The organism is Burkholderia sp. SIMBA_051, from assembly GCF_046534915.1.
GTDB lineage: Bacteria > Pseudomonadota > Gammaproteobacteria > Burkholderiales > Burkholderiaceae > Burkholderia > Burkholderia ambifaria.
Genome location: NZ_JAWRXS010000005.1, coordinates 115,344 through 230,686, shown reverse-complemented (window position 1 = coordinate 230,686; position 115,343 = coordinate 115,344). Strand labels below are relative to the sequence as shown.

General features: G+C 67.3%; 96 protein-coding genes and 4 pseudogenes (2 of these 100 cut by a window edge). 56 read left to right on the top strand and 44 right to left on the bottom strand.

Features of this window, described 5'->3' with window-relative positions; genetic code table 11:
* Nucleotides 1-231, top strand: the end of a protein-coding gene (locus tag SB771_RS14195; protein ID WP_175659132.1) for a fumarylacetoacetate hydrolase family protein. The gene continues 468 nt to the left of window position 1, outside the view; the window shows 231 of its 699 coding nt (coding positions 469-699); its start codon lies beyond the left edge, outside the window; its stop codon occupies nt 229-231.
* 118 nt (nt 232-349) lie between these two features.
* Here SB771_RS14195 and SB771_RS14190 read toward each other — a convergent pair whose 3' ends face one another.
* The 3 genes from SB771_RS14190 to SB771_RS14180 form a co-directional block, all read right to left on the bottom strand.
* Nucleotides 350-1,561 (bottom strand): MFS transporter, encoded by a 1,212-nt coding sequence (locus SB771_RS14190; protein WP_175659131.1) that lies wholly within the window; start codon nt 1,559-1,561, stop codon nt 350-352.
* 226 nt (nt 1,562-1,787) lie between these two features.
* Nucleotides 1,788-3,422, bottom strand: a complete 1,635-nt coding sequence (locus tag SB771_RS14185) for a trypsin-like peptidase domain-containing protein (RefSeq protein ID WP_175659743.1) — start codon at nt 3,420-3,422, stop codon at nt 1,788-1,790.
* A gap of 260 nt (nt 3,423-3,682) precedes the next feature.
* Entirely contained in the window at nt 3,683-4,558 is an 876-nt protein-coding gene (locus SB771_RS14180) for a LysR family transcriptional regulator (protein ID WP_175659130.1), read from the bottom strand.
* Nucleotides 4,559-4,707: 149 nt separating this feature from the next.
* On the opposite strand from SB771_RS14180, the gene SB771_RS14175 reads away from it, so the two are divergent.
* Together SB771_RS14175 and SB771_RS14170 are read left to right on the top strand one after the other, a co-directional pair.
* Nucleotides 4,708-5,961: an MFS transporter gene (locus SB771_RS14175; RefSeq protein WP_175659129.1), complete on the top strand. Its 1,254-nt coding sequence runs from the start codon at nt 4,708-4,710 to the stop codon at nt 5,959-5,961.
* A gap of 89 nt (nt 5,962-6,050) precedes the next feature.
* A pseudogene (locus SB771_RS14170) lies at nt 6,051-6,158 on the top strand (transcriptional regulator); the annotation flags it as partial.
* Here SB771_RS14170 and SB771_RS14165 read toward each other — a convergent pair.
* The gene (locus SB771_RS14165; RefSeq protein WP_175659128.1) at nt 6,154-7,626 is read right to left on the bottom strand and encodes a PLP-dependent aminotransferase family protein; all 1,473 of its coding nucleotides are present in this window, start codon (nt 7,624-7,626) and stop codon (nt 6,154-6,156) included. The pseudogene SB771_RS14170 and the gene SB771_RS14165 overlap by 5 nt on opposite strands.
* A 209-nt stretch (nt 7,627-7,835) precedes the next feature.
* On the opposite strand from SB771_RS14165, the gene SB771_RS14160 reads away from it, so the two are divergent.
* Entirely contained in the window at nt 7,836-9,035 is a 1,200-nt protein-coding gene (locus SB771_RS14160; protein ID WP_175659127.1) for a GNAT family N-acetyltransferase, read from the top strand.
* A 23-nt stretch (nt 9,036-9,058) separates the two neighbouring features.
* On the opposite strand, the gene SB771_RS14155 is transcribed toward SB771_RS14160, so the two are convergent.
* Nucleotides 9,059-9,511, bottom strand: coding sequence for a DUF3331 domain-containing protein (locus tag SB771_RS14155; RefSeq protein ID WP_175659126.1), 453 nt, complete (start codon nt 9,509-9,511; stop codon nt 9,059-9,061).
* A gap of 495 nt (nt 9,512-10,006) precedes the next feature.
* Here SB771_RS14155 and SB771_RS14150 point away from each other — a divergent pair, with 495 nt between their 5' ends.
* The 3 genes from SB771_RS14150 to SB771_RS14140 all read left to right on the top strand — a co-directional run bounded on the left by SB771_RS14150 (nt 10,007) and on the right by SB771_RS14140 (nt 12,904).
* Entirely contained in the window at nt 10,007-11,071 is a 1,065-nt protein-coding gene (locus SB771_RS14150; protein ID WP_175659742.1) for a 2,3-butanediol dehydrogenase, read from the top strand.
* 232 nt (nt 11,072-11,303) lie between these two features.
* Nucleotides 11,304-11,960, top strand: a complete 657-nt coding sequence (locus SB771_RS14145) for a VC0807 family protein (protein WP_175659125.1) — start codon at nt 11,304-11,306, stop codon at nt 11,958-11,960.
* Nucleotides 11,961-12,037: 77 nt separating this feature from the next.
* Nucleotides 12,038-12,904, top strand: a complete 867-nt coding sequence (locus SB771_RS14140; protein ID WP_175659124.1) for a CPBP family intramembrane glutamic endopeptidase — start codon at nt 12,038-12,040, stop codon at nt 12,902-12,904.
* Between the two features lie 45 nt (nt 12,905-12,949).
* On the opposite strand, the gene SB771_RS14135 is transcribed toward SB771_RS14140, so the two are convergent.
* The 5 genes from SB771_RS14135 to SB771_RS14115 form a co-directional block, all read right to left on the bottom strand.
* Nucleotides 12,950-13,930 carry an aldo/keto reductase gene (locus tag SB771_RS14135; RefSeq protein ID WP_175659123.1) on the bottom strand — a complete coding sequence of 327 codons (981 nt, stop codon included), beginning with the start codon at nt 13,928-13,930 and terminating at the stop codon, nt 12,950-12,952.
* Between the two features lie 255 nt (nt 13,931-14,185).
* Nucleotides 14,186-14,857, bottom strand: coding sequence for a MarC family protein (locus SB771_RS14130; protein WP_041491482.1), 672 nt, complete (start codon nt 14,855-14,857; stop codon nt 14,186-14,188).
* Nucleotides 14,858-14,987: 130 nt separating this feature from the next.
* Nucleotides 14,988-15,788, bottom strand: coding sequence for an enoyl-CoA hydratase-related protein (locus tag SB771_RS14125; RefSeq protein WP_175659122.1), 801 nt, complete (start codon nt 15,786-15,788; stop codon nt 14,988-14,990).
* Between the two features lie 40 nt (nt 15,789-15,828).
* The gene (gene paaK / locus SB771_RS14120; RefSeq protein ID WP_175659121.1) at nt 15,829-17,151 is read right to left on the bottom strand and encodes a phenylacetate--CoA ligase PaaK; all 1,323 of its coding nucleotides are present in this window, start codon (nt 17,149-17,151) and stop codon (nt 15,829-15,831) included.
* Between the two features lie 59 nt (nt 17,152-17,210).
* Nucleotides 17,211-18,764 carry a 3-hydroxyacyl-CoA dehydrogenase gene (locus SB771_RS14115; protein ID WP_175659120.1) on the bottom strand — a complete coding sequence of 518 codons (1,554 nt, stop codon included), beginning with the start codon at nt 18,762-18,764 and terminating at the stop codon, nt 17,211-17,213.
* Nucleotides 18,765-19,309: 545 nt separating this feature from the next.
* Between SB771_RS14115 and SB771_RS14110 the strand changes: the two genes are divergently transcribed.
* On the top strand, nt 19,310-20,398 hold the full coding sequence (locus SB771_RS14110) for a calcium:proton antiporter (RefSeq protein ID WP_175659119.1): 1,089 nt from the start codon (nt 19,310-19,312) through the stop codon (nt 20,396-20,398).
* 178 nt (nt 20,399-20,576) lie between these two features.
* Here SB771_RS14110 and SB771_RS14105 read toward each other — a convergent pair whose 3' ends face one another.
* On the bottom strand, nt 20,577-21,485 hold the full coding sequence (locus SB771_RS14105; RefSeq protein ID WP_012366190.1) for a LysR substrate-binding domain-containing protein: 909 nt from the start codon (nt 21,483-21,485) through the stop codon (nt 20,577-20,579).
* A 218-nt stretch (nt 21,486-21,703) separates the two neighbouring features.
* Complete coding sequence (locus SB771_RS14100; RefSeq protein ID WP_105831161.1) at nt 21,704-22,672, bottom strand: LysR family transcriptional regulator; 969 nt, start codon at nt 22,670-22,672, stop codon at nt 21,704-21,706.
* A gap of 364 nt (nt 22,673-23,036) precedes the next feature.
* Here SB771_RS14100 and SB771_RS14095 point away from each other — a divergent pair, with 364 nt between their 5' ends.
* The 4 genes from SB771_RS14095 to SB771_RS14080 all read left to right on the top strand — a co-directional run bounded on the left by SB771_RS14095 (nt 23,037) and on the right by SB771_RS14080 (nt 27,375).
* On the top strand, nt 23,037-24,212 hold the full coding sequence (locus SB771_RS14095) for an HPP family protein (protein ID WP_175659118.1): 1,176 nt from the start codon (nt 23,037-23,039) through the stop codon (nt 24,210-24,212).
* 117 nt (nt 24,213-24,329) lie between these two features.
* Nucleotides 24,330-24,743: a MarR family winged helix-turn-helix transcriptional regulator gene (locus tag SB771_RS14090; RefSeq protein ID WP_006754165.1), complete on the top strand. Its 414-nt coding sequence runs from the start codon at nt 24,330-24,332 to the stop codon at nt 24,741-24,743.
* A 30-nt stretch (nt 24,744-24,773) separates the two neighbouring features.
* Nucleotides 24,774-26,561, top strand: coding sequence for a chloride channel protein (locus SB771_RS14085; RefSeq protein ID WP_175659117.1), 1,788 nt, complete (start codon nt 24,774-24,776; stop codon nt 26,559-26,561).
* A gap of 487 nt (nt 26,562-27,048) precedes the next feature.
* Nucleotides 27,049-27,375, top strand: coding sequence for a hypothetical protein (locus tag SB771_RS14080; RefSeq protein ID WP_011658969.1), 327 nt, complete (start codon nt 27,049-27,051; stop codon nt 27,373-27,375).
* Nucleotides 27,376-27,486: 111 nt separating this feature from the next.
* Here the strand turns inward: SB771_RS14080 and SB771_RS14075 are convergent, their stop codons facing one another.
* Complete coding sequence (locus SB771_RS14075) at nt 27,487-27,807, bottom strand: pyrimidine/purine nucleoside phosphorylase (protein WP_012366195.1); 321 nt, start codon at nt 27,805-27,807, stop codon at nt 27,487-27,489.
* Between the two features lie 177 nt (nt 27,808-27,984).
* On the bottom strand, nt 27,985-28,887 hold the full coding sequence (locus SB771_RS14070) for a LysR substrate-binding domain-containing protein (protein WP_011658971.1): 903 nt from the start codon (nt 28,885-28,887) through the stop codon (nt 27,985-27,987).
* Between the two features lie 183 nt (nt 28,888-29,070).
* Between SB771_RS14070 and SB771_RS14065 the strand changes: the two genes are divergently transcribed.
* The 3 genes from SB771_RS14065 (at nt 29,071) to SB771_RS14055 (ending at nt 32,385) form a co-directional block, all read left to right on the top strand.
* Entirely contained in the window at nt 29,071-30,255 is a 1,185-nt protein-coding gene (locus SB771_RS14065; RefSeq protein WP_175659116.1) for a M20 aminoacylase family protein, read from the top strand.
* A gap of 43 nt (nt 30,256-30,298) precedes the next feature.
* The gene (locus tag SB771_RS14060) at nt 30,299-31,621 is read left to right on the top strand and encodes an MFS transporter (RefSeq protein WP_175659115.1); all 1,323 of its coding nucleotides are present in this window, start codon (nt 30,299-30,301) and stop codon (nt 31,619-31,621) included.
* Between the two features lie 221 nt (nt 31,622-31,842).
* Nucleotides 31,843-32,385, top strand: coding sequence for a cysteine hydrolase family protein (locus SB771_RS14055; RefSeq protein ID WP_175659114.1), 543 nt, complete (start codon nt 31,843-31,845; stop codon nt 32,383-32,385).
* A gap of 42 nt (nt 32,386-32,427) precedes the next feature.
* Here SB771_RS14055 and SB771_RS14050 read toward each other — a convergent pair whose 3' ends face one another.
* The 8 genes from SB771_RS14050 to SB771_RS14015 form a co-directional block, all read right to left on the bottom strand.
* Entirely contained in the window at nt 32,428-32,928 is a 501-nt protein-coding gene (locus SB771_RS14050; RefSeq protein ID WP_175659113.1) for an NB-ARC domain-containing protein, read from the bottom strand.
* A gap of 18 nt (nt 32,929-32,946) precedes the next feature.
* A complete protein-coding gene (locus SB771_RS14045; RefSeq protein WP_175659112.1) occupies nt 32,947-33,405 on the bottom strand; it encodes an NUDIX hydrolase in 459 nt (152 codons plus the stop codon).
* Nucleotides 33,406-33,682: 277 nt separating this feature from the next.
* On the bottom strand, nt 33,683-34,366 hold the full coding sequence (locus SB771_RS14040) for a hypothetical protein (RefSeq protein WP_175659111.1): 684 nt from the start codon (nt 34,364-34,366) through the stop codon (nt 33,683-33,685).
* A gap of 639 nt (nt 34,367-35,005) precedes the next feature.
* A complete protein-coding gene (locus tag SB771_RS14035) occupies nt 35,006-36,115 on the bottom strand; it encodes a porin (protein WP_011658976.1) in 1,110 nt (369 codons plus the stop codon).
* 57 nt (nt 36,116-36,172) lie between these two features.
* Nucleotides 36,173-36,592 (bottom strand): DoxX family protein, encoded by a 420-nt coding sequence (locus SB771_RS14030; RefSeq protein ID WP_012366203.1) that lies wholly within the window; start codon nt 36,590-36,592, stop codon nt 36,173-36,175.
* A gap of 187 nt (nt 36,593-36,779) precedes the next feature.
* A complete protein-coding gene (locus SB771_RS14025) occupies nt 36,780-38,057 on the bottom strand; it encodes a cytochrome c (RefSeq protein ID WP_011658978.1) in 1,278 nt (425 codons plus the stop codon).
* A gap of 2 nt (nt 38,058-38,059) precedes the next feature.
* Nucleotides 38,060-39,679, bottom strand: coding sequence for a GMC family oxidoreductase (locus SB771_RS14020; RefSeq protein ID WP_011658979.1), 1,620 nt, complete (start codon nt 39,677-39,679; stop codon nt 38,060-38,062).
* A complete protein-coding gene (locus tag SB771_RS14015) occupies nt 39,679-40,185 on the bottom strand; it encodes a sugar dehydrogenase complex small subunit (RefSeq protein WP_012366206.1) in 507 nt (168 codons plus the stop codon). The genes SB771_RS14020 and SB771_RS14015 overlap by 1 nt, the downstream gene beginning before the upstream one ends.
* Nucleotides 40,186-40,493: 308 nt before the next feature.
* Between SB771_RS14015 and SB771_RS14010 the strand changes: the two genes are divergently transcribed.
* The 3 genes from SB771_RS14010 (at nt 40,494) to SB771_RS14000 (ending at nt 49,659) form a co-directional block, all read left to right on the top strand.
* On the top strand, nt 40,494-46,535 hold the full coding sequence (locus tag SB771_RS14010) for an alpha-2-macroglobulin family protein (RefSeq protein ID WP_410721803.1): 6,042 nt from the start codon (nt 40,494-40,496) through the stop codon (nt 46,533-46,535).
* A gap of 7 nt (nt 46,536-46,542) precedes the next feature.
* On the top strand, nt 46,543-48,780 hold the full coding sequence (gene pbpC / locus SB771_RS14005; RefSeq protein WP_175659109.1) for a penicillin-binding protein 1C: 2,238 nt from the start codon (nt 46,543-46,545) through the stop codon (nt 48,778-48,780).
* Nucleotides 48,781-48,966: 186 nt separating this feature from the next.
* Nucleotides 48,967-49,659 carry a hypothetical protein gene (locus SB771_RS14000; RefSeq protein ID WP_175659108.1) on the top strand — a complete coding sequence of 231 codons (693 nt, stop codon included), beginning with the start codon at nt 48,967-48,969 and terminating at the stop codon, nt 49,657-49,659.
* Between the two features lie 35 nt (nt 49,660-49,694).
* On the opposite strand, the gene SB771_RS13995 is transcribed toward SB771_RS14000, so the two are convergent.
* Nucleotides 49,695-50,942 (bottom strand): multidrug effflux MFS transporter, encoded by a 1,248-nt coding sequence (locus SB771_RS13995; protein ID WP_175659107.1) that lies wholly within the window; start codon nt 50,940-50,942, stop codon nt 49,695-49,697.
* 356 nt (nt 50,943-51,298) lie between these two features.
* Between SB771_RS13995 and SB771_RS13990 the strand changes: the two genes are divergently transcribed.
* The 3 genes from SB771_RS13990 (at nt 51,299) to SB771_RS13980 (ending at nt 53,698) form a co-directional block, all read left to right on the top strand.
* Entirely contained in the window at nt 51,299-51,844 is a 546-nt protein-coding gene (locus SB771_RS13990) for a hypothetical protein (protein ID WP_175659106.1), read from the top strand.
* Between the two features lie 292 nt (nt 51,845-52,136).
* The gene (locus SB771_RS13985; RefSeq protein ID WP_012366212.1) at nt 52,137-52,997 is read left to right on the top strand and encodes an urea carboxylase-associated family protein; all 861 of its coding nucleotides are present in this window, start codon (nt 52,137-52,139) and stop codon (nt 52,995-52,997) included.
* A gap of 26 nt (nt 52,998-53,023) precedes the next feature.
* Nucleotides 53,024-53,698, top strand: coding sequence for a GntR family transcriptional regulator (locus SB771_RS13980; protein WP_105831181.1), 675 nt, complete (start codon nt 53,024-53,026; stop codon nt 53,696-53,698).
* A 52-nt stretch (nt 53,699-53,750) separates the two neighbouring features.
* Here the strand turns inward: SB771_RS13980 and SB771_RS13975 are convergent, their stop codons facing one another.
* The 4 genes from SB771_RS13975 to SB771_RS13960 all read right to left on the bottom strand — a co-directional run bounded on the left by SB771_RS13975 (nt 53,751) and on the right by SB771_RS13960 (nt 58,008).
* Nucleotides 53,751-54,149 carry an ectoine synthase gene (locus SB771_RS13975; RefSeq protein WP_175659105.1) on the bottom strand — a complete coding sequence of 133 codons (399 nt, stop codon included), beginning with the start codon at nt 54,147-54,149 and terminating at the stop codon, nt 53,751-53,753.
* A 66-nt stretch (nt 54,150-54,215) separates the two neighbouring features.
* Nucleotides 54,216-55,556 carry an amidase family protein gene (locus SB771_RS13970; RefSeq protein WP_175659104.1) on the bottom strand — a complete coding sequence of 447 codons (1,341 nt, stop codon included), beginning with the start codon at nt 55,554-55,556 and terminating at the stop codon, nt 54,216-54,218.
* Nucleotides 55,557-55,579: 23 nt separating this feature from the next.
* Nucleotides 55,580-57,082, bottom strand: a complete 1,503-nt coding sequence (locus SB771_RS13965; RefSeq protein ID WP_175659103.1) for an amino acid ABC transporter permease/ATP-binding protein — start codon at nt 57,080-57,082, stop codon at nt 55,580-55,582.
* Nucleotides 57,083-57,165: 83 nt separating this feature from the next.
* Nucleotides 57,166-58,008 carry an ABC transporter substrate-binding protein gene (locus SB771_RS13960; RefSeq protein WP_175659102.1) on the bottom strand — a complete coding sequence of 281 codons (843 nt, stop codon included), beginning with the start codon at nt 58,006-58,008 and terminating at the stop codon, nt 57,166-57,168.
* Here SB771_RS13960 and SB771_RS13955 point away from each other — a divergent pair.
* Nucleotides 58,007-58,144: a hypothetical protein gene (locus SB771_RS13955; protein ID WP_158380540.1), complete on the top strand. Its 138-nt coding sequence runs from the start codon at nt 58,007-58,009 to the stop codon at nt 58,142-58,144. The two genes, SB771_RS13960 and SB771_RS13955, sit on opposite strands and share 2 nt — an antisense overlap.
* 334 nt (nt 58,145-58,478) lie before the next feature.
* On the opposite strand, the gene SB771_RS13950 is transcribed toward SB771_RS13955, so the two are convergent.
* Nucleotides 58,479-59,375, bottom strand: a complete 897-nt coding sequence (locus SB771_RS13950) for a glutamate/aspartate ABC transporter substrate-binding protein (RefSeq protein WP_105831185.1) — start codon at nt 59,373-59,375, stop codon at nt 58,479-58,481.
* 413 nt (nt 59,376-59,788) lie between these two features.
* Here SB771_RS13950 and SB771_RS13945 point away from each other — a divergent pair, with 413 nt between their 5' ends.
* From SB771_RS13945 to SB771_RS13935, 3 genes are all read left to right on the top strand, one after another.
* Entirely contained in the window at nt 59,789-61,456 is a 1,668-nt protein-coding gene (locus SB771_RS13945) for a S8 family peptidase (protein WP_175659101.1), read from the top strand.
* 730 nt (nt 61,457-62,186) lie between these two features.
* Entirely contained in the window at nt 62,187-64,958 is a 2,772-nt protein-coding gene (gene mgtA / locus SB771_RS13940; RefSeq protein WP_175659100.1) for a magnesium-translocating P-type ATPase, read from the top strand.
* 68 nt (nt 64,959-65,026) lie between these two features.
* Nucleotides 65,027-65,770 carry a transporter gene (locus tag SB771_RS13935; RefSeq protein ID WP_175659099.1) on the top strand — a complete coding sequence of 248 codons (744 nt, stop codon included), beginning with the start codon at nt 65,027-65,029 and terminating at the stop codon, nt 65,768-65,770.
* Between the two features lie 72 nt (nt 65,771-65,842).
* On the opposite strand, the gene SB771_RS13930 is transcribed toward SB771_RS13935, so the two are convergent.
* Together SB771_RS13930 and SB771_RS13925 are read right to left on the bottom strand one after the other, a co-directional pair.
* A complete protein-coding gene (locus tag SB771_RS13930) occupies nt 65,843-66,127 on the bottom strand; it encodes a transcriptional regulator (protein ID WP_041490183.1) in 285 nt (94 codons plus the stop codon).
* A gap of 72 nt (nt 66,128-66,199) precedes the next feature.
* Nucleotides 66,200-67,075 (bottom strand): LysR family transcriptional regulator, encoded by an 876-nt coding sequence (locus SB771_RS13925; protein WP_175659097.1) that lies wholly within the window; start codon nt 67,073-67,075, stop codon nt 66,200-66,202.
* Between the two features lie 93 nt (nt 67,076-67,168).
* On the opposite strand from SB771_RS13925, the gene SB771_RS13920 reads away from it, so the two are divergent.
* From SB771_RS13920 to SB771_RS13895, 6 genes are all read left to right on the top strand, one after another.
* Nucleotides 67,169-67,414, top strand: a complete 246-nt coding sequence (locus SB771_RS13920) for a hypothetical protein (protein ID WP_175659096.1) — start codon at nt 67,169-67,171, stop codon at nt 67,412-67,414.
* A gap of 197 nt (nt 67,415-67,611) precedes the next feature.
* Nucleotides 67,612-68,691, top strand: coding sequence for a serine hydrolase (locus SB771_RS13915; RefSeq protein ID WP_175659095.1), 1,080 nt, complete (start codon nt 67,612-67,614; stop codon nt 68,689-68,691).
* Nucleotides 68,692-68,737: 46 nt separating this feature from the next.
* A complete protein-coding gene (locus tag SB771_RS13910) occupies nt 68,738-68,980 on the top strand; it encodes a hypothetical protein (RefSeq protein ID WP_175659741.1) in 243 nt (80 codons plus the stop codon).
* Nucleotides 68,981-69,149: 169 nt separating this feature from the next.
* The gene (locus tag SB771_RS13905) at nt 69,150-69,605 is read left to right on the top strand and encodes a MarR family winged helix-turn-helix transcriptional regulator (protein ID WP_175659094.1); all 456 of its coding nucleotides are present in this window, start codon (nt 69,150-69,152) and stop codon (nt 69,603-69,605) included.
* Nucleotides 69,606-69,673: 68 nt separating this feature from the next.
* Nucleotides 69,674-70,237, top strand: a complete 564-nt coding sequence (locus tag SB771_RS13900) for a cysteine hydrolase (RefSeq protein ID WP_175659093.1) — start codon at nt 69,674-69,676, stop codon at nt 70,235-70,237.
* Nucleotides 70,234-71,691 (top strand): DHA2 family efflux MFS transporter permease subunit, encoded by a 1,458-nt coding sequence (locus tag SB771_RS13895; RefSeq protein ID WP_175659092.1) that lies wholly within the window; start codon nt 70,234-70,236, stop codon nt 71,689-71,691. The genes SB771_RS13900 and SB771_RS13895 overlap by 4 nt, the downstream gene beginning before the upstream one ends.
* Before the next feature lie 12 nt (nt 71,692-71,703).
* Here the strand turns inward: SB771_RS13895 and SB771_RS13890 are convergent.
* From SB771_RS13890 to SB771_RS13880, 3 genes and pseudogenes are all read right to left on the bottom strand, one after another.
* Nucleotides 71,704-71,896: pseudogene (locus SB771_RS13890) on the bottom strand (sodium-independent anion transporter); the annotation flags it as partial.
* Nucleotides 71,895-72,551: a hypothetical protein gene (locus SB771_RS13885; RefSeq protein ID WP_233410228.1), complete on the bottom strand. Its 657-nt coding sequence runs from the start codon at nt 72,549-72,551 to the stop codon at nt 71,895-71,897. The gene SB771_RS13885 and the pseudogene SB771_RS13890, both read right to left, overlap by 2 nt.
* A complete protein-coding gene (locus SB771_RS13880; RefSeq protein ID WP_175659090.1) occupies nt 72,548-73,768 on the bottom strand; it encodes a DUF6402 family protein in 1,221 nt (406 codons plus the stop codon). Before SB771_RS13880 ends, SB771_RS13885 begins: the two co-directional genes overlap by 4 nt.
* A gap of 227 nt (nt 73,769-73,995) precedes the next feature.
* On the opposite strand from SB771_RS13880, the pseudogene SB771_RS13875 reads away from it, so the two are divergent.
* Nucleotides 73,996-74,145, top strand: a pseudogene (locus SB771_RS13875) (transposase); the annotation flags it as partial.
* Here the strand turns inward: SB771_RS13875 and SB771_RS13870 are convergent.
* A pseudogene (locus tag SB771_RS13870) lies at nt 74,131-74,385 on the bottom strand (hypothetical protein); the annotation flags it as partial. The pseudogenes SB771_RS13875 and SB771_RS13870 overlap by 15 nt on opposite strands.
* A gap of 162 nt (nt 74,386-74,547) precedes the next feature.
* On the opposite strand from SB771_RS13870, the gene SB771_RS13865 reads away from it, so the two are divergent.
* Entirely contained in the window at nt 74,548-75,789 is a 1,242-nt protein-coding gene (locus SB771_RS13865) for a mechanosensitive ion channel family protein (protein WP_175659088.1), read from the top strand.
* 72 nt (nt 75,790-75,861) lie between these two features.
* Here SB771_RS13865 and SB771_RS13860 read toward each other — a convergent pair whose 3' ends face one another.
* Nucleotides 75,862-77,283: a PLP-dependent aminotransferase family protein gene (locus SB771_RS13860; RefSeq protein WP_175659087.1), complete on the bottom strand. Its 1,422-nt coding sequence runs from the start codon at nt 77,281-77,283 to the stop codon at nt 75,862-75,864.
* A 153-nt stretch (nt 77,284-77,436) separates the two neighbouring features.
* Here SB771_RS13860 and SB771_RS13855 point away from each other — a divergent pair, with 153 nt between their 5' ends.
* Both SB771_RS13855 and SB771_RS13850 read left to right on the top strand, forming a co-directional pair.
* Nucleotides 77,437-79,761, top strand: a complete 2,325-nt coding sequence (locus SB771_RS13855) for an FdhF/YdeP family oxidoreductase (protein ID WP_175659086.1) — start codon at nt 77,437-77,439, stop codon at nt 79,759-79,761.
* 12 nt (nt 79,762-79,773) lie between these two features.
* Nucleotides 79,774-80,694, top strand: a complete 921-nt coding sequence (locus SB771_RS13850) for a bestrophin family protein (RefSeq protein WP_175659085.1) — start codon at nt 79,774-79,776, stop codon at nt 80,692-80,694.
* Nucleotides 80,695-80,734: 40 nt separating this feature from the next.
* Here SB771_RS13850 and SB771_RS13845 read toward each other — a convergent pair whose 3' ends face one another.
* On the bottom strand, nt 80,735-82,765 hold the full coding sequence (locus SB771_RS13845; RefSeq protein ID WP_175659084.1) for an FUSC family protein: 2,031 nt from the start codon (nt 82,763-82,765) through the stop codon (nt 80,735-80,737).
* A gap of 149 nt (nt 82,766-82,914) precedes the next feature.
* Here SB771_RS13845 and SB771_RS13840 point away from each other — a divergent pair, with 149 nt between their 5' ends.
* The 4 genes from SB771_RS13840 to SB771_RS13825 all read left to right on the top strand — a co-directional run bounded on the left by SB771_RS13840 (nt 82,915) and on the right by SB771_RS13825 (nt 88,396).
* On the top strand, nt 82,915-83,817 hold the full coding sequence (locus SB771_RS13840) for a LysR family transcriptional regulator (RefSeq protein WP_041491486.1): 903 nt from the start codon (nt 82,915-82,917) through the stop codon (nt 83,815-83,817).
* A 410-nt stretch (nt 83,818-84,227) separates the two neighbouring features.
* Nucleotides 84,228-85,787, top strand: coding sequence for a DHA2 family efflux MFS transporter permease subunit (locus tag SB771_RS13835; protein WP_105831202.1), 1,560 nt, complete (start codon nt 84,228-84,230; stop codon nt 85,785-85,787).
* 550 nt (nt 85,788-86,337) lie between these two features.
* Complete coding sequence (locus SB771_RS13830; RefSeq protein WP_175659083.1) at nt 86,338-86,670, top strand: sugar ABC transporter ATPase; 333 nt, start codon at nt 86,338-86,340, stop codon at nt 86,668-86,670.
* Between the two features lie 136 nt (nt 86,671-86,806).
* Entirely contained in the window at nt 86,807-88,396 is a 1,590-nt protein-coding gene (locus SB771_RS13825) for an ABC transporter substrate-binding protein (protein ID WP_011659011.1), read from the top strand.
* Nucleotides 88,397-88,478: 82 nt separating this feature from the next.
* Here the strand turns inward: SB771_RS13825 and SB771_RS13820 are convergent, their stop codons facing one another.
* Together SB771_RS13820 and SB771_RS13815 are read right to left on the bottom strand one after the other, a co-directional pair.
* A complete protein-coding gene (locus SB771_RS13820) occupies nt 88,479-89,813 on the bottom strand; it encodes an Nramp family divalent metal transporter (protein ID WP_175659082.1) in 1,335 nt (444 codons plus the stop codon).
* An 81-nt stretch (nt 89,814-89,894) separates the two neighbouring features.
* Nucleotides 89,895-91,151, bottom strand: coding sequence for an oxalate decarboxylase family bicupin (locus SB771_RS13815; RefSeq protein ID WP_006753500.1), 1,257 nt, complete (start codon nt 91,149-91,151; stop codon nt 89,895-89,897).
* Nucleotides 91,152-91,772: 621 nt separating this feature from the next.
* Between SB771_RS13815 and sapR the strand changes: the two genes are divergently transcribed.
* From sapR to SB771_RS13750, 13 genes are all read left to right on the top strand, one after another.
* The gene (sapR, locus tag SB771_RS13810) at nt 91,773-92,657 is read left to right on the top strand and encodes a sap1 transcriptional regulator SapR (RefSeq protein ID WP_175659081.1); all 885 of its coding nucleotides are present in this window, start codon (nt 91,773-91,775) and stop codon (nt 92,655-92,657) included.
* A gap of 14 nt (nt 92,658-92,671) precedes the next feature.
* Nucleotides 92,672-93,235: a D-alanyl-D-alanine dipeptidase gene (gene ddpX / locus SB771_RS13805; RefSeq protein ID WP_175659080.1), complete on the top strand. Its 564-nt coding sequence runs from the start codon at nt 92,672-92,674 to the stop codon at nt 93,233-93,235.
* Nucleotides 93,236-93,317: 82 nt separating this feature from the next.
* Complete coding sequence (locus SB771_RS13800; RefSeq protein ID WP_175659079.1) at nt 93,318-94,919, top strand: ABC transporter substrate-binding protein; 1,602 nt, start codon at nt 93,318-93,320, stop codon at nt 94,917-94,919.
* Between the two features lie 10 nt (nt 94,920-94,929).
* The gene (locus SB771_RS13795; RefSeq protein ID WP_175659078.1) at nt 94,930-96,000 is read left to right on the top strand and encodes an ABC transporter permease; all 1,071 of its coding nucleotides are present in this window, start codon (nt 94,930-94,932) and stop codon (nt 95,998-96,000) included.
* 66 nt (nt 96,001-96,066) lie between these two features.
* On the top strand, nt 96,067-96,981 hold the full coding sequence (gene nikC, locus SB771_RS13790) for a nickel transporter permease (RefSeq protein ID WP_011659018.1): 915 nt from the start codon (nt 96,067-96,069) through the stop codon (nt 96,979-96,981).
* Between the two features lies 1 nt (nt 96,982).
* Nucleotides 96,983-97,897, top strand: coding sequence for an ABC transporter ATP-binding protein (locus SB771_RS13785; RefSeq protein WP_175659077.1), 915 nt, complete (start codon nt 96,983-96,985; stop codon nt 97,895-97,897).
* Nucleotides 97,894-98,670 (top strand): ABC transporter ATP-binding protein, encoded by a 777-nt coding sequence (locus SB771_RS13780; RefSeq protein WP_175659076.1) that lies wholly within the window; start codon nt 97,894-97,896, stop codon nt 98,668-98,670. The genes SB771_RS13785 and SB771_RS13780 overlap by 4 nt, the downstream gene beginning before the upstream one ends.
* A gap of 447 nt (nt 98,671-99,117) precedes the next feature.
* Nucleotides 99,118-99,669 carry a fimbrial protein gene (locus SB771_RS13775; protein WP_175659075.1) on the top strand — a complete coding sequence of 184 codons (552 nt, stop codon included), beginning with the start codon at nt 99,118-99,120 and terminating at the stop codon, nt 99,667-99,669.
* Between the two features lie 111 nt (nt 99,670-99,780).
* Nucleotides 99,781-100,521 carry a molecular chaperone gene (locus SB771_RS13770; RefSeq protein WP_175659074.1) on the top strand — a complete coding sequence of 247 codons (741 nt, stop codon included), beginning with the start codon at nt 99,781-99,783 and terminating at the stop codon, nt 100,519-100,521.
* 196 nt (nt 100,522-100,717) lie between these two features.
* Nucleotides 100,718-103,318: a fimbria/pilus outer membrane usher protein gene (locus SB771_RS13765; protein WP_175659073.1), complete on the top strand. Its 2,601-nt coding sequence runs from the start codon at nt 100,718-100,720 to the stop codon at nt 103,316-103,318.
* A gap of 9 nt (nt 103,319-103,327) precedes the next feature.
* A complete protein-coding gene (locus tag SB771_RS13760; protein ID WP_175659072.1) occupies nt 103,328-104,332 on the top strand; it encodes a fimbrial protein in 1,005 nt (334 codons plus the stop codon).
* Nucleotides 104,333-104,487: 155 nt separating this feature from the next.
* Complete coding sequence (locus SB771_RS13755) at nt 104,488-104,742, top strand: GlsB/YeaQ/YmgE family stress response membrane protein (RefSeq protein WP_011659025.1); 255 nt, start codon at nt 104,488-104,490, stop codon at nt 104,740-104,742.
* A gap of 358 nt (nt 104,743-105,100) precedes the next feature.
* Entirely contained in the window at nt 105,101-105,436 is a 336-nt protein-coding gene (locus SB771_RS13750) for a hypothetical protein (protein WP_105831213.1), read from the top strand.
* A gap of 22 nt (nt 105,437-105,458) precedes the next feature.
* Here SB771_RS13750 and SB771_RS13745 read toward each other — a convergent pair whose 3' ends face one another.
* From SB771_RS13745 to SB771_RS13735, 3 genes are all read right to left on the bottom strand, one after another.
* The gene (locus tag SB771_RS13745; RefSeq protein WP_105787920.1) at nt 105,459-106,331 is read right to left on the bottom strand and encodes a LysR substrate-binding domain-containing protein; all 873 of its coding nucleotides are present in this window, start codon (nt 106,329-106,331) and stop codon (nt 105,459-105,461) included.
* Between the two features lie 124 nt (nt 106,332-106,455).
* Nucleotides 106,456-107,355 carry a class A beta-lactamase gene (gene bla / locus SB771_RS13740; RefSeq protein WP_175659071.1) on the bottom strand — a complete coding sequence of 300 codons (900 nt, stop codon included), beginning with the start codon at nt 107,353-107,355 and terminating at the stop codon, nt 106,456-106,458.
* Between the two features lie 200 nt (nt 107,356-107,555).
* Complete coding sequence (locus SB771_RS13735) at nt 107,556-108,395, bottom strand: peptidoglycan DD-metalloendopeptidase family protein (protein ID WP_175659070.1); 840 nt, start codon at nt 108,393-108,395, stop codon at nt 107,556-107,558.
* A 537-nt stretch (nt 108,396-108,932) separates the two neighbouring features.
* Here SB771_RS13735 and SB771_RS13730 point away from each other — a divergent pair.
* Nucleotides 108,933-109,829: a LysR substrate-binding domain-containing protein gene (locus SB771_RS13730; protein ID WP_175659069.1), complete on the top strand. Its 897-nt coding sequence runs from the start codon at nt 108,933-108,935 to the stop codon at nt 109,827-109,829.
* Nucleotides 109,830-109,889: 60 nt separating this feature from the next.
* Complete coding sequence (locus tag SB771_RS13725) at nt 109,890-110,276, top strand: ester cyclase (RefSeq protein ID WP_105831217.1); 387 nt, start codon at nt 109,890-109,892, stop codon at nt 110,274-110,276.
* Between the two features lie 56 nt (nt 110,277-110,332).
* Here SB771_RS13725 and SB771_RS13720 read toward each other — a convergent pair whose 3' ends face one another.
* Nucleotides 110,333-111,073 carry a sulfite exporter TauE/SafE family protein gene (locus tag SB771_RS13720; RefSeq protein WP_175659068.1) on the bottom strand — a complete coding sequence of 247 codons (741 nt, stop codon included), beginning with the start codon at nt 111,071-111,073 and terminating at the stop codon, nt 110,333-110,335.
* Between the two features lie 144 nt (nt 111,074-111,217).
* Nucleotides 111,218-112,234 (bottom strand): aldo/keto reductase, encoded by a 1,017-nt coding sequence (locus SB771_RS13715; RefSeq protein WP_175659067.1) that lies wholly within the window; start codon nt 112,232-112,234, stop codon nt 111,218-111,220.
* A gap of 136 nt (nt 112,235-112,370) precedes the next feature.
* Here SB771_RS13715 and SB771_RS13710 point away from each other — a divergent pair, with 136 nt between their 5' ends.
* Nucleotides 112,371-113,282, top strand: a complete 912-nt coding sequence (locus tag SB771_RS13710; RefSeq protein WP_175659066.1) for a LysR family transcriptional regulator — start codon at nt 112,371-112,373, stop codon at nt 113,280-113,282.
* Nucleotides 113,283-113,329: 47 nt separating this feature from the next.
* Here SB771_RS13710 and SB771_RS13705 read toward each other — a convergent pair whose 3' ends face one another.
* Nucleotides 113,330-114,484: a porin gene (locus SB771_RS13705; RefSeq protein ID WP_175659065.1), complete on the bottom strand. Its 1,155-nt coding sequence runs from the start codon at nt 114,482-114,484 to the stop codon at nt 113,330-113,332.
* Nucleotides 114,485-114,865: 381 nt separating this feature from the next.
* Between SB771_RS13705 and SB771_RS13700 the strand changes: the two genes are divergently transcribed.
* Nucleotides 114,866-115,343: the 5' end (the start) of an OpgC domain-containing protein gene (locus tag SB771_RS13700; protein ID WP_041491663.1), read on the top strand. The gene runs 626 nt beyond the window's last position; 478 of the gene's 1,104 nt are visible here — the first part of the coding sequence; the start codon lies at nt 114,866-114,868; its stop codon lies beyond the right edge, outside the window.

Below are 115,343 nucleotides of genomic sequence, written 5' to 3'. Positions count from 1 at the left end.
ATCTGGCTCGCGGTGAACGGCGAAACGCGCCAGCAAGGCGATCTCGCCGACATGATCTGGGCCGTGCCGGACGTGATCGCGTACGTGTCGCGCTCGGTCGAGCTGAAGGCCGGCGACCTGATCTTCACCGGCACGCCGGCGGGCGTCGGCGCGCTGCAGCCGGGCGATAGCGTGACGGGCGGCGTCGATGGGGTGGCGACGTTCGAGTTCGTGATGGGGGCGAAGCCGTAAGGGGAACTCCAGGCCCACGCGACGCGACGTCCATCCGACGGCCGTTGCGTCGATCCCTGCCGATCCGGGCGGCGAAGCCATCGCGCCGGATGGGCATGCCGTTCATGCGTGCCGTCGATCACGCATCCTGTTCGCGTGCGTCGAAGATTCGGATGCACCCCGCCGCCGCCAACGCGATTGCCGCGGACAGCAACATCACGACCAAAGGCGCATAACCCGCGTTGCGCACGGTCAGCACCGCGCCCGTCAGCGACGACAGTGCGGCTCCGCCCGCGATCGTCATCGCCCCGACCAGCCCCGATGCGCTACCGGCCAGGTCCGGCCGCACCGACATCGCGCCGGCATGCGCACCGGGATTCGACAGCCCGTTGCCGACGCCGATCAGCACGCACGGCCCGAACCATGCGATCGCGTGCGTCGCACCGCCAAACAACAGCGCGAGCGCGATCACCGGCCCCATGCAGGCGATCACGCGTGCGCACAGGATCGTCGCGGCGAGCGGATAGCGGTGCGCGTGACGCGCGGCCAGAAAGCTGCCGCACACGAAGCCGGCCGTGATCGTCCCCATGTACAAGCCGATTTCCGCCGGTGGGATGCCGAACTTCGCTTGCGCGGCGAGCGGCGCGCCGGCCAGGAACGCGTAGAACGCGCCGGTCGAAAAGGCCATGCAAAGCGCATACGCCCAGAAGCGGCGCGCACGCAGCAGCGCCGGATACGCGCGAAGCTGATGCGCAAGCGTGGTGGCGCGCTTCGTATGGGTTTCCGCGAGATCGAACCCGCACCAGCCGAGCAGCGCGATACCGGCCGCGCCGAGCAGCCAGAAACTCGACCGCCAGCCGACCGTCTGATCGAGCGCGCCGCCGAGCGTCGGGCCGATCATCGGCGCGAACGCGGCCGCCATCGCCGCATAGCCGATGCGGCTCGCCGCGCGTTCGCCGCCGGCGGTGTCACGCAGCGTCGCCATCGACACCGGATAGACCGACGTGATCGCCGCCTGCATCAGCCGGCACGCGAGGAACATACGGATATCGGTCGCCATCGCGCAACCCAGCGACCCGAGCGTGAAGACACCGAGGCTCGCCAGCATGATCGGCCGTCGCCCGAACCGGTCCGACAACGGCCCCATCACGAACTCGAGCGACGCGGCAACCGCCGCGTACCCGCCGAGCGCGAGCGCGACGAGCCCGTAGTCGGCGTGCAGGTCGCGCGCGATCGCAGGCAGCGACGGCAGCAACATGCTCAACGGCAGCACGGAGAACGCGCACAACAGGATCAGCGTCGCGTGTCGGGGCGAAGCCGGTTCGGAAGCGATCGGCAGGTTCGGTTGCAAGCGGAAGCCCTCCTCGCACGTGCCGCGGGGCCGTGCGCAATGCAAAAAAAACCCCCGAGCAAGTCGGGGGCGCATGGGTGCCGGCGCGGTGCCGCTACCGGACCCTGCGCCTGCGTACTACCACGTTGAAGTTTGCCGCTTTCATGCCGGATGGCTCCTGAACGCCCGAAACACGGGCAGCGATGTCGGACGATGTTAGGCGCACGCCCGCGCTCCCGTCAACGCCCTACCGCGCTCGCACGGACACGAACTTGCGCGCGTTCTCGCGCTGGATCAGCACCGCGATCACGCCGCCGCTCGCTTCGAGCGCCGGCACGTCTTCCGGCGTTTCGAGCAGCGTGTCGTTGAGTTCCAGCACGACATCTCCCGGCCGGATGCCCGCGCGCGCGGCCGGCCCGTGCACCGCATCCACCATCATCCCGACCGCGAGCCCGGTCGAACGCCGTTCGGCATCGCTCAGCGGATGCATCGTCAGTCCGAGCCGATCGCCGCCATCGGCCGGCCGTGCGGCGGCCATCGCCACGCCGGCGGCGCCGGCAGTACCGACCGGGCCTGCGCTGCCCGTCGCGGGTGCGTTGTAGGTCGCGTTGTAAGTCGCGGTGTCGATCGCATCACCGGTCGCCGCTCCCGTGACCGTCAGCCGCATCGGCGTGCGGTTGCGGATCAGCCGCAGCGGCACCTTCCCGCCAGGCGGCAACGCGGCGGCCAGGTCGTTCAGCTCGGCAGCCTGGCCGATCGGCTTGTCGCCGAACTGCACGATCACGTCGCCGGGCTTCACGCCGGCCGCGGCGGCCGGCGAGCCGGGATCGACGCCGTTGACGAGCGCGCCCACCGGACGCGGCAGCCCGAACGCGGCGGCCAACCCGGCGCCGACATCCTGTACGTCGACGCCCAGCGCGTTGCCGGACGACACGGACGACATGCGCTGCGCCTGCGCGTTGGTCCGCATCTGCGCCAGCGCTTGCGCACGCACCTTCATGGCGAACGCGATCGGGATCGCGAACGTCGTGCTCGCGTAGCGGTCGGCGCCGGTGTAGACCTGCACCGCGATGCCGATCACCTCGCCCGCACGGTTGAACACCGGGCCGCCCGAGTTGTCGGGATTCACCGCGATGTCGGTCTGGAAGAAAGGAAACGCGCTGCCGTCCGGCAGCGGATGCGCCGTCGCGCTGACGATGCCGGCCGTGACCGTATTGCCCGAGCCGTCCGGCGCGCCGATCGTCATCACCGGTTCGCCGGCGCGCACCCGCGCCGAATCGCCGATGCGCACGAACGGCAGCTTCGTCGCGTCGACGCGCAGCACCGCGACGTCGCTCTGCGGATCGACGGCCAGCACGGTCGCCTTCAGGTCACGACGATCGGCCAGTCGCACCGTGACGTCGGTCGCGTCGGCGACGATATGCGCGGACGTCAGGATCAGCCCGTCGGGGCTGACGATGAAGCCCGAGCCGCTGCCCGCGATCGCGCGCGGCGACGTATCGGGCAACGGCGCCTGCGGGCCCTGCCCGGGCATGAGCGGAGGCGGAGGCGCAGGCGGCTGCGCACCGCGGCGGAAGAACCCGGCGAGCGGATCGTCGGGTTCGAGGATCGCGAAGGCCGGGCCACCGGGCTGCTGGTCGGGGCCGGTGGTCATGATGGTCACGACCGCCGGGCCGTAGCGGTCGACGATCGCCGGGAAGTCGACCGGCGCCGAGTAAGCCCGTGTGGCGGGCGTGGCGGGCCTGCTTTTCATGACAGGCGGTGGGGCGGGCGTCGCGACGGTCCCGGCACGGGTGGGCGGCGACGACGACAAAATGCCGGCGAATACGCCCCCGATCAACGCGGTGCGAAGCACGGCGCGAGCAAGCGTCTGGCGAACCACGGTGCACCTCCCCCGGCAGTCGCGGCGACGTCTCGCGCGAGACACGCGGACGCCCGGCAGGCGCCGGTACACGCATCCATTTATAGTCCACACCGCGTCGGCCATATACGATTCGGAAACCCGCATGCCAGCGGTCGAATGGCGGCAAAACCGCCCCGGCGTTCGTTCCGGACAAGTTTCGCGGTTCGTCAATCGGAATATTCACCACACATTGCATGCGAGGCGCGCGGCCGCGATAGATCGCGCGCCACCGTCCCGCGCTACCACGCAAGCGCCAGAAAATTGCGCACCACTGCCGACGGATCATCGCGTCGCGACGCGATCGCGAGCCTCGCGCGCAAACCATCGCCGGCGACCGGCCGATACACGACGCCCGCGACCTGCACCTGCGTGATCGCCTTCGGCACGATCGACACGCCGAGCCCGGCCGCGACGAGCGTCACCGCCGACGTGATCTGCGGCGCGGGCTGCGCCATCCGCGGTTGAAACCCGGCGGCATTGCACGCGGCGACGATGTCGTCGAACAGCGCGCTGCCGGCTTCCCGCGGCACCTGCACGAACGCTTCGTCGGTCAGTTCCGCCAGATCGATCCGACGCCGCTGCGAGAGCCGATGCGCGACCGGCAACGCGACGAACATCGGTTCCTCGTCCCAGTCCGCCGCCACCAACGTGTCGGCGATACGCCGCTCGGGGCGCACGATCGCGACATCGAGCCGCCCGGCCTCCAGCGCCTCGAGCAGCACGCCGGACGTCGCCTCCTGCAACGTCAGCTCGGCGTCCGGAAACGCTTCGCGAAAGCGGCGAATCAGGTCGGCCACTTTCGAATTGAACGCCGCCGTGCCGGTAAAACCCACGCGAAGCTGCCCGATTTCCCCGCGCGCGGCCCGCTTTGCCGCGCGTGCCGCGCGCTCGGCATCGTCGAGCACGCGCCGCGCCTCTTCCGCGAACACCTCGCCGGCAACGGTCAATTCGGCGCCGCGTGCGGTCCGCTTGAACAGTTCCACGCCGAGTTCGCTTTCGAGCGCCTTGATTTGCTGGCTCAGCGGCGGCTGTCCCATGCCGAGCGTTTCCGCGGCCTTCGTGAAGTTCGACGTGGCGGCCACGGCCAGAAAGTATCGGAGATGCCGAAGTTCCATGTGCGAGGTGATCCCGGGGTGGAGGGAAGCGCGACGTGCGCATCCCGGTCAATCGTAAAACGTATCGCTACGGTTTCTTTCATATATTGGACATATGTATGACCGTGCGCAAGAATTCGGGGTATTCCCTGGACAATCAGGTGCAAACCATGTCTTCCCCTGCGATTCCGCCTGCCGCGACCCGCATCCCGAATGTCACGCCGGATGCGCTGCCCGCCGGCGTGTCGCCGCGCTCGGCGGCCTACAAGCGCATCGCGCTGGCGCTCTTCCTGGCCGGCTTTTCCACCTTCTCGCTGCTGTACTGCGTGCAGCCGTTGCTGCCCGCGTTCGCGCGCGAGTTCCATATCGGCGCGGCGTCGAGCTCGCTGTCGTTGTCGCTGTCGACCGGGCTGCTGGCGGTCTCGATCCTGTGCGCCGGCGCGCTGTCCGAACGCGTCGGGCGGCGTGGGCTGATGTTCGCGTCGATGACGCTGGCCGCGCTGTTCAACGTGCTGGCGGCGATTTCACCGAACTGGAACCTGCTGCTGATCTGGCGCGCGCTCGAGGGTTTCGCGCTTGGCGGCGTCCCGGCGGTGGCGATGGCCTATCTCGCCGAGGAAATCGCGCCCGACGGGCTCGGGCTGTCGATGGGGCTCTATGTCGGCGGCACCGCGTTCGGCGGCATGATCGGGCGGATCGGGATGAGCGCGCTCGAAGAGTACTTCTCGTGGCGCACCGCGATGCTGACGATCGGCGTCGTCGACCTCGTCGCGGCGATCGCATTCGTGATGCTGCTGCCGCAATCGCGGCGTTTCGTGAAGCGAACCGACCTGACGCTGCGCCATCACCTGCGGCTATGGAACGCGCAACTGCATCACGCGCGGCTTCCGTTCGTGTTCGCGATCGGCTTTCTCGTGATGGGCTCGTTCGTGACGGTGTACAACTACGCCGGGTTCCGGCTGACGGCCGCGCCGTTCAACCTGAGCGCGACCGCGTGCGGGCTGATCTTCGGCGCCTACCTGTTCGGGATGGTGTCGTCGTCGAGCGCGGGCGCCCTCGCCGATCGGCTTGGGCGCGCGCCCGTCCTCGTCAGCGGCATTCTCGTGTTCACGGCCGGCCTCGCGCTGACGCTGTCGCATTCGCTCTTCGCGATCATCGTCGGGATCGTGCTGATCACGATCGGCTTCTTCGTCGCCCATGCGGTCGCGAGCGGCTGGGTCGGGCACCTTGCCGGATCGGCGAAAGGGCACGCCGCGTCGCTGTATCTGCTGGCCTATTACCTCGGGTCGAGCGTGCTGGGTTCGGCCGGCGGCACGGTGTGGCAGCACGGCGCATGGGGTGCGGTGGTCGCATATGTCGCGGTGTTGCTCGCCTTGAGCCTGGTGGCCGCGCGCCGGATCATTCGCGCGGAACGCGTGCGGTAAGCGGCGTCACGTCACGCGCGGGCCGGCACACCGCCCGCGGGCCGCTTGCGGCTCGACTCCGCGATCTGCCGTTCGGCAATCCGCACCCTGTCGCGATCGCGACCGAGGCGATCGCCGACTACAAGGAACGCGTGTCGCTGCCCTGCTTCCAGTGGCATCACGCGGCCGTTGTGCCGGCCGACCACCCGCTATTCAATCCCCCGCGACCCGATGCGCGATCGCCGACAGCGTCCGCAGCATCGGCGCGAACGCATCGGCCGACGTATTGCCGAACCCGAGCACGAGCCCGTTGGCCGCCGACGTCGCGTGGAGCGAAAACCCCGACAGCGGAAACGGCCCGATCCCATGCTCGCGCGCCGCTTCGACGATCGCGCGGTCGCGATAGCGCGCCGGCAGCCGCAGCGCCAGATGCAGCCCGCACGGCCCGCCCTCCACCTGATGCGGCGCGGTGAACGCGTCGTCCAGCGCGGCGAGCAGCGCGCGCCGCCGGTCGCGATACAGCCGGCGCATCCGCCCGAGATGCCGCCCGTACTCCCCCGACTCGATGAAATCGGCGAGCGCGAGCTGCACGTGGCGCGTCCCGCCGCGCAGCATCTCCGGCAGCGCCGGCCGCACCGCGGCCAGCAGCGCGTCGGGCAGCACGAGAAAACCGATCCGCAGCGCCGGAAACATCGTCTTGCTGAACGAGCCGAGATAGACGACCGGCGAATCGGCCGCGAGCCCCTGCAACGCGCCGATCGGCTCGCCGGTGTGACGAAACTCGCTGTCGTAGTCGTCCTCGATGATCCATGCGCGATGCCGGCGCGCGGCGTCGATCAGCGCGAGCCGGCGCGAAATCGACAGCACCGCGCCGGTCGGAAACTGGTTCGACGGCGTCGTATAGACGAGCCGCGGCGTCCGTTCGCGCCAGTCCGCGTCTTCCGCGCGCAGCCCCTCCGCGTCGACCGGCATCGGCACGACATCGAGATCGGCCGCCTGCATCGCGGTGCGCGCGCCGCGATAGCCGGGTTCCTCGACCCAGACCGTATCGCCGGGATTCGTCAGCAGCTGCGCGCACAGTGCGATCGCGCCCTGTGCGCCTTCGGTGATCACGATCTGCTCGGGATCGCAGCGCACGCCGCGCGTCACGGCCAGATGGCGCGCGATCGACTCGCGCAGCGCGCGCTCGCCGAGCGGGTCGCCGTACGCGAGCAGGTCGCGGCCGGCGCGGCGCAGCGCGCGGTCGATCGCGTGCCGCCACGCATCGATCGGGAAATGCGACAGCGCGGGCACGCCCGGCCGAAAGGCGTCCGACTCGCCGGTACCGATCAGGCTCGGACGCATCCGGCCGAGCCGTTGCGCGACGACCGGCGGCGCGGCCCGCCGGCGCGGCGGCGCCGGCCGCGACAGGCCCACCACGCGCGTGCCGCGACGATCGGATTGCAGGAAGCCTTCGGCGACGAGCTGCTCGTAGACGGCCGCCGTCGTGTTGCGCGACACGCCGAGCGTCTCGGCCAGCGCGCGCGTGCCGGGCAGCCGCGTGCCGGCCGGCATCGCGCCGCCGAGAATCGCGTCGCGCACGCGGCGCAGCAATTGCCGCTGCAACGAAGGCGCACCGGCCGTGCGCGCGAGCGGCGCGTCGAGCGGCATTACCGGCGCGGTGCCGGAAGGAAGGGTTGTCGTCATCAGCGTATGGCGGCGTGGAGGTCTCGGGGCATGCCGCGGCGATCGCGGCGCAATCACGGCACCGTAGCGGACACCGACATGGCGCCACTGCGGCACCTCCGTGGCACCATAAATTCATCGTCGCCTGGCGCTTCTCATGGTACCTCGCCGGGACTACGATCGTCTGCATGCCGGCATGTCGCCGGCCGCCAACCGAAGCGAGATCGACCTTGTCCACGCTCACCAACGACTTCCAGCAGCCGATCGGCCGCCCCGTTCCCGACTGGTCCGCGCGCCCGCGCCCGGAGCGCATCGTGCTCGAGGGCCGCTACTGCCGCCTCGAACCGCTCGACGCCGACCGCCATGCCGCCGACCTGTACGCCGCGTACGCGCAGGCGCCCGACGGCGCCGACTGGACCTATTTCGCGCACGGCCCGTACGCCGACGAGTCGAGCTACCGCGACTACGCGCGCGGCGCGGCGACGAGCGCCGATCCGCTGCATTACACGGTGATCGACCGCGCGACGAACCGCGCGGTCGGCACGCTCGCGCTGATGCGCATCGACCCGGCCAACGGCGTGATCGAGGTCGGCTCCGTCACGTTCTCGCCGCTGCTCAAGCGCACGCCGATTTCGACCGAAGCGCAGTACCTGCTGATGAAGTACGCGTTCGACACGCTCGGCTACCGGCGCTACGAATGGAAGTGCGACGACCTGAACGAGCCGTCGCGCAAGGCCGCCGCCCGGCTCGGCTTCCGTTACGAAGGCACGTTCCGGCAGGCGATCATCTACAAGGGACGCAATCGCGACACCGCCTGGTTCTCGATCGTCGACGGCGAATGGCCGGCCGTGCGCGCCGCGTTCGAAGCGTGGCTCGCGCCGGAGAACTTCGACGCCGGCGGCGCGCAGCGCGAGTCGCTCGTCGCGATCCGCCACGCGCAGGCGCGTGCCCGCGACGCGGCCGGCCGTGCGAACGACGCGACGCGCGTCACGGTCCGGCCGCTCGTCGCCGCCGACGAAGCCGCGTGGCGCCCGCTGTGGCAGGGTTATCAGAAGTTCTATGACACCGCGCTGAGCGACGCCGTGTTCGCGACGACGTGGGCGCGCCTGATGGATCCCGCCGAACCGATGTTCGTGCTCGGCGCATTCGACGCGTCGGGTGCGTTGATCGGCATCGTGCACGCGATCTACCACCGCTCGTGCTGGACCGAAGGGCCGTACTGCTACCTGCAGGACCTGTTCACGGCGGCCGACGCGCGCGGGCAAGGCGCCGGCGGCGCGCTGATCGAGGCCGTGTACGAGCGGGCCCGCGAAGCCGGTGCGAGCCGCGTGTACTGGCTCACGCACGAAACCAATACGGCCGCCCGCGCGCTGTACGACAAGCTCGCGAACAACGCGGGGTTCATCCAGTACCGGAAGGATCTCAAGTAACGCGCAGGGGCAACCGGCCGCGTTCAGCCGAGGACGTCGACCGGGTCCGCCGCCTCGCCGCGGGCCGGCGCAACGTGACGCACGATGCCGGCCGCGTCCGGCACCGACGCGGGGTGGATCATCTCGTCGCCGTTGACGGGCACCGGCCGCCGCACCGGCCGGTACACCGGCTCGCCCGGCTCGATCGGCTGCCCCGAGATCGCGCAGCGGCCCGGCTGCGATGCGGCGTGCAAGCGCCAGCGCTGCTCGCCGTAATGACAGCGCCCGCTTTCGCTCCAGCGCACCAGCAAGCCGTTGTCGCCGGCCTCCAGGACCGTGACGAACAGTTGCGGCCGCAACGGTGAAACGCCGGCCGCGACAGGCTCCGGCCCCGGTACGCGATCGTCGCTCGCCGACGGCATGACGTCCCGCTCATCGGCTACCAGCATGTGATACGACACGTATTCGCAGATCAGGCTTTCGATGAAGTTCGGCATGCTTGACGACATTCCGTTGAAATTGACACGGGGCCGCGCACCGCGCGCGATCGGGCTGCCGCAGATGATACAAATTGAAGTTAACTTCAAGTAAAGCGGAATGTGCGCAACGATGCGTTTCGCTGATTGGCACAATGGGCTGGCATAACGGCATGCGACGGAGCCCGCCGCCGAGCCACCCGTCTCGCATTTCGTCTCAAACGGCTGAGACAAATGTCCCGGCGTCTCACGCGAACCACGTCATCGCAATTGCAGCAAATTCCGCGAGCAATTCTCGCGACAGCGCCGGATGCCAAGGCAAGACCCACCTGCTGCACCGCACACCACCGCCCCGACTTGCAAGCCACGCAAACGCCGATTCGAGCTGGCCCCGTTCCTGCATATCGATCGCTCGCGCAATCGCGCGACGGACGCACCGGCCGCTTGCCGCGCGTCCGACGACAACCTGACGGAGACAGCAACGTGAGCACACCGGCACCGAACACCGCACCCAGCATGAAGGCCGCCGTCTGGCATGGCCGCAACGACATCCGCGTCGAAGAGGTTCCCGTTCCGGCGCACCCGCCGGCCGGCTGGGTCCAGATCCGCGTGCACTGGTGCGGCATCTGCGGCTCCGACCTGCACGAATACGTCGCCGGGCCGGTGTTCATCCCGGTCGACGCGCCCCACCCGCTGACAGGCCTGAAAGGCCAGTGCATCCTCGGCCACGAGTTCAGCGGCGAAATCGCGGCGCTCGGCGCGGGCGTGACGGGTTTCGCCATCGGCGACCGCGTGACGGCCGACGCGTGCCAGCATTGCGGCACCTGCTGGTATTGCAAGCATGGGCTGTACAACATCTGCGAGAACCTCGCGTTCACCGGGCTGATGAACAACGGCGCGTTCGCCGAATACGTGAACGTACCGGCCGAGCTGCTGTACAAGCTGCCCGAGAACTTCCCGACCGAGGCCGGCGCGCTGATCGAACCGCTCGCGGTCGGGCTGCACGCGGTGAAGAAGGCCGGCAACATCGTCGGCCAGACCGTCGTCGTGGTCGGCGCCGGCACGATCGGGCTGTGCACGATCATGTGCGCGAAGGCCGCGGGCGCCGGGCGCGTGATCGCGCTGGAAATGTCGGCCGCGCGCAAGCAGAAGGCGCTGGAGGTCGGCGCAACGGTCGTGATCGATCCGAAGGCGTCGGACGCGGTCGCGGAAATCAAGGCGCTGACGGGCGGCTACGGCGCCGACGTGTCGTTCGAGTGCATCGGGCACACGGCCACCGCGCAGCTCGCGATCGACGTGATCCGCAAGGCCGGCAAGTCGGTGATGGTCGGCATCTTCGAGGAGCCGACGTCGTTCAACTTCTTCGACATCGTGTCGACCGAGAAGGAAGTGATCGGCTCGCTCGCATACAACGGCGAATTCGCGGACGTGATCCGCTTCATCGCGGACGGCCGCATCGACGTGCAGCCGCTGATCACCGGGCGGATCGCGCTCGGCGATATCGTCACGCACGGCTTCCAGGAGCTGGTCAACCACAAGGACCGGAACGTGAAGATCATCGTCCAGCCCGCGACGGCCTGACGAACGCGCGACCGGGCAAGCGGGCGATGATCGCCGCGTGACGGCCGTACGCGGTGCCGGGCGGCCGCAAGCGGCCCCTCGGTAGCCTTGGCGCGACTCGCCGTCCGCCCGGCCCGCGCGCCCGCCCGGATTCGGTGCATGCACAACGGCGCCGGGTGCGGCGCGCGGGGTCCGACTTCGATATACTCGAACCGACCTCACCGCCCCGCGCGCCACCCGCGCGCCCGCTTCCGTGAAACGACGAGCCGGCCTGATCCTCGAACTCTTCGTCAACCTGGCGCTGCCCTGGGTCGCCTACCGGGTCGCGCATCCGTATTTCGGCGAAACCGGCGCGCTGTACGCTTCCGCGATTCCGCCCATCGTCTGGTCCATCGTCGAATTCATCCGCTCGCGCCGCGTCGATGCGGTGGCCGCCGTCGTGCTGCTCGGCATCGCGCTGTCGATCGCCGGCATGGCGCTCGGCGGCAGCGCGCGCACGCTGCTGATGCGCGAATCGCTCGCGTCCGGCGCGATCGGCGTCGTGTTCCTGCTGTCGCTGTTCCGCGATCGCCCGCTGATCTTCTACCTCACCCGCGCGACGGTCGCCCGCGAGATGGCCGGCGGCGCCGCGCGTTTCGAGACGGTGTGGGCCGAGCAGCCGGGGCTGCGCCAGATGCTCCGGCTGATGACCTTCGTGTGGGGCGCATGCATGACGCTGGAGATGCTGCTGCGCCTGTGGATGGTCGTCGCGTGGCCCGTCGAGCGCGTGCTCGTCGTGTCGCCGATCATGGGTTACACCGTGTTCGGCACGCTCCTGCTGTGGACCTTCTGGTACCGGCGGCGGATGCGCGATCGCAACAGCGTCGACATCCCGACCCGCGACGGCGTCACCGAGATCGCCGGCCGCTGAGCGCCAGCCTGCCCGGCCGCACGTCACGGTCGCTGGGGTATGATGCGCGGCGTCTCGTTCGACCCATGCATCGCCCCATGTCTCTTTCGCTTCTCCCGTGTGCCACGATCTGCCTCGCGCTATTCGCTGCCGCCGCATTCGCGTGGCTGCGTCCGCTGCACGGCCCGAGCATCGCAGTCGCGGCGCTCGGCTATGCCGGCGCGCTGGCAGTCGGCAAGCTTTCTCCGATCGTGCTCGCGCCGCTCGCGCTGCTCGTGGCCGCCGCCTGGGGTGTCGCCCCAAGCCGCCCGCTCGCGGTGCGGATCGCCGCACACGTCGTGTTTGCCGCGCTCGCGATCGCGCTGAGCCTGCACCTGATTCCCGGCTTCCATAATCCACGCGTGATCGAGCCGACGCGCTTCACGCCGGACGCCGCGCCGTTCACGATGTACCTGAATTTCGACAAGCCGCTGGTCGGCCTGTGGCTGCTGTGGGTGCTGCCGTGGGTCATGCCCGACGTCCCGCCGGCGCGCGCGCTGCGCACCGGTGTCATAGCGTGCATCGCAACGGCCGCCGTCTGCCTGGTCGGCGCGCTCGCGTTCGGGATGGTCGGCTGGGCGCCGAAATGGCCGGCGTCGGGCTGGATGTGGCTCGTCAACAACGTGCTGCTCGTCACGCTCGCCGAGGAAGCGCTGTTCCGCGGCTACGTGCAAGGCGGCCTCACGCGCGTGCTCGGCCGCTTCGGCTGGGGGCCGTGGGTCGCGCTCGCGATCGGCGCGCTGCTGTTCGGCGCCGCGCACGCGGCCGGCGGCTGGCACTGGATCGTGCTCGGCACGGTGGCCGGCATCGGTTACGGCCTTGCATGGCGGCGCGGCGGGCTGCTCGCGTCCGCGCTCGCGCACGCGGGGCTGAACGTGATCCACTTCGGGCTGTTCACGTACCCGATGCTCGCCGCCGCGCGCTGAGCGCCGCGTACGGCGCCGGCGCCTGCCGGTTTCGCCCGGTTGAAATCAGTTGAAACCGGCCACCGCGTGCGGCACGTACGGGCCTTCGAGCGCCGCGATTTCCTCTTCCGTCAGCTTCAGTTCCAATGCGCCGAGCGCATCGTCCAGATGATGCGGCTTCGAGATGCCGACGATCGGCGCGGTGATGCCGCGCTTGTGCGCGACCCATGCGAGCGCGACCTGCGCACGCGGCACGTTGCGCGCGGCGGCAATCGCCGCGACGGCCTCGACGATCGCGCGGTCGGCATCGGCCGTCGCGTCATAGAGCCGCTGGCCGACGTCGTCGCTCTGCTGCCGGCCGGACGACTCGTCCCAGTTGCGCGTCAGCCGGCCGCGCGCGAGCGGGCTCCACGGAATCACCGCGATGCCCTCGGCCTCGCACAGCGGCAGCATCTCCCGCTCCTCCTCGCGATACAGCAGGTTCACGTGGTTCTGCATGCTGACGAAGCGGGTCCAGCCGTTCTGCGTCGACGTGTGCAGCGCCTTCGCGAACTGCCACGCGAACATCGACGACGCGCCGATGTAGCGCGCCTTGCCGGCCTTCACGACGTCGTGCAGCGCCTCGAGCGTCTCCTCGATCGGCGTGCCGTAATCCCAGCGGTGGATCTGGTACAGGTCGACGTAGTCGGTGCCGAGCCGCTTCAGGCTCTGGTCGATGTCGGTCATGATCGCCTTGCGCGACAGCCCCGCGCCGTTCGGCCCCGGCCGCATCCGGTAGAACACCTTGGTCGCGATCACGACGTCGTCGCGTTTCGCGAAGTCGCGCAGCGCGCGGCCGACGATCTCTTCCGACGTGCCGTCCGAATACATGTTCGCGGTATCGAAGAAATTGATGCCGGCCTCGATCGCGCGCTGGAGGATCGGGCGGCTTTCCGCTTCCGGCAGTGTCCACGGATGCGTGCCGCGCGACGGCTCGCCGAACGTCATGCAGCCCAGCACCAGCTTCGACACGTCCATCCCGGTCGACCCGAATTTCACGTATTCCATCGCTCGCCTCGTCATTGAAGTGGGGTTGCGGCCGGATGCGCGCCGCGCGTCGGTGCACCGCGCACGAACGCCGGGGCGTGCATCCCGCCGGACGTCGCATGGTATCCCGCGGCGCGCAAACGTGTGTCGGCGCGTCTCGGCACGCTCGGGCGCCGCCGAGTTGGATCGGGTCGAACCGACGAAAGACGAACGCAACCCGCGACCCACACGCATCGCGCGGGGCCGGGCCGGGTCACACGTCGAAGAAAGAACGGATTACTTGATCTGGTCGGCGAGCGGCCGCAGGAACTCGGAGAACCCGGTCAGCATGATCTGCACGCCGATGCACAGCAGCAGGAACGCGGACACGCGCTTCGCGACCTTGGTGCCTTCGATGCCGAGATAGCGCGACAGCAGCGCGGCGCGGCTGTAGGTCAGCCAGATCACGACCGCGACGAGCGCGGAGACCGCGATCGACACGATGCTCGACAGCATGAATTCCGACAGCTTGTGCGTGCGGTTCGCGTTCAGCGCGATCGCGGTGGCGATCGAACCGGGGCCGACCGTCAGCGGCACGGTCAGCGGGAAGAACGCGCGGGTCATGATCGCGTTCGCGTCGATCGGCTTGACCGGCGTGTCGCCGCCGCCCGGCCCGTCCGGCTCGTTCAGCATCTGCCAGCCCGCGACGGCCACCGCGAAGCCACCGCCGATCCGCAGCGCTTCCATCGAGATCCCGAAGAAATGCAGCACCGGCGTGCCGGCGAAGAACGCGACCAGCAACACGATGAAGGCGTTGAACGCCACCTTCTTCGCGAGCAGGTTCCGTTCGTGCTCGGTCAGCGCCTCGGTGCGTTCGAGAAACAGGAACGCAATGCCGATCGGATTGATGATGCCGATCAGGCCGGTAAAGCCGAACAGGATCTCGGAGATAAGGCGGTCGACGATCATCGGGGCGAGGAAACGATCAGGGCTGGGGCCGGCGGCGCGCCGGAGGTCACGCATTGTAGAGCAAGCGCCCGCGCCCGAGACGCAAATCGCGACCCGGGCCCGGCGGCCCGCGCCACTGCCTCAGTCGGCCTCAGTCGGTGCCCGGCTCCCACGCCGGCGGCCGCTTCGCGAAGAACGCGGCGAAGCCCTCCTTCGCTTCCGGCGTGGCCCGCACGCGCGAGATCGTCTGCGCGGTGAACGCCGTGCGTTCGTCCGACGACGGGTACTCGCCGATCGCGTCGAAAAAGCGCTTGATCTCCATCAGCGCATTCGGGCCGTTGCGGCTCAGCTCCGCGAGCGTCTTGTCGAGTGCGGCGTCGAGCGCGTCGAGCGGCACGGCCTGGTGGATCAGCCCGATCGCGACGGCTTCGCCGGCCGCGAGCTGCGTCGCGGTCAGCGCGAGCCGGCGCGCCTGGCGCTGGCCGACCGCTTCGACCAGATACGGTCCGATCACCGACGGCAGGATCCCGAACCGTGCCTCGCTGACCGAAAAGCGCGCATGATCGCTCGCGATCACGATGTCGCAGGCCGCACACAGGCCGACGCCGCCGCCGAACGCGTGGTCCTGCACGCGGGCGACCGTCGGCTTCGGGCACTGCCGGATCGCGCGCATCATCGCCGCGAACCGCTCGGCGTCGCGCAGGTTCGCGGCCGCGTCGTTCGCGCTCGCGCGCTGCATCCACTGCAGGTCGGCGCCCGCGCAGAACGCGCGGCCGTCCGAACGCAGCACGATCGCGCGCACGTCGTCGCGCCGGCCGAGCGTCGTGAACGCGTCGGTCAGCTCGGCGATCATCGTCTCGTCGAACGCGTTGAGCACGTCGCCGCGCTGCAGCGCGACGGTCGCGATGCCGCGCGCATCGACGGCAACGGCCAGGGTCTTCAATCCATCCATCGAACAGGTTTCCTCGGAGTAGAACAGGGAACGGCGAAACTCAGGCGGCCTGCCGGCGGTCGATCACGCGCCGGGCCTTGCCGGTCGCGGTGGCGGGAATGCCGCCGGCGGCGAGCACCGTCACGCCGGCCGACACGCCGATCATCGTCTTGATCCGGTGCTGCAGCTCGCGCGCGATCGCCGCGCGCTCGCCGTCGGTCACGCATGCGACGGCCTCGGAGCGCAGCTCGACCGCGAGGTCGAGCCGGTCCATGTGGCCGTCGCGCGAGATCGTGACCTGGAACTGGCCCGACAGCTTCGGCTGCGCGACCACGATTTCCTCGATCTGGCTCGGGAACACGTTCACGCCGCGCACGATCAGCATGTCGTCGGAGCGGCCCGTGATCTTCGCGAGCCGGCGCATCGCGCGCGCGGTCGGCGGCAGCAGTGCGGTGAGGTCGCGCGTGCGGTAGCGGATCACCGGCATCGCCTCCTTCGTCAGCGACGTGAACACGAGTTCGCCCTCGCTGCCGTCCGGCAGCACTTCACCGGTTACTGGATCGATGATCTCCGGATAGAAGTGGTCTTCCCAGATCACCGGGCCGTCCTTCGTCTCGACGCATTCGCACGCGACGCCAGGGCCCATCACTTCCGACAGCCCGTAGATGTCGAGCGCGTCGATGCCCACGCGCGTCTCCACTTCCTCGCGCAGCGCCTGCGTCCACGGCTCCGCGCCGAAGATGCCGATCTTCAGCGACGACGCGGCCGGGTCCATCCCCTGCCGCACCATCTCGTCGATCAGGTTCAGCATGTACGACGGCGTGACCAGGATGATCTTCGGCTCGAAATCGCGGATCAGCTGCACCTGCTTCTCGGTCTGCCCGCCCGACATCGGCACGACCATGCAGCCGAGCCGCTCCGCGCCGTAATGAATCCCGAGGCCGCCCGTGAAAAGCCCGTAGCCGAACGCGTTGTGCAGCGTGTCGCCCGGGCGGCCGCCGGCCGCGCGGATCGAGCGCGCGGTCACGTTCGCCCAGGTGTCGATATCGCGCGCCGTGTAGCCGACCACCGTCGGCTTGCCCGTCGTGCCACTCGACGCATGCACGCGCACGACCTGCTCGCGCGGCACCGCGAACAGCCCGAACGGATAGTTGTCGCGCAGGTCGTTCTTGGTCGAGAACGGGAATTTCGCGAGATCCGCGAGCGTTTTCAGGTCGTCGGGGTGCACGCCCGCCGCGTCGAACGTCCGGCGATAGTGCGGGACGTTGTCGTACGCGTGGCGCAGCGACCACTTGAGGCGCTCGAGCTGCAGCGCCTGCAGTTCGTCGCGGCTGGCGGTCTCGATCGGATCGAGGGCGGCGGCGGGATGCGTCGGGTGAGTCATCGGGGTGCTCCTCCAGTGGAGTGATGTCGTTATCGTGATCGGGGTGATGCGGCCGCCGGCTAGCGGAACGTGCGGCCGGCCGCGTGCAAGGCGGCGAGGCGCGGCGACACGCGATAGCGGTCCTCGCCGTAGCTCGCCGCGAGGTTCGACAGCACGCGATGCACGCGGCCGATGCCGATCGCATCGGCCCACGCGAGCGGGCCGCACGGGTAGTTCACGCCCTTCTCCATCGCGAGATCGAGATCGGCGGGCGAGCACACGCCCTGGTTGACCGTGTCGGCCGCCTCGTTCGCGAGCATCGCGACGGTGCGCATCGCAACCATGCCCGGCACGTCGGCGACGCCGACGACGCGGAAACCGGCTTGCTGGAACAGGCCGACCGCATCGGCATAGGCGGCGTCGCCGCACTGGAGCGCGCGCGTCAGCGCGACCAGCCCGGCCTGCGCGTAGTCGCGCGCGAGATCGACGAGCACGAGATCGGCCACGCCGGTTTGCGCGGCGCGCGCCGTCGCGGTGCGGCCGTCGGTCAGCGCGATCGACGCGCGGCCGGCCACGGCGAGCAGTTCGTCCGCATGCGCGCCGTCGCGCCGCGCACCCGCGATGCGTTCGGCGAAGCGTGCATGCAGCGCGGCGGCCGGGCCGTCCTGTGCGAACAGCACGACGTCGGCCGGCGCGTCGCGCGGCGCTTCGAGCTCCGGCGCGGGCGGCGTCGCGCCGTCCGCATACGAATAGAAGCCGCGCCCCGACTTGCGCCCGAGGAAGCCCGCGTTCACGAGCTCCTGCTGGATCAGCGACGGCGTGTAGCGCGGATCGTTGAAGTACGCGCGGAACACCGACTCGGTCACCGCGAAGTTCACGTCGTGGCCGATCAGGTCCATCAACTCGAACGGCCCCATGCGGAAGCCGCCGGCTTCGCGCATCACCGCGTCGATCGAGGCCGGCGTGCCGCCCTGCTCGTTCAGCACGCGCAGCGCCTCCGCGTAATACGGCCGCGCGACGCGGTTCACGATGAAGCCCGGTGTCGATTTCGCCATCACGGGCTGCTTGCCCCACGCGGCGGCGGTCGCATGCAGCGCCTGCGCGACTTCCGGCGCGGTCGCGAGCCCACTGACGACCTCGACGAGCGCCATCAGCGGCGCCGGATTGAAGAAATGCAGGCCGGCCACGCGCTGCGGCGCGCGCAGCCCGGCCGCGATCGACGTGATCGAGATCGACGACGTGTTGGTCGCCAGCACGCAGGTATCGTCGACATGGCGCTCGAGCGTCGCGAAGATCTCGCGCTTCACGTCGAGACGCTCGGCCGCCGCCTCGACGATCAGCGCGGCACCAGCGAACTCGGCCAGCGCGCGCACCGCGCGGATCCGGTTGCCGGCCGCGTCGGCCTGCGCCGGCTCCATCCGCCCCTTCTCCGCGAGCCGCGCGAACTGCGCGCGGATGCCGGCGAGCGCCTTGTCGCACGCCGCCTCGTTCAGGTCGTACAGCAGCACGGTATGACCGGCGGCCGCCGCGACCTGCGCGATGCCCGCGCCCATCGCGCCCGCGCCGATCACGCCGACGACCGCCGACGGCGCCAGCGCGCCCGAATTCACCGAATGTGCAGAAGAACCAGCCATCGCTTGCGATCCGTCAATGAAGTGAAAGTGCGAGCGATTATAAACCGACCGGTCGGTAGATTTATGTCAGGGCGAGCCCGAATTTGTCTTGCAAGAGAGCATTACGGAAACTGCAAAAACAAAAAAATTTAACGATCGGGGCACTTTTTGCAAACCGAAAGGTCAATGAAAGGGTTCGAATATGAGATAGCGACCCCCGAACGCCTGATAAAATTCGACAAATCGCCGGATTTCAGGGGAAACCGCGTGTCACGCCGCCGCCCATCGCCCGGCGCCCTTTCGGGGCCGGCTCCGAACCGCAGGGCCGCCAGACGGCGCGCCGACGCGCCCCGCCATCGGCACCCGGTCGCATCGAACCGTTTCATCCAGCGACGGGCTTCGGCCCGCCCGCGCCCCTCGCCGCCTCAGCGCGGCGAACCGGAGGCAGCACCGTTGCGCGCTGCCGCCCATCAGCATCATCGTCCTCGTTCGGCGGATTATTCCGCCGGGCTTCGTCAATCCGTGACGGCGCGTCGCGCGCCGCCACTCGCATAGGGAAACCGTCCATGCCGATCTCGTCCAACCAGCTCCCGCGCTGGACCCTCTGGGCCCCGCTTGCCGCGTGGCTGGTACTCGCGCTGTCGCGCGTCGTGCCGGCCGAAGGCCTCGTCATCGCAGTCTTGGCCGCCGCGCTCGCCGGCGCCGTGTTCGCCGCCGTCCACCATGCCGAAGTCGTCGCGCACCGCGTCGGCGAGCCGTTCGGCACGCTCGTGCTCGCGGTCGCCGTGACCGTCATCGAAGTCGCGCTGATCGTGTCGGTCATGCTCGGCGCCGGTCCCGAGAAATCGGGCCTCGCGCGCGACACCGTGTTCGCCGCCGTGATGATCATCTGCAACGGCATCGTCGGCCTTTGCCTGCTGGTCGGTGCGTGGAAGCACGGCGAGCAGGACTTCCAGGGGCGCGGCGCGAGCAAGGCGCTCGCGGTGCTCGCGTCGCTGTCGGTGCTGTCGCTCGTGATGCCGAACTACCTGAACGCCGCGCCCGGTCCGTTCTTTTCGAAATCGCAGCTGGCGTTCGCCGGCGTGTCGTCGCTCGTGCTGTACGGCGCATTCGTATTCGTGCAGACCGTGCGTCACCGCGACTACTTCCTCACCGCGCACGACAGCGCGAATGAATCGGTGCACGCAGCGCCGCCGACCGGCCGCACCGCGCTGATCAGCCTCGTGCTGCTGTTCGCGAGCCTCGTCGCGGTCGTGCTGCTCGCGAAGCTGCTGTCGCCGGCCGTCGAGCATGCGGTGATGAAGCTCGGCGCGCCCGAGGCGGCGGTCGGTATCGTGATCGCCGCGCTCGTGCTGCTGCCCGAAGGGCTCGCGGCCGTCACCGCCGCACGCGCGAACCGTCTGCAGACCAGCATCAACCTTGCGCTCGGTTCGGCGCTCGCGAGCATCGGGCTCACGATCCCGACCGTCGCGGCCGTGTTCATCTGGGTGGGCCAGCCGCTCACGCTCGGCATCGGCGCGATGGAAACCGTGCTGCTGGCGCTCACGCTGCTCGTCAGCACGCTGACGCTCAGCCAGGGGCGCACGACGGTGCTGCACGGCGTCGTGCACCTGTCGCTGTTCGCGGCGTATCTGTTCCTGTCGATCACTCACTGATGTCCGACAGCGCGCGGCCCGGCGCTTCATTTTCGCCGGGCCGCGCGGCGCTTCATTTCCTCTGCTTCATCTTCCCCGCTTCACACTGCAGCTAGCAGCCCCGAATCACCAGATGCTGGCTGGCCAGAATCAGATTCGGGTTCGCCAGCTTGTTGCGGCGTCAGACAACTGGTTTTGGCTATACGCCGCCACCATCCGCCCCTTCCGTCAGAAACCGCTCGACCATTGCGTTGAACACCGGCAGCGCCGGATTGTCGTTGTCCGCGCGCCAGGCGAGATACAGCTCGGCCGCCACGTCGACGCCCGCGAGCGGCCGGAACACCACGCCGTCCACATGCAGCTCGCGCGCCGACGCCGGCACGAGCGCGGCGCCCAGCCCCGCGCGCACCAGGCCGAGGATCGTATGCGTCTGCCCGACGTAATGCAGGTAGTTCGGCAAGCGGCCGGCGCCGGCGAACATCCCCGAGATCATGTCGTGGAAGTACTTCCCCTCGTTCGGCGAATACGCGATGAACGGCTGCCGGTCGAGCTCATCCGGGCCGATCCGTTCGTACGCGGCGAGCGCTGAGCCCTGCGCGACCGCGACGAGCATCGGCTCGCGCTGCACGAGCCGGTATTCGAGCGGATGGCGCGCGGCGCGCTGGCGCACGAAGCCCGCATCGAGCATGCGCGACGCAAGCGCGTCGATCTGCACGGTCGACACCATTTCGCGCAATTCGACATCGACGTCCGGCAGCGCGTGCGCCGCATGCGCGAGCAGCACCGGAATCATCCGGTACGCGCTGACCGCCGTGAAGCCGAGCGTGATGCGGCCGGCCCCGCCGTGCGCGACGCGCTGCGCAGCCTGTTCGGCCCGCGCCGAAAACTCGAGGATGTGTCGCGCATCGCGCAGAAAGCGCTCGCCGGCCGCGGTCAGCCGGACCTGTCGGCTGCTGCGCTCGAGCAGCGCGATGCCGAGCGCGTGCTCGAGCAACTGGATCTGCCGGCTGAGCGGCGGCTGCGTCATGAACAGCCGCTTGGCCGCGCGCCCGAAATGCAGTTCCTCGGCGACGGCAACGAAGCAGCGAAGCTGGTTCAGTTCAATCATTCAAATCTTGAATCCATCGATCGTCTTTTGATGTTAGACCGATATCGATACGATTCCCATACTCGGTTGCCCCGGATCGAACGCCGTCGTGATCGCGCTGATGACGATCACGTTCTTTGGCAAGGGGCTAGCCGGCCGCTTCGAGCCGATTCGCATCACGCCCGGCCGCGTGACGCGCGGCTCCGGGCCGCCCGGCAAGCGAACCGACGTCCGCGGCGTCACGCGCGCTGGCGCTTGCCCGTCGTGTGCTCGACCGTGAGCCGGTCGAGTTCGCGCAGGTCGTTTTCCAGCGCGGGCGTGAGCGTCGTGCGCAGATGGTCGAGGAAGGTGCGGATCTTCGCGTCGAGATAGCGGCGCGTCGCATAGACGGCGTACACGCTGACCGTCTGTAGCCGATAGTCGGGCAGCACGCGGATCAGCCGCCCTTCGCGAAGGTCGTCGAGCACCGTGTACAGCGCGACGCACGCGATACCGCGCCCCGCCCGCACCGCGACGCACAGCGCATCCGGCACGTTGACCTGGAACGGCGCCGGCTGCAGTTCGTAGACGGTCTCCTCGTCGTCGCCGCGCTCGAGCCGCCACTCGCTGGCCGGCGACGCGGGCGTATCGAGACGCAGGCACACGTGGTTCGGCAGGTCGTCCGGCGTCGTCGGCGTGCCGTGCCGCGCGAGGTAGTCGCGCGATGCGACCAAAACGCTGCAACTCGTGCCGCAGGTCTGCGCGACGTAGCCGGAATCGGGCAACTGCGACGCGGTCACGATCGACACGTCATAACCCTCCTCGACGAGGTTCGGCATCCGCTGCGCGAGCGTCAGCTCGACCGACACGTCCGGGTTGTCTTCCTGATACCGCACGATCGATGACACGACATGACTCTGCCCGAGCCCCGTCATCGCATGGATACGCATCTTGCCGCTCGGCCGCAGCAGCGCGTTGCGCGCTTCGGCGTTCGCGTAGTCGATTTCGGCGAGGATCGATTTCGCCCGCTCGAAATAACGCTCGCCGCTTTCGGTCAGGCCGAGATGGCGCGTCGTGCGATGCAGCAGGCGCGTCTGTACGTGGGCTTCGAGATTCGAAACCGCGCGCGACACCTGCGCGGTGGTCGCGTCGATTTCTTTCGCGACCGCGGTGAAACTGCCGGCTTCGACAACGCGCACGAACAGGCGCATGTTTTCGAGCATGTCCATTGAATTGGCTTGGGGAGGGTCGGTGGGGAAACGTCGGCGGCGCTCGCGTCAGAGGGGAATCGACGCGTGCGCGCCAACGCAGCGCAAGCGATCGCCATGCCGGGGAATGGGCGGGAGAGCGGGCATCGCGTGCGTGGCTGTGGCATATCGGGGAATTCGGTGGCCGGAATTGTACGCCGCCGCACGCAAAATTGCGCGATCGCGCGGCCGCCACGCTTTCACCCGATGAAAGGTTCTTGCAAGCACTGCGCGTCGCACACAGGCAACGCGTTGATGCGGCGCGACAATTTGTATCACAACGCGATATAATTCCGCTTTTCTTGCGCCGGATCATCCGCGCCGTCCTTTTTACCGCTTACTGTCCATGTCGTCAGGCTCCTCCCCGTCGCGCCGAACGTTCCGCCAATGGCTGCACAGCTTCATTCCCCATCCGATGACGCTCGGCTGGCGCGAACGCATGCGCTCGTGCGCGGGCGCGCTCGTCGGCATCGCGACGGTCGGCGTCACGATGCGGCTGCTGCCCGGCGTGCCGGGCCTCGTGCCGCTGCTCGTCGCGCCGATGGGCGCGTCGGCCGTGCTGCTGTTCGCGGTGCCCGCGAGCCCGCTCGCGCAGCCGTGGTCCATCATCGGCGGCAATCTGGTGGCGGCGACCGTCGGCGTCGCGTGCGCGCAATGGATCGCCGATCCGATCACGGCCGCCGCGGTCGCGGTCGCCCTCGCGATCGGCGGCATGTTCGCGCTGCGCTGCGTGCACCCGCCGTCGGGCGCGGTCGCGCTGACGGCCGTGCTCGGCGGCCCGGCGATCCACGCGCTCGGCTTCGGCTTCGTGGTCGAGCCGATCGCGTTGCAATCGGGCATCCTGCTGTCGGCCGCCCTCGTGTATCACGCGCTGACTGGCCACCGCTATCCGCACGGCGGCGTGCGTCCCGACGCGAAACCGCAAGCCGGCAGCGCCGCGCCCGCACGCGGCGGCTTCACGCGTGCCGATCTCGACGCGGTGCTCAAGCGCCGCAGCGAATGGCTCGACGTCGATCCGGACGACCTCGAAATGCTGCTGCGCGAAACCGAGATGCAGGCGTATACGCGCACGTTCGGCCAACTCACGTGCGCCGACCTGATGACGAAGAATGCGATCGAAGTCGCGCCGTCCACGTCGGTGACGGCCGCGCTCACGCTGCTGGAGCGCCATCGCGTGAAGGCGCTGCCCGTCGTCGACGGCGACGCTCGCCTGATCGGCATCGTCACGCGCGCCGACCTCACGCGCCAGGCGCGCCGCCCGACGCCACTGTGGCAACGGCTGTCCGCGCGGTTGCCGCAGTCGTTCGGCGGCCAGCCGCCGAGCGTCGCCACCGTGATGACCCGCGACGTCGCGTCCGTGCCGCAGACCATGCCGCTTACCGCGCTGGTGCCGCTGTTTACGCACTCGGGCCACCACCACATCCCGGTCGTCGACGCGTCGCGCCGGCTCGTCGGGATCATTACGCAGACCGATCTCGTCACCGGGCTGTACCGGCAGACGCAGATGCTGGAAGCCGCGTAACCGAAACGAACGGCACCGACGCACGATGCAATGCCGCGTATTCCGCCATAAATCGGCCATTTATATCACGTTGTGATATATTCAACGCTACCGAAACCGCCTGTCCAATCGACTGCAATGACCGATAACCGACGCTCGCTGACCAAAAGCGATTTCCAGCAACTGTCCGAATTCCGCTATCAGATGCGCCGCTTCGAGCGCTTCTCCGAACGCGCCGCGCAAAGCGAAGGCGTGACGCCGCTGCAATACCTGCTGCTGCTGCACATCAAAGGCTACCCGCACCGTGAATGGGCAACCATCGGGGAAATCGCCGAACGCCTGCAGGCGCAGCATCACGGCGTCGTCGCGCTGGTGACGCGCTGCGAGGCGCTCGGGCTCGTGAAGCGCAAGACGAGCGAAGCGGACCGCCGGCAGGTCGAGGTGCACCTCGAAGAGGCCGGCGAAACGCTGCTCGCGCGCCTCGCGGCCATGCATCGCGCCGAGCTGAAATCGCTCAAGGGCGCGTTCCAGGTTCCGCAGATCGATTACTGACCCACGCTTTACCGACCTTTCCTCACGCCGATGAACGCACCACACAAACGCGATTTCTCGACCAACGAACGCCTGCCCAGGATCGCGTTGCTCGCCGCCGGGATCGGCTTGCTCAGCACGCTGGCGGCGTTCGTGCTGTTGAGCCTGATTCACCTGTTCACGAACCTGTTCTTCTTCCAGCACTTTTCGTTCACCGAACGTTCGCCCGCGAACCATACGCTCGGTGCCTGGGTGATCGTCGTGCCGGTCATCGGCGGCCTGATCGTCGGGCTGATGGCGCGCTTCGGTTCGGAGAAGATCCGCGGCCACGGCATTCCCGAGGCGATCGAGGCGATCCTGTTCGGCAAGAGCCGCATGTCGCCGAAGGTCGCGATCCTCAAGCCGCTCTCGTCGGGCGTCGTGATCGGCAGCGGCGGCCCGTTCGGTGCCGAAGGCCCGATCATCATGACGGGCGGCGCGCTCGGCTCGCTGATCGCGCAATGCGTGCACGTGACCGCCGCCGAGCGCAAGACGCTGCTCGTCGCGGGCGCGGCCGCCGGCATGACCGCCGTGTTCGGCACGCCGGTCGCCGCCGTGCTGCTCGCGGTCGAGCTGCTGCTGTTCGAATGGCGTCCGCGCAGTTTCCTGCCGGTCGCGCTCGCCTGTGCGGTCGCCGGTTTCGCACGCGCGGTGTTCTTCGGCGTCGAGCCACTGTTTCCGCTGACCACCGCGTCGCCCACGCCCGTCGCGCTGCTGTCGTGCATCGTCGCGGGCTTGCTGTCGGGCATGCTCGCGTGCGGGCTGTCGGCGGCGCTGTACCGCGTCGAGGACACCTTCGCGAAGCTGCCGGTGCACTGGATGTGGTGGCCGGCGCTCGGCGCGGTCGTGATCGGCATCGGCGGCTGGCTCGAGCCGCGCGCGCTCGGCGTCGGCTATGACGTGATCGGCGACCTGCTGCATCAGCACATCGCGCTGAAGATCGCGCTCGCGCTGTTGATCGTGAAAGCCGTGATGTGGGTGATCGCGCTCGGCTCCGGCACGTCCGGCGGTGTGCTCGCCCCGCTGTTGATGCTCGGCGCGGGCCTCGGCACCGTGCTGTCGCCGGTGCTGCCCGGCGGCGATCCGGCGCTGTGGCCGCTCGTCTGCATGGCCGCGACGCTCGGCGCCACGCTCGGTGCACCGCTCACCGCGATCGTGTTCGCGTTCGGCCTCACGCACGATGCAAACGCGCTGCTGCCGCTGCTCGCGGCGACGCTCGTCGCGCACGGCTTCGCGACCATCGTGATGAAGCGCTCGATCATGACGGAAAAGATTGCACGCCGGGGCTATCACATTTATCGCGAATACGGCGTCGATCCGCTCGAACGTCATGACGTGGCTGAAGTGATGACGCCCGCCGACGCGCTCGTCGCGATCGACGGCGCCACGCCGCTCGACGCCGTCGAGTCGCAATACTTCGGCGCGAAGCAGACGCACCGTGCGTACCCGGTCGTGCAGAACGGCCGCCTGCTCGGCCTCGTCGATCGCGCGACGCTCGACGCGCACCGCGCGCAAGCCGGGCCTGACGCACCGCTCGCGAGCGCATTCGCCGATCGCGCGCCGGCCGTCGCGCAGGCACACGAGACGTGCCGCGTGGTCGCATCGCGACTCGCGATGCTCGGCCTCGAACGCCTGCCGGTCGTCGACGATCCGCAATCGCTGCGCGTCACCGGCATCGTGTCGCGCAGCGACCTGATCAAGCCTGCGCTCCAGCACTTCGACGACGAACAGAAGCGCGAGCGCTTCCGTCCGGTCGTGCCGGTCAACCTGCGCGATATCGGCGCCCGCAAGGCCGGCTGATCTTTGCAGCGATGCGCGGCGCGCCGGCCGTGCACCGCTCTTTTCGCGATCTCCCGTCGCCCGAAACGGCGCGTCCGGCGTTTGAACTTCGTTGACAATTCACCGGACGAAAGTTTGTCATCATGGTGCTCATGCGACGGGGCCACCATTCAGCCATTCCACTTCGTCATCCAATAAAGAAGCGTTGCGGCGCGACATGCAGACACATGCAGCACGCCGCGGCCGTCAATCCGCCACAGCACAGGGCAGCGAGCCGACCTCACGAAGCATGACGTCGTTGCCGCGTCCCCGCCTCCATGCGGGCCGCACGCGACGCCTGCCGCGGCGCAGCAGAACCCACAGCATCCGGATCGCCGTTTGGCAAGTGCGTTAACAACTTGTTGCGGAATCGCCGGAACCGCATGGGTCCGATGCAATCTCACAGAGACGCAGTTCTGCTGCGCATCCCACTCAATCAATCACGACTCGAGGGAGATAAAACGTGAACATGAAATACTTACCGCTCATCGCATTGACCGTGGCAATTTCTGCTCATGCTGCCGATCCGGCCATGCAGAATGTGGGACAGAGCCAGAAATCCGCTCCGGATGTCTCGGCGTGCATCGCCAAGACCTGGGCTGACAAGTCGCAACAACAGGTCGTCTCGCAGAACGTGCTCGCCAACGGTCTCGCGACCGATGTCTACGTACCGGGCCAGCAACCGCCGAACGGCGCGGCCGCAATGGTTCGCCCGTCGGGGCAGCCGGGCGCGAAGACCTGGGTCGGCGTGCGTGGCGACGCCGCTTCCGCCGGCGACATCAGCGCCTGCCTGTAAGCCCTGCACCGGACGGCATTGCGCCGTCCGCATGCGACAAGCCCCGCTTCGGCGGGGCTTTTGTTTTGGCGCGTCGGCCGCGCGCATGCGCGGCGGCCGAAGCCTGCACGCTTACAGGTAGCTGCAGACGTAGTCGAGTGTCTCGAGCACTTCGATGTCGAAGCGGCTCTTGCCCGGCACCGAGAACGATTCGCCGGCGCCATAGGTTTGCCATTCACTGCTGCCGTCGAGCTTCACGCGACACTTGCCGGCCTGCACTTCCATCAATTCGGCCGCGTCCGTGCCGAAGTTGAGCGCGCACGGCAGGATCACGCCGAGCGTCTTGCGCGTGCCGTCCGGGAAGAGCACGGTATGCGACACGCACTTGCCGTCGAAGTAGACGTTCGCGCGCTTGACGACCGATACGTTGTCGAATTGGGTTGCACTGGTCATGTGATGCCTCTGATTGCTGGATGCCGGATGGCGTGTTGTCGGAAGCCGGCCGTGGCGGCAGGCCGGCCGCTATGATACCGGCTCGCGGCGAGCGAGCCGCAAGCGGGCCCTGACGGGAATGCCCGGCAGATAGTCAGGATCACTACTTGATGCGACGCATGCCCTCGCCTGCACCGCTCATCCGAGCCCTTTGCGTCGCGCGGAATCGCGCAGGCAGTCGAGCAGCATCGCCGCGGCCGGCGTGAGCGGGCTGTCGCGGCGCGTGACGACCTGCACGGATACACCCGGCAGCCGCTCGCGGATCGGCAGCACCGCGAGCTGGTCGCGCGCCCACTCGCCGTGCAGCAGTTGCTCGGGCATCGACGCGATCAGGTCGCAGCGCGTCATCAGGCTGTGCGCGAGCCCGAAGCTCGGGCATTCGACGACCCGCTGCGGCACCGGCAGCCCATACGCGACGAACGAGTTGAACAGCACCTGGGTCGAGCTTTCGGGCGACGGATTCATCAGCCAGTCGGCGTCGACGAGATCGGCGAGCGACGTGGCCGACGCGAGCGGATGGCCCTTGCGCGCGACGATCAGCGATCGGCTCGCATAGAGTTCCGCGTGATCGAACTCGGCCGCCAGCAACTCGGGCACGACGACGGCCACCGCGAAATCGAGCGAGCCGTCGTGCAGCCGCGGCAGCGCGACGCCCGGAAACCCTTCGATGAGATTGACGCGCGCGACCGGAAAGCGCCGCCGGAACGCGCGAAACGCATCGGGCAGGATCGTCACCGCCGCCGCCGGCGTGATCGCCGCCGCGACGGAGCCGGTCATCGCGCCCTGCGCCTGCTCGATGTCATCGCGGGCGCGCTGCATTTCCGCGACGATCAACCGCGCGCGCACCTGCAATTGCTGGCCGAACGCGGTGAGCTGCACGCCACGCGCGGTGCGCACCACGAGCGATACGCCGAGCGCGATCTCCAGCTCCTTGACCGCCTTCGTCAGTGCCGCCGGCGACACGTTCAGGCGCCGCGCGGCCGCGCGGATGCTACCTTCTTCCGCGACGGTGACGAACGCTTTCAGCTGATGGTATTTCATGGGGGCAATGCGTGATCCGTGGAAACCCTGTGCGCCGTGACGCTTGCCGGCCGAGGGTATTCCCGAGCGGCAACCAGTGGTGTGCACCAAAGCAATTTAGCAGCTTCTGGTGCGCAAAAGAAATTTATATGCTTGCTCGTCATAGGCGCGTCAAACGCCCCTCCCCGCCCCACAGGAGACACCATGCTGCAAGCCGTGAACCCCGTCATCCCCGGCATCGCCGCGATCGCGCCCGACCTGATCGAAGTGCGCCGCCGCATCCACGCCCACCCGGAACTCGCGTTCGAGGAAACGCTGACGAGCGAGCTCGTCGCCGAGCTGCTCACCGGCTGGGGCTACGAAGTGCATCGCGGCATCGGCAAGACCGGCGTCGTCGGCGTGCTGCGCGAAGGCCAAGGCACGCGCACCGTCGGGCTGCGCGCCGACATGGATGCGCTGCCGATCGCCGAAACCACCGGCCTGCCGTACACGAGCCGCCATGCGAACAAGATGCACGCGTGCGGCCACGACGGCCACACCGCGATGCTGCTGTGCGCGGCGCGTCACCTCGCAGCCACGCGCCAGTTCTCCGGCACGCTGAACCTGATCTTCCAGCCGGCCGAGGAAAATTTCGGCGGCGCGAAATCGATGATGGACGACGGCCTGTTCGATCGCTTCCCGTGCGACGCGATCTTCGCGATCCACAACATGCCGGGCCGCGCCGCCGGCGACATGGCATTCCGCACCGGCGCCGCGATGGCGTCGGCCGACCGCGTGACGATCACGCTGCGCGGCGTCGGCGGTCACGGCGCGATGCCGCATTTCGCGCGCGACCCGATGTCGGCCGCGGGCAGCATCATGGTCGCGCTGCAGACGATCGTCGCGCGCGAGGTCGATGCGCAGCATGCGGCCGTCATCACGGTCGGCAGCGTGCAGGCCGGCGAGACCTTCAACATCATTCCGGAAACCGTCGTGATGAAGCTGTCGGTGCGCGCGCTGGACGCCGACGTGCGCGCGCTGCTCGCACGCCGCATCGAAGCGCTCGTGAAGGGCCAGGCGGAAAGCTTCGGCATCGCGGCGGAAGTGGATTACGACTACGGCTATCCGGTGCTTGTCAATCATCCGGAACCGACCGCGTTCGCCGCCGACATCGCGCGTCAGATGCTCGGCGCCGAGCGCGTCGAAACCGACGCCGCGCCGCTGATGGGCAGCGAGGACTTCGCGTTCATGCTCGAGGCACGCCCCGGCTGCTATGCATTCATCGGCAACGGGATCGGCAGCAAGGGCGGCTGCATGGTGCACAACCCCGGCTACGACTTCAACGACGACATCCTCGCGATTGGCGCGAGTTACTGGGTTCGCGTCGCCGAAGCCTGGCTCGCGGCCTGACGGCCCTTCATCACGCAGTCCCGCGCCTTAGCAGGGGAACCCCATGGAAACGTCCGCCCTTTCGTTCGCCGGCACGCCGGTCGATGCCCGCGCCGCCGCGAAGAAGCGCCGCCTGATCGCGGCCGCCGCGGTCGGCAACGCGCTCGAGTTCTACGACTTCACGGTCTACAGCTTCTTCGCGATCCTGATCGGCAAGCTGTTCTTTCCGGTGCACTCGTCGTTCGGGCAGTTGATGCTCGCGGTCGCGAGCTTCGGCGTCGGCTTCGTCACGCGTCCGCTCGGCGGGCTCGTGATCGGCATGTACGCCGACCGCGCCGGCCGCAAGAAGGCGATGATTCTCACGCTGCTGCTGATGGCGCTCGGCACCGCGACGATCGCGGTCGCGCCGACCTTCGCGCAGATCGGCCTCGCCGCGCCGCTGCTGCTCGTGCTCGCGCGGCTGCTGCAGGGGTTCGCGTCGGGCGGCGAAGTCGGCGCGTCGACGACGCTGCTGCTCGAACAGGCGCCGCAGCACCGCCGCGGCTTCTACGCGTCGTTCCAGTTCTCGAGCCAGGGGCTCGCCGCGCTCGCGGGCGCGCTGACCGGCGTTGCGCTGACGTCGACGCTCAATGCCGCCCAGCTCGAAAGCTGGGGCTGGCGCGTGCCGTTCATCATCGGCACGCTGTTCGTGCCGCTCGGCTACTGGCTGCGCCGCACCGTCGAGGAAGTACCGCCTGCCGCGCCCGCCGCCGCCACGCAAGACGAGCCGGTCGCGTCGCTGCCGCTCGCCGCCGTGCTGCGCCATCACGGCAAGGCCGTGTTCGCGGGCCTCGGCGTGACGATCGGCGGCACGTCGATCCACTACATCATCGTGTTCTACATGGCGATCTACGGCGTGCAGGTGCTGCACCTGCCGACCTGGCTGTCGATGACGGCCGGCTGCGTCGCCGGCGCGATCCTGATGCTCGTGACGCCGATCGGCGGCCACCTCTCCGACGTCTACGGACGCAACCGGATCGTCTGGTGGACGCGCATCGCGCTGATGGCCGCGATCTATCCAGCGTTCATCGCGCTGAACCGCTGGCCGGGCGCCGCGTCGCTGCTGTCGATCATCGCGGCGCTGTCGATCGTGCACGCGATCAACATCGGCGCGACGGGTGCGATGCTCGGCGAATTGTTCCCGCGTGCGGTGCGGGCGACCGGCGGTGCGCTGGTGTATAGCGTGGGCGTCGCGATCTTCGGCGGCTTCGCGCAGTTCTTCGTCACGTGGCTGATCGCGGCGACCGGGAATCCGAATGCGCCTGCGTGGTATGCGATCGGGTGCGGCGCGTTTACGCTGCTCGCGATTCGGTGCATGGATGAGAAGGCGGGGAAGGCGCTTGATTGATTGGGGGTGCGTCATTGACGTCGCGCCCGCGCATCGGGCATGATCGTCCCATGCATAATGCAACGACCACCCTTTCGACGACCACGCGCACGACCGCCTTCGGCGGGCCCGTGCGGCGAGTGCGCGCAAGATCGTAGCGTCACCGATTCCCACAGGCCCCGCCGGTTCCGGACGGGGTCTCGTCGTTTCTCCGTCTGCACCGGCCATTCAGGAGAAACGCGATGTCCGCAGTCCCTTCCCCCAAACGCGCACTGCTCGTCATCGATATGCAGGTCGGGCTGTTCCATGGCCCCGATCGTCCGCATGACGGTGAACGCGTGCTAGCCAACATCAATCGGCTGATTCGTCGCGCGCACGAAGCCGGTGCGCCCGTGTTCGCCGTGCGCCACACCGGCCCGGCCGGCTCGCCGATCGCGCCCGATGCGCCGCTGGCCGCGCTGCTGCCGGAACTCGCGATCGATACGGCACGCGACATCGTGTTCGACAAGACCCGGCCGAGTTGCTTCGCGGGCACGCGGCTCGCCGAATGGCTGCACGCGGCTGGTATCGGGGAAATCGTGATTGCCGGGATGAAGACGCAGTACTGCATCGATACCGCGTGCCGCGCGGCCGCCGATCTCGGGTTTCGGGCGGTGCTCGTCGCCGATGCGCACACCTGCATGGACACGCCGGCGCTGCCGGCCGAGCGGATCATCGCGCATCACAATGCGACGCTTGGCGGGCCGTTCGCGGTGCTGACGACGACTGAGGCGTGTGGGTTCTGAGACAAGGCGCGAGACGGACCGTAAAGTGTGAGGGCACTCGCCTCAGCAAAGTCCGTTCGCGCGCATCGCCTCGATACACGACGACGCGTCGCGAACTGAAACAACTTTCCTCGAGAGCGTCACGTCTCCGGACAGAAATTTGCTGAGCCGCTGGTCGAAGTGATATGAAAACTTGATCAGGCCGATGGTGTTCCGGAAGGTCTCCTTGGGCAGCTTGCCCGTCATCGTCGAATGAATGAAGCGCTTGATCAGGCGGATCGCTCTCACGCGAAACGAAACCTCCAACCGCAAGATCAACGAACACTCGATGAGCAGCGGATACATCCGCTTATCGTACGCACCTTCGACAAACCAGCTGTCCTGCTCGAGGATGGTCCCGATCGCCTGCGCCATCGATTCGTCCGAGTTCTTCACAAACTCGGCCCCCGTCATGTCCCAATAGACATGGTCGAATTCGTGCGTGACGACATTGAACTTGCGTGCCAATTGCATGGCGATCGTCGATTTCCCCGCGCCCGACGGGCCTACGATGCATACCTTCATGTTTCAGTCTCGGCTCAATCACGCATCTTCATGCTCACGCATGAAGTGTTTCAGCACGGGTACGAAGAAATCATGCCCGCCGATCAGCGCGCATTCTGCTTCAAAAAAGGGATGCCACTCGAAGTTGAATTCGATGGTTTCACCGCCGGTGCTTGGAGTGGCCTCGAAATGCGTCCAACGCGCCTTCATTGCAATAGCGTCGTTCACCCTGACATGCACGACATGCCTGTGCTGGATCTCGCTTCTTCCGAATTTCGTCATCGAGTAGAAGTAGTTGCCGAGAACACGCACAACTTCGGCATTGTCGATGCCACTTTCCTCGCGTAACTCGCGTAGCGCGGCGGCTACAGGCATTTCTCCCGGCTCCAGCGTGCCGGCGACCACCTGCCTTCCCGCTTCCGGAAACCTAGGTTGGGTGAAAGTCAGCAATCTATCTCGCCACGTAAGATAGACGAGTACCTTGTTCTTGGTTTTCAAGATGTTTAACTCTACATTATTCTTATATCCCAAATTTTGGACTATAGAGAACCCCAAGGCGAACGGATTTTTCTCCTTTCAAGGCAACAACTTCAAGACTGGACTGACAGTCGTGCTCTTGAGCGATCTCATCAGCCCAGCCATGTGAGCGGAATCGTTGAAGAATTATCCACTCCACACCTCTTCGTAGGATCGGGATGCGGGGATTAGGTTGATTGGATATCGACATTGCACTTCCTCCACGCGTGCGAGACTGTTCGGAGCAATCCGAGAGAGCTCAATTATCGAAAGCCGATGGATGCAACTGAATTTTCGCCGCAGCAATCTGCTTGTCTGAAAGACGCAGTTTTGCGCGTAGCCACGAACGAATGCCTTCCAGATAGCTTTTATCCCTCGGGGTCGTGCTTTGCTTGATGCGTCTGGTCAGCTTGGTTTCCGCAGTGTAGACATCAAGGAGATTATTTGTTCGCAGGTTCGAAGGTGTGGTGGCTTTTCTTTCGATCGCCAGAATGTGGGTCACGTCAGCCTGATGAAGAATTCCGGTCTTTCGAAACTCCTGATAGATAGTTTCAAGAGGTTGATATCGAACCATCGGATTGATATCTGGAATATTCGCAACTTTCTCCATTCTGAGCAACAGATAGCGTTTTGCAATCGCGGCGTCGCGCAGAGCAACGTCCTGCGGGTCTGGGCCATCACTACCGCCCGCACTTCCCTCCGATTCACCACCTCCAAGCTGGTCGACGTCCCGAGCCGTAAAATCAGGAATGCCCTTCAGAGCATCCCGGCCACCCAATGCCTCTGCAGCGCAGTGCGGTCCATATGGATGTTCGGTTCCATCGTCATGTTTCAGGAAAAATGCAACACCGGAAATCAGCCTCCTATTATTTCCATTCGTAACGCATCGATGGCAACAGGTGTCCGGGTCAACAAAGTCCTTGCGGTCGGCAGTCAATGTCATTTGGGTATCTCTCGAACAAGTGAATTATTTCCATATGTCAAATTCCTACGGAATTATCTGACAAATTTGGGCGCCGATGTCATTCGCCGTCTGCTCCAGGAAAAATCGGCAGAGTTGGCCGCAATGTAAGTCTCACGAGCGATTTGGATATCGGATACTTTCACCATGTAATCGAGCGCCCGCCGATCCGACGGAAAACAGTAAGGACGGGACCGACACAGCCAACGATCCAGCACCATATAGCAGGTCGCGACGTGGAGACAAAATCTGCCTGTTCGGTTAACCGACGGTCTACGCGGCGCCGTCGAATGTCCCAAACTGGCGGTTCTAAGACACCCGGTAGCCGCCTGCACCTCAGCACCTTCAGCATTGCACACCGCTAAATCAACCGCAGAGCGCAGACAGCTGACTTTTCCGCCTGTGAAAACGTCAACGAATGTGAATCTACCAAGCGCGCTTTATCGGTATATCGTTCGCCGGTTTGTAGCCGATCTTGTGGCGGGAAGGCCGGCTGTGGCGTATCGCACATCTACCGAGTGGCCACCAACGCCCACGCACCTCAACGCCCCAGCCCCCGTAAACGCAAAAAGGCACGAGCCTTTCACCGCCCGTGCCCTTCCCCTACACACCCCTCCCCACTCAAAACGTATGCATCATCCCCACATACGCCCCCGTCTGCGACTCGCCCGTCATCGGACTCGTCCCCGACGTCGCATCACGCGGCGACGCAATCAACGAGAAGTTCGAATTCCCGCCATTCCGCACATAAGCAACCGTCCCATACAGGAACGTCCGCTTCGACAAGTTATACGTGGTGCCGAGCACATACATGATCGCGTGGCCTGACGGATCGTGCGACGCATCGCCACCGCCATCGCCCACCTTCACGTAATACCCGCCGCCCGTCACGGCCCACTGCGGAGTGGCCGTATAAGTCGCACCGAGCCAGTAATGATCGGCGCGATCGGCGACACCAGCCGGGCTGTCCGGCGCCTGGTAATGCGTATACGCGCCCTGGATCTTGAACTTCGACACCTTCACGTTCGCGCCGACGAAATACTCGCGCGACGCGGTGAAGATGTTGCTGAACTTGCCGTTGTTGTCGCGCAGCTCGTCGTAGATGCCGCGCACGTCGAGCACCGGCGAGTGGTACGAGATCATGATCCCGTCCGAGCGGCCGAAATCGTCGGCCGCGCCGTAGTTGAAACCGCGCGACTGGTTGCCGAACGCATACTGCGCCTGAACGTCGAAGCCGCCGATCACCGGGCTGTGATATTCGATGTTGTTGCTGCTCTGCTGCCAGTTGCGGCCGCGCACGAGCGACGCCGACGAAAACGCCTGCTGCACGAACGGATCGAATTCCCACACGCCGTCGCTGTCGATGAACAGGTTGCGGCCGGCCTGCAGCTGGCCCCACGTGTCGCTCTTCAGCCCGACATACGCGCGGCGCGACCACAGACGTCCGCCGCCCGTCGTGCCGTTCATCACCTGGAACGCGGTTTCCAGGTTGAAGACGGTCGACATCCCGCCGCCGAGATCCTCGAAACCCTTCAGCCCGAACATGCTGGTGCCCCAGTCGCCGCCTTCCGCGCTCCAGCGCGTCGAGCTGCCGTTCGGTGTCGCGATGTGGTTCAGGTATTCGACGCCGCCGTCGATACGGCCGTACAGCGTCACGCTTGTTTGTGCGGACGCGGCCGCCGGTGCGGCGGCCGCGATCAGCCATGCTAGATGTTTGAGTCGCAAAGTCATGCCCCCTCGCAGTCTGGACCGTCCGACACGCGCCCCATGCGCGCGCCGGCGATCCGTTCACCCGCGATCGATCGAAAAACGTCCGGGGCCCGCCGCGCACAGCGCAAGCAAGCCGCCGGAGATCGCGATGTTCTTGTAGAAATGAATCATGTTGTTCATCTGCTCGCCGCCCGTCATCGTCCAGTAGTGGTGGCCGATGAGCGCGGTGCCGATGGTATACAGCGCAAGCAGCAGCGCAAGCGGCCGCGTCTGGAAGCCGATGAGGAGCGCGATGCCGACGAACAGCTCCATCACGACGGCGATCGCCGCCGAGATGATCGGCGCGGGCGCGCCCTCGCTTCCCATGAACGCGATCGTACCGGAGAAGTCGACGATCTTCTTCCAGCCGAACATCACGAACAGGATCACGAGCAGGATTCGGGACAGCAGCAGCAGCACATCGCGCTGGGACGCGAGAAACGGTTGATTCGGTGTCATGGTGTGATCAACGAAAGCGATGCGCGAACCGCGCGCACCGGATTGCCAACGAACCAGGACGGGCGGCCGCCAGTGCCGCCCGCCCCGCTCTGCAACAACCGGCATCGGGGCCCGCCCGATGTGCTGTGCTCCTCCTCTTTCAGAGTTGCGCTGCTTGGTACTACCTCCTACCGCTTCGTGCCCGGCCTCAACGCGCCTTCGCGACGTCCTGCTCGGTCACCTTCGCGGCTGGATTGCCGAACTGCCCGGTCAGGTAGTTCGCCAGCGCGGCGATCTGCGCATCCGACAGCTCGTGGCGGAACGCGGGCATCCCGACGTCCTCGCTGCCGGCCTTGCGCTGCACGCCGTTCAGGATCACCTGCACGAGGTTCGTCGGATTCGACGCACCCACCGTCGAGTTGTGGAACAGCGACGGGTAATAGCCGTCCGGCGTGCCCTTGCCCTGCATCTGGTGACAGCTCGCGCAGTTGCCGAGATACAGCCGCGCCGGATCGATGCCCGACGACGCGAGCGGCACGCCACGCAGCTTCAGGCCGTCTTCCGCCGGCTTGCCCCACGACGAACGCGACTGCTTCGCGTCGCCGCTGGCCACGGCCGGCACCGTACGGATGTAGGTTGCGATCGCGCCGATGTCGGCGTCGGTCATCTTCGAGAAGCTGTGCTCGACCGCCTCGGCCATCGGACCGGCCGCCTGCGCGACGCCCGGCACGCTGCCAGTACGCAGATACTGGACGAGCTGCTGCTGCGTCCAGCCGCCGATCCCCGCGTGCGGGTCCGACGTGATGTTGTAGCCGTCCCAGCCCGCCAGCACCGAACCCGACAGGAAGCTGCCGCCGGTCTCGTCGAGCGACTTCTCCTGCATCGCGATGCCGCGCGGCGTGTGGCACGTGCTGCAGTGCGCGAGGCCCTGCACCAGGTAAGCACCGCGGTTCCACTCGGCACTCTGCGACGGCTTCGGCTGGTACGCGCCGTCCTTCAGGAACAGCCAGTTCCAGATCTTCAGCGGCCAGCGCATGCTCAGCAGCGGCGGAATCTCGTTCTTCGGCGGCGCCTGCTTGACCGGCTCGACGCCGTGCATGAAGTACGCGTACAACGCCTGCACGTCGTCGTCGTTGATCTTCGCGTACGACACGTACGGCATCGCCGGGTACAGGTTCGCGCCGTTCTTCGACACGCCGTGACGCACCGCGCGCTCGAAGTCGTCGAACGTCCAGTTGCCGATGCCCGTGTCGGGGTCCGGCGTGATGTTGCTCGTATAGATCTTGCCGAGCATCGGCACCGGCATCGGGAGGCCGCCGGCGAACGGCTTGCCGCCCTTCGCGGTGTGACACGCCATGCAGTCGCCCGCGACGGCGAGATATTCGCCGCGCTTGATCTGCGCGGGATCGGCCGAATCGGCCGCGCGCACGAGCCCCGGCAACGCGAGGCTGCCGGCGAGGAGGAAGGTGAGAGTAGATTTCCGCACGGTCAGACTTCCTTCTTCAGCGTGTCCGACATCCGCAGCGCCAGCGCCGCGATCGTCAGCGTCACGTTCACCGTACCGACGGTCGGCATCGTCGAGCTGCTCGAGATGAACAGGTTCGGATGGTCGAACGTGCGGCAGTCCTTGTCGACGACCGAGTCGCGTGCATCGGCGCCCATGATCGTCGAGCCCGTGATGTGGTTGTTCGGCGCGAACTCGTCGTTGAACACGACATCCGTGCCGCCCAGCACCTTCGCGGCGGTCGCGTAGACCTCGCGCGTATGCACGGCGCCGCGCTTCACGTAGTCGTCGATCGCATACGTGATTTCCGGGCGCGGAATGCCGATCGCGTCGGTGGCCGTCTTGCTCGGCACGATGCGGTTCTCGGGCTGCGGCAGGATTTCGTGGAAGCAGTCGAACTGCACGTAGCGCGCGGAACGATCGCGGATCTGCGCGTCGAGCTCGTCGGACTTCATCAGCTTGCCGGCCTTGAAGATCTTCTGCGTCTCCTGGTTGATGCGCGACATGTTCGACAGGTGGATTTTCTTCGCGGCTTCGGTCGCCCGGAACGGGCCGTCGCGGAAACCGATCAGCGACGTCATCTCCTGCGGGCCGCGGCCCGGCCACAGCTTGTCGCTCGCGTAGAACGACACGCCCGTGCCCGGGTGGTCCATCAGGTTGCGCCCGACCATGTCGGAGCTGTTCGCGACGCCGTTCGGGAAATCGCGGTTCGCCGACATCAGGAGAATCTTCGGCGTCTCGATGCCGTTCGCGGCCACCACGAAGTACTTGCCTTCGACGCGATGGTCGGCGCCCGTCTTGTCCTTGTAGATCGCGGCGACGATGCGCTTGTCCGGACCGGTCTCGAGCTTGTAGACGACCGCGCTGTCGATCAGCTTCGCGCCCGCCTGCTCGGCCTTCTCGACGTGCACGATGCCGTTGTACATCGCGCCGATCGGGCAGATCGGCATGCAATTGTTGTTCCCGCAACAAGTCGGCCGGCCGTCGTACGGGCGGCTGTTGCGCGCGACCGGCTCGGTCACGACGTGGAACTTCGGGTCATAGCCGTTGAGCGCGCTCTTGATCGTCTGCTCGTTGAACGACAACGGCAGCGGCGGCATCGGGTACGCCTGTTTGCGCGGCGAGTACAGGTCTTCCTCGGGGCCGGGGCCCCACACGCCGAGCTCTTCCTCGGCGCGCTGGTAGTAATGCTCGAGATCGTCGTACTGGATCGGCCAGTCGCGGCCGACGCCGTACACTGTCTTCATCTTGAAGTCGTTCGGGATGAAGCGCCACGCCGACGCGGCCCAGTGCCACGTCGTGCCGCCCACCGCACGGATGTACTGCGAGTTGAACTTGTGCTCGCCCTTCAGGACCAGGTAGTCGTTCGGCGGGCCGTATTCCGGATGCGGCGCCCACGGGCTCGACGGGTACGGCGCCATGAAGTCCGTCTTGTCGGGCTGGTTGCGGAAGCGCTCGACGATCTCGCCGCGCGGCATGCGCGGGCCTGCTTCGAGCAGGATCACCGACTTGCCCGCCATCGCGAGCTGGTGCGCGACGATCGCGCCCGCGACACCGGACCCGACGACCACGACGTCGGCCTTTTGCGTATCGGTATCCGCCATCAGGCTTGCCTCTCGATCGGTTTTTCGGCCCAGAAGCCGGGTTTGTTGGGGCAATACGAAGGAATCACGAGCGTATCGGACACGACGCTGAACATTAATGCTTCTTCGTAAGTAATCACGACGTTGTCGACGATGCCGAGATACCACGCGCCGAGAATCGACAGCGCGGCGTTTTCCTGATCGGCATCCAGTGAACCTGACGCGAGCGCGCCGGCGAGTTGCGACAGACCGTCGGCCGTCTTGAACGAACCCTTCTGCAGCGCGTGCAGGAAGCGTTCGCCGAGCACGCGGCTCAGCCCTTTCTTGCCTGTCAGTGCTTCGGAGAGCGTCATGAACGTATCGAGCGGCGCGGTGCCGGGATTATCGGCCAGGGCCCGCAACGCCAGCGAGCCGGTGAGGCCGGCCGCCGTCAGCGCCAGTGCGCCCTGCAGCCACTGACGCCGCGTGATGCCGGATACGGATGCGTCGCTTGCGCGACGCGAGTGGGGGGTGTTGTCGTTGTGCATGTTTCCTTCTCTCGAACACCGGATTCGGGAAAACCACGCTTGATATTTCTCAAACTTTCGCGCGGCCCTGAAATGTACGCGCACAATTCGAATCGGACAATGCTTTTATAGTCGATTAAATGTTCCGCAAGCCGAGACAATCGACATTTCGCGGCATCTTTGTGTCGTCGGCGCGACAATTCTGCATCGTGGCGAAGTGTGTCGCAAGCCGACGACACGCGCCGCCCCGTCCCGTCATCCGCTCGCATGCGCGTCGGTTAGAATCCCGTGCAATCAAACAGAAAGCTTCCCTCCGAGGGCATCGAGCGATGAAGCAGCACAATAAACACAACAACACGCATCAATCCAATCACACCACACGGCTGCTCTGGCGCATCGGCGCGATCGCGGCGCTCGGCGCCGCCGCGGCACTGTCGCTGCATGCGCTCGCGGCGCGCACGGTGAGCGTATCGCCGCAAGGCACGGTCACCGAAGTCCGGCAAAGCGTCGTCAAGTTCGACGAGCCGATGGTCGCATTCGGCTCGGCGTCCGCGCCGAACCCCGCGCGCATGACCTGCAACGATTCCACCGCCGCGCGCGGCCAGGGTCACTGGCTCGACGACAAGACGTGGGTCTACGATTTCGAGAACGACCTGCCGCCGGGCGTACGCTGCTCGGTCGCGCTCAACGACACGCTGCGCTCGGTCGCCGGCAATGCGGTGAGCGGCCCGCGCCGCTTCACGTTCCAGACCGGCGGCCCGTTTCCGGTGACGGTACGCCCCGGCTCACGCGAGATCGAGGAGCGCCAGGTCTTCGTGCTGAAGCTGAATGGGCCGGCCGAGCCGCGTTCCGCGCTCGCGAACATCTGGTGCGAGGCGGCCGGCATCGGCAACCGCATCCCCGTCACGGCCGCCGACGACGCTACCCGCAACGCGCTGCTCGACCACTTCGGGCTGAAGAAGGACGCCGCGCGCGTGCTGACGCTGTCGTGCGCGCAGGCGCTGCCCGCGAGCGCGAAGATGCAGCTCGTCTACGGCAAGGGCGTCGCGAGCCCGAGCGGCATCGCGAACGACACCGAGCGCCGCTTCGACTTCACGGTGCGCGCCCCGTTCACCGCGAGCTTCTCGTGCGAACGCGAGAACGCGAAGGCACCCTGCACGCCGCTGCGCCCGCTGACGCTGTCGTTCAATGCGCCGATCTCGCGCAAGAACGCCGAGGCGATCAAGCTGCGCGGTCCTGACGGTTCGCTTTCACCGACCTTCGGGGCCGACGACCACAGCGACGAAGTGACGACCGTCACGTTCAACCCGCCGCTGCCCGCGCAGGCGAACCTGACGATCGAGCTGCCGTCCGGGCTGCGCGACGTGACCGATCGCTCGCTCGCGAACGCCGACCTGTTCCCGCTCGCGACGCGCACCGCGCCGATGCCGCCGCTCGCAAAATTCTCGTCGGGCACCTTCGGGATCGTCGAGCGTTTCGCCGAGCCCGATACGCCGGCGCTCGTGCCCGTCACGCTGCGCAACGTGGAGGCCGACCTGCATATCGCGGGCCTCAACACCCGCGGCGCACAATTCGCGAACCTGAAGGTGGACGACGACACCGCGATCCGCCAATGGATGCGCACCGTCGATCAGTTCGACAACTGGGCGATGACGGCCGGCACGATCGACGAGCGCGTGCCGGGCCTGCTCCGGCGCACCGGCCAGCACCCCGTCTACGTGCCGCTCGAGGCCGGTGAAAAGATGCCCGCGCCGCAGAATCGCCGCATCGACGTGCGCTCGCTGTCGCTGCTCACCGGCGAGCCGGGGGCGCAGGCGATGACGCTGCCGAAGGCCGATCCGAAGGCGCTGCGTCCGTTCGAGGTCGTCGGCGTGCCGATCGACAAGCCCGGTTTCTACGTGCTCGAACTCGCGTCGCCCGCGCTCGGCCGCTCGCTGCTCGCGAAGCCGTCGAGCATGTACGTGCGCACCACCGTGCTCGTCACGAACCTCGGCGTGCATCTGAAACAGGGCCGCGAGAACAACCTCGTGTGGGTCACGACGCTCGACAAGGGCAAGCCCGTGCCGAACGCGCGGATCCGCGTGTCGGATTGCAACGGCGACGAGATCGCGACCGGCAAGACCGATGCGCAAGGCCTGCTGAAGATCGACGGTCAATTCGAGCCGAAGCACGAATGCAGCCAGTCGGAACGCTTCGACGACTACTTCGTGTCGGCGCGCGTGGACGATCCGAAGACGGGCCCCGACATGGCGTTCGTCAGCTCGAACTGGAACCGCGGGATCGAATCGTGGCGCTTCAACGTGCCGACCGACACCGGCAGCGAACCGACCGTGCGTGCGCATACCGTGTTCGATCGCACGCTGCTGCGTGCCGGCGAAACCGTGTCGATGAAGCACTTCCTGCGCACCGAGACGCTGCAGACCCTCGCGTTCCCGGCGCAATACCCGACGCGCGTGAAGATCCGCCATCTCGGCTCCGACCAGACCTACAAGCTGCCGCTCACGTGGTCGGCCGACCACAGCGCGGACACGCAGTTCCCGCTGCCGCCCGCGGCCAAGCTCGGCGAATACAGCGTCACGCTCGAAGGCGGCCCGGACGACGCGCCGACCACCAGCTACTACAGCGGCAGCTTCCGCGTCGAGGCGTTCCGCCTGCCGGTGCTCAAAGGGTCGATCGGCGCGCGCGACGCGCAGAAGAGCCCGCTCGTCGCGGTCAAGGAAGCGCCGCTCGCGGTGCAGATCGACTACGTGTCGGGCGGCGGCGCATCGAACCTGCCGGTGCAGGTGTCGGCGCTGATGAAGTGGGCGTCGCCGCCGTTCGCGGATCGCTTCGAGGACTTCAGCTTCACGCCGTATCGTCCGGAGCGCAGCGACGGCAACGCCGACGACGATTCGCAGGACGGCGACAACGCGTCGGCCGCGAACAACGATCCCGACGCGACCAAGCTGATCGCGGACAAGCTGCCGCTGACGCTCGACCGCAACGGTGCGGGCTCGGTCACGCTGAAGGGCCTGCCCGACGTCGACGCGCCGAAGCGCATCGCGCTCGAGGCGACGTTCGCGGACCCGAACGGCGAAGTGCAGACGATCCGCGGCGACACGATCCTGTGGCCGGCCGCGGTGGTGGCCGGCATCAAGGCCGGCCGCTGGGTGTCGGTCGGCCAGCGCGTGCCGGTGCAGGCGCTCGCGGTCGACCTGCAGGGCAAGCCGCGCGCGTCGGTGTCGATCGAGATCAAGGGCGTCGCGCACGTCACGACGTCGTCGCGCAAGCGAATGGTCGGCGGCTTCTACGCGTACGACAACAAGAGCGACACGCGCGACCTCGGCGTGCTGTGCTCGGGCAAGACCGACGACAAGGGCCGCATGGCCTGCGACGCGACGCTCGAACAGGCCGGCAACGTCCAGTTGATCGCCGTCGCGAAGGACGGCGACGGCCGCACGTCGAACGCGTCGACGTCCGTGTGGGTCACGCGCGAGGACGAACTGTGGTTCGGCGGCGACAACACCGACCGGATCGACGTGATTCCGGAGAAGACGTCCTACGAACCGGGCGAAACGGCCCGCTTCCAGGTGCGCATGCCGTTCCGCTACGCGACGGCGCTGGTCGCGGTCGAGCGCGGCGGCGTGATGGAAACGCACATCGTCGAACTGACCGGCAAGAACCCGACCGTCGACCTGAAGGTCGGCGAATCGTGGGGACCGAACGTCTACGTGTCGGTGCTCGCGCTGCGCGGCCGGATTCGCGAGGTGCCGTGGTACTCGTTCTTCACGTGGGGCTGGAAGGCGCCGGTCGAATGGGCGCGCGCGTTCTGGCGCGAAGGCCGTCACCATGAAGCGCCGACCGCGTTCGTCGACCTGTCGAAGCCCGCGTTCCGCTATGGCCTCGGCGAGATCAAGGTCGGCACCGGCGTGCATCGTCTCGGCGTGACCGTGACGACCGACGCGACGCGCTACACGGTGCGCGGCAAGGCGCAGGCGCACGTGAAGGTCACGCTGCCGAACGGCCAGCCCGCGCCTGCCGGCACGCAGATCGCGGTCGCGGCCGTCGACGAGGCGCTGCTCGAACTGATGCCGAACAACAGCTGGGACCTGCTCGACGCGATGCTGCAGCGACGCGCGTACGGCGTCGAGACAGCCACCGCGCAGATGGAAATCGTCGGCCGCCGCCACTTCGGCCGCAAGGCCGTGCCGGCCGGCGGTGGCGGCGGCAGCGCGCCCACGCGCGAGCTGTTCGACACGCTGCTGCTGTGGAATCCGCGCGTGACGCTCGACGCGAACGGCAGCGCAAACGTCGAGGTGCCGCTGAACGACGCGCTCACGCGCTTCCGGATCGTCGCCGTCGCGGCGGTCGGCCCCGACCGCTTCGGCACCGGCAGCACGTCGATCCGCAGCACGCAGGATCTGCAGCTGATCTCCGGCCTGCCGCCGCTCGTGCGCGAAGGCGATGCGTTCCGCGCGCAGGTCACGCTGCGCAACACGACCGACCGCGCGATGCAGGTGGTCGTGACGCCGCGCGTGACGGGGCTCGACGTCGCGCCGCAAACCGTGTCGCTCGCGGCCAACGCGGCGACCGAGGTCGCGTGGACGATCACCGTGCCCGAGCAGGCGCTCGACGCGGCCGGCGCGCTGAACTGGCGGATCGAAGCGGCCGAGCAAGGCGGCAAGCGGGCGTCCGATGCGCTGGCGGTTGCGCAGAAGGTCGTGCCCGCGCTGCCGGTGACCGTGCAGCAGGCCACGCTCACGCAGGTCGACGGCACGCTGACGGTGCCCGTGTCGGCCCCGGCCGGCGCCGTCAACAACGCGCAGGGCGCGCCGCGCGGCGGCATCGCCGTGTCGCTGCAGTCGAAGCTCGCGGACGGCCTGCCCGGCGTGCGGCGCTGGTTCGAGCGCTATCCGTACCGCTGTCTCGAACAGCAGACGTCGCGCGCGATCGGCCTGCACGACGCCGCGCAATGGCAGGCGCTGGTTGCGCGGATGCCCGTCTACCTCGACAGCGACGGGCTCGCGAGCTATTTCCCGCCGTCGTCCGACGATGCGCACTACGGCAGCCCGACGCTGTCGTCGTACCTGCTCGTGGTCGCCGACGAAGCCGGCCGCCTCGACCCGCGTTTCGCGCTGCCGGAAGACCTGCGCACGCAGCTCGAAGCCGGGCTCGCGCGCTTCATCGATGGCCGCATCGAGCGCAACGCATGGGCGCCGCGCCAGGATCGCGACCTGCGCAAGCTGGCCGCGATCGAGGCGCTGTCGCGTTACGGTGCCGCGCAAGGCCGCATGCTCGGATCGATCGAGATCGCGCCGAACCAGTGGCCGACGTCGGCGGTGATCGACTATCACGCGATCCTCACGCGCGTGAAGGACATCCCGCAGCGCGACGAGAAACGCGCGCAGGTCGAGCAGATCCTGCGCGCGCGCCTCACGTACCAGGGCACGCAGCTCGTGTTCTCGACCGCGCGCGACGACGACCTGTGGTGGCTGATGACGAGCAACGAGACCAACGCCGCGCGCCTCGCGCTGGAATTCGCGGGCGACCCGGCGTGGAAGGACGAGATGCCGCGCGTGACGGCCGGCCTGCTCGCGCTGCAACGCCAGGGCGCATGGCAGACGACGACGTCGAACGCACTCGGCCAGCTCGCGGTCGAGCGCTTCTCGCGTACCTACGAGAGCGTGCCGGTGGCCGGCACGACGAAGGTCGCGCTCGGCGGCAACGAGCGTGCGATCGCGTGGTCGCAGGCAGGCTCGGCCGCGCCCGCCGATACGCCCGCGTCGGCCACGCCCGCGACCCGCGCCGCCGCCGCGCGCAGCGTGCTGATGCCGTGGCCGCGTACGTTGCAGGCGCCGGCCACGCTGTCCGTCACGCAGGACGGCACGGGCCGCCCGTGGGCGACCGTCGAGAGTCTCGCGGCCGTGCCGCTGCGCGCGCCGTTCGCGGCCGGCTACCGGATCACGAAGACCGTCACGCCCGTGTCGCCCGCCGTCAAGGGCGTGCTGACGCGCGGCGACGTCGTACGCGTGCATCTCGACATCGATGCGCAGAGCGACATGACGTGGGTCGTCGTCAACGATCCGATCCCGTCCGGCGCGACGATTCTCGGCTCGGGCCTCGGCCGCGACTCCGAAGCCGCGACGCAGGGCGAGAAATCCCCGGACGGCGCATGGCCGGCGTTCATCGAACGCGACTTCGACGGCTACCGCGCGTATTACGACTATCTGCCGAAGGGCAAACTCTCGGTCGAGTACACGGTGCGGCTGAACAACGTCGGCACCTTCGGGCTGCCGCCGACGCGCGTCGAGGCGCTGTATGCGCCGTCCGTGTATGGCCTGTGGCCGAACCCGCCGATGACCGTGAAGCCGGCCGACGCGGGCAAGTCGTGAGTACGCGATGATCGATCTGGTTTTGCCGCGGCCGGCGCGTTTCGCCGGCCGCGTATTCGTCGCCGTCATGCTGGCCGCGCCGCTCGTCGCGCACGCGCTGCCCGGCTACGACGACGTGCGGCGCGGCTGGCGCAGTTCCGACTGGGTGCTGCTCGCGCGCGACGGCACGCCGTTGCAGCGCACGCGCGTCGATCTCACCGAACGGCGCGGCGACTGGGTGTCGCTCGCCGACGTGTCGCCCGCGTTCCGCGAGGCGATCGTCGTGTCGGAAGACAAGCGTTTCTACGAACACAGCGGCGTCGACTGGCGCGGCATCGCCGGCGCGGCGTGGGGCAACCTGTGGAACGAGCGCACGCGCGGCGCGTCGACCGTGACGATGCAGCTCGCCGGGCTGCTCAGCGATTCGCCGCGCCGCTCGGGTCAGCGCTCGCTGCCGCAGAAGGCCACCCAGGCGATGAACGCGCTGCTGCTCGAACGCGGCTGGCGCAAGGACCAGATCCTCGAGGCCTATCTGAATCTCGTGCCGTTTCGCGGCGAGACGGTCGGGCTCGCCGCGCTGTCGCAGGTGCTGTTCGGCAAGGCGCCGTCCGGTCTCGACGCACGCGAAGCCGCGATCGCCGCGGCGCTGGTGCGCGCGCCGAACGCGTCGCCCGCGAAGGTCGCCGAGCGGGCCTGCCGGATCCTGCGCGACATGCATGCGGAACAGGGCTGCGCGTCGCTCGACGGCTACGTGCAGCTCGTGATCGCACGCCCGGCCAATGTCGTGCGGGACGACGGCGCCGCCCTCGCCCCGCACTTCGCGCGCCGCATCGCGGCCGAGGTCCGACCCGCGGCCGGCGCGCAGGTGCGCACGACGCTCGACGCGCCGCTGCAGCGCTTCGCGCGCGACACGCTGACGCGCGCACTGACCGAGCTCAACGCGCCCGCGCACCGGCGCAACGTGCAGGACGGCGCGGTCGTCGTGATCGACAACGCGACCGGCGACATTCGCGCGTGGGTCGGTTCGTCGGGGGCGTTGTCGAGTGCACGCGACGTCGACGCCGTGCTCGCGCCGCGCCAGGCCGGCTCGACGCTCAAGCCGTTCCTCTACGCGCAGGCCATCGACGAGAAGCGGCTGACGGCCGCGTCGCTGCTCGACGACGCGCCGATCAACCTCGCGGCCGGCGGCGGCCTCTACATTCCGCAGAACTACGACAAGGATTTCAAGGGCTGGGTGAGCGTGCGCACCGCGCTCGGCGGCTCGCTGAACGTGCCGGCCGTGCGCACGCTCGTGCTCGTCACGCCGCACCGCTTCGCGCGCACGCTGACCGCGCTCGGCCTGCCGCTCGCGCAGGAAGGCGATTACTACGGCTTCAGCCTCGCGCTCGGCAGCGCCGATGTCACGCTGCTGTCGCTGACCAATGCGTATCGCGCGCTCGCGAACGGCGGCGTCGCGCGCAAGGTCGTCGACCTGCCGGCGCCGGCGCCTGCTTCCGGCGCGTCGACACCCGGCCATGCGGACAACGGCACGCGCGTATTCAGCGAAGCGGCCAGCTTCGTCGTCACCGACATCCTCTCCGACAACAACGCGCGCGTGCGCACGTTCGGCTTCGACAACCCGCTCGCGACGCGCTTCTTCTCGGCGGTCAAGACCGGCACGAGCAAGGACATGCGCGACAACTGGACCGTCGGCTTCACGTCGCGGTATACGGTCGGCGTGTGGGTCGGCAATGCGGACGGTTCACCGATGTGGGACGTGTCGGGGGTGACGGGCGCGTCGCCGGTGTGGTCGGCCGTCGTCGGCTACCTGCATCGCGACCTGCCGAGCCGTGCGCCGAAAGTGCCGGCCGGCGTCGAGACGCGCCGCATCGCGTTCGAGCGCGACGTCGAGCCGTCGCGCAGCGAGTGGTTCGTCGCGGGCACGGCGCTCGACACGATCCGGCTCGCCGCGCCCGTCACGCCGGGCAAGGACGGCGCGCGCGCTCCGCTGGCGATCGGCGCGCCGACCGACGGCACGATCTTCGCGATCGATCCGGACATTCCGCCGAAGAACCAGCGGATCTGGTTCGAGCGGTCGTCCGGGCATGCCACGCGCTTCGCATGGCGGCTCGACGACAAGGTGATCGGGCACGCCGGCCGCATCGCGTGGATGCCGTGGCCGGGCCGGCACCGACTGGAGCTCGTGGACGCACGCGGCAACGTCGCGGATGCGATCGGCTTCGAGGTGCGCGGCGCGTTCGCGAAACCGGCCGCGCGCAAGCCCTGAGCGGGTGAGCCAGCCGCGTTCGCGTTCGGCGAGCGGCCGGGCGGGAGCTCGATTGCCGGTGCGCCCGGTAAATTCGCTTCCCTGCGTCAAACGGGCAAGCAACGCGCCGATTCGGCACCTAGAATGTGAGCAGGGCCGTATGCCCTGCGCTCACCGGTTGTCTTCTTCCCCCCATTGCCCGCGACCATGAACATTCGCCCGCCGCACTTCACCCGCCCCGCGCTGGGCGCACTTTGCGTCGCCGCGCTCGCGACACTGGCGGGCTGCAACGGCGAGGCCTGCTTCGGCGTCGATGCCTGCTTCAACGACAACAACACGCAGACCGTCGCGCTGTCCGGCACGGCCGCCACCGGCGGCGCGCTCGCGAGCGCATCGGTGACGGTGAGTTGCGCGCAGGGCTCCGCGACGACGCTGACCGACGGCGGCGGCAACTACCGCGTGACCGTCAACGCCGTGCTGCCGTGCGTGATCAGCGTCGCGTCGGGCGGCACGAGCCTGCACTCGCTCGCGTATGCGGGCGGCACCTTCAACACGACGCCCGAAACCGAGCTGATGCTCGTCTATCTCGCCGCGCAGCTCGGCACGAACACGGCCGGGCTGATCGGCAATTTCCAGGGAAGTCGGCGCTTCCAGCAGGTGATGGGCGATCCGGGCACCGTGCAGGCCGCGCAGTCGGCCGTCGTGACGAATCTCCAGCAGCGCTACTCGGTCACGCTCGCGACGCCGGCGTTTCTGACCACGCCGTTCGTGGTCGGGCAACCGGGCGTCGACGCAGACCTTGGGACACTGGCCAAGGCCGGCGCGATCGGTTCGAACGGGATGCCGGATCCGGTTGCCGTTTCGCTGTTGACGCAGGCCGGCGCCGCGCATCCGCTATAAACGCAAAGCTCCCGCGCGGTACCGGTTGATGCGGCTTACGCCGCCTCCCCGCTCCCGCAAGCGACGCTCGCGGCTTGCTGCTGCGTCAGGTAGCGCAACAGCTTCGTCACCATCCATACGACGATGAACGACAGCGCGACGAAGAACACCGCGAGCGGCGTCAGCACCTGCACCGACACGAAGCCGGCCAGCCCCATCATCGCGGACGACACGAGCAGCAGCGCGCACCCGAGGATCGCGCTCGTCAGCCCCGCGATATGCGGAAACAGCGAATTGCCCTTCGCCATCAGCGTCGGATACATCGCGCCCGCGCAGAGGCCCATTACGAGCACCGGCGTCGCGAGCGTCCACACGCGCAGGCCGACGGTCAGCGCCAGCACGAGCATCACGACCGCCGCGACCGCCATCACGCGCGCGCCGATGCGCAGCCGCTGCTCGGGGCTCGGCAGCCCGCGCCCGTGAATCCGGTTCGACAGCCCGCCGAGGAAATACATCAGCCCGATCCCGAGCGCGAGATAGCCGAAGAAGGTCGGCGGCTTGTGCAGCGTGGTCTGCACCATGAACGGCCCGACGATGTTGAACACCAGCAGGATGCTGTAGCACAGCCCCTGGGCGAGGAAGCAGCTCTGGAACACTGGGCTCCCGAGCACCTTGCCCGCGTTCGCGATCAGCGTGCGCGGCTCGAGATGGACCGGTTTCGGCAAGGTTTCCCGGTAATGCCACCACAGCGCCCACATCACCAGCGAATACACCAGCAGGAACACGAGGCACGCGCGCCAGCCGAACCATTCCTGCAGGTGCGCGCCGATCACCGGCGCGATGATCGGCGCGAGCCCCCACGCGATCGACATGTAGGTGAACGCATGCATCAGCGCCTGGCCCGAGAACGAGTCGGTGATGATCGCCTTCGCGAGCAGGTTGGTGGTCGCGATCCCGAAGCCCTGCAGGCAGCGCGCCAGTATGAACGTCTCCAGATTCGGCGCGCCGAGCGACAGCAGGCAGCCGATCGTGTAGATGACGAGCCCGAACGCGAGCACGCGCTTGCGTCCGTACGCATCGGCCACCGGGCCGAAGATCAGCTGGCCGAGCGCATACGCGGCCATGTAGCCGGACACGCTCGACTGGATCGCCTGCGGCGTGGTCGCGAACGAGCGCGCCATGTCGGGCAGCGCGGGCACGTAGATGTCGATCGCGAGCTGGCCGGCGGACGAGAACAGGCAAATCAGAAACAGCAGGAAGCGCGGCGAGTTCGATTCGCGCGCGGGAGTGAGCGAGGCGTTCATGAGAACCGGGAAGGATTTCGACAGCGGGGACACGCGCCCGCTTGTTCGAATCTCGAACAGCGGTGCGCGGCGAAACGAAGCGCGTATTGTGCCTGTTGTGGCGCGGCGCGACGGCAATACCATGGCGGGCGCGAGGTTGAAATGCCGATTGCGGCATATCTCGAAACGCGCAAAACGGGCTGTTCACGGGCGTCGGCGAATCGCCCAGCGCCCCACCCAGCCCTCGCTCCGCGGTCCCGCCCCGGTTTTAAGCCAGATTTAAGCCGGCGCTCGCATAGTCCTTCGTGGCTCAGTCCGTGAGCCGCACGATTCGTGCATTGTTGATTCGATCAGTCTCGTTTGATGGAGATCCGAACATGCGATTCCGTTCGTATATGGCGGCGGGCACGCTGGCGTTGATGCCCGTGCTCGCCCTGGCCGGGCAGGCCGACGCCGCTCCGGCAGCACAACCGATGTTCGTCAATGTCAATGGGCAGGCCGTGCCCGTGAAAACCGATACGCGCGTCGTCCAGACGGCCGTCGGCCCAATGCAGGTCCGCACGTGGAGCTGGCACAGCCCGCGTGGCGGCGCGAGCTTCGAGATGCAGACGTCGTCGTCGGGCAGCATGCCGCCCGCGGCCGCGTTGCGGCAGATGCAGGTCGCGCAGTATCAGATGCAGGCGGCCCAGGCGCAGATGGTCGCCATACAGCAGCAGATGATGGCGCTGCAGCACGTCGCGCTCGCCAACGCGTTCGCGATGCCGATGCCGCAACCGGTCGGGTTCGCGATGCCGATGTGGGCCATGCCGCAACCGGTCGTCGTGATCGTGCCGGCGCAGCCGTCCACGCGTGCGCCGGCGCCGGCGCCGGCACCGTCGGCTCCGGCCCGGCCGGCCGCACGCGGGCCGGAAATCAAGGCCTGACGCCCGGTTCCGTCGCGCGAGCGACCGGGCCGAAAACCGAAACCGCCGGCATGTGCCGGCGGTTTTTTCATTGGCGGCGCCGAACGTTCGCCCGCGCCGCCGCGATCGCGCCGCCACCCCGGCACTCGGTGCTTTCCACCGATTGACACACCTCCCCGCCTTCACCCTATACTCCGCGAAGCGCCAATATATTGTTGAACAATCCAGCATGAACATTGACGCGTGAGCGACCACCACAAAGGGCTACGGCCGGATCGCCGCACCTGACAACCTTCCCCGAGAGTACCGCGTCATGTCGAACTATCCCGCCGCCTACCAGGTCACCAAGGGTTCCGTCCTGAATGTCGACAAAGCCTTTTATTCCGCGATCGCCCGACGTCACGACGCGCGCGAACGGATCGCGTCGCACGTCGTGCCGATCCGCAGCGGCTTCGCGTGGACGGTGCCGGCCGGTCACGTGTTCCGGATCGTCACGCTCGAAGGCCCGCAAGTCGCCGACTTCAACATGTGGAACCTGCACAATCCGCGCGAACGCATGTGGGCATCGCGCACGCGCCAGTTGCAGGCCGCGCACGTGACGACGTTCGACCGGCTCTGGTCGACCTTGCCCTACCTCCGTCCGATGGTCACGATCACCGACGACACACTCGCCGGCTACGGCGTCGACGGCGACGGCGGCCGCGTGCACGACCTGCTCGGCACGCGCTGCGACCCGTACGTGAACAAGCTGCTGACCGGCGAGGATTTTCATTTCCACTGTCATTCGAACCTCGTGCGCGCGGTCGCGCCGTACGGGCTGACCGAATTCGACGTGCACGACGTGCTCAACGTATTCCAGTGCACGGGCCTGAACGACGACGACAAGTACTTCATGAAGGCCTGCCCCGCGCAGCCGGGCGACTACCTCGAGTTCTTCGCGGAAATCGACGTGCTGTGCGCGATGTCCACGTGTCCGGGCGGCGACCTGTCCGTCCCGATGTGGGGGCCCGACGCGCGCGACCCGATCGACGTGTGCCGGCCGCTCGGCGTCGAGGTGTACCGGCTCGATCCGAGCCTGCTCGAAGGCTGGACGTCGCCGCCCGTCGCGCCGTACCGCGGCCTGCACGGGATGCAGCCGCCGCACGCCGATTGGCAGCACGACAAGACGGCGTAACGACGCCAGAGGAGCGAACGAAACGAATGGCAAGCGAAAAAGCGCGAGGACAGTCGGTCGCCGACCGGATCAGCCATCAACTGCGCGAACACATCATCAGCGGCAAGCTGCCGCCCGGCACCGCGCTGATCGAGATGGACCTCGCGGCCGAATACGACACATCGCGCAACTCGCTTCGCGAAGTCCTGCATCAGCTCGGTCGTGAAGGGCTCGTCACGTTCGTGCGGCACAAGGGCGTGGTCGTGCGCACGCTGAATCGCCAGGACGTGCGCGATCTCTACGTCGCGCGCCGCACGCTCGAACTGCATGCGTTGAACACGGCGGAACTCGCGCAGCCGGCGCTGCTCGAGAAAATGCAGAGCGCGATTCGCGCGGCCGAACGCGAGCTCGCCAAGGAAAACTGGCAGGCCGTCGGCACGCACAGCCTGCGATTCCACCAGCACATCGTCGCGCTGCAGAAGTCGGCGCTGCTCGACGAGTTCTTCCGGACCATCTCGGCACAGCTGCGCCTCGTCTTCGCCGCCGATCCCGACGAGAAGCGCGTGCAAACGCCCGACTGGATCCAGCGCGAATACCAGATCTACGACCTGCTCACGCAGAACCGTCGCAGCGAAGCCGTTACCGCCCTCGCGCGCTATCTCGACGATTCCGAGCGGATGCTCGTCGACGCGATCAAGCGCAGCCACCGCGAGGCGGCCTGAACCCGAACACGGTGCCGCCATTGCGCCGCATGAAGCGGCGCGTAACGGCCCGTCACGCTTGCTGTTCCGTCGGCAACGCGTAACTGCCGTCTTCCCGATGTGTCTCGAGCCCCGTCAACGGCGGGTTGAACACGCACACCAGATGCAGGTCGCCGCGCGTCGCGCGCAGGATATGCGGATCGTTCAGGTTCAGCGCATAGATCGTGCCGGGCGTGATCCGGTGCACGTCGCCGGTGGCCGTATCGACGACTTCCCCTTCCCCGGCCACGCAGTAGTTGGTCTCGAAGTGATTCTTGTAGTGCAGATGCAGTTCCGCGCCTTCATGCACTCGCGTCTCGTGGACGGAATAGCCGACGCCGTCCTGCTTCACGATCATGCGCTTGCTGTCCCAGCCCGGGCCGCGCGCGTGGCGTTCGGTATTGGCGATATCGGTCGATTTCACGACGATCATAAGCACCTCTGATGAGTAACGAGTAATGGTGAAAATGGCAAGGCGATCCCTGCCGCGGGAAACCTGTCATGTGGAATCGGTCAGCGCGCGCTCGACCATCGCCGCGACATCGAGCAGCCGCGCGTCTTCGTGTCGACGCCCGGTGATCAGCAAGCCGACGGGTTGCCAGTTGCGCAGGTCGCCCGGCACGCTGATGCTCGGCAGGTCGAGCCGGTTCGCGAATTCGGTCAGCCGGAACGCACGCGCGTTCTGCTCGAGGTACGCGGCTTCGTCGGCCAGATCGGCCACGCGCGGCGGCAACATCGACACCGTCGGCGTCAGCACCGCGTCCGCGTCGCCGAGTTCGGCGTGATACGTGTCGGCCAGTGCAGTCAGACGCAGCAGCGCCGCCGCGTAATCGTGCGCGCGCACCTGCTCGCCCGCGGCAATGCGCGCGCCGACCAGCGGATCGTAACGGTCGGCCGCCGTCGCCAGCCGCGCACGATGGAGCATGAACGCCTCGGCCGCGATGATGCCGCCCGCGCGGGCGACCGCGCCGGCCTCGGCCACGCAATCGAGCCGCGTGCGCCGGATGCGCGCGCCGTGCGCGGACAGTCGGGACAGCCACGCGTCGAATGCGCGTCCGACGACCGGATCCACGTCGTCGGTGGCGAATGGTTCGGGCACGACGAACTGCAGATCGCGGATCGTCGCCGGTCGTCGTCGCCGCGCATCGCGGCCGTGCAACGCGACGTCGGCCTGCCGGCAAAGCTCGACCGTCGCGGCCAGCAGGCCCGGCACGTCGAAGCTCGTCGACAGGAGCTGCATGCCGTCGCTTGCATAGCGCCCACGCGACGGCTTGAATCCGGTCACCCCGCAGAATGCGGCCGGAATGCGTGCCGACCCGCTCGTATCGGAACCCAGCGACAGGTCGCCCGCGCCGAGCGCCACCGACACCGCCGCGCCCGAACTCGATCCGCCGGCCACTCGCTCGCGCCGCACATCGAGCGGTGTCGTCGGCGTACCGTACGCATGATTCACACCGAGCGCGCCATACGCGAACTCGGTCATCGCCGTCTGCGCGACCAGCACCGCGCCGGCCCGGCGCAGCATCGACACCATCGCGGCGTCGGTGCGTGCCGGCGGCTCGTCGGCCAGTACACGCGAGCCGGCATGCGTGATCCACCCTTCGCAATCGAAACAGGCCTTCACCGTCAGCACGGCGCCGGCCAGCGGCGCATCAACCGCACCGCCGCGCAGCGCTGCATCCCATGCACGCGCGTCGGCAAGCGCGGCGGCGTCGCGCCGCGCGAGCCACGCGGTTCCGATGTCGCCGGGTGACGCATCGGCGCGTGCGAGACACGCGCTCAGCCGCTCCGCACACGAGCGTGCGTTCATGTCGCCCAGCCGAAAGCCCGTCGGGTCCATTCGTGCTCCGGTCCAGTCGTTCGTCATGCGATGTGTACGTGTTTCAGAAAATCCTTCACGCGCGTGTCGCCGCTGCCGCGAATCCGCTCCGGCGGCACGTCGTACAGGATGCGCCCGCTTTCCATGAACACGATCCGGTCGGAGACCTTGAACGCGAAGTTCATTTCGTGCGTCACGATGATCATCGTCATCCCTTCCTTCGCCAGCGTCTCGACGACCTTCAATACTTCGCCGACGAGCTCGGGATCGAGCGCGGAGGTCGGCTCGTCGAACAGCATGATCGACGGCCGCGTCGCGAGTGCGCGTGCGATGGCCACACGCTGCTGCTGGCCGCCGGAAAGCTGGTGCGGATACTTGTTCGCATGTTCGAGCATCCCGACCTTCGAGAGCAGCGACAGCGCCTGCAGCCGGATCGCCGCCGCATCGGCCTGCCGGTGATAGCACGGCGCCATCATCACGTTCTGCAGCGCGGTGCGGTGCGGGAACAGGTTGAAGCTCTGGAACACCATGCCGATATCGAGGATGCGCTCGTGCGACACGCGCGGCGGATGCGAACCCGACGCGCGGATGAACGGCTCGCCGTACAGGTCGATCTCGCCCGCGTTCACCGGCGCGAGCCCGTTGATGGTGCGGATCAACGACGTCTTGCCCGAGCCGGACGGGCCGATGATCGATACGACCTGCCCCGGCACGACGTCGAGATGAATGTCCTTCAACACTTCGTGGCGACCGTAGCGCTGCTGCACGCCTTTCAGGCGAAGCGCGAATTCGGCGTTCGCCCGCTGCCTCGGCGCGACGGCCGGCGCCGAAGGCGGCAACGCAAGATCGATGTCGTCGGCCTGGACGGGCGTGCGCCGACTGACGTCGAGGTGCCGCTCGAGATAGCCGAGCAGCCGGCTGAACACAGTCACGATCAACACGTAGTAGAACGCGACGGCCAGCATCGTTTCGAACACGAGGAAATTCTGCGTGTACAGCCGCTGCCCGACGAGCAGGATCTCGGCCAGCGAAATCACCGACACCAGCGACGTGAGCTTCACGATCGTGATGAACTCGTTCGCGAGCGCGGGCAGCGCGATGCGGATCGCCTGCGGCATCACGATCAACCGCTGGATGCCGGCGAAGCGGATACCCAGCGCGCGGCCGGCCTCGAGTTGCCCGCGCGGCACCGACAGGATCCCGCCGCGATGGATTTCCGCGAAATACGCGGTCTCGCTCAGCACCATCGCGATCAGGCCTGCCGTGAACGGATCGGACAGCACCGCGCTGGTTGCGGGAAAGACTTGCGGCAGGTTGTAGATGAAGACCAGCAGCACGAGCAGCGGCAGGCTGCGGAAGAACCAGATGTAGACGGCCGCCGCCCGCTTCAGCAGCGGGCGGTGCGACTGTCTCGCGAGCGCCACCGGAAACCCGAGCAACACGCCGAGCAGCCATGCGACGACGCTGAGTTCGACGACCACGACGCAGGCGCGCCAGAAATCCTTGTCCCACAAGAGCTGAAACGCATAGTGCCAATCGAACTGCATCGATGACTCCTCAACCGCGGATGGAGATGCGGCCGCGCGGCGCGCGGTGGTCGGGTCGTGCTTGCTACAGCCTTGCTGCGTGCCTACTTCGCAGTACCGAGCGCATTGGCGACGTCGGCGGCCGTCGGCTCCTGCAACCCGTATTTCTTCACGAGGCTGCCGTACTCGCCGCTGCGCTTCGCATCGTTCAATGCGCGCTCGAGCGCACCCTGCAGGCCGCTATCGCCCTTCGTCATACCGAGGCCGATGACGATCGGATACAACAGCGTCGTCGAACTGATGTCGACACGCCCGTTCGTCTGTTTCGGAATCCCCTGCGCGACGGCCGCGTCCTCGATCTGGACATCGACCGCCTTCGACATCAGCGCCGACGTCGCTTCCGGCGACGTCGGGAACTCGAGGATCGCGATCTCGTCGCGCCCGGCCGCCTTGCACGTGTCCTGCGACACCGCACGCAGCTTCGGCGTCCACGACGCCCCCTTGATCGAGCCAACCCGCTTGCCGCACAGGTCCTGCGGCGTCTTCGGCAGGAACGCGCTGCCCTTCGCGACGAGCAGCGATGCGCCCGTCTTCAGGTACGGCACGAAATCGACCTGCTTCACGCGATCGGGCGTCACGTACAGCGCCGATGCAACGACGTCGAAACGGCGCGCCTTCATGCCGAGGATCAGGTCCGGAAACCGCGTGTCGAGGAACACCGGCTCCAGCTTCAGGTGACGTGCGAGCAGCCGCGCGAACTCGGCGTCGAAGCCGGCTGGCTTGCCGGCTTCGAGGTACGCGTAAGGCGGATACGTGAGGTCGGAGCCCACCAGCAAGGTGCCGGGCCGCACCGTCTGCAGCGGCGCCGCGGCCGCGAGCGAGCACGCGAATGCAAGCGGCACGAGCGCGCCGCGGAGGAAATGTCGAAGCGGGAAACGAGCGGACATGGCGAAGCTCCTGGGTTATTCGGCTCCCGCGCTGAAACGTCGCAACGCCTCCCGCGGGCCGCCGTATGCGGCTTTCCGGGATTTTCCGCCGAAAATTGTTGAACAATTTCGGCCGATTCTGACCAGTTCAAATTGAAATCTGAATTCGGGTTTACGCGGCAGACGACATCACCGGACGCGAGTCGGCACGCACACGCGCACCACGCGTCGGCACGAGCATGCGTTGGGGGAAGGAGGGAAAAGACCGGTGGAGACGGGCCCCGGATCGAGGCCCTTTGAAATGCGGCACGACACGCGCGACGCGTGCGGCGAGGGATCAGAGGACGGATTTCAGCATCCGGCGCGATGCGCACGGACCCCACTACGGCCGCAGGATGCGCGCCGCGACGCCGGCCCGCAGGCCGGACAGATTCGATCGTGCAGGGCCGAGCACGCTACGTGTCGGCCCGCACGCTAACTCGACATCCTGCTCAGTACTGCGCCTGATCCGTCGGATTCCTGAACAGCTGCTTCATCTCCGGCGACAGCGGATAGTTAAGGCTCACGCCCTTCGGCGGAATCGGCTGCATGAACCACTGGTCGTAGAGCTTCTCGGCCGCGCCGGAAGTCTGCAGCTTCGCGATCACGCCGTCGACCACGTGCTTGAACGCAGGATCGTCCTTGCGCATCATGCAGGCGTAGTTCTCATGGACGAGCGGCGTGCCCGCCACCGTGTACGCGCCCGGGTTGCGGTCCTTCGCGATCTCGCCGTACAGCAGCGGCTCGTCCATCACGAACGCGACCGCGCGCCCCGTCGTGACGTTCATGAACGCTTCGGCGTGGTCCTTCGCGCTGATGATCGTCATGTTCATCCCCTTCTCCTCGTTGAGCTTGCGCAGCAGGCGCTCGTCCGACGTGCCGGCCGTCGTCGCGACCGTCTTGCCGGCCAGGTCCGCGAAGTCCTTCACGCCCGAATCCTTGCGCGTGCTGAAACGGATCCCGTACAAGAAGATGCTGTTCGAGAATGCGGCCTGCTTCTGCCGCTCGAGCGTGTTGGTCGTCGACCCGCACTCGAAGTCGATCGTGCCGTTCTGCAGCAGCGGAATCCGGTTCTGCGACGTGATCGGAATTTCCTTCACCGTCAGGTTCGGCGCCTTCAGCTCCGCCTTGAGCGCGTCGATGATGCGCGCCGCGATGTCGCGCGAGTAGCCGATGTTCTTCTGCTGGTTGTCCGAATACGAGAACGGCACCGACGATTCGCGGATACCCAGCGACACGATGCCCGTGTCCTTGATCTTCTTCAGCGTGCCGGTGAGCGCCTGCGCGTGCGCGGTGCCTGCCAGTGCGCAGGTCAGCGCGACGGCCAGCCAACGGAAGCGGCGATCCATGCTTTTCTCCTGACGAAACGTTGATCGAATCGCGATCGTACGCCCGACAAAATTCGCGTCGCATCAGGGAAAGCGTAAGGAGCCGGCGCCCGCGGCAGCTGCATTTGCCGTGGCGCGCAAACGCGCGTCGCTCCGCGCTCGCGCCCGATCGGCGGCATGCGGTCGCGTCCTGCCTGCCGGCTCATGGCCATCCGACCCGCAATATTGCTGCAACGCAGCATCGCAATCGTTTGCGGTTATCTCACTTTTTCTCCTACAACGACTCAAGAAGCGCCCGCAGTAGCCGTTACCCAATCCATGGCGCGTCGCAGCAACCTCGCGGCAGACGTCAGACAAAAACGACATTGTCCGGTGTTCCTCCGGACCAGGTACGACCGCCGGCACGACGGTTATCTACGAGGATCGCTTCACCCATGAGAGCCACACGTTTCAATATCGCGCTGGCCCGCTCCGCTCACGCGCGCATGCTTGCCGGCATGCTCTCCGCCGCGGCCCTGCTTCCCCTCGCCGGCTGCGGCGGCGGTGGCGGCGACGGCAGCAAACCGTCTTCGTCCAATGAAGCGCCGGCCCCCGCGCCGTCGCCCGCTCCGACGCCGACTCCCGCACCCCCGACGACCCCGCCCGCCCCCAGCGGCGGCAACGCGTGCACGACGCAGCAGGCCGCCGCGCAGATGGCCGCCCAGACCACCGCACCGGCCGAGCCGCCGGTCGATCACCTGATCGTGAAGCTGAAGACGCTGACGGCAACGCGCGCGATGGCGGCCCTGGACACCGGCACGCGGCTCGACGCGGTGATCCAGCGCTCGATCACGCGATGGTCGGCGCCGACGGCGACGAGCGCCGCCCGTGCGTATGCCGCCGTGACGGCGTCGCAGGCATCGCTGAACGTGCAGGTCGAGCGGACGCTCTCGGATGGCGCGGCCGTGCTGTCGATCGGCCAGCGTATCGCGTCCGGCGACGCGGCGGCGCTCGCGCAGGCATTCGCGGCCGACGGCGACGTCGACTACGCGGAACCGGATCACCCGATGCGAATCCGCGACACGCCGAGCGACCCCTCATACAGCCAGCAGTGGTATCTGTCCGATGCGAGCGTCGGCATCAACACGCCGCCCGCGTGGACGCGCACCAAGGGTTCACCGACGGTCGTCACGGCCGTGCTCGATACCGGCTACCGCCCGCACCCCGACCTCGTCGGCAACCTGCTGCCCGGCTACAACTTCATCTCGAACATCAACACGAGCAACAACGGCCAGACGCGCGGCACCGATGCCACCGATCCGGGCGACTGGGTCACGCAACAGGAACTCGACGATGTCAACGGCCCGTACTATCACTGCGCAAGCGAACCGAGCACCAGCAGCTGGCACGGCACACGCGTGATGGGCGTGATCGGCGCGAACGCCAACAACGGAATCGGCGTCGCCGGCGTGTCGTGGCTCGGCCGGATCCTGCCGGTGCGCGTGCTCGGCAAGTGCGGCGGCAAGACGAGCGACATCGCCGACGCAATGCGCTGGGCGGCCGGCATTCCGGTCGTCGGCGTGGCGACCAACCCGAATCCCGCGAAGGTCATCAACCTGAGCCTGGGTGGTGTCGGCGCATGTAGCGCGACGTTCCAGCAGGCAATCGACGACGTGAACGCGAAGGGCGTGACCGTCGTCGTCGCCGCCGGCAACGACGGCCTGTCGACCGCGTTCGACCAGCCCGCGAACTGCCGCGGCGTGATCAGCGTCGGCGCGACCGACGCGACCGGCCGCCGCGCATCGTTCAGCAACTTCGGTTCCGACGTCGCGCTGAGCGCACCGGGCGTCAGCATCCTGTCGACGGCCAACGGCGGCACGACGACGCCGGGCGCGGACACGTACGGCACCGCGAGCGGCACGAGTCTCGCGACGCCGCAGGTATCGGGCATCGTCGGGCTGATGTTGTCGATGAACGGCAACCTCACGCCCACGCAGATCCAGCAGAAGCTGCAAGGCGGCGCGCGTGCGGCGATGCTGCCGACCAGCACGTCGTGCACCGCGCTGCCGGCGGGCGCCGGCATCGCCGATGCAGGTGCCGCCGTCATGGCTGCCATCCAGTAAGCCGCACGCTGCGTCGACGCGACCGCGCGCATGCATTGCCATGCGCGCGGTTTTTTCATGCGCGCAGCCGATCTCGTCGCGTTAAGTCGCGCTAACGTTCTGCAAGAATTGCCGGAAAATAAAGGGCGGAAAAAAGGTTGACGCTTCGCACGACGAGCCATTACCATCGCCCCGTCTGATTACATGGAGTGTTCTGTGAACACCGATGCGAGTTGTAGTTGGTCCTCGACCAACTTGACTGCTGCCTGAGGAAACCGCGCAGAGCCTCGTCTTCTGCCGCATCCCGGGAAGCAGGATGCGGCGTCCTTCCGGCCTGATTACCGGCCAGAATCCCCCGCCGAATTTTTTCGATATCGCCGAATGCCCGCGCCGCGTAACCGTACGCTGCCGCGCGTGTGTTCGTGCTGCGCGCCGCGCGAGCTGCGCGCGTGTTCCGTTCGCGTGCCATTGCGCCGCGCGCCTTCGTGCGTGCGCGGCTGCCGATCGCCCGCGCCCGCTACCCGCAACCGACAGGAGTGCAGATGAACTCGGACGACAGTAGTCGATTATCGCTCGCCGGTGCGCCGCTGCGCATCGATCCTCCGACCGCAACACTCCGCGCGCCGGCGAGCGTTCCCCTCTTTACTGATCCACACCCGATCGCGCCTGACGCGACGCGGCGGGGAGCGTTCGTGCGTCGATAACGTCACGGTCGCTCCCCGCCCGCCGCCTCGTGCGCAAGGAGCGACTCATGACACAACGCAAACCCACGCAAAAGAAACAGCGCGGCTTCATCAACGCCGGCCCCGGTCAGCAGAACGAACCGCGCGTCATGCGCGCCGCGCAGGAAGCGGCCCGCCCGCTCGAAGAAACCTTCAAGTCGCTGCGCACCAGCACGCGCGGCCTGACCTACGACCAGGCCGCCGATCGTCTTCAGCATCACGGTCCGAACGAAATCGCGCACGACAAGCCGCCGCACTGGACCCGCCAGCTGCTGCACGCGTTCCACAATCCGTTCGTCTATGTGCTGCTGGTGCTGGCCGCGATCAGCTTCTGCACCGACGTCTACTTCGCGGCGCCCGGCGAGCGCGACTACGTCGGCATGACGATCCTGCTGACGATGGTCACGATCAGCGCGCTGCTGCGCTTCGTGCAGGAATTCCGTTCGCTGCGTGCGGCGGAAAAGCTCAAGGCGATGGTCCGCACGACGGCGACCGTGCAGCGCGCGGTGACCGACACGTCCGAGCCCGCGCGCCGCGAGGTGCCGATGCGCGAAGTGGTGGTCGGCGACATCGTGCACCTGTCGGCCGGCGACATGATTCCCGCCGACGTGCGCCTGCTCGCGTCGCGCGACCTGTTCATCAGCCAGGCCGTGCTGACCGGCGAAGCGCTGCCGGTCGAGAAGTACGACACGCTCGGCGCGGTCGCCGGCAAGTCGGCGCACACGGGCATGGCCGGCGCGCCAGGCGCGGCGAACGACACGTCGACGTCGCTGCTCGATCTCGAAAATGTGTGCTTCATGGGCACCAACGTGGTAAGCGGCACCGCGACGGCCGTCGTCGTCGCGACCGGCGAGGACACCTACTTCGGTTCGCTCGCGCGCAACGTCGTGAGCCACAAGCGGATCGAGACGAGCTTCGATCGCGGCGTCGCGAGCGTGAGCTGGCTGCTGATCAAGTTCATGTTCGTGATGGTGCCGATCGTGTTCATGATCAACGGCCTGACCAAGGGCGACTGGCTGAGCGCGCTCACGTTCGCGCTCGCGGTGGCTGTCGGCCTCACGCCCGAGATGCTGCCGATGATCGTCAGCGCGAACCTCGCGCGCGGCGCGATCGCGATGGCGCGCCGCAAGGTCGTCGTGAAGCGGCTGAACTCCGTGCAGAACTTCGGCGCGATGGACGTGCTGTGCACCGACAAGACCGGCACGCTCACGCAGGACAAGATCATCCTCGAACACCATCTCGACCTGTCCGGCCACAAGAACGAGGACATCCTGCGGCTCGGCTGGCTGAACAGCTTCCATCAGAGCGGCCAGAAGAACCTGATCGACATCGCCGTGGTCGCACGCGCCGACGAGATCGGCGAGCGCGTGAAGCCGCAAGGCTACAAGAAGATCGACGAGCTGCCGTTCGATTTCGTGCGCCGCCGCCTGTCGGTCGTCGTCGAGGACACGCACGGCACGCACCAGCTGATCTGCAAGGGTGCGGTCGAGGAAATGCTCGCGGTGTCGACCCATGTGCAGGATGAGGACGGCGTGCGACCGCTCGACTTCGTCGCGCGCAAGCGGCTGCTCGAACAGGCGAACGCGTACAACGAGGACGGCTTCCGCGTGCTGGTGCTCGCGACGCGCACGATCCCGCGCGGCGACGAACGCGAGCAATACCGCACCGCCGACGAGCGCGACCTCGTCGTGCGCGGCTTCCTGACCTTCCTCGATCCGCCGAAGGAATCGGCCGCGCCGGCGCTCGCCGCGCTGCGCGAGAACGGTGTGTCGGTGAAGGTGCTGACGGGCGACAACCCGACCGTCACGATGAAGGTCTGCCGCCAGGTCGGCCTCCAGCCGGGCAAGCCGGTGCTCGGCGCCGAAATCGAGGCGCTCGACGACGCGACGCTCGCGCAGGTCGTCGAACGCACGACGGTGTTCGCGAAGCTCACGCCACTGCAGAAGGCGCGCATCGTGAAGGCTCTGCAGGCGAACGGCCACACGGTCGGCTTCCTCGGCGACGGCATCAACGACGCACCCGCGCTGCGCGACGCCGACGTCGGCATTTCGGTCGACAGCGGCGCCGACATCGCGAAGGAAACCGCCGACATCATCCTGCTCGAAAAGAGCCTGATGGTGCTCGAGGAAGGCGTGATCAAGGGCCGCGAGACGTTCGGCAACATCCTGAAGTACCTGAACATGACCGCCAGCTCGAACTTCGGCAACGTGTTCTCGGTGCTCGTCGCCAGCGCGTTCCTGCCGTGGGAGCCGATGCTCGCGACCCAGCTGCTGGTGCTGAACCTGATCTACGACACGTCGCAGATGCTGCTGCCGTGGGACCGGATGGATCCGGAGTTCCTGAAGAAGCCGCGCAAGTGGGAAGCCGGCAACATCAGCCGCTTCATGCTGTGGGTTGGCCCGACGTCGTCGGTGTTCGACATCACGACGTACATCCTGATGTGGACCGTGTTCGGCGCGGGTGCGATGTATCACCTGCACGGCGGCACGGGCGGCCAGGTCGTGATGAACTCGGGCTGGTTCATCGAGAGCCTCGTGTCGCAGACACTCGTCGTGCATCTGCTGCGCACGCAGAAGATCCCGTTCCTGCAGAGCACGGCCGCACTGCCGGTGCTGCTGTCGACATTCACCGCGATCGCCATCGGCTGCTGGCTGCCGTTCTCCCCGTTCGCAGATTCGCTCAGCTTCATGCACCTGCCGGGCACCTACTGGCTGTGGCTCGCGGCGACGATGGTCGGCTACATCCTGCTCGCGCAGATCGTCAAGACGATCTATGTGCGTCGCTACAAGCAGTGGTTCTGATTTCCTCCGGACGACGGCGTGCCGGCCCGCGCGGGGCCGGCCGCCGCCGACGCACCAAGGGTAACGTGATGAAAAGAATGCTTCCGCTCGCGGCCGCGAGCGCCCTGCTCGCGCCACTCGACGCCTTTGCCGCCCACCCGCTCGTCAGCGACGACCCGGGTACCCAGGGCAACGCGAACTGGCAGTTCGAGCTCAATGCCGAGGAAACCTCGAAACAGGACGAAAACGGCCGCCACCAGATGTGGAACGCGACGCTCACGCGCGGCTTCGGCGAACGCGTCGATGTCTACGTCAACGCGCCCTACACGCATCTGCAAACGCGCACCGACGAGAACGGCGCCGGATTCGGCGATGTCGAGATCGGCATGAAGTGGCGGTTTGTCGAACGCGGGCCGCTGTCGCTCGCGCTGAAGCCGATGGCGACGATGCCCACAGGCAACGACCGGCGCGGGCTCGGCACCGGCCGCGTGGGAACCGGCGCGACGCTGCTCGCGCAAATCGACGTGTCGCGGTTCTCGTTTCTCGCGAATGCGGGCATGACGTACCAGCCGAATCGCCAGGGCGACCTGACGGCGATCTGGGCCTTCTCCGGCGCGGCGATCTACAAGGCGACCGACACGCTGCAGATCGTGGCGGACGTCGGCACGTCGCGCAACGCGGAAAGCGGCGCCGGCGCGAATCCGGCGTTCGTGATCGCCGGTGCGATCTATTCGCCGAAGCCGTGGCTCGATCTCGACATTGGCTATCGGCACGGACTGAACGACCAGACCTACCGTCACTCCGTGATGGGCGGGTTGACGGTGCGGTGGTGATACCGCGGTGATGCGGCCGATGCCGCATGTCGCACCGTCATGCGACGGACCGCCTTCGGGCGGTCCGTTTTTTCATTCGGCGTCGTTCGCGCCGAACAGCTGCGCGCACACGGCGCGCCCCTCTTCGGTCAATGCGGCGCTGCCGGTGCCGTCGTCGCTCAGCGTCGTCGCGCTCAGGCCGGCGGCGTCGAGCTGCGTCAGCACTCGACGCAGCGTGCTCATCGGCAATTGCGTGCGCTTCGCGATCTTCGGCAGCGACCAGGTCTTGCCGGACGGATCGGTCGCGGCTTCGTGCAGCGTCGCGAGCGTCGCAACGAGTGCGGGATCGAGCGGAGCGTCGTCGGATTCTGAAGTCATCGGGTCGGATTCGTGAGCCGGCGCCGGGCCGGAATGCAGGAAGAATGCCATCGCGAGCACTATACGCCGCCGTCACGCGCCCTTGATCGCCGCGCGCATGAACGACACGAAACGCGTGGTCACCGGATCGTCGCGCTCGGACAGCCATGCGAGCCCGACGCGCCATTTCGCGTCCCTGCCGTCGAGCGGCAGGACGGTCGCGTCGCGCAGCAGGTACTGCGCGCCCGACGGAATGAACGCGACGCCCACCCCGGCCGCGACCGACGTGAGCACCGATTGCACGTCCTCCGCCTGCTGCATGACCTGCGGCACGAAGCGCCGCTCGACGCACCACCGGTCGATCTGCGCGGCGAGCCCCGGGCCGCGCGCGCGCTGCAGCGCGATGAAGCCGATCTCGTTGAGCACGTCGAGATCGGCCGGCACGCGCTTGAAGCCGAGATGCGGCGGCACCGCGAGCGCGAGCGCCTCGTCGATCACCTTGAACGACGACAGCCCTTCATCGGACGGCAGACGCAGAAAGCCGGCGTCGAGCTTGCCGGCGCGCAGCCGGCGTGTTTGCTCGGACGACGACAGGTCGCTCAGCGTGACCGCGATACCCGGATTGCGGCGACGGAATTCCGCGACGAGCTTGGGCACGAGCGTCAGCACCGACAGGCAGATGCCGAGCCGCAGATGCCCGCGTTGTCCGCTGGTCGCCTCCCGCGCACGCGCGAGGATTTCGTCGGCATCGCGCACGAGCGCCTGCGCATCGGGCAGGAAGCGTTCGCCGAACGGCGTCAGTTCCGCGCCGTGCCGGCCGCGCTCGAACAGCTTGCCGCCGAGGCTCGCCTCGAGCGCGCCGATCTGCTTGCTCAGCGCCGGCTGGCTCATGTGCAGCGCGTCGGCCGCGCGGCTGAAATGGCTGAGCTCGGTAACCGTCAGGAAGGTGCGCAGCAGTTTCAATTCCATTCTTTAAAGGAATCGTATCGATCGAAACATTCATTTTACTGATCGAACGGCGTGACGTTCAATACGGACATGCCCTCTTCTGGAATTCACTTTATGTCCGTTGATCATGCGGCCGAATGCCTGACCGATATCTCGTGCGACACCGCGGTCGCCGACGAAAGCCGTGTCGAGCCCGATGCGCCGGCGCCGGAGCGTCGTGCCGAACGTGCTGCACATGTGGACGGACGCAGCCGCCGCTTTCGCTTCGGCGATGCGCTGGACGACGCGCCGCCGCGCGCCATCACGGGTTCGATCGCGATCAGCTTCGCGGTCGTGTCGCGACGGAACTGGCCGCGCTGAGCCTGCTCGTCGCGCGCATTGCGCTGGACGCGCATCTTCGATCACCCGCAAAAAAACAGCAGGAATCCGCCCGCATCACGCATCATTGCGTGCACATCGATCGTCATCGCCGTGCGATCGACCTTATAATTTCCCGCACCCGCTCACCGCCCATGCATTTCGCGCCGCCGCAACGCGCGTGAAAAGGAGACTTTCGCTTGACCGGCCTCATCGCGCGCCTGCCTCGCGCCCGGACCATCCTGATCCTCGCCCTCTCGTTCCTGACACTCGCGTTCGCAACGAACGCGTCCGCGCAGCGCGCGCAGCCGCATCGCACCGCGGCGCCGCATGCGCATGCAAAAGTCGTCAAGAAGGCCCCCGCCCACCGCAAGCACAAGGCCGTCAAGCACCGCCGTCCACGCGTCAAGCATCACTCGGTCAAGCGTCACGCCGCGCCCGCGCCGCAGCACCGGCGCGCGAAACGCACGAACGCGGTTCGTCCGCGCCCCGCCGCGAAGCCGCGCCTGCTCGCGAGCTGCGGCTATAGCCCGCGCGCGGTGCGCTCGCTCCACTCACGCGCGGCCTACGTGCTCGACGTCGATTCCGGCACGCCGCTGCTGGCCCGCAACGCACGCACCGTGCGGCCGATCGCGTCGATCTCGAAGCTGATGACCGCCGTAGTCGCGCGCGACGCGGACCGGCCGCTGAACGGCGTGCTGCGCGTCACGTCACGCGACCGCGACACGATCAAGTTCACCGGTTCGCGGCTGCCGATCGGCGCCGAACTGTCGCGCCGCCAGATGTTCCATATCGCGCTGATGTCGTCGGAAAATCGTGCGGCCGCCGCGCTGAGCCGCGACTATCCGGGCGGCCGTGCCGCGTTCGTGAAGGCGATGAACCGCGAGGCGCGCCGGCTCGGGATGCGTCAAACGCACTTCCGCGAACCGACCGGGTTGTCGCCGCACAACGTGTCCACGGCCGAGGATCTCGCGCGGCTCGTCGGCGCGGCCGCGCAGGATCCGCTGATACGCTACTTCTCGACGGACACGTCGACCACCGTGCAAGCCGGAGACGGCGAACTGCTGTACGTGAACTCCGATCCGCTCGTCCGCAGCGGCAGCCTGCCGATCCGGCTGCAGAAAACCGGCTTCATCAACGAATCGGGGCACGGCGTGGTGATGCGCATGCGCGTGAAGGGCCGCCGCGAAACGATCGTGCTGCTCGGCGCACCGACGCGCGCCGGCGTGTCGAGCGATGCGGTGAAGATCCATCGCTGGCTGAACTGCTCGATCCAGTAAGCACGGCGCGCGCGGCCGGCGCGCTCATTCACGAAGGAGCGGTGCCATACAGGACGAATACCGTTTCAACGCATTCGGGCGCCTGCTCGCCGTCGTGCGCTCGAACGACCGCTGGACCGTGTTCGATCTCGGCGCCGAGGGCAAGCGGCGGCCGGCCAATCTGCAGATTCCGTCCGCGCTCGCCGCGGATGAACTCGCGCAATATCTCGGCGATTTGTTGCACGAGGATGCTTCGCCGAAGTACCACGACGTCGTGACGGTTCCGGTTCCGTCGCCGCGCCGGGCGTAGCGCCAGGCTGCGCTGCTCGCCCGCTCGCCCCGCTCACCCGCTCGTTCAGCGGACCGGCCGCTGCCGCACCGACGCTCGCCGTTCCCCACCCGATCGCGCCAACGCACCGCACATCCCGGCCTCATACTCAATTCGACAGCTAAACTTGCAAGTTTAACTGTCGTGTTCTATGCTCCTTCGCATGACATCACCACGCACACCCGGCGTATCCGCCGACACCGTCGCCACCGACCTGACCCTCGCGGTCGGCCAGCTGATCCGCCGGCTACGCTCCGAGATCGACTCCGAAGGGCTCGGCATGTCGCAGACGAGCGCGCTCGCGCGGCTCGAACGACAGGGCCCGATGACGACCGCCGACCTCGCCCGCGCGGAGGCGATGAAGCCGCAGTCGATGAAGGCGATTCTCGCGAGCCTCGAGGAAGACGGGCTCGTCGAACGCGAGCCGCACCCGACCGACGGCCGCCAGATCCTGTTCCTGCTGACCGCGGCCGGCCGCGAAGGACGACGCAAGCGCGACACCGCGAAGCACAAGTGGCTCGGCGCCGCGATCGAGAAACTCGACCCTGAAGAGATCCGCACGCTCGCCGCCGCGATTCCGCTGATCCGGCGCATCGGCGAGCAATGACCGCCGCGCGCGTGCGGCGCGGCATCCGCGCACGCGTTCCTTTGCCCAATTCACGGAGCATCAGCACCATGAGCACAACCCGTCTCGACACGAACACGGCGCTCGTCGTCATCGACCTGCAAAAAGGCATCGTCGCGCTGCCGACGTCCCATCCGGTCGCCCCGGTAATCGAGCGCACGCGCGAACTGCTCGACGCATTCCGTGAGCGCAGGCTGCCGGTCGTCCTCGTCAACGTCGCCGGCGGCGCGCCGGGCCGCACGCAGCAGCAGGCACGTCTGGATGCCCTTCCTGCCGACTGGACCGACCTCGTACCCGAACTGAACCGCCAGCCGGGCGACCACGTCGTGACGAAGAAGACCTGGGGCGCGTTCACCGCGACCGGTCTCGACGCGTACCTGAAAGCAGCCGGCGTCACGCAGATCGTGCTGACCGGCGTCGCGACCAGCATCGGCGTCGAATCGACGGCACGCCAGGCGCACGAACTCGGCTACAACGTGACGCTGGCGATCGACGCGATGACCGACCTCAACGCGGACGCGCACACGAACAGCGTCGAACGGGTGTTCCCGCGTCTCGGTGAGACCGGTTCGACGCAAGAGATCCTCGCGCTGCTCGACCGGCGCGGCGCATGAACGACACACGCACTCAGCCGGCGCCGGGTCATGCGGCCGGCCGGCTCGATCCGGCGATCTGGAAAGTCAGCGCGGTCGCGACGCTCGGCGGCCTGCTGTCGCAGCTCGACGCGACGATCGTCAACGTATCGCTGTCGAGCCTCGCGACCGACCTGCACGCGAGCCTGTCGACGATCCAGTGGGTGACGAGCGGCTACCTGCTCGCGCTCACGCTGGTGTTGCCGCTGAACGGCTGGTTGGTCGACCGCATCGGTGCGAAGGCGCTGTACCTGTGGTGTTTCTCCGCGTTCACGCTGACGTCGGCGCTGTGCGGGCTCGCGTGGTCGGCGCCGTCGCTGATCGCGTTCCGCGTGTTGCAAGGCGTCAGCGGCGGGCTGCTCGCGCCGATGGCGCAGATGATGATCGCGCGCGTGGCCGGCCAGCAGATGGCGCGCGTGATCGGTTATGCGGCGGTGCCCGTGCTGATCGCGCCGATCCTGGGGCCGGTCGTCGCCGGTGCGATCCTGCAGCACGCGTCGTGGCGCTGGCTCTTTCTCGTGAACCTGCCGGTCGGCGCGCTCGCGCTTGCGCTGGCCGTGTGGTTCCTGCCGGGCGATCGCGACGACACGCAGCGACGCGAGCTCGATTGGGTGGGCCTCGCGCTGCTGTCGCCGGCGCTCGTGCTGTTCCTGTATGGCGCGGAGCGGATCGACGCCGTGCCGGGTATCGCGGCAATCGCTGTTTCTGTGCTGCTGCTCGCGGCGTTCCTGCGCGTCGAGCGACGCAAAGGCGCGCGTGCGCTGATCGACGTCGCGCTGTTTCGCGCGCGCGTGTTCGGCGCGGCCGCCGCCACGCAATTTCTGTCGAACGGCGCGATCTACGCAGGCCAAATGTTGATTCCGGTATTCCTGATCCAGGCGTGCGGCCGCTCGCCCGGCGAGATGGGTTGGCTGCTGGCCCCGCTTGGGCTCGGCATGCTCGTCACGTATCCGTTGATGGGTACGCTGACGAGCCGGTTCGGCGTGCGCCGGCTGGCCGCCGCCGGCGCGATGCTCGCGCTCGTCGCGACGTTGCCGATCGTGTATCTCGCGCTGGCCGGCTACGATCCCTACGTGCTGGTGCCCGCGCTGTTCCTGCGCGGGATGGGCCAGAGCGCGATCGGCATCCCGTCGATGTCCGCCGCGTATGCGTCGGTCGAACGGCGCAACCTGCCAATGGCGACGACGTCGCTCAATATCGTCCAGCGCCTCGGCGGCCCGACGTTCACGACGATCTGCACGCTGTTTCTCGCGTGGCGACTGCAGGCCGAATCCGTGTCGACGGGCGGCACGCACGGCGTCGCCTACGCGTGGGCGTTCGGCCTGCTTTGCGCGCTGCATGCGGCGAGCTTCGTGACGACGCTGCGGCTGCCGCGATGGTCGAGTGGCGCGGGCGCACGGCCGACGGGGGTGCGCGGGTCGGTTCGCGCTGAATGACGGGGCCTGCCGCTACACCGCACGCGGCTCCTGCTGGGCCGGCGTCACGCTCCGCTGCTTCCAGCGTCTGATGCAGTGTCGGGAAGATGGACGACGCGCCGACGATGTCCGTGATCCGGTGGCGCGCCATGTCCGCTTGCAGGTAACGGTTCACGCGCCCGAACAGCACGCCGATCCGGCGCGCGTGCAGCGCGTTGACGAGCTCAGCGAAGCCAAATTGGAATTCTCGCTGCTATCCAGTCGATCGTGGTGGGTGGCATCGAAATCGATCGCATGCCATCGTACTGATCCGACGCATCGAAGTAGAACAATTTGCCATCGTGAATCTCGATAGGCTCGTAGCCCGGTCGCCCGCCCCAGAACACGAAAAACAGCCGGGTTGCCAGCGTCGATCCGTGTGCATCGGCCACGACGATTTTGACTTGCTCATTTTGATCGGCGAAAAGGCCGTTGCCGTGGCCGCCGCTTCCGCAGATGCTCACGATGTAGGTCGTGTCGCCGACCTGCTTGATACCGCCATTCAGTTTGGTGTTGTAGTCGTAGCGCTCACAATCGGTGTCGTCAGTCGCGATCCCGCGAACGCTGACGAGGTAGAAGAATCCCAAAAATCCGAGCATGACGATGGCCATGCCTATGCGCTTCGCCCGACTCAAATGGCCCGGCCTTCTAGCAAGCCGGTAGATGGCGAGGACGAAAACGATCGACGTGATCCCGAAGATCGTGGGCTTCGCATTCTTGAATGAGAAAAGCGTGATCGCGTTCCTCACGTTGGCCGGCAAGAACATCAAGGCGATTGCGACAACCAGGCATACGGCGACCACGGCCAACGTCACTTTGAGGATGGCAATGATTGCCTTCATTGCTCGGCCTGGAGGGTTCTGCATATAGTGTCAATTGTCAGAATGATGGGCTTGTCCAGCTTGAGGAGTTTGGGCTTACTGTAGATCATGAAGTCGCCGCCACGATTATGCGCCGACCTCCAGTCGCGGTACGTCTTGTTATGAACTGGCCAGTAGACATCCTTCGCCAGAAATTTCCGAAAGAGACTGGTGCGTCTGTCAATCGGCTTGTTGACCTCGTCCCCCTCAGGTAGATAACGCCACTGCTCAATGGTCGAGTCCCCGACCTTCAAGTTGCTGCTTTTGAAAAAATCATTGACGACCGCGACGTAGGACAGAACCATGCCGTTCTTGTTCCAGTGGCCGAGGTACTGACTCTTGGCCGGCGAATCATCGTTGAACGAGTAGCTGTCTTTGATGTAGACATAGACGTGTGTAATTTGCACGACCGGTTCGAGACAAAAGATCTTGTGCTCGCCTTCGTACTTGTAATAGCGCTCCCCGGTAACGGTCGCCTTCCCTATGGCCGCGTAGAAGTTGAAGTTCGCCAAGGCACCGGTCAGGTCGGTCATCGCGGTACCATCGAGTGTATCGATAGATGATACCGGCTGGTATTGGAACCCCCAACCGATGTGAAATTGGAGCGGATCTTTCACAAACGGGGAAGTGTCGATAGAGACTCCCGCCGCATTCACTCGCCCGGCCGAGAAAATTTTCTCGATTACGGGCGCCAAGACTTGAGAGGCCGCTCGTAGAGCATTCGGTGTGTAAATCGCTTGTCTGACGAGCTGATTGAGTCGCGCGGATGCGCCGCGAAATTTCAATGCCCAATCCAGGGTAACTGTCGTATCGTCGAGCGGCTGTACAGAGTTGATATCGTTGTTATAGACATGCTTTGGACTCGCGAGCCACTCTCGGGCAAGCTTGGCCGAAATCGGCCAACCCATCTTGTCCATCGCTTTGGGGATATCTTGCAGATCGAACTCCGGCAGCTTATCAGCTCGCTCCGCGTCTTGATGCTTATCGCTCGGTGGAGGCTTGGCGGGCGGTTTCGCAGATGCTGGTACCGCAGGGGGCGGCGTGTGTGGCGCTACCGGAGCGGCTGCCTTCGGCGGTGGCGGCTCGTTCGGCGCAAGCCTATCGAACGAGATTTTCTGCTGCGTATCGATGGGAACGCATCCGACTACGCCCGAGTAGCATTTCCAATGCTTGCCGGAATATAACAGCCGCGATTCCATTTGATAATACGGGACTTTTCTCACAACCGGCATAGCGAATAACGCCTCTCAACGAATTCATCCCAAAATAATGGAGGTCTAGGGGAGTCCGAGAACAATGATGAATCAATTGTTAAGTCGGCCCGAGAACACGGAGATCATAAAGATATAGAAAGCCCCGGTTCGCGCGCAACTTAGGTTCATGGCAGGGAGCGTGGCCAACTGAACGAGTCAGCGATTCGCTGTGTAGCGTGGATGAATTTGAATGGCGTAAGGGCCATCGCCAAGCCACGGTGGTAGTTGATCTGGTTGGGCGGCAAGTGCTCCGGGTCAGCTCCGGACGCTCACGCAAAATGGCGCGCGCCTTCTTAGAACAACTTCCTGAGAATGTCACAAAGCATTGCAATAGACGTTTGCACGCCGACACCCGCGAGAAAGCCGACCAGCATCGTGCGCAGCAGGATATCGGCAAGAAAGCGGAGCTTGACCATCGGCGCATAACCGAGCACCTGTGGGATATCCCTCGACGCGAGCGAGATGCCCGCGCACACGTCGCGAATGGCCGACGCGCGGCGAACCGGCAGAAGGCCCTTCAGCAGCCGCCCGCGTGCCGGCCGGCTTTCATTGGAATCTTGCATGCGTGAAATGCGTGGATGATGTCCAGGAGCCCCACCTCATGCATTCGCGCCATCCGCCCGGAACCCGATGGCACAATCACGGTCCCTTTCATGTGCCCTTCATCGGGCGCGCGCCGCATCGCGGCGCAGATTCAACGCACAAGAAAGACCCTGCTTGCCCTTATGACCCTGAACGAATCCTGGTTTGCGCCGCTCGTCGGCCTCCTCATTCTGCTCGCCGCCGCCGGCGCGATCACGGCCGCCGTCCATTTCCTGTTGTTCCGCGTGGTCGCGCGCCTCGCGCGGCTGTCGGCCACGCGCATCGACGACGCGCTGTTCGAGTTCGGCGCATTCAAGTGGCTGAACCGCATCGTGCCGTTCGTCGTGATCAAGCTCGGGCTCGCGGCAGTGCCCGGGATCCCGGCCGCGGCCGCGCAGGCCGCCGACAAGGTGCTGTTCGCGCTGATCGTGTTGGTGGTGTCGATGACGATCAGCGCGACGCTGTCCGCGCTCGAACACACGCATCGCATGAGCCATCGCGACCAGCCGCGCCTGTCGCTCAAAGGCGCGATGCAGCTCGTCAAGCTCGTGATGTACATCACGGCCGCGCTCGTCGTGATCGGCGACGCGACCGGCAAGCAGATCGGCTTGCTGCTGTCGGGCATCGGCGCGATGTCGGCAGTGCTGATGCTGATCTTCAAGGACACGCTGCTCGGCCTCGTGGCCGGCGTGCAGCTGTCGTCGAACGACATGCTGCGGATCGGCGACTGGATCACGATGCCGTCGGCCGGCGCGGACGGCACCGTCATCGACATCACGCTGAACACGGTGAAGGTCGCGAACTTCGATCACACGATCATCACGGTGCCGACATGGAAGCTGATCACCGAGAGCTACCAGAACTGGCGCGGGATGACCGAAGCCGGCGGGCGCCGCATCAAGCGCGCGCTGTTCATCGATGCGACGAGCGTCCGCTTTCTCGACAACGACGAGATCGCACGGCTCGAACGCCTGACGCTGCTGAAGGACTACCTGGAAGACAAGGTCGACGCGATCGCGCAATGGAACGGCACGCTCGGCACGGCGGGCGAATGCCCGGCGAACCGCCGCCAGCTGACGAATCTCGGCACGTTCCGCGCGTACGTCGCGAACTACCTGAAGGGCCATCCGCGAATCCGCCGCGACATGACGTGCATGGCGCGCCAGCTGCCGCTGACGGCCGAAGGCATTCCGCTCGAACTGTACTGCTTCACCGACACGACGAGCTGGGTCGACTACGAGACGATCCAGGCCGACCTGTTCGATCACCTGATCGCGGTGCTGCCGGAATTCGGGCTGCGCGTGTACCAGCACCCGTCGGGCTTCGACATGCGCCGGATGGCCGGCGCGGCGCAAGGCGAACTGCAGGCGCCGCACGCGCTGTAATGCTTGACGCGACGGTCCGCAACGGGCCGCCGCGCGCCACCGCGCAGCGCAGCGCGGCGCCCCGTGCGCCGCTCACCGCCCCGCGCACTCGGACGCGAGCCGCCCCACCACCTTCAGCGCGTCCTCGATCTGCCGCGACCACGGATAGCTGTAGTTGAGCCGGATGAAATGCCGGTAATCGGCGCTCGCCGAGAACATGTGGCCGGGCCCGATCGTGATGCCCTGCGCGAGCGCGAGCGCATACAGCTTCATCGCGTCGACCCGCGGTGGCAACTCGACCCACAGCACGTACCCGCCCTGCGGCTGCGACAGCCGCGTGCCCTCCGGGAAGAAACGCCGCACCATCGCGCTCATCAGGCTCGCCTGCTGCGCATACTGCTTGCGCATCCGCCGCAGGTGGAAATCGTAGCCGTCGTGCTTCAGGTATTCGGCGATCGCGAGCTGCTCGATCGCGGGCGTCGCGAGCGTGTTCAGGAATTTCAGCTTCTCGACCTGATCGCGATAGCGGCCCGGCATCGCCCAGCCGATCCGGTAGCGCGGCGACAGGCTCTTCGTGAACGACGCGCAATGCAGCACGAGCCCGTCGCGATCGTACGACTTCAGCGCGCTCGGCGTCGTGTCGCCGAAATGCAGCTCGTGGTAGACGTCGTTCTCGATCGCGGGCACGCCGTGCTTCGCGAGCAGCTCGACGAGCGCGCGCTTGCGCGCATCGGGCATCTGAAAGCCGAGCGGATTCTGGAAATTCGGCATGACCATGCACGCGGCGATGCGCTCGCGCTCGAGGATCCGTTCGAGCGCGTCGAGATCGATGCCGTCGCCCGGATGCGTCGCCACCTCGAGCGCGCGCATGCCCATCCGCTCGATCGCGTGGAGCATCGCGTAGAACGTCGGCGACTCGACGGCGATCGTGTCGCCCGGCCGCGCGACGGCCTGCAGGCACAGGTTGATCGCCTCGGTCGCGCCGATCGTCATCACGATCTCGCCGGGCTCGACCGCGATCCCGCGCTCCGCGTAGCGCCGCGCGATCTGGCGGATCAGTTCCTGGTTGCCGGGCGGCAGGTCGTCGATCACGCCCCAGCGCGTGCGCCGCCGCCCGATCGCCTGCGCGTAGCGCGCAAGACGCTGCACCGGAAACTGCGACGCGTCGGGATACGGCGAGCCGAGCGGCACCGCGTCGTCACGCGCGATCGAGCGCAGCGTCGACAGCACGAGCCGGCTCACGTCCACCGCCGACGGCTCGGCCGCCGGCGCCGACGTGTTCAGCTCGGCCTCGGCCGGCTCCGTGACCCGCGCCCGCACGAAATAACCCGACTGCGGCCGGCTCTCGATCAGCCCGCGGCTCTCCAGCACGAGATACGCGCGCAGCACGGTCGTCACGCTGAGCTGCTGCTGCCGGCTCGCCTGCCGCACCGACGGAATCCGCTCGCCCGACCGGTATACGCCGCGCTCGATCTGCGCCTGCAGATCGTCGGCCAGTTGTTCGTAACGCTTCACGCGCCTCCCTTTCAACTTCCCTTCAAAAACACAGTTGCGGCCCGCACTGCCTGAATGGCCGAAACTGTACTCTTTTTTGAAGTCGAAAGGTGTACACACAGCAGCCCGGGCGCCGCGCGTACTCTCACTACATCGCCCCTGAACACCCGCATCATGAAAAAGAAATCCGCCGCCCCGCGCATCGAACCGTACCACCACCCGGCCGCCGGCTGGGGCGCGCTGAAAGCCGTCGCGATCAACCTGATCAAGGAAAAGGTCACCGGCGGCAACTACCGCACGCTGCTGCGCCAGAACCAGCCGGACGGCTTCGACTGCCCGGGCTGCGCGTGGCCCGACCGCCAGCATGCGTCGACGTTCGAATTCTGCGAAAACGGCGTGAAGGCCGTGGCCGCCGAAGCGACGAGCAAGCGCGTGACGCCCGAATTCTTCGCCGCGCACACGGTCACCGAACTGCTCGAACAGACGGATTTCGAACTCGAACAGCACGGCCGCCTGACCGACCCGATGGTGTACGACGCCCGCACCGACTGCTACGTGCCGATCGCGTGGGACGACGCGTTCGAGCTGATCGCGCGCCACCTGCGTGCGCTGCCGGATCCGAACCAGGCCGCGTTCTACACGTCGGGCCGCGCGAGCAACGAGGCGGCGTTCCTGTATCAGCTGCTGGTGCGGCGGTACGGCACGAACAACTTCCCCGACTGCTCGAACATGTGCCACGAGGCGACGAGCCGCGGGCTGCCCGATTCGGTCGGCGTCGGCAAGGGCACCGTCACGCTCGACGATTTCGAGCACGCGGACATGCTGCTGATCTTCGGCCAGAACCCGGCGACCAACCATCCGCGGATGATGGGCGAGCTGCGCGAATGCGCGAAGCGCGGCGCGACGATCGTGTCGATCAACCCGCTGAAGGAACGCGGGCTCGAGCGCTTCGCCGATCCGCAAAGCCCGCTCGAGATGCTGACGATGTCCGGCACCGCGATCGCGTCGACGTTCATCCAGCCCACGATCGGCGGCGATTTCGCTTTGATCAAGGGGATGGCCAAGCGCGTGCTCGAACTCGACGACGCCGCACGCGCCGCCGGCGCGCCGCGCGTGCTCGACACCGCGTTCATCGACGAACACACGGCCGGCTTCGATGCGTTCGCCGACGATCTGCGCAACGAAAGCTGGCCGGCGCTGACGGCCGAAAGCGGTGTGTCGTACGAGCAGATCGACGCGCTCGCGCAGCGCTATGCACGCAGCGAGCGCGTGATCGCGACGTGGGGGATGGGCATCACGCAGCACAAGCATTCGGTCGCGACCGTGCAGATGCTGACGAACCTGATGCTGATGCGCGGCAACATCGGCCGCCCCGGCGCCGGCCTGTGTCCGGTCCGCGGCCACTCGAACGTGCAGGGCAACCGCACGGTCGGCATCGAGGAAAAGCCGTCGCAGGCGTTCCTCGACCGGCTCGGCCACGTGTTCGATTTCGAGCCGCCGCGCCATCACGGTTACGACGTCGTCGAGACGATCGAAGGCATGCTCGAAGGCCGCGTGAAGGTGCTGATCGGCCTCGGCGGCAACTTCGCGATGGCGACGCCCGACACGCCGCGCACGTGGGAAGGCCTGCGCCGCTGCGCGCTCTCCGTGCACATCACGACGAAGCTGAACCGCAGCCACCTGATCCACGGCCGCGACGCGCTGATCCTGCCGACGCTCGGCCGCACCGAGATCGACCTGCAGGACAACGTGCCGCAAGGCGTGACGGTCGAGGATTCGATGAGCATGGTCCACGTGTCGTACGGGATGAACAAGCCGGCTTCCGCGAACCTGATGTCGGAGCCGGCGATCGTCGCGCACATGGGCCATGCGCTGTTCGGCAGCGGCAAGATCGACTGGCTCGCGTACAAGGACGACTACGCGAAGATCCGCGACGCGATCGAGGCGACCCTCGACGACTTCTACGACTACAACGCGCGCATCGCACGGCCCGGCGGCTTCCATCTGCGCGTCGCGTCGCGCGATCGCGAATGGCTGACGCCGACGGGCAAGGCGAACTTCATCGCGCACGCGCTGCCGACCGACACGCCGATCCAGCGCGCCCGCGCGCTGCACGGCGAGCGCCTGATGACGCTGATGACGACGCGCTCGCACGACCAGTACAACACGACCGTCTACGGTCTCGACGACCGCTATCGCGGCGTCTTCGGCCAGCGCCGCGTGGTGTTCGTCAACCGCGACGATCTCGCGATGCTCGGCCTGAAGGCCGGCGACTGGGTCGACATGGAAACCGTGTGGCACGACGGCATCGAGCGGCGCGCGAACGGCTTCCTGCTCGTCGAATACGACATCCCGCGCGGCTGCATCGGCGCGTACTACCCGGAAACGAACCCGCTGGTGCCGCTCGACAGCGTCGGCGACGTGTGCAACACGCCGACGTCGAAATCGGTGCCGGTCCTGCTGCATCGCGCGGCCGCGCCGGCGTCGGCTGCCGCCTGACGGAGCGCCGCGATGATCGTTCGGCCGCGCGAGCACTGGCTGCGGATGCTGCTCGTCTGGAACGGATCGGTGCTGCCGACCATCCTGCCGCAGCTCGTGCTGACGCTCGCGATCAGCCTCGTCGCGGTGTGGGGCGGCGGCCGCGTGCTCGGCGAGAAGGTACCGCTGAACCCGACGCCGTTCACGCTGATCGGCCTCACGCTCGCGATCTTCGCGGGGTTTCGCAACAACGCGAGCTACGAGCGCTACCGCGAGGGCCGGCAGCTGTGGGGCGGCGTGCTGACCGCCACGCGCACGCTGGTGTCGCAAGCACTCTGCTACGGCGCGATCGATGACGACGACGCCGCGCGGCACGCGTTCGTGCGCAAGGTCATCGCGTTCGTCCATGCGCTGAAGCATCAGCTGCGCGGCACCGACCCGGCGGCGGACCTGCGCGCGCTGCTCGACGACGGCACCCACACGCGCATCGTCGCCGCCCGGTATGCGCCGATCGCGATCGTTCATGAACTGCGCGAGGCATTCGCCGCGCGCGCCGACGCCGGGCATCTCGCCGATACGCGGCTCTGGATGCTCGACGCACGCCTCGACGATCTCGTGTCGATGGTGAGCGGCTGCGAGCGCATCGCATCGACGCCGATCCCGTTCTCGTACGACGTGCTGCTGCACCGGACCATCTACGCATACTGCGTGCTGCTGCCGTTCGGCCTGGTCGACTCGATCGGCGCGGCGACGCCGTTCGTCACCGTGTTCGTCGCCTATACGCTGATCGCGCTCGACGCGATCGCCCATGCGATCGCCGAGCCGTTCGGCGACGGGCCGAACCAGCTCGCGCTCGATGCGATGACGCGGATGATCGAGCGCACGCTGCTCGAACTGAACCGCGAGCCGCTGCCGGCGGAAGCGACGCCCGGCCCCGCGTATCGGCTCACCTGACGGGCCGCGCACCGTCGACGCCCCCGTCGCCGCTGCTCGTTCAGCCGCGGCGGCCGCGCAGGAAGTGGCCATGCCCGGCCACCGCGTCCGCGATCCGCCTCAGCAACACGATGCCGCGCAGCAGCGCGCGTGCGTCGTCGCTGTCGACATCGGCCACGCGCCGCCGCAGCAATCGCGCGGCCATATCGCAACTGCGCTCGAGCCGGGCGAAATCCGCGAGCGCGGCGCGGCCGCGCACCACGGCCACCGCGCGACGCGCGGCCGGCTCCCGGGCCGCCAGTTCCGCGAGCGACAGCAGGCTGTCGCCGATGCCCCAGATCGCCAACAGGTCGCGCATGTCGCGCTCGATCAGCGTTTGCGGCAGGCTGCCCGCGAACCCGGGCTCACGCCGGAGCCGGTCGGCCGTGCGACTGAGCCACGCGCTTGCCGACCAGCCGCGCGGGTTGCGGGCGATAGCCGCCAGGTCGCGGCGCACCGCGCGATGCAGCCGCCGCCGGCTCGTGCCCGGATCGCCGGGAAACACGAGCGCGAACACCAGCACGCCGAACGCGATGCCGAGCAGCGTCGACAGTGCGCTGTTGAGGAACGCCGCATCGCCGATGCGCGCGGTGTTGTCCGGCGACGTGAAATTCCAGAAGAAGATCGCGAACGCGCTGCCGAGCGCGGCGGTGCGCGGATGGCGCATCGCGAGCCCCGTGCCGATCATGAACACGCCGATGATGTACGCGAGCGTCTCGAAGCCCGACACCGCCGGCAGCAGGATGAAGTTGCAGACGATCCCCGCCACCGCCGCGCACGCCGTGCCCTTGAGGAACCCGATCGCGGCCCGGGCCGAATTCGGCCGGGTGGAGAACAACGCGCCGACCACGGCCGTGATCGCAACGAAACCGGCGCCCGACGGCCATGCGGTGACGATCCAGATCGCCGACGCGGCCAGCACCGCGATGAACGCGCGGATGCCGTTGTGACACGCGAGCACCGCGTCGCGATGAAACGCATAGCGGACCCGCGACGGCGGCGGAACCGGCAGGTCGACCCGCGCCTTGTTGGCGAACGCGTCGTCGAATCCGGCGAGCAGTGTGCTCAGCCGGTCGAGCGTGAGCAGGCGGGAGTCATCCGAGCCGGTCGGCTCGACAGCCTCGATGTGCAACGCGTGATCCACCCGCGCACGCAGCACCGCCATCTCGGGCCCCGCCTCGCCTGATGCCGCGACGCCGTCGAGCACCCGCGCGGCCTCGGCGACCAGCGGGTCCGGTGCGTCGCCGCTGCGCGCCGCATGCGCTTCGATCGCCTGCGCGGCCGCATGCGCAGACAGCACGCCCAGCGCCGCCGCGCGCAGATGGCCGATCGCGTTGCGCACCGGCGGCGCGCCGGCGGCCGCATACTCGGCCGCGGTGTCGAGATCGAGCGCCTCCGCGAACAGCCGGTGAACCGCCGCGGCGTTCGGCTCGCGACGCAGCGCGGCCGCGCCGACAGCCACCGCGCGCCCGAGATAGCGCGCGAGCCGCGTGCGGACGTCGCGCAGCGGCGAACCCGGCGCGAACACCGTTTCGAACGCGGCGGCGCACAAGATGCCCACCATCACGTAAAGGAACCGCGCGGTCGCGATATCGAACGCGTGCAGCGGCGCGGACGCCGCATCCATCGAGACGATCGCGGCCGTATAGCCGGCGAGCACCGCCGCGTACGCACGGAAATTCCGCAGGAACGTCGCGACGCCCGCGCACAGGCCGATCCATGCGGCGAGCGCGGTCAGGAACAGCTCGGGCGTCTGCGCGAATGCGCCGGTCAGCGCGAGCGCGACGGCCGCGCCGATCGCGGTGCCGAGGATCCGGTACTGGCTCTTCGACAGCCCCATGCCGCGTGTGCCCTGCGCGACGATCCACACGGTCGACGCGGCCCATTTCGGATCGTCGAGGTTCATCCGGAAGGCGATGTAGAGCGCGAGCAGCGACGCAGCGGTGTTGCGCAACGCGAACCCGAGCGCGCCGGGCGGCAACGTGGGCCATGCGTCGCGCAGCGCGGTGCGCACGACCGCGAACGGCGGCAGGCTGGGAAAAGCGAATTTCATGCGGCGAGCATACGATCGCGCCACGGCCGCCACTACCGGCCCTACGGGATGCGTTATTGCAGCGGGCGGGATAATTGGGATGACCGACATGAAGCCATTCCGCCGGCGACGGTAAGATGCGCGCAGGCCAAGCACTGAAAACAACCTGTATGGACTTCGAGAGCATCCGGATATTCTTGCGCGTGGTGGAACGCGGCAGCTTCACGGCCGCGTCCGTGCAACTCGACATGCCGCTCAGCCGCGTGAGCCGCAAGGTCAAGCAACTCGAGGACGATCTCGGCGTGCAGCTGCTGTACCGGACCACGCGCCGCGTGTCCGTCACCGAAGGCGGGCGCGACTATTACGAGCGCTGCCTGCGCGCGGAGGAAATCCTGCTCGACGCGGACCGCCAGGCCCGCGCGCTGCGCACCGATCCCGAAGGCACGCTGCGCGTGCTGGTGCCCTACTCGATCGGCCTGTTCGAACTGGAGCCCGCGCTCGCGGAGTTTCACCGGCGCTACCCGCGCGTGCAGCTCGTGCTGATCTACGACAACAGCCCGCTCGACCTCGTCGAGCACGGTTTCGACGTCGCGCTGCGCGCGGGCATGCTGACCGATTCCGGCTACGTCGCGCGCTCGCTCGGCTGGTCGCACGCGAAGCTCGCCGCGAGCCCCGCCTACCTCGAGCGCGTCGGGCGCCCGCGGACACCGCATGAACTCGCGCAGCACGACATCCTGTACGTGGGACGCGACGCGCCCGGCCTGACGCTGCGGCTCACCAACGCGGCCGGCGACGTGGCCGACGTGCCGATCCGCCCCGTGCTGATCTCGAACGAATCGATCACCGTGCTGCGCCAGGCCGCGAGCGGCGGCGGCATCGCGCTGATCTCCACGCACTACATCGCGCGGCGGCTCGAGAAGAACGAACTCGAGATCGTCCTGCCCGACTGGCACCGCACCGACGACGTCGAACTGCACGCGCTCTATCCGCGCCGCGCGACGCTCGACAGCAAGGTGCGCATCTTCGTCGAGTTCCTGACGGAAGTGTTCACCGGTTGGCGGAACGCGCCGTAACGGGCATCGCACGACCGGCAATCGACGCGTACCGTCCGGATTATTGCGGCACACGAAAGGAATTAATGAGTAGGCGAGCGTTGATCGCCGCTCGTCGCATCGTTAGCCTGTTGCGATGCAAAACCACGCCGCACACACCACACGCTACGGCAGCCATGGGCCGGCTGCGCGCCGACGCGTCACGCGCGTCGCGCCTTCCTGACCGGTACTAGCCCGCCTGCCGGAGCCCGTCACGGCTTCGCGCCTCCGATTCAACGCCTGAACCGCACGCTGCAACGCGTCGCCGCCGCCTGGCGGACGGCGCGCGGGCAGCGTGTGTCCGTCCGCTTCGTGGTGCTCCCGCGCAGGCGTCGCGCGCGTACGCGTGTGCGACGCGCAGTGCGGACCACCCTTCATCACGCAGGAAGCCCATGTCCTCTTCATCCCCTCCAGGCCCGCTGACGGGCGCCCGGCTCGCGATCGGCACGATCGCGGTTTCGCTCGCGATGTTCATGAACGTGCTCGACTCGTCGATCGCGAACGTCGCGATTCCGACGATCTCGGGCGAGCTCGGCGTGTCGGTCGACGAAGGCACGTGGGTGATCACGATCTTCGCGGCAGCGAACGCCGTGTCGATTCCATTGACGGGCTGGCTCACGCAGCGCTTCGGCCAGGTGCGCCTGTTCGTCACGTCGATCCTGCTGTTCGTGTTCGCGTCGTGGCTGTGCGGGATCGCGCCGAACCTGCCGACGCTGCTCGCCGCGCGCATCCTGCAGGGTGCGGTCGCCGGGCCGCTCGCGCCGCTGTCGCAGGCGCTGCTGCTCGGCGCATGGCCGCGGCAGAAATCGGCGACGGCGCTCGCGCTGTGGTCGATGACCGCGCTCGTCGGCCCGATCGCGGGGCCGTCGCTCGGCGGCTGGATCACCTACGACTACAACTGGTCGTGGATCTTCTACATCAACATTCCGGTCGGTTTCTTCGCGGCGGCGGTCACGTGGTTCGTGTTCCGCGATCGCGAATCGCCGGTGCGTCGCCTGCCGATCGACACGGTCGGCCTCCTGCTGCTCGTGCTGTGGGTCGCATCGCTGCAGATCATGCTCGACAAGGGCAAGGATCTCGACTGGTTCAATTCGCCCGTCATCGTCGCGCTCGGCATCGTCGCGCTGGTCGGCTTTGCATTCTTTCTCGTGTGGGAGCTGACCGAGGCCAATCCGATCGTCGACCTGCGGCTCTTCACGCAGCGCAATTTCGCGGGCGGCACGATCGCGATCTCGGTCGCGTACGGGATGTTCTTCGGCACGCTGGTGCTGCTGCCGCAGTGGATGCAGGGCTATCTCGGCTATCGCGCGATCGATTCCGGGCTCGCCACCGCGCCGCTCGGGATCTTCGCGATCCTGCTGACGCCGGTGATGGGACGCATCCTGCCGCGCACCGATCCGCGCTACCTCGCGACGCTCGCCTTCGTCGGCTTCGCGGTCGTGTTCATGATGCGCACGACGTTCTATTCCGACGTGTCGCACTGGGATCTCGTGCTGCCGACGCTGCTGCAGGGCATTCCGATGGCGATGTTCTTCGTGCCGCTCACGGCGATCATCCTGTCGGGGCTGCCGCCGGAGAAGATTCCCGCGGCCGCCGGCCTGTCGAATTTCGGCCGCACGTTCTGCGGCGCGGTCGGCACGTCGTTGATCAGCAATGCGTGGAACGACCGGACGATCCTGCATCACGTCCGGCTCACCGAACAGGCGAGCCCGGGCAACCCGATCTTCGCGCAGCAGCTCGACAGCGCGCGTTCACTGCTGCACCTGAGCCCCGATTCGGCGCTCGCGTTCTTCAATACGTCGGTCGATTCACAGGCGGCCGTGATGGGGCTGAACGACATCTTCTACGTGTCGGCGATCATCTTCATCGCGATCATTCCGCTGATCTGGATCACCCGGCCGTCGCGCTCGGGCGGCGACGACGCGGGCGCGGCGGCGGCGGGCGCGCATTGATCGCGCGCCGTTATCGTTGGCTTGCTCGCCGGCGTCATCGCTGTTCGAGGATGTAATAAAGACTTGCAATCGATACAGGCGGAAACGTCAACAGCCGGGGCCCGCACAGCGTTGTTTCGACAAGCGCCGACGATTCGTGCGCAACGACAGGAGAAAGTCGCACGCCCGGGCCGCGCGCCTGCACCGTGACGACCGCCGGATCCGCCAGGAAGAGCGGGACAGGGCCGCGCAGGTCGCGGCCACATTACGCAGAGCGAAAAGCACGTGCTGAACCGGCAGGACAACGCGGACAGCCACAAGATCGGCCAGTAACGCCGGCAAGCGTCGATTCGCCATCCTTTGAAACGCCCGCTGCCGCCGCGCGACAGCGGGCGCTTATGTATCGAATCGTTTCAGCATGCCGTATGCGTCAAGTGCCGCGGGTATACTCCGACGTCAGCCGCCGCCCGTATCTCAAAAACGGCACGATCCCGGCGGTTTCGTCGCGAAGCTCCGCGTTTCGCGTATCCCGCGCCCCAGCCTCGACACGACACCCACGACGATTCCGATCATGAAACGATTCCTGCTGCTCCTTCCCGCCGCCCTGCTCGCCGCCTGCGGTTCCGCGCCCTCGTCCGACTCGGCCGCGTCCGGCTCGGCGCCGATGATCTACGTGTCGTCGGCGCGCCCCGCACACGCGATCGCCAACTGCCTCGACAGCCGCCTGTCCGGCACCGAGCAGTCGCAGCACAACGGCGTGACCGACATCACCGTCGGCTCGCGCTCGTACTTCGTCACGCTCACGCCGTCGGGCCACGGCTCCGTCGTCAAGGTCGTGCGCGGCTCGGGCAGCGAGCCGGCCGAGGAAGCGATGCGCTTCGCGATCGCGCGCTGCGTGATCTGAGCGCTGCCTGCGCCGGGCGCCCCGCCCGGCCCGCAAGCCGTCCCGCGGGCGCCGTCATGCGCGCCCGTCGAATATTTTCATCCGGGCCGCCGTCGATGAGAGAATCGCACCACGATTCCCTTTCCACGGAGCCCGCATGAAGCATCTGCTGTCCCGGCTGTTCGTCAGCGCCGCGCTCGTCGCGCTTGTTCCGGCGCTGCCGGCGCAGGCCGCGACGCCGCCCGGCATCTTCGTCGTCGCCACCCAGCTCGGCGAATTCACGACTCTCGACCCGAGCGAAATCTACGAGCTCGTGCCGTCCGAGTATGTCGCGAACACCTACGAACGGCTCGTGCGGGTCGACCTGAAGGACCCGACGCGCTTCGACGGGCAGATCGCACAATCGTGGACGGTCGGCGCCGACGGCGTCACCTACACGTTCAAGCTGCGCCCCGGCCTTACCTTCCATTCCGGCAACCCGGTCACTGCCGACGACGTCGCATGGTCGCTGCAGCGCACCATCCAGCTCGACAAGGGCCCGGCCGGCGTGCTCGCCGATCTCGGTCTCACGAAGGCGAACGTGATGCAGAAGGTGCGCGCGATCGATCCGCAGACCTTCGTGCTCGAAACCGACCGCAAGTACGCGCCGAGCTTCGTGCTCAACGTGCTGAGCGCGTGCCCGGCGTCGGTGCTCGACAAGAAACTGCTGATGTCGCACCAGCAGGGCAACGATTTCGGCAGCGGCTGGCTGAAGACCAACGACGCGGGCTCGGGCCCGTACCAGCTCGTCAAGTGGTCGCCGAACGAGAGCATCGTGCTGCAGCGTTTCGACAAGTACCGCGCGCCGTACGCGATGAAACGCGTCGTGCTGCGCCACGTGCCCGAGGCGTCCGCGCAGCGGCTGCTGCTCGAGAACGGCGACGTCGACGCCGCGCGCAACCTGAGCCCCGACAGCCTCGCCGCGCTGACCAAGGCCGGCAAGATCAAGGTCGCGTCGTGGCCCGTGTCCGCGCTGCTGTACCTGAGCCTGAACACGAAGAACGCGAATCTCGCGAAGCCGGACGTGCAGCAGGCGATGAAGTGGCTCGTCGACTACGACGGCATCCAGCGCAACATCGTCAGCACGACCTACAAGGTGCACGAGACCTTCCTGCCCGAAGGTTTCCTCGGCACGCTGAATTCGAACCCGTACAAGCTCGACGTCGCGAAGGCGAAGGCGTTGCTCGCGAAGGCCGGCTTGCCGAACGGCTTCGACGTGACGATGGACATGCCGAACGATTATCCGTACATCGAGATCGCGCAGGCGCTGCAGGCGAACTTCGCTCAGGCCGGCATCCGCGTGAAGCTGATCCCCGGCGATGCGAAGCAGGCGATCGGCAAGTACCGCGCGCGCCAGCACGACATCTTCATCGGCGAATGGTCGCCCGACTACATGGATCCGAACAGCAACGCGCGCGGGTTCGCATGGAATCCTGACAATTCCGACCAGTCGAAGACGAAGATGCTCGCGTGGCGCAACAGCTGGGACATCCCGCAGCTGACGAAGGATACCGAGGCCGCGCTCGTCGAGCCGTCGTCCGCGAAGCGCGCGCAGCGCTACGAGGCGCTGCAGAAGTCCGTGCTCGCGAACTCGCCGTTCATCATCATGTTCGAGAAGGTCGTGCAGGTCGCCACGCGCCCCGGCACGACTGGGCCGGAGATCGGGCCGATCAACGATCTGGTGTCCTACCGGACGTTGAAAAAATAGCTTCACGGCATTGCCCGCGTGGCCGCTCGGGGCCGCCGCACGGGCGCGAGCGGCGTCGCCCCGCCTGCGCCGCGCGCGCCGTTCAGCTGAGCGCCGCCCACACCAGATACGCGTTCAGCCCGACGATCACGACCGTGGCCGTGCCCGCGACGATCCGCAACGGCATCCGCATCGCGTAGCACCCCATCACGTCGTTGCGTGCCGACAGGATCAGCAGCGCGATCATCGGCATCGGCAGCACAAAGCTCAGCACCACCTGGCTCGCGACCATCGCGCGTGTGACGTCGCAGCCGCACGCGACCACCGCGAACGCGGGCGCGATCGTCACCGCGCGCCGCATCCAGACCGACAGGCGGCGCCGCATGAAGCCCTGCATCACGACTTGCCCGGCCATCGTGCCGACCACCGAGCTCGACACCCCCGACGTCAGCAGCGCGACGAGAAACAGCACGCCGGCCGCCGGCCCGAGCACGGGGATCAGCGTGTGATAAGCGTCGCCGATATCGGCCATGCCCGGCGCACTGGCGTGAAACGCCGACGACGCCATCATCACCATCGCGAGATTCACGAACCCGGCGAGGCCGAGCGCGACGACGACCTCGCGGTTCGAGAAGCGCATGAGCCGGCGCCGCTCCGTATCGTCGCGCGGCGCGATGCGATCCTGCGTGAGGCCCGAATGCAGATACAGCGTATGCGGCATGATCGTCGCGCCGATGATCCCGACCGCGATCGTCAGCGCCGCACGATCGGGAATCTGCGGGACGACCAGATGGAACGCGGCCGCGTGCCAGTCCTGCGGCGCGATCATCAGCTCGCCGAGATAGCACGCGCCGATCACGCCGACCAGCGCCGCGATCGCGGCTTCCAGCGGCCGGAAGCCGCGCTTCTCGAGCGCGAGGATCGCGCAGGTCGCGAGCGCCGTCGCGATCATCCCCACGAACAGCGGCAGGTGGCACAGCAGCGCGAACGCAAGCGCGCCGCCGAGGAATTCGGCCAGATCGGTCGCCATCGCGGCGATCTCCGACGCGATCCACATGCCCCACACGATCGGCGCGGGAAAATGGTCGCGGCACAGCTCCGCGAGATTGCGACCGGTCACGATGCCGAGCTTTGCCGACATCGCCTGGAACAGCATCGCGATCGCGTTCGCGGCGAGCACGACCCACAGCAGCCGGTAGCCGTACGCGGCACCGGCCTGGATGTTGGTCGCGAAGTTGCCGGGGTCCATATAGCCGATCGATGCGATCACGGCCGGGCCGACGAACGGCAACAGCGCGGCGATGCCGGTGCGACGCCCTTCCAGCGCGGCGCGTGCCGCGCGATCGGCGCGATCGGCGCGATGGGCGCGATGGGCGCGATCGGTGGACAGATCGGGCAGCGAGAAGCCGCTGCTGGATTTGCTCGTGACGGGAATCATGGTCGGGTTCCGTTCGAATGAGAAAGACTGGCCCGGGAGCGGGCCCGGCGGCCGGCCTGCCGCTTGCCGGCCGCTGCGGCGTTACAGCGGCACGACGTCCGGACGGTTGCGCGGAAACCGCGCGAGCACGTCAGGCGCGATATTCAGGTGTGCCTCGACGAGCTTCGGCGGCGTGTGCGCGAGCCAGTCGGACAGCGACACCTCTGCGTAGCGGTCGGTCTTGAAGATTTCGAGGAACACGAGGTCGGTGTTGCCGGTGTTCTGCACGTAGTGGCCGAGGCTCTTTTTCACGTAACCGACGTCGCCCGCGCGGAAGTCTGCCGTCTGCGCCTTCGGCCCCGTGTCGAACACGGTCATCCGCGCTTCGCCCTGCAGGTAGTACTGCCATTCGTCGGCATTCGGATGCCAGTGCAGCTCGCGCATGCCGCCCGGATGCACGGTGACGAGCGCCGCCGCAATCGTTTGCGATACGTTGAAGTTCGTGCTGTCGGCGATCCGCACCTCGCCGCCACGCGTCTTCTTGAACGGCTTCATCGCGCCGAGCGAGAAGATGAACGGGTGCGGCGGCGCACCGGCCGAGGACGCGGACGCACGCTGGGCGTCCGCGAGCGGCCCCGGCTCGTCGCCTTGAAAGATCCACAGGTTGTCGAGCGGAATGTTCTTGAACGCGTCGGCCGGCACGCCGAAGTTGAGCGCGAGCACGTCCGGCGGCGTATGCGCGACCCAGTCGGTCAGCAGCAGCGTATTGAATTCGGACGCGCGGCCGTTGTCGAAGGCGAGCATGAATTCGGCGCCGTCGGTGCCGATTCCTTGCAGCGAGTGCGGCAGGCCGGGCGGGAAATACCAGAGATCGCCGGTTTTCACGTCCTGCACCGACGGGCGTCCCAGTTCGTCGAGCACGGTGATCCGGCAGCGGCCGTCGAGCATGATTGCCCATTCGGCCTGCTGGTGCCAATGCATCTCGCGAATGCCGCCGCGCGTCAACCGCATGTTCACGCCGGAAATGGTTTCCGAAATCGCGAAATCGTCCTGCGTGACTTCGCGTGCCCATCCGCCGTTTTGAATGCGTTTATGCGCGTTATTGAATGACGCCCAGAATAACGGCATGCCGTTGATATCGGTGGCCGGCGGATCCTGGAAAGACGGGAATTGATTCGCCAATGCGGGATTCTTCGGCCCCGGGTCGGTCAATCCCTGCTTGTTGCGCGCGTTGATCGCCCCTTCCGGCGGGCTGTCCGGATTGCCGAACGAAGCCGCCTTGGCCGTTACCGCAATGCCGGCGGCGGCAATCGCGCCGGCCGTACTCGTCAACATCCTGCGTCGAGAAAGATTCGTCATGTTTCCCTCTTCATCATTTCAATTAATCGAATATTCGCTACCGACGTTCACCGCTTTTTCGTTTTTCGAAAATCGGCATGCCGTGACGCAAGTTAAATACAAGTCGACTTAAAAATTAAATGAATTATTAATCTGGATTAATGAGTTAAGGTGATCGAGTTGGGGTTTTGTAATTGTTGCGGTGCAAGGACGTATGCTGCGATGTCGGGCGGGTACAGAGGCGCCAGCCGGTTTGCTGTGCATACGACGGGCGCGGGCCGCGGCGCAGTCCGATTTCGGCGAGATCGAACTCACTAGTACTGCAATCTATTCGCATCACTTATCAACTAAGCAGACGGGATACACGCACACCGATGCGCACGCATTTCAATCGCCGCGGCATGCGGCGGCCTGCGGTTCAGCTGCGGGGCATGTCGATGAACCGCCGTGCGGCGAATGTCGGGTCGCCCGGGAAGTTGCAAGCGCCTATCACACGCCAAATGGCTGGGCCGGCGCGGGATCACGTCCGTGGACAGGCTATTCCCAGCGCCGATCGCATAGCTTTTTTTATCTGGCGCCGCTTTTTTTGGCTCTGTCAGATAGATGACATTCGTTCAGCAAACGACAAAGATCTAACAGCCGATGACCTGCGCCTTCGCCCGTACCGTCGAATCCCGCTTTGCCGAGCTGACGCCGACGGCGAAGCGCATCGCGAGCTACATGCTCGCGAACCTCGACCGGCTGGGGCTCGAGACGGCCGACCAGATCGCGCAACAGGCCGGCACCAGCGGGATTTCGGTCGGGCGCTTCCTGCGCAGCGTCGGCTACCGCAACCTCGACGACCTGAAACGCGAGCTGCGCGGCGGCGCCGACCGGCCGTGGATGATCACCGACCGCCTCGACGAATACCGCCGCACCAACGGCACCCCCGGCACCCAGCCGGCCGCCACCCACAGCGGCGACCGCGCGCTCGCGTCGTCGCTCGATCGCGAACTCGACGCGATCCGCCACGTGTACCGGCTCGCCGAGGAACCGGTGTTCGCGCAGGTCGCGGACCGGATCGCGCATGCCGACGCGGTGTTCATCCTCGGGATCCAGTCGACCCGCGGCATCAGCAATGCGTTCAGCAGCTATCTCGAGTACTTGCGCCCGCGCGTGTTCTATTCGGACGGTCAATCGGGCTCGTACGTCGACTCGCTGAATTCCGAGTTCGAGCGGCCGTATTGCATCGTCACCGACGTGCGCGCCTATTCGCGCAGTGCTCGCCGCTATTGCCAAGCGGCCGCGGAGCGCGGCCAGCCGTTCGCGCTGGTCACCGATCTCTATTGCCCGTGGGCGCGCGAATGGCCGGCCGATCTGCTGCAGGTAAAGACCGACGTCGGCCAGTTCTGGGATTCGCTCGCGCCGCTCACCTGCCTGTTCAACCTGCTGATCACCGCCGTGGTCGATCGCCTCGGTCCCGCGATCGACCGGCGCGTCGCGCGCAACCGTGAACTGCAGCACACCTTCGACCAATTCGAATCCTGAACGCACCACTGCCGATGAACCCGCCCCGCCTCGTCGAAATCACGCCCGCCACGCATCGCGTCGAGATCGATCTCGTCTACGCGACCGAGCGCAACCTGACCGGCAAGCCGATCTATCGCCGCGCGCACTGCCTGCTGCTCGAACCGGCCGAGGCCGCGCTGCGCCGCGCGGTCGACGTCGCCGCGCAGGCCGGCTTCACGCTGCGCATCTACGACGCGTACCGGCCGCCGCAGGCGCAGCAGGTGCTGTGGGATTTCCTGCCCGATCCGAACTTCATCGCCGATCTCGGCCGCGGCTCGAATCACAGCCGCGGCACCGCGCTCGACCTGACGCTCGTCGGCGCGCACTGCGAGCCGCTCGACATGGGCACCGGCTTCGACGAGATGGTGGCCGCGTCGGGCCACTTCCACGCGGGCTTGCCCGAGCCAGTGCAACGCAACCGGCTGCTGTTGCTCGGTGTGATGCATGCGGCCGGCTTCGCGCATATCGACAGCGAATGGTGGCACTACGAACTACCCGGATCGCATGCGTTGCCGCCGATCGACAACGCGGCGAGCGGCCCGTGGCGGCTGATGTGACGACGATGCACGTTCCCCTCATCGTTCACGCTGGACAACTTCGACAACCTCAACGATTTCAACGACAGACGGAGAAGCGCCCATGAAACTCCCGACCTCCCGGCTCGTCGCGGCACTGGCCGCCGCGTCCGTTCTCGCCACCGTTCCGCTTCGTGCCGCGCACGCGGAAACGCCGAAGGACATGTTCGTGATGGCCACGCTGCTCGACGAATTCACGACGCTCGATCCCGGCGAGATCTACGAGCTGGTGCCGGAGGAATACGTCGCGAACACCTACGACCGGCTCGTGCGCGTCGACCTGCGGGATCCGTCGAAATTCAACGGCGATGTCGCGCAGTCGTGGACGGTGAGCCCCGACGGGCTGACCTATACGTTCAAGCTGCGCCCGGGGCTCAAGTTCCATTCGGGCAACCCGCTGACGGCCGACGACGTCGCGTGGTCGATCCAGCGCGCGGTGCTGCTCGACAAGGGCCCGGCCGCCGTGCTGACGGGCATCGGCCTCACGAAGGCGAACGTCGCGGCGAACGTGAAGAAGCTCGACGACCAGACGGTGTCGATCACGACCGACCACAAATACGCGCCGACCTTCGTGCTGAACGTGCTCGGTTCGTGGCCCGCGTCGGTGGTCGACAAGAAGCTGCTGCTGTCGCACCAGCAGGGCAACGACTTCGGCAACGCCTGGCTGAAGACCAACGAGGCCGGCTCCGGCGCCTACAAGCTGGTCAAGTGGAGCGCCGGCGACAGCATCGTGCTGCAGCGCTTCGACGGCTACCGGCTGCCGCTCGCGATGAAGCGCATCGTGCTGCGTCATGTGCCGGAAGCGGCGAGCCAGCGCCTGCTGCTGGAAAACGGTGATGTGGACGCGGCACGCGACCTGAGCCCCGACGATCTCGCGGCGGTCGTGAAATCCGGCAAGGCGAAGGTCGCGGCATCGCCGCAGGCGACGCTGCTGTATCTCGGCCTGAACACGAAGAACCCGACGCTCGCGAAGCCCGACGTGCAGGAAGCGCTGAAGTGGCTGGTCGACTATTCCGGCATCCAGGCCAACGTCGTGAAGACGACCTACAAGGTGCATCAGACCTTCCTGCCCGAAGGCTTCCTCGGCACGCTGAAGGCGAACCCGTACAAGCTCGACGTCGCGAAGGCGAAGGCCCTGCTCGCGAAGGCCGGCGTGTCGAACGGCTTCTCGGTGACGATGGACGTGCGCAACGATTATCCGTACACGGAAATCGCGCAGGCCGTGCAGGCGAACTTCGCGCAGGCGGGCGTCAAGGTGCAGTTGATCCCCGGCGACAACAAGCAGACGCTCGCGAAATACCGCGCACGCCAGCACGACATCTACATCGGCGAATGGTCGGCCGACTACATCGATCCGCACAGCAACGCGCAGGGTTTTGCATGGAACCCCGACAACTCCGACAAGTCGAGCTATAAAATGCTCGCCTGGCGCAACAGCTGGGACATTCCGCAATTCACGAAGGAGACCGACGCCGCCCTCGCCGAGCCGACCGCCGCGCAACGCGCGCAACGGTATCAGGCGATGCAGAAGGAGATGCTCGCGCGCTCGCCGTTCGTGATCATGTTCGAGAAAGTCGCGCAGGTCGCGACGCGGCCCGGCGTGAGCGGGCTCGAAGTCGGACCGATCAACGATCTCGTGTCGTACCGTAACCTGAAGAAGCCTTAAGATTCGCCGCATGTCGACTCCCGCCTCCTCCCTCGAAGCACTGCGCACGCTGCCCGCGCGGCGCCCGGCCGTGCGCTGGGCGCTGCGCGTGCTGCGCTGGGCGCTCACGCTCGCCGTCACGTTCGCCGGCCTGCTCGCGCTGACGTTCGTGATCGGCCGCAAGGTGCCGATCGATCCCGTGCTCGCGATCCTCGGCGATCGCGCGTCGGCCGAGGCGTACGCGGCCGAGCGCATCGCGCTCGGTCTCGACAAGCCGCTCGTCACGCAATTCCTGATCTACGCGCGCGACGTGCTGCACGGCAATCTTGGCATGTCGCTGCTGACGTCGGACCCGGTGCTCGACGACATCAGGCGCGTCTTCCCCGCCACGCTCGAACTCGCGACGATCGCGACCCTGATCGGCATCGCGCTCGGCGTGCCGCTCGGTGTCGCGGCCGCGGTGAGGCACAACCGGCCGATCGACCACATCGCGCGCTTCGTCGGCCTGATCGGCAATTCGGTGCCGGTGTTCTGGCTCGGGCTGATGGGGCTGCTGCTGTTCTATGCGCGGCTGCACTGGGTCGGCGGCCCCGGCCGGCTCGATCCCGTGTACGACGGCATGGTCGACCCGCGCACCGGCAGCCTGCTGATCGACTCGGCGATCGCGGGCGAGTGGGACGTGTTCCGAAACGCGGTGTCGCACATCGCGCTGCCGGCCGCGATCCTCGGCTACTACTCGGTCGCGTACCTGAGCCGGATGACGCGCTCGTTCATGCTCGACCAGCTGAGCCAGGAATACATCGTCACCGCGCGCGCGAAGGGCCTGTCCGAGCGCCGCGTGATCTGGCGGCATGCGTTCGGCAACATCGCGGTGCCGCTGCTCACCGTGATCGCGCTCACGTACAGCAACCTGCTCGAAGGCTCGGTGCTGACCGAGATCGTGTTCGCGTGGCCGGGGCTCGGCTCGTACCTGACGGGCGCGCTGCTGAACGCCGACATGAACGCGGTGCTCGGCGCGACGCTCGTGATCGGCGTGATGTTCATCACCGTCAACCTGCTGACCGACGCGCTGTATCGCGTGTTCGATCCGCGTGCGCGCTGAGGGCCGCTTCGACATGACCGCATCCACCCTGCTTCTTTCCCCGTCCATGCCGAAGGTCGTCCGATCATGAATGCCGAGCGTCTCACGCTGCGCGCGTGGCTTCTCTCCGATGCGCCCGCGTCGCGCTCGCAGGCCGCGTTCGGCCTCGCGTACCGCCGCTGGCGCCGCTTCGCGGGCAATCCGCTCAACCTGTTCGGACTCGCGATCCTGGTCGTGCTGATCGTCGTCGCGATCGTCGGCCCGCTGATCATGCCGCACGATCCGCTGCGCCAGGTGCTGTCCGACCGCCTGCTGCCGCCCGGCTCGGCATCGCACTGGCTCGGCACCGACCAGCTCGGCCGCGACATACTCTCGCGGCTGATCGGCGGCTCGCGCCTCACGCTCGGCATCGCGCTGCTCGTGGTCGTGATCGTCGTGCCGATCGGCCTGATGATCGGCACGACGGCCGGCTATTGCGGCGGCTTCACCGACAGCGTGCTGATGCGCATCACCGACATCGCGCTCGCGTTCCCGAAGATCGTGCTCGCGCTCGCGTTCGCGGCCGCGCTCGGGCCGGGCGTGATCAACGCGGTCGTCGCGATCTCCATCACCGCGTGGCCCGCGTATGCGCGGCTCGCGCGCGCCGAAACGATCCGCATCGCGCAGGCCGACTACATCCATGCGGCGCGGCTGCAAGGCGCATCGGGCCCGCGGATCCTGCTGCGCTACATCGTGCCGCTGTGCATGTCGTCGGTGATCGTGCGCGCGACGCTCGACATGGCCGGCATCATCCTGACCGTCGCGGGCCTCGGCTTCCTCGGCCTCGGCGCGCAGCCGCCGAGCCCCGAATGGGGTTTCATGGTCGCGTCGGGCCGCAACGTGCTGCTCGACGCGTGGTGGGTCGCGACGCTGCCCGGCGCGGCGATCCTGCTCGTCAGCCTCGCGTTCAACCTGCTCGGCGACGGACTGCGCGACGTCTTCGATCCGCGTCATGGAGCGTGACATGCCACTGAATTCCACCGACGCCGCCGCGCCGCTCTGCGAGATCGACGGCCTGAAGATCGGGTTTCGCGGGCACGACGGCGTCGTGTCCGATGCGGTACGCGACCTGTCGCTGACGCTCGCGCCGGGCGAACGGCTCGGCATCGTCGGCGAGTCGGGCTCCGGCAAATCGCTGACGGGCCGCGCGCTGCTCGGCCTGCTGCCCGACGCCGCGCGCTGGTCGGCCCGCACGATGCGCTTCGCGGGCCACGACCTGCTCGCGATGTCGGCCGGCGAGCGCCGGCGCCTGTGCGGCAGCCAGATGGGGATGATCCTGCAGGATCCGAAGTATTCGCTGAACCCGGTGATGACCGTCGCGAAGCAGATGGGCGAGGCGTTCCGGCGGCACGAGCCGAAGTTGCGCGGCCGCGCGCTGCGCGAGCGGATCGTCGATGCGCTCGCGGCCGTGCAGATTCGCGATCCGGCGCGCGTGGCCGATGCGTATCCGCACGAGCTGTCGGGCGGCATGGGCCAGCGCGTGATGATCGCAATGATGGTGTCGACCGGCCCGCGCCTGCTGATCGCCGACGAACCGACCTCCGCGCTCGACGTCGCGGTGTCGATGCAGGTGCTCGCGGTGCTCGACGCGATGATCGCGCGGCACGGCACGGGTCTGATGTTCATCAGCCACGACCTGCCGCTCGTGATGTCGTTCTGCGATCGCGTCGCGGTGATGTATGCGGGCCGCGTCGTCGAAACCTGTGCCGCGCGCGACCTGCGCGATGCGACGCATCCGTACACGCGCGGGCTGCTCGCGGCGAATCCGCCGCTCGCGAACCCGCCCGACGAACTGCCGGTGCTGCGTCGCGATCCGGCGTGGCTGAACGCGGCTTCGTCCGCGCCATCTTCGAATCAATCCCGGGAGGCCGCACGATGATCGATGTCGACCACGCGTCGATCCGTTTTCCGACCCGCACGGGTCATGTCGACGCCGTGCGCGATGCGAGCTTCGCGGTACGCGACGGCGAGGTGTTCGGGCTCGTCGGCGAATCGGGCTCCGGCAAGTCGACGCTGCTGCGCGCGCTGACCGGCCTCGTGCCGCTCGCGGGCGGCAGCCTGTCGATCGACGGCCGGCCGGTCGGCGGCACGCCCGAGCGCGCATTCCGCCGCCAGGTGCAGATGGTGTTCCAGGATCCGTACGCGTCGCTGCATCCGCGCTTCACGGTCGACCAGACGCTGCGCGAGCCGCTGTCGATTCACGGGATCGGCGACGCCGATGCGCGTATCGCTCGCGCGCTGTCGGAGGTCGGGCTCGGCCCGGCATTCCGCTTCCGCTATCCGCATCAGTTGTCGGGCGGGCAGCGCCAGCGCGTCGCGATCGCGCGCGCACTGATCGTCGAGCCGCGCGTGCTGCTGCTCGACGAGCCGACCTCCGCGCTCGACGTGTCGGTGCAGGCCGAAATTTTGAACCTGCTGCGCCGCCTGCATCGCGAACGCAACCTGACGATGATCCTCGTGAGCCACAACCTCGCTGTGATCGGCTTCCTGTGCCAGCGCGTCGCGGTGATGCAGCACGGCGAGATCGTCGAACAGCTGCGGATCGAGGACGTGCGCGTCGGCCAGGTCGCACGCGACTACACGCGCACGCTGCTGCGCGCGACCGAAGGCTATCGCCGCCTGGATCCGGCGATCGACGCGCCGGCTGCCTGACGAGCGGCGCTCGATCGCTCGACTGCTCGACCGCCCGACTGCTCGACTGCTCGACTGCTCGAGGATAGTGCGACGCGGCGCGCGCAGCCGCGCGCGTCGCATCGCATGACCCAGGCGCGGCACGCTATGCGGGCCGCCCTCATGCTCCGTCGGCCGGTTATTCCAATCCCGCTTCGCTTCGAATAGCGCCCCGCCGAAATCGGCCCCGCGACCGCTTTCCGGTATCGCATGCTCGCCCACGCGAGCCCTTCCTGCCGTCCCCCCTCCGCCTGCCAACTCCGGCAAAAAACAAATTAGTACGAGTACTAGATCAAATCGACATCTATTAGTACCTGTCAAATTACAAACGCCTTACATAGATCGCATAATTTGATCCGAAACGCGCCATTCTGAGATTTAAATTCAATCGGCGCCTTCAAAAACCGAAGTTTATTTGGAGATTTAACTATGCGAATCATCAAGCGCAGCGCCCTCCCGTTCCTGCTCATCGCCGCCGGCGCGGCCTTTTCGTCGGCCGCCCACGCGGCGGACGGCACCGTCACCTTCCGCGGCAACATCATCGCGTCGACGTGCAGCGTTGACGGCGGATCGGATCTCACCGTCCCGCTGCCGCCGGTCAGCACCACCGCGCTCGCCGATGTCGGCTCCGTCGCCGGTCGCAGCGCGTTCTCGCTGGCGCTGACCGGCTGCACGGTCGGCGACGACAACCCGGTGAAGGTCGGCGTCGTGTTCGAGAACGGCACGAACGTCGATCAGGCAACCGGTCGACTGACGATCGACTCGGGCGCCAAGGCCGCCGAAGGCGTCCAGATCAACGTGCTGGATTCGCAGCAGAACCACATCCCGGTCGGCGCGCAAACCGGCGCGAACACCGAGATGGTCGCGATCGATGCCGACGGCAAGGCGAAGGTGAACTACTTCGCCGAGTACTACGCCGCAGGCGCCGTGAAGGCCGGCGACGTCACGTCGCGTGTCGAGTACTCGCTCATCTATCAGTAAGGGCCGCGCGTGGAGATCGCCGCTCCGGCGATCTCCGCCCGTCACGCCGCGCGACGCGGAACCCGCTGTTTCCGCCCGCTCCCTGCCCCCAACGATCCGATTCTCACGCCCATGAAACTGTTGAAGCTCTTCCGTACGTTGACCCTCGCGGTCACAGCGTTCGCGTCGCAGGCCGACGCGAGCGTCGTGATCGCCGGCACACGCGTGATCTTCCCGTCCACGGAGCGCGAAGTCACGATCCAGCTCACGAACGACAGCAAGCGTCCGGCACTGGTGCAGGCATGGCTCGACGACGGCGACAGCCGCGCGTTGCCGGAGAACATCGACGTGCCGTTCACGCTCACGCCGTCGATGTTCCGGATGGAAGCCGGCAACGGGCAGACGCTGCGTCTCGTGCATACCGGCGAACCGCTGCCTGCCGATCGGGAATCGCTGTTCTGGCTGAACGTGCTCGAAGTGCCGCCGAAGGCCGCCTCGACCGAGAACCGCAACCGCATCCAGTTGGCGTTCCGCTCACGCATCAAGCTCATGTATCGCCCCGCCGGGTTGGCCGGCAACGCGGACGACGCCCCCATGCAAGTCGACTGGCGCGTGGTTCGCGGCGACGGCGGCTATGCACTCGAGGCCAGCAATCCGACACCGTATGTCGTCAATTTCGGCAACGTGCAACTGAAGTCCGGCGGCCGCAAGCACGACGCCGGCATGGGCTACGTGCTGCCCCAAAGCACGCAGCGTTTCCCGATCAAGGATCTCGCCGGCGCGCCCGCCGCGGGTGCAACCGTCGAGTTCGGCAGCATCAACGACTGGGGCCGTGCAACCGACATCGAACGTCCGGTCAGCGTCGAACCGTAACGCGACCGAGGCCGGCAGCGCCTGGCAACGGCGCGCGCCGAGCGTTCTCGCCGTTTCGTGCGCCGTCGCTTCGGCCGTTCCGACCGACCGCCACGAAAACCTCTGATTCGCCATTCGCCGCCGCGCGGTGCGGCACCGTCGCGCCTGGGCCGACGAAACGCGCCCGCTCGCCCCGAACCTTTGTGGAGTATTGCGCATGACCCCGACCCGACTGCCTCGCCGCGGCGCGGCCGACATGCCGCACGTCAAGCCGATCCATCTGCTGGTGGCGGCCTGCGTCGCCGCGTGGTCCGCCCATGGCCGCGCGACGACGCAGGCCGCCGCCGAAAGCACGCTCGCGCAAGTCGAGTTCGACGGCGCGTTCCTGCAGAGCCGCCTGGGCGAGCATGTCGACGTGTCGCGCTTCGCCCAGCGCAACGTGACGGCGCCCGGCGTGTACACCACCGACATCCATGTCGGTCCCGACTGGATCGGCCGCTACGACGTGCGCTTCGTGGCCGCGCCCGATTCGGGCGACGCGCGGCCGTGCTTCGACCGCACGCAGCTCGAGCGCGTTGGCGTCGATTTCGGCAAGCTCGCGCCGGAAGTGCTCGCGCGACTGGACGGCGACGGCGCCTGCCTGCAACTCGACCAGGTCGTGCCGGGCGCCAGCGCGGCATTCGACTTCCCGCGACAGACCCTGCGGCTGTCGATCCCGCAGGCGTCGCTCGTACGCAAGGCGCGCGGCTACGTGAGCCCCGATCAATGGACCTCCGGCGAAACCGTCGGCCTGCTCGGCTACAACTTCAATCTCTACACGTCGAAGGCCAGCGGCCACACCACGCAGACGCAAGGCTATCTCGGCCTGAACGGCGGCGTGAACCTCGGCAACTGGCGCTTTCGCCACGAAGGCTCGTATTCATGGTCGTCACGCGGCGAGAGCCGGTATCAGGACATCGCGACCTATCTCCAGCGCGACTTGCCGTCGCTGTCGTCGCAGCTCGTCGTCGGCGAAAGCTACACGTCGGGCGAACTGTTCGACTCGACGCAGTTCCGCGGCGTGCGGCTGTCGACCGATGACCGGATGCTGCCCGACTCGCTGCGCGGCTATGCGCCCGTGGTGCGCGGCATTGCGAACAGCAACGCGAAGGTGACGATTCGCCAGAACGACGTGACGATCTACGAGACGACGGTCGCGCCCGGCAATTTCGAAATCGACGACCTCTATCCGACCGGGTACGGCGGCGACCTGCAAGTATCGGTTGCCGAAGCCGACGGCTCCGTGCACTCGTTCTCGGTACCCTACGCCGCCGTGCCGATGTCGCTGCGGCCGGGCATCGGCCGCTACAGCTTCGTCGCGGGCACGCTGCGCAATCCCCACGGATCGAGCCAGCCGCTGTTCACGCAGGCGACCTACCAGCGCGGCCTGACCAACCTGCTGACGGCCTACGGCGGCGTCACGCTCGCGGGTGGTTACGCGTCGGCGATGCTGGGCGGCGCGTTCAACACGTCGTTCGGCGCGTTCGGCGCGGACGTCACGCATGCGCTGACCTCGATCCCGGGCGCGAAGCGCTACAGCGGTTCGAGCGTGCGCGTCAGCTATGCGAAGTCGGTCGATGCGACCGGCACCGATATCGCACTCGCCGCGTATCGCTATTCGACCGACGGCTATTTCGGCCTCAACGACGCGATGCAGGCGCGCGATGCCGCGCGCGACGGCCGCTCGGCGCAGTCGGTCTGGCGCCAGCGCAATCGCGCGTCGCTGGCGCTCACGCAGCGCCTGGGCACGACCGGCGGCCGCATCAATACGACGGCATCGGCCGTCAACTACTGGAACCGCCCCGGCTCGGACGTCAATTACTCGGTGGGTTACACGAACCAGTTCCGCAATATTTCCTACAGCCTGACGGCCACGCGGCAGCGCAATGCCGGTGGCGACATGGGCACGCTCTATTACGCCAGCGTCACGATCCCGTTCGGCCGTGAGCGCCCGATGACCGTGTCGGGCAACGTGTCGCGCGACACGCTGGGCCGCACGCGGTTGCAATCGACGCTGTCCGGATCGCTCGGCGAGGACCACGCACTGTCGTACAGCGTCAGCGCGAACCACGCGTCCGGTCCGAACTCGGGCACGGACGGCAGCGCCAACGTCACGTACCGCACGCGCGTCGCGGAAGTCAACGCCAGCGCGGGCGCGAGCACGGACTTCCAGCAGGGCTCGCTCGCCGTGCGCGGCGCGCTGGTCGCCCACCGCGGCGGCATCACGTTCTCGCAGCCGGTATCCGAGACGTTCGCGATCGTCGAGGCACCCGGCGCGGCCGGCGCGCGCGTCACGAACGCGGCGGGCGTCAAGGTCGACGGCAACGGCTACGCGGTCGTGCCGTACCTGACGCCATACAGCCTCAATACGGTCGCACTCGATCCGAAGGGCATCCCGATGGATGTCGAACTGAAGGAAACCAGCCGGCAGATCGCGCCGCGCGCCGGCGCGGTGCCGCTCATCCGGTTCGCGACCGACACCGGCCGCGCGGCCCTCGTTCAGGCGCGCCAGGCCGACGGTACGCCGTTGCCGTTCGGCGCCGCCGTGCACGACGAGACCGGCAAGGAAGTCGGCGTCGTCGGCCAGGCGAGCAGGATCTTCGCGCGCGGGCTCGCCGACAGCGGTTCCCTGACGGTCCAATGGGGCGCCGACGACCATCGCTCGATCTGTCGAATCGCATACGAGCTGCCTGTCGCGCAACATCGCCGGCCATCGTCCGGCATTCAGATCGTCAAGAGCATCTGCGAGCCCGACGCCACGGCCGCCGGCATTCAATAAGGAACCCTCATGTTCAATTTCCGTCCATCGTTCGTATCGATCCGAGTGACGAGCCCGGCACGCATCGCGCACACGCGCGATGCACGCAGCGGCACGGCCCGACGCTGCGCCCGCATGAGCGCGGTTGCCGCGGCGGCTCTGCTCGCATGCATCACATTCGCGGCCGACGCGAGCGCCGCCTCCCTCTATGCATTCGGGCAGGCCACCGTTTCGAGCCCCGGCAACGCCACGCCGGGCACGGTCGTCGCGCGTCATTACTTCACGCCGCAGGACGTGTGCGGCGCGAGCACCTGCCAGATCACGAGCGTCTCGATGTACGCCAAAGGCGGCGTGTGGGTATCCGACGGTCCCGATCTGGAAACCAACGTGTCCGGCCTGTCGACGCGCATGATCGTCGACGGTAACGTCGCCGTCTCGTCGACGAAGACGACACTGCGCAACACGCTCGAAGTCATGCTGTTTCGCGACAGCCGGCTGCCACAGGACGGGTCGCTCAATTCCGGCATGCTCGGCGCCTATTTCACGATCAATTACAAGTCCGGCATCTTCGGCGCCTCGTCCCCGGTCTACCTCGCCGCGAAGGTCAGCTTCATCAACGGAACGTGCTCGATTGCCGACCAGACCGTCACGCTGCCGTCCGTGCAGCACAACGTGTTCAACGGCATCGGTTCGACCGCCGGCGCGACGGATTTCCAGGTGCAGTTGAACAACTGCCCGGCCGGTTACAACCGGATCGGCTATCAAGTTGCTCCGCTGGACGACGTGGTCGCCGGCACGCAGGGCGGGATGCAGTTGCGCCCGGATGCGACGGCCAGCGGCATCGGCATCCAGGTCGCCGACGCCACGACCGGCCAGCCGCTGACGCTGGGGAAGTCGCATACGGTGACCAGCTACAACCCGGCCACCGGCGGATCGCCGACGATCCGGCTGCGTGCGTCCTACCTGCAGACAGGCGCGAAGGTCGGCGGCGGTTCGGTTCATGCGGCCGCGCAGGTTCTGCTCGACTACCAATGAACGATGGGCCGCTGTGGCGGCCCTGACATCCGCACGACGCGGGCGGCATGCGATACTCGGCACGCCCGCACCGGTTCGACTCCACGGGGAACCCCGGTGCGCCAGGCGAGTCCATCTCCTTTCGTCAACAACTCAACAGCATTAGGGAGGCGTTCATGCTGCAATTCATCGAAACCCTGGTAGTCGGGCTCATCGTCGGCCTCCTCGCCCGCGCGCTCAAGCCCGGCGACGACAAGATGGGCATCCTGATGACCGTCGTGCTCGGCGTCGTCGGCTCGCTCGCCGCAGGCTACATCGGCCGCGCCGCCGGCTGGTATGCGCCGGGTCAGGGCGCAGGCTGGATCGCGTCGATCATCGGCGCGATCGTGCTGCTCGTGGTCGTCGGCGCGGTGCGCAAGCGCGCCGGCTGATCGCCACATTTCGCTGCGATGCGATACGGCCGCTCGTCATGAGCGGCCGTTTTCGTTTGGCATCGCGAATCACCGGATCGGCGGCTCGTTGAGTCCTCAACGATCGAGCGGCGGCCTCCCCCTCCATCGACGCTCTTCCCGCCAGCCTACGCCCCCCCGGCAATACCCTGCCTTGCGCCCCCACAAATTTGAGATAAATTGATTGGAGGAATACGGCGTCGTTTGCCTATGTCCGTTATTTCCGATATTTCATTCAAGAGGTCCGATGGATTTGCCGTTTACGCATACAGCATCGCAGCGTTGACGGACTGCCATTCGAGCGGCCCGGCTGCGACGCGCTTGCCCTCTGGAGCCCGTCATGAAGCATCGCCCGTTTGCCGCCTCGGTTGCCCTGGCTGTCTCGCTTCTGGCCTCGTCCTCATCATTTGCCGCCGGCACGGGCGGCATCATCCACTTCACCGGCATGATCATCGAACCGCCGTGCTCGTTCGAACTCGACACGGCCGACGCCGTGCATGCGCACGTGCGCCCCGAGTGCCCGCGCCCGGCCGCGGGCCAAATCGCGTTCGTCGACGCGGCCAGCCTGCGCACGATCAAGACCACGAACTTTACGCAGGCCTCGCGCGCAATCGTTTTACCTGGCCGTCCGGGCAACGCGCCTGCGCGAATGATCGCGGTCGTGACCTACCAGTGAGACGTGCTGCCGGAGCGTCATATCAGTCGCGATTGCAGGCGATCCAGTCGCTGAACGCGCGGATCTTCTGCTGGCTGGCGAGGTTCTCCGGATAGACGAAAAAGTAGCGGGCGCCGGTCTCGAGCACGATGTCGAACGGCCGTTCGAGCCGGCGCGCGCTGACGTCGTCGTCGACGAGCGTCACGTCGCCGATCGCGACGCCGAAGCCCTGCGTCGCCGCGTTGGTCGCGAGGTCGAGCGTATCGAAGGTCGGCCCGCGCTCCGCATCGACCGCGCGCTCGCCGGCGTAATCGAGCCACGCGCGCCAGTCGCGATGGTCGCGCGTCGGATGCAGCAGCGTATGGCGCGCGAGATCGCCGACCGCATCGAGCGGTGCGGCCTGCCGCAACTCGGGCGCGCACACCGGCGTCAACCGCTCGTCGAACAGCGGCAGCGCGCACACGCCGGCGCCCGGCGACGTGCCGTAGACGACCGCCGCATCGAACGGCTCGGTCGAGAAATCGACGACGTGCTGCCACGCGGTCGTGATCTGCACATGGAGATCGGGATGCTCGCCCTGGAAGCGCATGATCCGCGGCAGCATCCAGCGCATCACGCAGGTCGGCACCTTCAGCGCGAGATCGGTGCGCTGCCGCGTGAGCTTCATCGAGATGTCCTCGATCCGCGAAAAGCTCTCGTCGACCACCGGCAGCAATTGCTCGCCCTCCGCCGTCAGCGTGAGGCCCTTCGCGTGCCGCTTGAACAACGGAAAACCGTAATGCGCCTCGAGCGTCTGGATCTGCCGGCTGACCGCGCCTTGCGTGAGACACAGCTGCTCGGCCGCGCGCGTGAAGCTGCGGTGGCGGGCCACGGTCGAGAAGATCTGCAGCGCGTGCAGGGGCGGAAGTCGGCGCATGACGAGGCAGGTAGACGAAACATCCGCGCCGAAGCACGGCGCGGCAAGGCCGCGCGCCGGCTCCGGCGCGCGCTGATCGACACGATAAGCCAAACGCCGGCTTTACGCGAGGTGCGTCGGACGCTCAGGCCGTTGCGGTGAGCGCGCCCGTCGCGATGCGCACCGCCGACGCGACGACATCCGCGCGGGCCGCCGCGTCGGCACGCGGCTGCGTGAACGACACGGCCAGCACGATCGGCGCGCGCGACGGCGGCCACAGCACCGCGACGTCGGTCGTCGTGCCGTAGCCGCCGGTGCCGGCCTTGTCCGCGACACGCCAGCCGGGCGGCACGCCGGCCGCGATCCCGGTCGCGCCGCGCGCGCCGCCGGTCATCCATTCGGTGAGCTGCGCACGCTGCGGCTCGCGCAGCGTATCGCCGAGCAGCAGTTGCTGCACCGTGTCGACCATCGCGACCGGCGTCGACGTATCGCGCTCGTCGCCGGGCGCGGCCAGGTTCAGTTCGGGTTCCCAGCGGTCGAGCCGGAACACGGTGTCGCCGCTTTCATGCGCGAACGACGTGACGGCCTGCGGGCCGCCGAGCACGCGCATCAGCAGGTTGCCGGCGCCCTTGTCGCCCGACTGCAGCATCGCCGCGCACAGCTGCGCGATCGTCATCCCCGTGTCGACATGACTTTCCGTCACCGGCGAGCCGGCCACGACTTCATAGCGGCGATACAGGATGCGGCGCGGCAGCAGCGATGCGTCGAGCGAACCGCGCGCGAGGATCGCGGCGGCCGCAACGACCGCATAGGTGCCGCACACCGGGAAGCGCTCGCGCGCGTGATGCGCGATGCGCGTGCCGTTCGACGTATCGAGTACGGCGATACCGAGCCGGCCGTTCGATGCCTTTTCGAGCGCGGCGAGTTCGGCCTGGGCGGCATGGGCGTGCACCTGGTCGGCGACGGGCGCCGACGAGCACGCGGCGACGAACGGCGCGGCGACGGCGGCGAGCAACAGCGAGCGGCGTGTCGGAGAATATTCCATGGATGAGTGGTGTTCTGTCGGAAACGGTGGCACGGAGCAACGTACGCATCATCGATACGCACGCGTTCACGCCGACGGCCGGCTCGCGACGGCATGTGCCGCGCATCCCCAAAGACGCCCGTCGGCCCCGCGGACGCGGGACTCGCATGAGGCCCTAGCGTAACAGCGAGCGCGGCCGCGTTCCAGCGGCGCGGCCCGCTTCAGCCTTGCGACGAAGGCAGGTACGGCATCGGATTGACGGGCTTGCCGTCGCGCCGCACCTCGAACAGCAACGCAACACGCGAGTTGTCGAGGTCGCCCATCTCGGCGATCTCGTCGCCCTGGCGCACGATGTCGCCGGTCTTCACGAGCAGCTTGCGATTGTGCGCATAGGCGGTCAGGAAATCCGCGTTGTGCTGGACGATGATCAGGCTGCCGTAATCGTTCAGGCCGGTGCCCGCATACATCACGCGGCCGTCGGCCGCCGCGCGCACCGGGTCGCCCGGGCGGCCGGCGATCTGGATGCCGCGGTTCTGCCCCGGCCGGAACGCGTCGACGATCTTGCCCTGCGCGGGCCATCTGAGCGCCACCCCGCCCGCATGCCGCTTGGTTTCCTTCACGACCTGCCGGTCGCTCGCCGTCGACGCGCTCGCCGGGCCCGCGCTGGTCGAACTGTTCGCGGCGACCTGCGTGCCGGCGTTCGCCGCCGGCGCCTGCAACGGTTGCGGCCGGACGATGCGGAGCACCTGCCCCATGCGCAGCTTGCCGCGACCGTCGAGCGTGTTCCAGGTGCGCAGGTCGGCGACGCTGCAATCGTTCGCGGACGCGATGCTCGACAGCGAGTCGCCGCGTTTCACCACGTACTTCTGTGCGACGAGAATTGGCGCAGGCGGCGTCGTCGCGGGCGTGGGCGCGCGCGCGACGGCAGGCTGGCCCGATGGCGCGCCCGCCAGCGTGTCGCTCGGCGGGACGGGCGGCGCGCTGGCACAACCGGCCATCACGAGCACCGCGGCCAGGCCGGACAGCCACGCCGACTTGCGGCAAATCTCGTGCAGTTTCATGGACGATCGACTCCGGTTTGACAATCTTTCAAGCATCTCAAAAACGGAACGGCCGACGTGTAACCGGATGCAAACAATGATGACAAACGATCACGCGCCGGGCGTCGGCAGACGCTTGTTACCGGTAATACGGTCGAATTCGGAAAAACTTGACGGCTTTGGGCGCACGATGCGGCAAAAATTTCGCATCACGCCATTATTTCGAACGGCTTTCGATGCGCGCGTGGCCCCGGCGGACAGATGAGCCGGCCCGCGCCGCCCGTCCCCTCAGCGCAGCCAGTCGACCAGCTCCGCGCACGCCCACGCGACACCGATGCACAGGAACAGCACGTGCAAAGCGATCTTGAACGACACGCCCCACGACGAATCGATCCGCATGACAGTCTCCTCCGGTGATATGCGGCCATCATCCGGCTTCGATCCCGCCCCGAAAATGCGGAAGCGGCGAATGGCGCCTCAAGCCCAGCCTGAGACCGGCGCGGCGGTTCCTGCTAACGTATCGGCCATTCCAATCGTTACGCGCCCCCTGCTCCCATCATGCGCTTCGACCTGACCGACCTGCGGCTCTTCCTGAACATCTGCGAGGCCGGCACGATCACAGGCGGCGCCGAGCGCACCCACATCACGCTGCAGGCCGCGAGCGAGCGCATCCGCGGGATGGAGGACGAGCTCGGCGTGCCGCTGCTGCACCGGGCCAAGTCGGGCACGCAGGTGACCGACGCCGGCCGCGCGCTCGAGCACCACGCGCGCACGGTGCTGCAGCAAATCGACCACATGCGGGGCGAGCTGCAGCAATACGGCCAGGGGCTGCGCGGGCATATCCGGCTGCTGTGCAACACGGCGTCGCTGAGCGAATACCTGCCGGACGCGCTCGCCGCGTATCTGCCGCATCATCCGAAATTGTCGATCAGCGTCGAGGAGCGCTCGAGCCAGGAGATCGTCCATGCGATCCGCAACAAGACGGCCGAGGTCGGCATCGTCGCCGATTCGGTCGGGCTCGGCGGGCTCGAGCAGAAGCCGTTCCGCGAGGACTGGCTGATCGCGGTCGTGCCGGCCGGGCATCCGCTCGCCGCGCGCGACAAGGTCGCGTTCGACGAGATCGCCGACGCGGATTTCGTCGGGCTGACCGACGGCAGCGCGCTGCAGGTCCATCTCGCGGACCAGGCCCGTGCGCTCGGCAAGCGGATTCGCTACCGTGTGCAGTTGAAGAGTTTCGATGCGATCTGCCGCGTGATCGAAAGCGGCGTGGGTATCGGCATCGTGTCGCGCCATGCGGCCGAGCGCGCGATGCAGACGATGGACGTGCGGCTCGTCGAGCTGTCCGACACGTGGAGCCACCGCAAGCTGACGCTCTGCGCGCGATCGTTCGATGCGCTGCCGAAATACACGCAGGCGTTCGTGTCGTATCTGTCGGGCGAGACACCGCCGCGCTGAACGACACGCGCCATCACCATCCGGAACCACCGCGCGAAACACGAGGAGGAAACCGCAGCCATGACCGCAACTGACCTCGCGATGCGCTACCGCGCATACATCGACTGCCTGAACCGGCAGGACTGGGCGGCACTCGATCAGTACGTCGCCGACAACGTGATCCACAACGACCGGCCGCTCGGCCTGGCCGGGTATCGCGCGATGCTGGAGCAGGATTTCCGCGACATTCCGGATCTCCATTTCGAAATCCGGCTGCTCGTGTGCGAACCGCCGCGCGTCGCCTGCCGGCTTCGCTTCGCCTGTGCGCCGAAGGGGACCTTCATGGGGCTCGCCGTGGACGGCACGCGCGTCACGTTCGCCGAGAACGTGTTCTACGAATTTCACGACGGCAGGATCCGGCAGGTCTGGTCCGTGATCGACAAGGCCGCGATCGAAGCGCAGCTGTGACGATGCGGGCCGTCCCGATCCGGGCCTGCCCCATCCGATCCGGGCCGGGCCGATCCTCATCGCAATCCGGTCACGGCCATGTAAGCACCGAGCGCGATCATCCCGACGAAGAAGCAGCGCTTGAACGCCCGCTCGCTCATCACGCGCCGCGCGTATTGCCCACCGACCATCCCCGCGAGCGCCGGCACGAGCCCCAGCGCCGATACGCCGAGATCGACGGTCTGCAGCGCGCCCGTCACGCGCAACTGCAGGCCGAGCGCGATCGTCGACGCGGTAAACGACAGCCCGAGCGCCTGGATCAGGTCGTCCTTCGACAGGCGCAGCGCCTGCAGGTACGGCACGGCCGGCACGACGAACACGCCGGTCGCGGCCGTCACGACGCCCGTCAGGTAGCCGACCGCGGCCGACAGCCACTTCTCGTGACGCCCCGGCGCAGGCAGCCGCGCGGCGGCAAGCCCCCAGCAGCCGTATGCGACCAGCACGATGCCGAGCGCCGCGTGCGTCCACGTGCTGCCGGCCGCGAGCGCGGGCAGCCCGCCCGTCAGCGTGCCGATCGTCAGCCCGGCGAGCAGCGGCCACAGACGTCGCAGCAACGGCCCGAACGACGGGCCGAGCCACAACTGCCACACATTGGTGATGAACGACGGCACGAGCAGCAGGCTCGCGGCGTCCGATGGCGGCATCGCGAGCGTCAGCAGCCCCATCGCGATCGTCGGCAGCCCGAGGCCGATCATGCCCTTGACCGCGCCGGCCAGCAGAAAGACCAGCACGATGATCGTCAGCGTATGAATTTGCATGGCAGGCGTTCCGTCCGGTCGAATACGGCGCCGATGGTGAACCACCACCCCGCCGCCCGCCATCTGGTTTTGCCTGAGGCTGGCTCGGGCCCGTCCATCCGGGCCCGTTCGCCCGGGGCCCCGCCACGCGCGCCGCCCGGGCGTTCACGCGCCGTGTGCCGGCCCCCGTCCCTGCTCGCTGTCGAGGTGCGCCATCTGCGAGGCCGGATAACGCTCTCCGGCAGCCGCCCCGGCGGGAACCGCCGCTTCGATGCGGGCGAGATCATCGACCGTTAGTTGCAACTCAGTGGCGCGCACTGCGTCCTGAAGCTGGGTGCGCTTGCGCGCGCCGACCAGCGGCACGATGTCGTCGCCGCGCGACAGCACCCATGCGATCGCGACCTGCGCCGGATTGCTGCCCTTCTCGTTCGCGATCGCGCGCAGTGCGTCGACCAGCGCGAGGTTGTGCGCGAGGTTCTCGCCCTGGAAGCGCGGGCTGGCCGCGCGGAAATCGCGCTCGCCCTGCCGTGCCGCGCTCCAGCCGCCGCCGAGCAGCCCGCGCGACAACACGCCGTACGCCGTCACGCCGATCCCGAGTTCGCGGCATACGGACAGGATGTCCGCCTCGATCCCGCGCGACAGCAATGAGTACTCGATCTGCAGGTCGGCGATCGGCGCGACGGCCGCCGCGCGGCGGATCGTGTCGGCGCCGAGCTCCGACAGGCCGATGTGGCGCACATAGCCGGCCTTCACGAGATCGGCGATCGCGCCGACCGTCTCCTCGATCGGCACCGCCGGATCGACGCGCGCCGGCCGGTAGATATCGATATGGTCGGTGCCGAGCCGCTTCAGCGAATACGCGACGAAGTTCCGGATCGCCTCCGGCCGTGCGTCGTAGCCGGCGAACGCACCGGCCGGATCGCGCAGCGCGCCGAACTTCACGCTGATCAGCACCTGGTCGCGCGTCCGGCCGCGCAGCGCATCGCGGATCAGCATCTCGTTGTCGCCCATCCTGTAGAAGTCGCCGGTATCGAGCAACGTGATCCCGCTGTCGAGCGCCGCGTGCAGCGTCGCGATGCTTTCGTCGCGATCGGCCGGCCCGTAGAAATCCGACATCCCCATGCAGCCGAGTGCGATCGCCGAAACCCGCGGGCCCGTGCGGCCCAGTTGACGCTTGTCCATGTCCGTTTCCTTGCGGTGGTGAGTGAATGAACCGGATTCTCGGCGCATTGCGGCGCGCGATAAACGCGAAACCCGCAACCAAATCATTCGACGCTGATTAACAATGGAGGCTATTCCCCCTCCGTACCCAGCCCGCATGGACCATCTGCATGCAATGCGCATCTTTGCGCGTGTCGCCCACCTCGGCAGCTTCACGAAAGCGGCCGAACAGTTGCAATTGCCTCGCCCGACGGTCAGCAATGCCGTTCAGTATCTGGAGAAGCATCTGCGCGTGCGGCTGCTGCAACGGACCACCCGGCGCGTCGCGCTGACCGCCGAGGGCACCACGTACTACGAGCGCTGTACACGGCTGCTGGCCGATCTCGACGATGCCGAGACGCTGTTCGACGACGCCGGCGCGGCGCCGCGCGGCGCGATCCGCGTCGACCTGCCCGAGCGCTTCGCGCTGAACAAGGTGATTCCGGCGCTGCAGGATTTCCACGCACGCTATCCCGACCTGCGCGTGGTGCTCAGCACGACCGACCGCTTCGTGGATCTCGTCGCCGACGGCATCGACTGCGCGGTGCGGGTCGGCGTGCTGTCGGACACGTCGCTGGTCGCACGGCGCATCGGCGAGCTCTCGCAGATCAACTGCGCGTCGCCCGCGTATCTCGCGCGGCACGGCACGCCGCGCTCGCCGGACGATCTGCCCGACCACGTCGCGGTCGGCTATTTCTCGAGCCGCACGGGCCGCGAGCTGGACTGGGAATATGCGGACATGGATACGGGTGCGCTGCAGACCGTGAAGATGCGCAGCGTCGTCGCGGTGAACAGCTCGCAGGCGTATCTCGCGTGCTGTCTCGCGGGCCTCGGGCTGATCCAGGCGCCGCGCGAGGGGCTCGCGCCGCTGCTCGAGGATGGCTCGCTGGTCGAGGTGCTGCCGGAATGGCATGCCGAGCCGCTGCCGGTGTCGGTCGTGTTCCCGAACAGCCGGCATCTGGCGCCGCGGGTGCGGATCTTCGTCGACTGGCTCGCGGACACGCTCGGCGACCTGCACCGGGACGAATGACGGCAGCCGGCGCCGGGGCGATCAGCCGCCGGCCCGGTGTCGCGCGCTCAGAACTTGTGGCGGATCGCGGCGCGCACCGCGAACTGGTTCGACGACGACGACGGGCCATCCGTCCCGACCACGTAGCCGCCGTCGGCCGCGGTGCCCGTCTTGTCGCCGGCGACTTTCTGCCACGCGCCCTGCAGATAGACGTCGGTGCGCTTGGACAGGCTGTAGTCGGCCATCAGCCCGACGGTGTGGTATTTCGGCTTGAACGAACCCGTCGCGGCGTCGAACTTGCCGTCCGTGTACACGTACTGCGCGCCGAGATAGAAATCGGACGTGAGCTGGTACTTGCCGTTGATCTCGAAGTTCTCGAACTTGGTCGCGGTCAGCCCGAGGCCCGAGAACGTCGACGCCGGCAGATAGACGGTCGACACCGGGTTCTTCACGTCGGTCTTCGTATAGACGAAGCCGACCGTCGCCGGGCCGAACGTATAGTTGATGCCGCCGCCGAAGATGCGCAGGCGGTCGGCGACGAAATTTGCGTCGTCGGCCGCGATCGCGCCCGCGTTGCCGACGCCCGGGCTATTCGCCTGCAGGTACGCGGCCGCGACCTGCAATCCGGCGAGCGAATACTGCGCGCCGAGGCTGTACTGGCGGTTGGTCGCGAAGCCCGTGCTGTTGCTGAAGCTGTAGGTGCCGCCGAACGACAGCCCGTTCCAGTCGGGGCTCGCGTACTTGACCGTGTTGTTGACGCGGAACGAGTTGTCCGTGTTGTCGTTGTCGAACGGGTGCGAGAACAGCGTGCCGCCCCAGTTGCCGTTCGCGGTCAGCGGCGCGAGATAGTCGACGACGGAATCGTACTGGCGACCGAAGGTCAGCGTGCCGAAATGCGACGCGCTCAGCCCGACGAACGCCTGGCGGCCGAACATCCGGCCGCCCTGGTTGAACCGGCCGTTGTTCACGTCGAAGCCGTTTTCCAGCGTGAAGATCGCCTTCAGGCCGCCGCCCAGTTCCTCGCTGCCCTTCAGGCCCCAGCGGCTGCCCTGCGCATAGCCGCTCGCGAGCTGGTAATCCGTTTTTCCGACCCCATGCACATTCACGTTGTTCGTGTAGTTGAAGCCTTCGTCGATCAGGCCGTACAGCGTCACGCTGTCCTGCGCGAAGGCCGGCGCGGCGAACGCTGCCAGCGCGGCGGCAAAAATGACGTGCTTCTTCATGACGGATTCTCCGGAGCCGTTGCCGGGCAGGCGTTGCGCCCGGCGCTTGTTTCGTCTGTTTTATAGAGGTGGCCCGCAGGGCGGACTGCGCGGTGTGCGGCCGCGAGGACAAAATGGTGTCACGTCGCAAACCACCCGTCCATCGGGGCGTGGGCGCGGCGCACAAAGCGTTGCGCTCGTCCAACTGCCCCGTTCCGCACGCTCCCCGATCGGGCTTGCCGGCAGCGGCAGATCGGCCCGCCATTCGCGTAAACCCGGACGGCGTCGCATCGGTGGCACAATGCGCATCCATTCGTCATTTCTTCACGAAGTCATGCTTCACCCCGATTCATGCGCGGCCGGTGCCGGGCGCGCTCGCGGCGCGCGCCGGCAGGCGGCCCGATGACCGCCGCAGCCCGGGCCGGCCGCTACGCCGAGCTCGATTTCTTCCGCGGCCTCGTGCTGCTCGTGATCGTCGTCGACCACATCGGCGGCAGCATCCTGTCGCGCGTGACGCTGCATGCGTACGCGCTGTGCGATGCGGCCGAGGTGTTCGTGTTCCTCGGCGGCTTCGCCACCGCCATCGCGTACAACTCGCTCGCCGAGCGGCACGACGAGGCCGCCGCGCGCCAGCGTTTCATCCGCCGCGCGTTCGAGATCTACCGTGCCTTCCTCGTGACAGCGGGCCTGATGCTGCTGATCACCGCCGTGCTCAACGCATTCTCGATCGACGGTCCGAACATGCCGACCAACGATCTCGACGGCCTCCTTCACAAGCCGCTCGCCGCGCTGCGCGACATCCTGCTGTTCCGCCGCCAGCCGTATCTCGCGTCGGTGCTGCCGATGTATGCGTTCTTCGCGCTGCTCGTGCCGCTCGCCC

Coding starts and splice junctions, on each gene's coding strand:
- SB771_RS14180 (WP_175659130.1), bottom strand. CDS start 4,558: ATGGAACTTCGGCATCTCCGATACTTTCTGGCCGTGGCCGCCACGTCG.
- SB771_RS14175 (WP_175659129.1), top strand. CDS start 4,708: ATGTCTTCCCCTGCGATTCCGCCTGCCGCGACCCGCATCCCGAATGTC.
- SB771_RS14165 (WP_175659128.1), bottom strand. CDS start 7,626: ATGACGACAACCCTTCCTTCCGGCACCGCGCCGGTAATGCCGCTCGAC.
- SB771_RS14155 (WP_175659126.1), bottom strand. CDS start 9,511: ATGCCGAACTTCATCGAAAGCCTGATCTGCGAATACGTGTCGTATCAC.
- SB771_RS14150 (WP_175659742.1), top strand. CDS start 10,007: ATGAAGGCCGCCGTCTGGCATGGCCGCAACGACATCCGCGTCGAAGAG.
- SB771_RS14140 (WP_175659124.1), top strand. CDS start 12,038: ATGTCTCTTTCGCTTCTCCCGTGTGCCACGATCTGCCTCGCGCTATTC.
- SB771_RS14135 (WP_175659123.1), bottom strand. CDS start 13,930: ATGGAATACGTGAAATTCGGGTCGACCGGGATGGACGTGTCGAAGCTG.
- SB771_RS14130 (WP_041491482.1), bottom strand. CDS start 14,857: ATGATCGTCGACCGCCTTATCTCCGAGATCCTGTTCGGCTTTACCGGC.
- SB771_RS14125 (WP_175659122.1), bottom strand. CDS start 15,788: ATGGATGGATTGAAGACCCTGGCCGTTGCCGTCGATGCGCGCGGCATC.
- paaK (WP_175659121.1), bottom strand. CDS start 17,151: ATGACTCACCCGACGCATCCCGCCGCCGCCCTCGATCCGATCGAGACC.
- SB771_RS14115 (WP_175659120.1), bottom strand. CDS start 18,764: ATGGCTGGTTCTTCTGCACATTCGGTGAATTCGGGCGCGCTGGCGCCG.
- SB771_RS14110 (WP_175659119.1), top strand. CDS start 19,310: ATGCCGATCTCGTCCAACCAGCTCCCGCGCTGGACCCTCTGGGCCCCG.
- SB771_RS14105 (WP_012366190.1), bottom strand. CDS start 21,485: ATGATTGAACTGAACCAGCTTCGCTGCTTCGTTGCCGTCGCCGAGGAA.
- SB771_RS14100 (WP_105831161.1), bottom strand. CDS start 22,672: ATGGACATGCTCGAAAACATGCGCCTGTTCGTGCGCGTTGTCGAAGCC.
- SB771_RS14095 (WP_175659118.1), top strand. CDS start 23,037: ATGTCGTCAGGCTCCTCCCCGTCGCGCCGAACGTTCCGCCAATGGCTG.
- SB771_RS14090 (WP_006754165.1), top strand. CDS start 24,330: ATGACCGATAACCGACGCTCGCTGACCAAAAGCGATTTCCAGCAACTG.
- SB771_RS14085 (WP_175659117.1), top strand. CDS start 24,774: ATGAACGCACCACACAAACGCGATTTCTCGACCAACGAACGCCTGCCC.
- SB771_RS14080 (WP_011658969.1), top strand. CDS start 27,049: ATGAAATACTTACCGCTCATCGCATTGACCGTGGCAATTTCTGCTCAT.
- SB771_RS14075 (WP_012366195.1), bottom strand. CDS start 27,807: ATGACCAGTGCAACCCAATTCGACAACGTATCGGTCGTCAAGCGCGCG.
- SB771_RS14070 (WP_011658971.1), bottom strand. CDS start 28,887: ATGAAATACCATCAGCTGAAAGCGTTCGTCACCGTCGCGGAAGAAGGT.
- SB771_RS14065 (WP_175659116.1), top strand. CDS start 29,071: ATGCTGCAAGCCGTGAACCCCGTCATCCCCGGCATCGCCGCGATCGCG.
- SB771_RS14060 (WP_175659115.1), top strand. CDS start 30,299: ATGGAAACGTCCGCCCTTTCGTTCGCCGGCACGCCGGTCGATGCCCGC.
- SB771_RS14055 (WP_175659114.1), top strand. CDS start 31,843: ATGTCCGCAGTCCCTTCCCCCAAACGCGCACTGCTCGTCATCGATATG.
- SB771_RS14050 (WP_175659113.1), bottom strand. CDS start 32,928: ATGAAGGTATGCATCGTAGGCCCGTCGGGCGCGGGGAAATCGACGATC.
- SB771_RS14040 (WP_175659111.1), bottom strand. CDS start 34,366: ATGACATTGACTGCCGACCGCAAGGACTTTGTTGACCCGGACACCTGT.
- SB771_RS14035 (WP_011658976.1), bottom strand. CDS start 36,115: ATGACTTTGCGACTCAAACATCTAGCATGGCTGATCGCGGCCGCCGCA.
- SB771_RS14030 (WP_012366203.1), bottom strand. CDS start 36,592: ATGACACCGAATCAACCGTTTCTCGCGTCCCAGCGCGATGTGCTGCTG.
- SB771_RS14020 (WP_011658979.1), bottom strand. CDS start 39,679: ATGGCGGATACCGATACGCAAAAGGCCGACGTCGTGGTCGTCGGGTCC.
- SB771_RS14015 (WP_012366206.1), bottom strand. CDS start 40,185: ATGCACAACGACAACACCCCCCACTCGCGTCGCGCAAGCGACGCATCC.
- SB771_RS14010 (WP_410721803.1), top strand. CDS start 40,494: ATGAAGCAGCACAATAAACACAACAACACGCATCAATCCAATCACACC.
- pbpC (WP_175659109.1), top strand. CDS start 46,543: ATGATCGATCTGGTTTTGCCGCGGCCGGCGCGTTTCGCCGGCCGCGTA.
- SB771_RS14000 (WP_175659108.1), top strand. CDS start 48,967: ATGAACATTCGCCCGCCGCACTTCACCCGCCCCGCGCTGGGCGCACTT.
- SB771_RS13995 (WP_175659107.1), bottom strand. CDS start 50,942: ATGAACGCCTCGCTCACTCCCGCGCGCGAATCGAACTCGCCGCGCTTC.
- SB771_RS13990 (WP_175659106.1), top strand. CDS start 51,299: ATGCGATTCCGTTCGTATATGGCGGCGGGCACGCTGGCGTTGATGCCC.
- SB771_RS13985 (WP_012366212.1), top strand. CDS start 52,137: ATGTCGAACTATCCCGCCGCCTACCAGGTCACCAAGGGTTCCGTCCTG.
- SB771_RS13980 (WP_105831181.1), top strand. CDS start 53,024: ATGGCAAGCGAAAAAGCGCGAGGACAGTCGGTCGCCGACCGGATCAGC.
- SB771_RS13975 (WP_175659105.1), bottom strand. CDS start 54,149: ATGATCGTCGTGAAATCGACCGATATCGCCAATACCGAACGCCACGCG.
- SB771_RS13970 (WP_175659104.1), bottom strand. CDS start 55,556: ATGGACCCGACGGGCTTTCGGCTGGGCGACATGAACGCACGCTCGTGT.
- SB771_RS13965 (WP_175659103.1), bottom strand. CDS start 57,082: ATGCAGTTCGATTGGCACTATGCGTTTCAGCTCTTGTGGGACAAGGAT.
- SB771_RS13955 (WP_158380540.1), top strand. CDS start 58,007: ATGGCGAAGCTCCTGGGTTATTCGGCTCCCGCGCTGAAACGTCGCAAC.
- SB771_RS13960 (WP_175659102.1), bottom strand. CDS start 58,008: ATGTCCGCTCGTTTCCCGCTTCGACATTTCCTCCGCGGCGCGCTCGTG.
- SB771_RS13950 (WP_105831185.1), bottom strand. CDS start 59,375: ATGGATCGCCGCTTCCGTTGGCTGGCCGTCGCGCTGACCTGCGCACTG.
- SB771_RS13945 (WP_175659101.1), top strand. CDS start 59,789: ATGAGAGCCACACGTTTCAATATCGCGCTGGCCCGCTCCGCTCACGCG.
- mgtA (WP_175659100.1), top strand. CDS start 62,187: ATGACACAACGCAAACCCACGCAAAAGAAACAGCGCGGCTTCATCAAC.
- SB771_RS13935 (WP_175659099.1), top strand. CDS start 65,027: ATGAAAAGAATGCTTCCGCTCGCGGCCGCGAGCGCCCTGCTCGCGCCA.
- SB771_RS13930 (WP_041490183.1), bottom strand. CDS start 66,127: ATGACTTCAGAATCCGACGACGCTCCGCTCGATCCCGCACTCGTTGCG.
- SB771_RS13925 (WP_175659097.1), bottom strand. CDS start 67,075: ATGGAATTGAAACTGCTGCGCACCTTCCTGACGGTTACCGAGCTCAGC.
- SB771_RS13920 (WP_175659096.1), top strand. CDS start 67,169: ATGTCCGTTGATCATGCGGCCGAATGCCTGACCGATATCTCGTGCGAC.
- SB771_RS13905 (WP_175659094.1), top strand. CDS start 69,150: ATGCTCCTTCGCATGACATCACCACGCACACCCGGCGTATCCGCCGAC.
- SB771_RS13900 (WP_175659093.1), top strand. CDS start 69,674: ATGAGCACAACCCGTCTCGACACGAACACGGCGCTCGTCGTCATCGAC.
- SB771_RS13895 (WP_175659092.1), top strand. CDS start 70,234: ATGAACGACACACGCACTCAGCCGGCGCCGGGTCATGCGGCCGGCCGG.
- SB771_RS13885 (WP_233410228.1), bottom strand. CDS start 72,551: ATGAAGGCAATCATTGCCATCCTCAAAGTGACGTTGGCCGTGGTCGCC.
- SB771_RS13880 (WP_175659090.1), bottom strand. CDS start 73,768: ATGGAATCGCGGCTGTTATATTCCGGCAAGCATTGGAAATGCTACTCG.
- SB771_RS13865 (WP_175659088.1), top strand. CDS start 74,548: ATGACCCTGAACGAATCCTGGTTTGCGCCGCTCGTCGGCCTCCTCATT.
- SB771_RS13855 (WP_175659086.1), top strand. CDS start 77,437: ATGAAAAAGAAATCCGCCGCCCCGCGCATCGAACCGTACCACCACCCG.
- SB771_RS13850 (WP_175659085.1), top strand. CDS start 79,774: ATGATCGTTCGGCCGCGCGAGCACTGGCTGCGGATGCTGCTCGTCTGG.
- SB771_RS13845 (WP_175659084.1), bottom strand. CDS start 82,765: ATGAAATTCGCTTTTCCCAGCCTGCCGCCGTTCGCGGTCGTGCGCACC.
- SB771_RS13840 (WP_041491486.1), top strand. CDS start 82,915: ATGGACTTCGAGAGCATCCGGATATTCTTGCGCGTGGTGGAACGCGGC.
- SB771_RS13835 (WP_105831202.1), top strand. CDS start 84,228: ATGTCCTCTTCATCCCCTCCAGGCCCGCTGACGGGCGCCCGGCTCGCG.
- SB771_RS13830 (WP_175659083.1), top strand. CDS start 86,338: ATGAAACGATTCCTGCTGCTCCTTCCCGCCGCCCTGCTCGCCGCCTGC.
- SB771_RS13825 (WP_011659011.1), top strand. CDS start 86,807: ATGAAGCATCTGCTGTCCCGGCTGTTCGTCAGCGCCGCGCTCGTCGCG.
- SB771_RS13820 (WP_175659082.1), bottom strand. CDS start 89,813: ATGATTCCCGTCACGAGCAAATCCAGCAGCGGCTTCTCGCTGCCCGAT.
- SB771_RS13815 (WP_006753500.1), bottom strand. CDS start 91,151: ATGACGAATCTTTCTCGACGCAGGATGTTGACGAGTACGGCCGGCGCG.
- sapR (WP_175659081.1), top strand. CDS start 91,773: ATGACCTGCGCCTTCGCCCGTACCGTCGAATCCCGCTTTGCCGAGCTG.
- ddpX (WP_175659080.1), top strand. CDS start 92,672: ATGAACCCGCCCCGCCTCGTCGAAATCACGCCCGCCACGCATCGCGTC.
- SB771_RS13800 (WP_175659079.1), top strand. CDS start 93,318: ATGAAACTCCCGACCTCCCGGCTCGTCGCGGCACTGGCCGCCGCGTCC.
- SB771_RS13795 (WP_175659078.1), top strand. CDS start 94,930: ATGTCGACTCCCGCCTCCTCCCTCGAAGCACTGCGCACGCTGCCCGCG.
- nikC (WP_011659018.1), top strand. CDS start 96,067: ATGAATGCCGAGCGTCTCACGCTGCGCGCGTGGCTTCTCTCCGATGCG.
- SB771_RS13785 (WP_175659077.1), top strand. CDS start 96,983: ATGCCACTGAATTCCACCGACGCCGCCGCGCCGCTCTGCGAGATCGAC.
- SB771_RS13780 (WP_175659076.1), top strand. CDS start 97,894: ATGATCGATGTCGACCACGCGTCGATCCGTTTTCCGACCCGCACGGGT.
- SB771_RS13775 (WP_175659075.1), top strand. CDS start 99,118: ATGCGAATCATCAAGCGCAGCGCCCTCCCGTTCCTGCTCATCGCCGCC.
- SB771_RS13770 (WP_175659074.1), top strand. CDS start 99,781: ATGAAACTGTTGAAGCTCTTCCGTACGTTGACCCTCGCGGTCACAGCG.
- SB771_RS13765 (WP_175659073.1), top strand. CDS start 100,718: ATGACCCCGACCCGACTGCCTCGCCGCGGCGCGGCCGACATGCCGCAC.
- SB771_RS13760 (WP_175659072.1), top strand. CDS start 103,328: ATGTTCAATTTCCGTCCATCGTTCGTATCGATCCGAGTGACGAGCCCG.
- SB771_RS13755 (WP_011659025.1), top strand. CDS start 104,488: ATGCTGCAATTCATCGAAACCCTGGTAGTCGGGCTCATCGTCGGCCTC.
- SB771_RS13750 (WP_105831213.1), top strand. CDS start 105,101: ATGAAGCATCGCCCGTTTGCCGCCTCGGTTGCCCTGGCTGTCTCGCTT.
- SB771_RS13745 (WP_105787920.1), bottom strand. CDS start 106,331: ATGCGCCGACTTCCGCCCCTGCACGCGCTGCAGATCTTCTCGACCGTG.
- bla (WP_175659071.1), bottom strand. CDS start 107,355: ATGGAATATTCTCCGACACGCCGCTCGCTGTTGCTCGCCGCCGTCGCC.
- SB771_RS13735 (WP_175659070.1), bottom strand. CDS start 108,395: ATGAAACTGCACGAGATTTGCCGCAAGTCGGCGTGGCTGTCCGGCCTG.
- SB771_RS13730 (WP_175659069.1), top strand. CDS start 108,933: ATGCGCTTCGACCTGACCGACCTGCGGCTCTTCCTGAACATCTGCGAG.
- SB771_RS13725 (WP_105831217.1), top strand. CDS start 109,890: ATGACCGCAACTGACCTCGCGATGCGCTACCGCGCATACATCGACTGC.
- SB771_RS13720 (WP_175659068.1), bottom strand. CDS start 111,073: ATGCAAATTCATACGCTGACGATCATCGTGCTGGTCTTTCTGCTGGCC.
- SB771_RS13715 (WP_175659067.1), bottom strand. CDS start 112,234: ATGGACAAGCGTCAACTGGGCCGCACGGGCCCGCGGGTTTCGGCGATC.
- SB771_RS13710 (WP_175659066.1), top strand. CDS start 112,371: ATGGACCATCTGCATGCAATGCGCATCTTTGCGCGTGTCGCCCACCTC.
- SB771_RS13705 (WP_175659065.1), bottom strand. CDS start 114,484: ATGAAGAAGCACGTCATTTTTGCCGCCGCGCTGGCAGCGTTCGCCGCG.